The following is a 111318-nucleotide window of genomic DNA, read 5'->3' as shown; positions in this document are numbered from 1 at the left end:
CGGCTTGCCGAACGCGTCGAACTTGCCGTCGGCGCCGATCACGTAACGCTGAACCCGGCGGGTGTTGTTGACGCCGCGATAGGGAAGGTCGGCCGCGGTCGTCGCCAATGTCACGCCGGTCACACCGGCAAGTCGCGCCGGGCCAAGCGCATTATAGGCGAACGCGTTGCAGGTGATCGGGGCCGCCGCCGCGGTCGCCGCCGCGCCGCAACCGGTCGTGTTGATCGCGATGCCGGTCGACAGGTTGGGCCCCGCGTTGAACACGATGTGCTGCCAGTTGTACGATCCTTCGCCGAACAACTCGATGTCCGGGGTCACCTCGAAGCTCAGGCGGCCATAGACGCCGCGACGATCGTCCTGCGGATCGAGCCCGATGCGGCGCCCCGAATCGTTGACGCGCCAGTCGCCGCCCTGGGTCAGCGACGGCGTGCCGGTCGCCGGGAAGGTCAGCGCGCCGAAATTGTACTGATTGACCGATCCGCCCTGGCCGAAATAGACGCCGCGCAGCGACGTGCCGCCGGTCGATCCGGTGATCAGGCCGCCCGGTGTCGAATTCGCCGCGCCGACCTGCTTACGGATGAGATAGCGCGGCGTCGTGCTGACGCCGGCGACCCAGTTGGGATCCTGGATGCGGACATAGCCCGTCTGGTTCCAGGCGCGTTCGTCGGTGTTGAAGATGCCGTCGCGACGCGCGATTTCGCCGTTCAGCAGGATATGGCCGCGGCCGCCCGCGAACGACTTGCCGAGCGTCAGGCTACCCGAATAGTTGAAGCCGTCGCCATAGGTCGTGATACCGCTGTCGGCGGCCAGCTTGATGCCTTCGAACTTCTTGTCGATGATGAAGTTGACGACACCGGCGACCGCGTCCGAACCGTAGGCGGCGGACGCGCCGCCGGTCACGACTTCGACGCGCTGGATCAGCGATTGCGGGATCGTGTTGACGTCGACCAGGCCAGTGATCGTCGATCCGACCGAGCGGCGACCGTCGATCAGCACCAGCGTGCGGATTTCGCCCAGGTTGCGCAGGTTGAGCGCGTTGATGCCCGCCTGGCCACTGCTGAGGTTGAGGCGCGAGTTGGCGGGACGGGTCGAACCGGCAAGCTGCGGCTGTTGATTCAGGAAGTCGGCGACGTTGTTGGACGACGACTGCGTCTGGATATCCTTGTCGGACAACACGACGAGCGGCGTCGGCGCCTTGTAGCCGTCACGAACGACGCGCGAACCGGTGACGACGATGTCTTGGTCATCGGCAGGGCTGGCGGCGGGCGCAGGATCGCTGGCAGCGGTCTGGGCGAATGCGGCGCTCGGCAGCGCGCACAACGCGGCGAAAGCGGTGCCCGATGCCAGCATCAGACGAAGCGAGGTCGAACCGATCATAGTGTAATCCCCCTGTCGCGCCGTTCCCTCCGGCGGTTGTTTGGCACATTAAGCAACAAAACTGCCATATTGCGCCACCCTCTTTCTGCAAATTACGAGCATGGGACGTAATTTCGTCCACGAGGGCCGCGAAGCGTTGCACCGCTGCAACACAGCAGCCATTGACGGACGCACGTTGGCGATAGAGCCTTGGCCGACATGATAAGGGAGCGGGACGCCATGATCGATCGACTCGCGAAAGCCGGGCTTTGACCAGTATCGCGAACGACGAGCGGACCGCCGTCCCCCGCGATTGGCGGCTGTTGGCGCTGTATCTGCTGCTCGGTTTTGCGGCGGGCCTGCCGTTCTACATGTTCAACGCGGTGCTGCTGTTGCGGCTCGCGAAGCATGGCGTCGATATCGTCACGGTGGGGTTCTTCGCCTGGGTCGCGTTGCTGCCGACGTTCAAGTTCGCCTGGGCGCCCTTGCTCGACAAATACGACGTACCGGGCTTCGGGCGGTTCTGGGGCAAACGGCGCGGGTGGATCATGCTCGCGCAGCTCGGCATCTTCCTGTCGACCGTCGCGATGGCGTTCACCTCGTCGGACGCCAACCTGCCGGTGACCGCGCTGTTCGCCGTGCTGCTGGCATTCTGGACGACGACGCTGGAGGTCGCCGCCGACGCCTGGCGAATCGAACTCGCGCCGACCGCCGAGCAGCAGGGGCCGATGGTCGCGGCGAACCTGTGGGGCTATCGCAGCGCGATGGTCGCGGCGGGCAGCGGGGCGATCTACATCGCCGCGAAGAGCGACTGGACGACCGCCTATCTGGTGATTGCCGCGGCGGCGTTCCTGCCCTTCCCGATCCTCGCCTTGACGCGATCCGATGCCGAGCATGGCGGCGGGCGCGGGGCGGCGCTCGTCACCGGGACGATCGCGAGCCTGGTGGTGCTGGCGGTCACGGGCGTCGCGACGGCGGTGGTCGGCTGGCTGTTGCTCAAGGCGCTGGGGTCGGTCGGGCTCGATAATCCGGACATCGTCAAATATTGGGTGTTCGCGGTGGCCTTGTTGCCGTTCTTCGCGCTGGGCGCGGCGGTGCCGTGGATCAGGAATTTGCCGTCCGACCATCGCTTGCTCACCACGTCGGTGCTCGCGCCGTACATCAACGTCGCGTGGCGCTTCGGGTTGGTGATCATCCCGATCCTGCTGTTCGTGTCGGTCTATCGGATGGGTGACGTGATGGCGCTGACGCTGTCGCACCCGTTGTTCAATGCTCTCGGCTACAGCCTGGAAGCGATCGCGTTTTCCGACGGTGCCGTCGCATTGTTGTCCAGCATGCTGGGGGTTGCGCTCGGCGGATGGCTGGCGGCGAAGGCACCGATGGGCTGGGCGCTGGCGATCGGCGCGGTGATGTCGGCGCTGTCGAACTGGATCTTCGCGTGGCTCGCGCACCAGGCGCCGGGCGGGCCGGTGTGGTTCCATATCGGGTCGATGGCGGTGACGGCGGGCGATTTCGACCTGTATCTGTCGATGGCGATCGACCAGTTCGGCCACGGGTTCGAAGGCGCAGTATTCGTCGTGTACCTCTCGTTGCTGGTGAACCCACGCTTTCCCGGCGCGCAATATGCGTTGCTGTCGGGGCTGGCCTTCCTCATCCCGCGCTTGCTTGCGGGGCTGTCGGGGGTGTTCCAGAAGGCGATCGGCTATGACGGCTTTTTCATCATGGCGGGCGCGATGAGCATCGCAGCGGTGATATTCCTGCCGTTCATCGTTCGTGCCATGCCGCGGCGCGACGACGCATGATCGACATCGACGCCGCCTTCGCGCCCGCTGCGGCGTATGTCGCGGACGGGCGTGTCCCCGGCGCGACGCTTGGCGTGGTGACGGCGCGCGGCGAGCGCGCGGTGCGGGTGGCGGGGGAGGCGGCGGTGGTGCCCGAGCGCGAGGCGCTGACCGAGGAGCATTGGTTCGACCTGGCTTCGATATCGAAGGTGGTCGCGACGGCGACCATGATCCTGATGCTGGCTGACCGGGGCAAGCTCGACTTAGACGCGCCGCTGACCAGCGCGATCCCAGATCTTCGCCAGTACGATGTCGCCAACGCACCTGAGCGGCGGCTGACGTTCCGCGATTGCCTCGCGCACCGCACGTTCCTGCCTGCGGTCGAGCCAATCTATACCTATGGCGACGATCCGAAACGGCTGCGCGCGTTCGTGCTCCAACGCGAGTGGAAGCATGGCCCGCCGGTCTATTCGGACATCAACTTCATCCTGCTCGGCATCGCGATCGAGCGCATCACCGGCGAGCAGCTGTCGGCCTGGCCGCTGGGCGCGGGGCTGAGCTACGGCCCGCCGCCCGGCCCGGCAGTCGCGACCGAATTCTGTCATTGGCGCGGGCGCGTGCTGAACGGCGAGGTGCACGATGAGAATTGTTCCGCGCTGGGCGGGGCGGCGGGGCATGCCGGGCTGTTCGGTACGGTCGCGGGCGTGCTCGACTTCGCACAGGGGCTGCTCGATGGCAGCGGCGCGTCGCCGGCGATGCTCGACGCGATCCGCACGCCGCAATTCGAGCATCGTACCTGCGGCTGGGACAGTCATTACCCCGGCTGGCCGGGCGGCGACGCGTGCTCGCCGGCGACGATCGGGCATACCGGCTTCACCGGCACCGGACTATGGGTCGATTTCGAGCGCGGGGTGGCGTGGACGCTGCTCACCAACCGCGTCCACCCGACGCGGCATAGCGATGCGGCGGCGAGCATCTTCACGCTTCGCCGCGCCACCGGCGACGCGGTAATCGCCAGCCTAAGCTAGACGTAGTGCGGCTCGGGGCGCTCGAAGAGTTGCTCGTAATGGACTAGGGACGGCGTAGTCGCGATCGGCACCGGCTGGCCGTCGCGGAACGCCCATTCGCCGCGGTCGCAATCCTCGGCGCGGACATAGCCGTTGATGTACAGCCGGCGGAGATGGTCCGACGAATTGAGCCCCGAAGCGTGGACCAGATAGGGGTTCCATAGCGCGACGTCGCCCGGCTCGAGCACCAGATCGATCTGGCTGTCCGGATCGATCCCGGCGGCCTCCAGCGCGGCGTCCTGCGGTGCTTGCCCCAGCACTTCGGTTGAAGTGTCGAGATCGACCGGCCCTTGCGTGTGGCTGCCCGGAATGAAGCGCATCCCGCCGGTGTGCGGGTTGTGCGGATCGATCGCGAGCCCGGTCTGCACATACGAACTGCCCAGATTGCGATACGCCTCGGCCGGCCGGCGGAAGCGCGAGTCCTGGTGCCACGCGAAATCGCCGCGGCTGTGTGGCAGCTTCCAGTGGAGTTGGTTGATGATCTGCTTCAGGTCGCCGCCGATCAGCGGCTTAAGGATCTTGGCGAAACGCGGATCCGTGCGCGTCTCGTCTAGCACGTGCTGATGATAGGACGGCCATTGCGCCATCGGCACGTGCGGCTTGCCGCCTTCGCCGTCGACGACGTTATAGAACAGATTGCCGTGGCGAAAGCTGCGGCCGTGCGCGACGCCTTCGGCATAGACTTGGTCCATCGCCGCGCCGATCCGGGCGACCTCGTCGGGGGCGAACACGCCGCGGACGATGGCATAACCCCTGTCGCGATACTCGCTGATGTACTCCATCACTCGGCCTATCTAGTTCGCCGCCGCGATCAGGACCAGTGCCGCGTCCATCGCCTTGATCGCGCTGGTCCCGTCGGGAATGTCGTTGGCATAGACCGAGAATGTTAAAGTTCGGCCACTCGCGGCGATCATATAGCCCGACAGCGCCGACGTGGCGTTGAGGCTGCCGGTCTTGGCGAACAGCTTCTTGTCGAGGATTGTCCCGGCAAAGCGCCGTGCCAACGTGCCGTCGACCCCGCCGACCGGCAGGCTGGCGCGCCACGCCGCGCCCCAGGGCTGCGCGGCGACCCAGCGCAGCAGGCCGACCGATGCGCGCGGGGCGACGCGGTTGTAGCTGGACATGCCCGACCCGTCGGAAAAGTCGAACGCCGTGCGCGCGACGCCTGCCTTGGCGAGCATCGTGCGGACCGCGACCTGCCCGTCGGCGATCGATCCGGTGCCGTTGACCAGCGCGACGCGCCGCAGGAACAGATCGGCATGCAGGTTCTGGCTGACCTTGTTGGTCAGCACGACGTCGTCGGCGAGCGGCGGCGGGATGAGCTTCGCCAGCACCGGTTCGGCGGGCGGTCGAGCGGGCAGCGCGGCACCGCGGATCGCGGGATCGTCGGCGGCGGTCAGCACGCGGTGGCGGACGTCGATCTTGCCGGTCACCTTCACGCCGCGCACCTTGAGCATTTCGCCTAGGCGCCATGCGGCGTAGCGTGCCGGATCGTCGATCCCGACGCGTAGTTGCTCGGGCTTGGCGTCGGCGCCGATCGTCCCCGTCAGCCGCAATACGTAGCCGTTGGGGTCGCGGTCGAAACCGATGTCGCTCTTCGCGCCCGGCACGACAGTGACGCGATTATCGACGCTGTAGTACGCCGGCAGTGTCGCCTTGCCGTCCGTTCCAACCGTCACGGGCAGCTCGTTATCGTCGAGCGTCAGCGCGGAGATCCCGGTCCCCGAGCGTGTCGGGATGTTGTTCCAGCTCATCCCCGGACCCCAACGCTGGTCGGGAAACAGCGTGTCGTCGCCGATGATGTTGCCGACTACCTTCGTCTTCGTCGCGATCGCGTCGGCCAGTGTCGCCAGACAATCGACCGCACAATCGTCGGCGCTCGACAGCCGCGCGTCGCCATTGCCGATCAGCACGACGTCGCGCCCTTCCAGCCGCACCGCCGCACCACCGGTCGTGTCGGGACCGGTCATGTCGGGCAACGTCGCATAGGCCGCCGCGGTCGTGTACATCTTGGTGTTCGAGGCGGGGATGAACCGTTGGTCGGGGTTGATTACGATCACCTCGCGGCCCTGCTCGTCGACCACCAGCAGACCGAACCGCGTACCCGCCGCGGCTTGCGCCAGCGCCGCATCGACGCGCCCGCGCAGCCCTGCATCCTGTGCTGGCGCCGGCATCGCGGCGACGAGCGCCAGGACAGCGGTGAATGCCCCCTTCAACATAGGAAGCCAGCCTAAGGGTTGCGCACGGCGGCGCAAGTCGTGAAAATGTACGCGTGAGCCTGCTCCGCCGCCTTGCCACGATCCTGGCCGTCGCGCTGGGGATGAGCGCCGCGTCGGCGGAAGTGCCGCGCGCGACTCTGATTCATAATGCCCGGGTGTTCGACGGCACCGGCGCGCCCGCCACGGTCGAGGACGTGCTGATCGAGGGCGATCGGATCGTCGCGGTCGGCCGCAACCTGAAGCGTCCCCATGCCACGCGCGTGATCGATGCGCGCGGGATGACGCTGATCCCCGGGCTGCACGATCTCCACACGCATCTGCGCGCGCCGGCGTTCGACGCGCCCGACGATCTCGGCAAGGCCTATGCCGCCTATCTGCTGGCGGGCGTGACGACGGTGAACGATTATTCGCTGTCGGGCGAGATGCTCGCGCCGATCCGCGAGATGATCAAACCGGGCGGGATTGCGGCGCCGCGGATCGAGATGGCGGTACGGATCGGCGTGCCGGGCGGGCACGGCACCGAATTCGGCTGGGGCGATTTCTTCACACTGCAGGTCTCGACCCCGCGCTCCGCGCACCTCGCGATGAGGAAGGCGCTGGCGTACAAGCCCGACGTCATCAAGGTGTTCGCCGACGGCTGGCGCTATGGGCGCGACCCCGACCTCAACAGCATCAACGAGGATACGCTGGCGGCGATCGTCGCCGATGCGCACGCCGCGGGGATTCCGGTCATCACCCACACCGTGACGCTGGCCCAGGCCAAGATCGCGGCGAAGGCGGGAGTCGATTCGGTCGGCCACGGCGTCGGCGATGCGCCGATCGACGACGAGCTGATCGGGCTGATGAAGAAGAACGGTACGGCATATATCGCGACGCTCGCGACCTACGAGCCGCAGGAAAATCGCACCTTCCTGCCGGGCGAATGGGCGAGCCTCCGCCCCCCGGAACGGGCGCGCGAAGAAGCGCGGATGGCGAAGCCGCTCGAGCCGATCGAGGCCTATGACAGCAAGCGTTGGGCGATCATGCGGGGCAATATCCGCGCCCTGAAAGCAGCGGGGGTGCGGATCGGGATCGGCACCGATGCCGGGATTGGCGGGACCTATCACGGCAGCTCGACGATCCGCGAAATCCGCATGCTGACCGAACTCGGCTTCACCCCGGCCGAGGCGTTGGTCGCAGCGACGAGCACCAGTGCGGGGATCATCGGCACGGACAAGCAGGAAGGGACGATCAAGCCCGGGATGCGTGCCGACATCGTGCTGATCGCGGGCAAGCCCGATCAGAACATCGCAGACCTCTACAACGTCCGCCACGTCTGGGTCGGCGGGCGCGAACAGGATCTGATCGCCTTGCGCAAGCTCGTCGATGGCGCCGCGCCGACGCCGATGCCGGTCGCGAAGATGGCCGGGCCGATCGACACCGGTGCGCGGAACGACGGACGCACCGATCTGAACACGCTGCCGGTCGAAAGCACCGAGAGTGGTACCGATCATAGCGACCTGCTCTACGTCCGCCCGACCGATCCGCGCGTCGGCAAGAAACTGATGATCGTGGCGCGGATGGGTGCGCGGGCCAAGCCCTACGCGCAACTGCTCGTGCCGCTGACGCCCGGCGGGATCACGCTGGCCGACGCGAGCGATTTCACCGGCGTCGCGTTCGATGCGCGCGGGCAGGGGCAGTACAGCCTGTCGTTCGACAATTACGGTCGCCAGCAGGACGACTGGTTTGGCGCTGAGTTCACCGCCGACGAGACCGTCCGCGAAGTGCGCGTGCCGTTTGCGATGTTGAAGGGCGAAGGGGCGTTCGACCCCAAGACGCTACGCGCGTTGCTGCTACGGCTGAAGGCCGAGCCGGGCGGCAATGCCTGGCTCGAGATCGGCAACCTGCGCTTCTACAAGAACTAGGGATAGGCGAGCGGCGCTGCGGTCCATTCGGTCTGCGCGCGGGCGATCATGTCTTTCAATGTGGCTGCCTGACGCCGCCATGCCGCGTCGGTCTTCTCGTCCCAGGCATCGACGATCGTCTCGCCCAATGCGTCGATCGCGAGGTCGATGAACACGGCATATTCTTCATGGGTCAGATGACCGTAGTTGCGATGGTTGAACACCAGTTCAGCGACCTGGCTCCAGACCCATTTCCTCTCGCTCGCCAGCCCGAGCATCCATTGCAGCGTCTCATCGGTCATCCGCACCGACGTGGCGTCTATGGCGAGGAAGATCGCGCGCCGATCGGGGAAACGCGCGAAGAAACGCTCGAACAGGCGCTCGCGCATCGCCGCCTCCTGGCCGTCGAGCGCGAGCAGGCTGGCTTCGATCAGCGCGGCGTCGGTCACTCGCGCGGCGTGCCGCGATAGACCGCCTCGTCCAGCTGCCCCTCCCACCGTGCGACCGTCGTCGCGACGGTCAGGTTCGCGCAGGCGCTCGGCACCGTCCGCGTCATGTCGAGCAGGCGGTCGAAGGGGAGGACGAAGCCGACCACCAAAGCGGTCTGTTCGGGCGCGACGCCGACCGCCGACAGTACGGCGGCGAGCATGAACAATGAGGCGGAGGGTACCGGCGCCGTCCCGAACGCGGCGAGCGCGCCGGTCAACAGCACGGTGGCATAGACTTGCGGAGTCAACGGCACGCCGAACGCCTGCAGCGCGAACATGGCGAGCAGCCCGACATACATCGCCGTGCCGTCCTTGCCGATGCTCGCGCCCAAGGGGAGCACGGTCGAATAGACGGGCCGCGCCACGCCCAGATTGTCGCCCGCGACGCGCATCGCGACCGGCAAGGTCGCGCCGCTCGACGCGGTCGAGAAAGCGACGACCAGCGCGTCGATGATCCCGCGGAAGAACGGCAATACCGGCAGTTTCGCGACGAAGCGCAGGATCAGACTGTGGACTACCGCCATCTGGATCAGCGATCCCGCGATCACCGCGAGCGCGAGCCAGCCGACATGGACGAACACGTTCGCGCCGTTCGCGGCCACCGCGACCCAGATCAATGCGAACACCCCGAACGGCGTCGCCTCCATCACGATCCCGACGACGCGGAGCAGGACGGCGGACACCGACTGGAGCAGGCTCGCGAACGGCTTGCCCGCCTCGCCGGTCAGCACCACGCCGACCCCGAACAGGATGGCGACGAAGATCAAGGCGAGCATGTCGCCCTTCGCCAGCGCATCCATGATGTTGAGCGGGACGATGCCGATCAACTGCTCATAGGGCGTGACCGCCGCGCCTAATGCGTGCGGCGCGGCGGTGCCGAGTGGGGCGCCGACGCCGGGCCGGATCAGGCTCGCGACGATCATCCCGACCGACACGCCGATCGCGGTGGTCGCGGCGAACAAACCGATCGTGCGTGCGCCCAGGCTGCCGAGTTGCTTCGGATCGGCGAGGCTGGTGATCCCGGCGGCGATCGTGACGAGGACGATCGGGGCGACCAGCATTCGGATCGCGCGAACGAACAGGTCGCCGATGAACTGGACGTACGGCGCGCCAGTGGGCCAGGCGAAGGCCAGGATGACACCGATGACGAGCCCCGCGACCACGCGCTGCCACAGCGGTATGGCGAACCAGCGGCGCATCATACTTCGTCACCCCGGACTTGATCCGGGATCCCGCTGATTTCCATCACCGCCAGAAAGCGGGACCCCGGCTCGAGGCCGGGGTGACGATAAGGATTTGAGATCAAGGACACGTACCCCTGGTCGGGACATGCGGCAGCGCGCGCCCAGCCGCCTTGCCGGTCAGCGCACCCTTGTCGACCGCGACCACGCCGTTGACCACGACCGTGCGGACGCCGGCAGCGGGAAGCGTGGCCTGCTCGTAGGTCGCGCGCGCGGCGTAGGTCTTGGGATCGAACACGACGACGTCGGCGAAATTGCCCGTCTTCAGTTCGCCGCGCCCGGCCAGCCCGAACCATTTCGCGGTCACGCTCGACGATCGCTCGATGAAGTCGCGCAAGGATATGACCTTATCCGCCACCACATATTTCGCGTATTTGCGCGCGAACGTCCCCCACACGCGCGGGTGGCCGCCTGACGCGTCGCTGTCGGTCATCACCCAAGGCTGCCGCATGAACGCGGCGATGTCGGCCTCGCTCATGTTGAAGCTGACCGTCGCGGAGTCGTGCACGCGAATCAGCGCGATCGCGGCGCTGATCGGGTCGGTCTTCATCGCCGTCGCGATCTGGCTGAGATATTTGCCGCGATACTGTCCCTCGGTGACGAGGAGGGTCGCCGGACCGCCGCGTTTGCGCATGTTCTCGGTCATGTCGGCGCGGAGCTTGGTCTGGAGCGCGGGCGTGTCGAAGCGTTTGATCAGCGCCGCGGTCCCGCCGTCCTGCGCCCAGAGCGGGACAAGGCTGGCGACCAGGCTCGTCCCCGATGCGCTCCACGGATATTGGCTCGCGGTGATGTTCACGCCCGCCGCCCGCGCGGCGTCGATCTTGGCGATGATAGCGGGCGCCTGGCCCTGCACATCGACGCCCAGCGCCTTGATGTGACTGACATGGACCGGCATGCCGGTCGCCCGCCCGATCGCGATGATCTCGTCGATCGCCGCCGCTAGGCCGACCGTGTAGCTCGACTCGTCGCGGATATGGCTGTCGTAATAGCCGCCGCGCTTTGCCGCCTCCGCCGACAACGCGATCACTTCGTCGGTTTTGGAAAAGCTCTGCGGCGCGTAGAACAGGCCGGTCGACAGCCCGATCGCCCCTTCGCACATGCCCTTGGCGACCAGCGCCTTTTCGCGGTCGAGCTCGGCGGGTGTCGGCGCCCGGTTGGCGCTGCCGATCACCGCCTCGCGGATCGTACCGAACCCGACATAGGTAACGAAATTGAGTCCGACCGGCTTGGTCGCCGGGCTCGCCAGCACCTTCGCGACGTCGGTCGATCCGCCGCCGTCATTGCCGATGAACGCCGTCGTCACGCCTTGCAGCAGAAAAGCCGGAATCAGCCGCGTCTGCGGATCGGCCGAGGCGAGCCAGGGGCCGGCATGCGTGTGCGGATCGATGAAGCCGGGTGCGACGATCATGCCCTTCGCGTCGATCGTGCGGGTCGCCGCGGTCGTCAGGTTCGGGCCGACCGCGACAATCCTGTCGTCCTTGATCGCGACGTCGCCGGTGAACGGCGCGGCGTCACCGGTATAGACGGTGCCGCCGCGGATGATCAGGTCGGCGACGGGCGCGGGCGCCGCGCCGATCGAACAACCCGCCAGCAACGTGGCGATCAGGGCAGCGCCAAGCTTCATTTTCACGATCCTTTCTGCGCGATGGGTCAGCGTCAAGGTCGCGCCAGATTCTCTTCGGTCAGCGTATAGGCCGATTTGGTGCCGGGCTCGTTGGGCACGTCCGTCGCGAAATAGGCGACGCCGACCCCGCGGGCCGGATCGACGAACAGCCCGGACTTGAGGCCGTAGGCATCGCCGAGATGGCCGAAGCGTGGACGTGAGTCGCGGAACGGATCGTCGCGGCATCCCTTGGTGGGATTGGCGGTGGTGATCACGCCAAGGCCATAGCTGCACGCCCAGCCCGCACCGATATCGCCATTCGCGCCATCGTAATTCCAGGCCGGCGTGGTCATCATTTTCACCGACGCCGGGGTCAGCAACCGTACCCCATCGACCTTGCCGCCGAGCATTAGCAGCCGTCCGATCTTGGCGAGATCGGGCATCGAGATATGCAGCCCGCTCTGCGGCGCGAACGTAGCGCCGTTGCGGCCCGCGACCCAGCGCGACAGGTCGCAATTGCCGTCGCTCGCGGGGGTGACGGGGCAGGCGGGGCGCTTGCCGTGATTGTCGTCGCGCGTGACGACGCCGGCGCGATAGAGGACGACCCCTTTTGCGATCGTGGCGTCGTCGCACGTGTCCCACTGATAGCAGGCTTTGAGCTTCAGCGGCTTGATGACGAGGCGATCCATCAACCGATCGAACCGCTCTCCCGTCGCGCGCTCCATCACCGCGGCGATCACGGGGAAATTGAAATTGACGTAGCGAAAGTATGTGCCGGGGGCGTGCTCGGCGTCCCAGGCCTTGGGGTCAGCCAGCACCTTCCGCATGTCGCCGTCGAGCGGCAGGACATAGTCGATCGTGTCGGTCAGGCTGGAGCGGTGCGACAGCAGCAGCCGAAGTGTGATCGGCGTGTCGGGGAAGGCAGGATTGCGGAACGTGTAACCGAGATATCTGGAGACGTCGGCATCGAGGTTGAGCTTGCCCGCCTCGACCAGCCGCATCACCCCGATCGCGGTGACGAGCTTTGAGATCGAGGCGATCCGCACCACACTGTCGGGGGTAACCGCGCGGTTGGCGGCGGCGTCGGCTAGGCCTTCGTTGGTGACCGAGGTGACACCGTTCTTGTCGAAGGTGACGCGAACCGTCGCGGCGGGTTGCGCGGCGGCGGCAGCGGCGGCCAGCAGGAGGAGAGGGGTCATGGCGGGAGGTTAGGCCAACGTCATCCCAGCGCAAGCTGGGATCTCAGGCAAGGGGCGCGATGCGGCTCTAGACCCCAGCTTTCGCTGGGGTGACGGTAACCGGTTATTGCTTGAACGACCCCGCGCGCCACAGGAGCGTGATCGACACGCGGCGGTTGCGCGGGTCGGTCGGGTCGTTCTCGATCATCGGCTCGCGATCGGCCACACCTTCGATGCGGTAGAAGCGCGTTTCCGGCGTGCCACCCGCCGCCAACCGGCGACGCGTCGCCTCGGCGCGCCCCGACGATAGCATCCAATTGTTCATGTTGAGCGGGTTGCCGTAGCCCAGGCTATCGGTGTGGCCGCGGATCATGATCGGGTTCTGCGTGCCCTTGATGGTCTGCGCGATCAGCCCGATCAGTTTGTCCGCTTCCGGCACCAACTGCGTCGTACCGAGCGCGAACATCGAATAATCGGCGTCGTCGACCAGGTCGATGCGCAAGCCGTCCTGCGTCTGGACGAAGCGGATGTGGCTCGCCAGTCGCTTCATCGGCTGGGCCTGCATCGCCGACATCAGCGTGCGCTTCATTGCCGCGAAATTCTTGGCGTCCTCGGCCGCGGTCGCCTGGTTCTTGAGCGAGCCCTTGTCGCCCGACCCCTCCTTGTTGCCGCCGGTCGCACCGATCGGAATCGTCATCGATCGCGTGCCGGTCTGCGCGGCGCGGTTGGGGTAGTGATCCTTGTCGGTGATCGACGAGCCGCCGAAGATACCGTTCGACCCTGCGCTGTTCTGCTTCAACTCGACGAGCGTCGGCGCGAAGTAATCGGCGATCGACTTGCGCTGCTTTTCGGTCGTCGCGCCCAGGATCCACAGCAGCAGAAAGAACGCCATCATCGCGGTCACGAAGTCGGCGTACGCAACTTTCCACGCGCCGCCGTGATGGCCGCCGTGACCCTCGATATAGATCTTCTTGACGATGATCTTCGGGGGTTGGTTGTTGCCGTGTGGAGCGCGCGCCGCCGCCATGACTTAGCGTCCGCGGAGACCGTCGAAGACTTCGGCGAAGCCCGGCTGGTTCGAATGCGCGATGCCCGAACGGGCCGCTTCGATCACCAGCGGCTGCGGGTGACCGTGCAGCGAGGCGATGATGATCTGCTTGACGACGTGATAGATCGCGCCGTCGGCGTCGATCACCTGCTTCAGGCGATTGGCGAGCGGGCCGACGATGCCGTAGGCCAGCAACACGCCCAGGAACGTGCCGACCAGCGCCGAGCCGATCATCGCACCGAGGATGCTTGGCGGCTTGTCGATCGAGCCCATCGTCTTCACGACGCCCAACACCGCCGCGACGATGCCGAGCGCGGGGAGCGCGTCGCCGAGCGACTGCAACGTGCCCTGCGGGCCTTCGACTTCGTGGTGGTGCGTCTTGATCGCGTTATCCATCACTTCCTCGACCGCGTGCACGTCGAGCGTGCCCGACGAGACGACGACGAGGCGCAGCGTGTCGGCGATCAGGTTGATCAGTGTATGGTCCGCGAGCAATCGGGGATATTCGGCGAAAACGGTCGAGGATTTGGGATCCTCGACATGCGGTTCGAGCGCGATCGGCCCGTCCATCCGCAGCATCTTCATCAGCTTCGACACCAGGAAGATGACGTCGAGATAATCCTGCTTTTTGTATTTCGGGCCCTTCAGCACCTTCATCACGCCGCCGCCGAGCGCCTTCAGCTCCTTGCCGGAGTTACCGATGACCAACGCCCCAATCGCGGCGCCGCCGATGATCAGCATTTCGTGCGGAATCGCCTCCAGCACCGGTCCCAGCGCGCCGCCTGTGAAGACGAACCCGCCGAAAACCATGCCGAGCAAAATGATGAGGCCGATTGCCGGAAACATTAGTGCTGAAAATCCCCTATATTCCGCGGCCTGCGCCGGTGTGACCCGGTCCGGTACAGAGTTAGTCGGGTTTGGTGATCAATCGGTTAACCGTAGGGAATTTTAGGGTGCAAATTGGCACCGGGTCGGCGCTAACCGACGAAAATTCACCGCATGTAGTCGAACAGCGACAGGCCCGCGAGCTTGGTGAAGCTGGCTTGTGCGGCCGACAGGATCGTCATCGTCTTTTGCAGATCGGTGATCGCTTGGGTCGGATCGACGTCTTCGATCGACGATCGCGTGATCTCGCGGTCGGTGGCGTTCGCCGCCATCCGGGTCGATTCGATATCGACGCGCTGCGACCGCGCGCCGAGCGCGCCTTGCACGCCCGCGACTTGGTTGTTCGACGCGGTCAATTTGTCGCCGGTCGCGCCGGCAAGCGTGCTGACGTCACCGGTGCCGCGCAGCGCTGCGGACAGCGCCGAAATGTCGGACAGGATGTTGCCGCCGCCCGAATCGACGAACAGGCGGGATGCCGCGTCGCCCGGCGCGGCGCTCGACGAATCGCCGATCGGGATCGTCGTCGGGCCGGACGTGGCGAAGGTGAAGGTGCCGTTCGAATTGGCGGTGACCGCCGGCGAATCGCCCGAGGCGAAGATCGCGGCGCCGCGCGAATCCTTGGCGTTGGCGAGATCGACCAATCCCTTGACGATCGAATCGAGTTCGTCGGCGATGATCGACCGGTCGCTCGGCGACAAGGTGCCGCTGTTCGCCTTGATCGCCAGCTCCTTGGCGCGCTGGATGTCGTCGGTCATCGACTTCAGCGTGGTGTCGGCCTGGCTTAGTGCCGACTGCACGATCGTGATGTTGCCGCCATAGGCCTGGTCGTTGCTGCCGTCGCGGACCAGCCCCTGCAGCCGGCGATACCCGACCGCGTCGTCGGACGGCGCGTTGAGCTTCTTCCCCGTCGAAATCTGCGTCTGCAGGATATCGGCGGTCGATGTCAGCGCGTGGAGGTTGCGCTGGTTCGACGTGTAGAATTGCTGGGTGCTGATCTGCATGGCGCTTACCGGATGTCGATGATGGTCTGGATGGTGTCGCGCGCGACCTGGATCACGCGGCTGGTCGCGGCATAGGCTTGCTGGAAGCGCATCAGATCGACCGCTTCGGTATCGAGATCGACCCCCGACAGCGCGTCGCGCGACGATACGGCGTTGTCGCGGATCGTCTGCTGCGCGTCGGCGACCGACTTGCGCTGCGCCAGCGCCGAGGCGTTGGTCGTGGTCATGTCGACCACCTTGCTTTCGTAGCCGCCGCTGGTGCGGATCGCCGCGAACGCCGCGAGGTTGGTGTTGTCGCGCTGGCCGCCGCCGACCGCGGCGGCGGCGATGCCGCGCGGATCGGTGAGCGTGGCCGACACCTGGGCGGTACCCGCCGACGTATCGATCGCGAACATGTTGGCGCCGGCATTGTTGTCGAGGTCGCGGCCGCCCGATTGAACGGTGTTGACGTCCTTGACGAAATTCAGCGCGATACCCTGCAGCTGCTGGCGGGCGTCGGCGATCCGTTGCGCGCCGTCCATGATTCCGGCCAGCGCGCCGCCGGTCGGCGACATGACTTGCTGGGTGACGCCGGTCAGCACGCTGAACGACATCGTGCCGCTCGCGTTGCGCGCATACCCCACGGTCGCGTTGAAATTGCCGTCGACCAGCAACGGCCCGCCGCTGCCCCCGACATTGACCGACGCGCGGCCGGCATTGTCGTAGCTGACATGCACGTCGGTCAGCGCGCTCATCGCCTCGAGCGTCTGGTCGCGCTGGTCCATCAGCGCGGCGTTGCCGGCGGTGCCGGGCGCAGCGCGGCCGAGCCCCTGGTTGATCCGCGCGAGCGTCGCCGCCAGCGAATTGAGCGACGACACGGTATCGCGCGTCGTGGTGTCGAGATCGGTCGCGACGCGATCGAGCGATGCGCCCGTCTCGCTGAACGCACTGGCGACGCCGTTGGCCGATTCGAGCATCGCGGATCGTGCGGCGGTCGAGGTCGGGTCGCCGGCGAGCGTCGTCGCCGAGGTGAAGAAGCTCGACAGCCGCGTGCTGAGCACGCTGCTGCTGAGCGAGGTTTCGATGCGGTCGAGCCAGCCAACGCTGGTCGCGGTCTTGCCGAGGTCGGACCCCGACGACAGCACCTCGGCCATCTTGAACATGTCGCCGGCGCGCTGGACGCCGATGACCGCGGCGCCTTCGCCGCTGCCGATCGCCTGCGCGCTGATGCCGCCGATCGAGGCGACTTCCTTGATGTTGGTCGTGCGCCGCGTGTAGCCGGCGGTGCCGGCGTTCGCGATGTTTTCGGAAACGGTGTTCAGCGCGACCTGATAGGCGCGCAGTCCGCTCGCGCCGATCGCCAGCATATCGCTCATGGCGTGGTGCTCCCGCTAGGGTCGGCCGCGACCGGGGTTTTGAGCGCGGCCTGGCTGCGCGCGAGGAAATCGGTCATCGCCTTACCGATGCCGATCGGCTGGTGCGCGGCCATGCTCTCGGCGACGTTCTTGTCCTGCATGTCGCGGAACGTGTCCGAATTCTTCGAATCGAACAGCCCGTCGCCCAGCTTCGCCTGGCGCATCGATTTGAGCATCAGACCGATAAACACCGACTCGAACTTCTCGCCCGCCTTCTTGAGGTTGGCGGACGAGGCGAGGCGGCTCGTATCGGTCGAAATGCCGGTGGTCGGCGTTGCCGCCGACGTTGAGGGTAGGTCGGTCATAGGATGATCAACTCCGCCTTCAGCGCGCCGGCTTCCTTCAGCGCTTCGAGGATCGCGACGAGGTCCGATGGCGAGGCGCCGATCGCGTTCACCGCCTTGACGATGTCGGCGAGCTTCGGGCCCGGCGCGAGCAGGAACATCGGCTTCTTCTCTTCATCGACCTGGACGCCCGATTTCTGTTCGTTGGCGGTCGTGCCGTTCGAGAACGGGGCGGGCTGAACGACGGTCTGCTTCTCGTCGATGCGGACCGTCAGCTTGCCGTGCGTGACCGCGGCCGGCCCGACGCGGACCGCCGAATTGATCACGACGGTGCCGGTGCGCGCGTTGACGATCACCTTGGCCGGCGGCTCGGCCGACACGACGTCGAGGTTCTCGATCGCGGACATGATGGTCGCGCGGGTGTCGGCGCCGGCCGGCGCGTTGACGCGGATCGACACCCCATCGACCGCCTCCGCCACGCCGGCGCCGAAACGCGTGTTGATCGCCGAAGCGACGTTCTGCGCGGTGGTGAAGTCCGACCGCGCAAGGTTGAAGGTGAGGTTGGGCGTGCTTTCGAACCCGGTCGCGACCGCGCGTTCGACGGTCGCCCCTTCGGGGATACGGCCGGTCGAGGGCACGTTGACCACGACCTGCGATCCGTCCTTGCCTTCGATGCCGAGACCGCCGACCGCGAGGTTACCCTGCGCCATCGCATAGATCTGGCCGTCGGCGCCCATCAGCGGCGTCATGATCAGCGCACCGCCGCGCAACGACTTGGCCTTGCCCATCGACGCGACGGTGATGTCGATCCGCTGGCCCGGCTTGGCGAAGGCGGGCAGCTCGGCGGTGATCAGCACCACCGCGGCGTTCTTCAGGCCCGGGTTGATGTTCGCCGGCAGGTTGAGGCCGAAGCGCGAGGCGACGGCCTTCATCGACTGAATGGTGTATTCCAGATTGTCGTCGCCCGTCCCCGCCAGGCCGACGACGATGCCGTAGCCGGTCAGCTGGTTGGATCGAATGCCCTGAAAGCTGCCCAGGTCCTTGATGCGGTCGGCATGCGCCGGGACCGCGACCAGAACGGCAAGGAGAGCAAGGAGCGAACGGAACAACATGACATGCCTTTCAACGGCCGGTTAGGCGGTTACTTTGCATCAAAGGAAGTTAAGACCGTGCTAACCATAAGGCGCGGCCCTAGAACGGGCTGATCACCGAGAAGAAGCGGCTGAGCCAACCTTGGCGGCCTGCACGCGCGACGTCGCCCTTGCCGGTGTAGGAAATCTTGGCGTCGGCGACGCGGGTCGACAGCACGCGGTTGTCGGCACTGATGTCGGCGACGCGGACGACGCCCTTGATCTGGACGAATTCGTCGCCGCGGTTGAGCGTGACGCGCTTCTGCCCCTGCACCAGCATCGTGCCGTTCGGATAGACTTCGACCACGGTGACCGAGACTTCGCCCGACAGCGAGTTCGACTGGTCGGCCGTCCCCTTGCCGTTGAAGTTGCGGTTGCCGCTGGCGCCGATATCGGTCGGCTTGAACAGGTTGAGCGGGCCGGTCGACGGCGGCGTGATGCCGAACCCGCCGCCCGAATCGAGCTTCGACGACGAGGATTTCGACGCCGACATGTTCTCGACCAGCACTATCGTCAGCGGATCGCCGACGCGGCGCGCGCGCGTACCTTCGTACAGCGCGGCATAGCCTTCCTGCGGCTGGAAGATGCTGCCGTTCGCGGGTGCCGGCGGCACGGCGCGGGGCGGCGGCGGCGCGGAGAAATCCTCCTTCGCCTTCTTCTTGCCGAAGATGCCCGCCTGCGCGGGCGAAGCCGAACCGATGACGAGTGCGGCGAGCGCCGTCGTTGCGACGATGGTGGTGAGGTTGCGCATCACAGATTCTGGTTCACATATTTGAGCATGTCGTCGGTGGCCGAGATCATCTTCGAATTGACCTCGTACGCGCGCTGGCATTCGATCATGTCGACCAGCTCCTCGACGACGTTGACGTTGGATGCTTCAAGCATCCCCTGGCGGATCGTGCCGCGACCGTCCTCACCCGGCACGCCCAGATTGGCGGCGCCCGACGCGGCGGTTTCGGTCAGATAGTTGTCGCCTTTCGACTGCAGCCCGCCCGCATTCGCGAAGGTCGCGATCTGGATCTGGCCGAGCGTCGAGGGTTCGGTCTGCCCCGCGACGGTCGCCGACACGGTGCCGTCGGTGCCGACGGTGATCGCTGTCGTGCCTTCGGGAACGGTGATCCCCGGCTGCACCTGATACCCCTCGTTGGTCACGAGCAGGCCTTCGGGGCTTCGCGAGAAATTGCCCGAGCGGGTATAGCCGAGCTGACCGCCCGGCATCTGGATCTGGAAATAGCCGTCGCCGTCCAGCGCCATGTCGAGGCTGTTGCCGGTGGTCTGCATCGACCCCTGCGTGTCCATCCGCGCGGTACCCTGGATGCGCACGCCGGTGCCGAGGTTGAGGCCCGTCGCATATTTGGTTTCGCTCGACGACGACGCGCCGGCGGCGGTCACCGTCTGATACGACAAGGTCGCGAACGACGCGCGGTCCTTCTTGAACCCCGTCGTGTTGACGTTGGCCAGGTTATTCGAGATCACTCGCATCCGCATGTCCTGGGCGTCGAGCCCCGTGCGGGCGATATGCATCGCTGCGCTACCCATCTCTTCTTACTCCTTAGCTCGGCATGCGCATCACGGATGCGCCGCTTTCGTCCATGTCCTTGGCGGACTTGATCAGGTTGGCCTGTACTTCGTAGCCGCGCTGGTTCTCGATCATGTCGACCAGCGACTGCGTCATGTTGACGTTCGACTGTTCCAGCATCCCGCTCATGCAGGTCGCTTCCTCGTCACCCGGCAGCACACCGCCGCCCTTGACGTGGACCAGATTGTCGAGACCCTTGACCGTCGCCGATCCCTTGGGGCTGACGAACTTGATGCGGTCGATGATCTGCGGGTTCTTGGCGTCGCCGCCTTGCGGAATGATCGACAGCGTGCCGTCGGCCGCGATCGAGATCGACGACGACGGCGGCACGGTGATGGGTGCCCCCCGGACCCCATCACCGGGAAACCGTCGCCGGTTTCCAGTACGCCACTCGCCGAAACGTTCAGGTCGCCGCGGCGCGAATAGGCTTCGCTGCCGTCTGCCGCCTGGACCGCCATCCACTGGTCGCCAGGGATCGCGATGTCGAGGCTGCGCCCGGTCGAGATCATCGCGCCGGCCGAGCGGTCGAAATCCTTGACGTCTTCCGAGGTCGGCTGGCGGCTGTCGAAGCCGTCGCCCTTCAGCAGCAGTGCGTCGAAATCGACCCGCTCGGCGCGGTAACCGATCGTCGACGCGTTCGCCATGTTGTTGGCGATGACGGCCTGCGCCGCCATCCGCGCCTTCAACCCCGACGCCGCCGTGTAGATCAGCCTGTCCATTCAGCGTTCCCCCGCCGCAACCGTCATCAGGTGCGGATGTTGAAGATGGTTTCGGAGATCTGGCTCGCGGTATCGAGCGCCTTGGCATTCGCCTGGAAGTTGCGCTGCGCCGCGATCAGGTTGACCAGCTCCTCGGTGATATCGACGTTCGAACGTTCGATCGTCGACGACATCAGGTTGCCGAACCCGTCGACGCCGGCCGAGCCGAGCTGCGGCTGGCCCGACAGACCCGTCGCCGCCCAGGTCGAATCGCCGAGCTGGCGCAGACCCGCCGGATCGATGAAGTTCGCCAGCACGACCTTGCCCAACGTCTGGACGTCGCCGTTCGAGAAGCTCGCCTTGACCAGGCCGTCGCCGTCGACGGTGACGCCTTCGATCTGGCCGACCGCCTTGCCGTTCTGCGTGCGCGACGAGATGTTGAACGGCTGCGCCTGCTGGCTGGTCGCGTTGCCGAAGTTGAACGCCGCGGTCTGCGCGCTCGGCGAACCGGCGGGCGTGAACGGGTCGAACGTGGTCGCGGTCGTCGGCGCGGTCAGCGTGCCCGACGAATCGAACGTCAGGTTGATCTTGTTGCTGCCGCCCGCCGTCAGCGGCACGTCGCCGACATAGTTATAGGCTTCCCAGGTCGAATTGACGCCGGTGCCGGTCGATGCCGACGTGCGTTTGAAGTACGTCGTCAGCGTCTGCGGATTGCCGTTATTGTCGTAGATCGTCGTCGAGGTGGACTGGTTGTAGCTCGACGGGTCGAAGCGATCGAACGTCGCGGTCGTCGGGATCGGACCCGCCGACGGCAGGTTGACCGTCATGTTGATCTGGCTGGTCGGCACCGCGGTGCCGCTGGTGGCGGGCAAACGCAGGCTCTGCGTCTGGTCGATGCCGGTCGCGACGACCGCGCCGGACCCGTCGACCGGATAGACCTGCAGGTAATTGCCCTGTGCGTCGGTGACGTAGCGATCCTGGTTGACCGCGAAGCCGCCGTTACGCGTGAAGTTGACCTTCGAACCGTCGAGCTGCGGCTTGATCGCGAAGAAACCGTCACCGGAGATCGCGAGATCGAGGCTCGACGACGACTGGATCAGGTTACCCTGGCCGAACTGCTGGCGGTTGGCTTTCACCGTTACGCCCGACCCGACCATCTTGGTCGGCGAGACGCTGACGCTCGATGCGATGACGTCGGCGAATTCGGTGCGGCTCTTCTTGAAGCCGTTGGTCGCGACGTTGGCGAGGTTGTGCGAGATGGTGTTCATCTCGGACTGCGAGGCCTGGAGACCCGAAAGCGAGGTGTAGAAGGACATGGTGCGTTACTCCGAGGGGGTTCTGGATCAGCCGACCTGGCGGACGGACGAAATGGCGATGGCGCCGAGCCCGGCGACGTTGAGCTTGGGGTTGCCGCTGGAGATGTCGGTCACCGAGGTGACCGGCGCCCAGACCAGCGGAGTGGTCGTGACGGCCTTGCCGCCGTTGGTCGCGGTGGCGATGACCTTGAACGGACCGTTGCCGGCGGGCTGACCGTTGTCGGTCGTGCCGTCCCAGTCGAATTCCGCGGTACCCTTGGCGGTCTGGCCGAGGTTGAGCGTCTTCAGGGTCGCGCCGTTGGCGTCCTGTATCGTCACCGACAGGTCGGTCGCGTCGTCGCCCAACTCCACCGCGCCGGCGATGCCGCCGGTGGTCCGCGCGAACGCGGTGCTGCCTTCGGTCAGGACGGTCTTGCCGACATACGACATCGCGTCGCTGGTCGATGTGCCGGTCAACTTGGCGGCGATCGTCTTCAGCGTCGACGACATCTCGGTGATGCCCGACAGCGACGAGAACTGCGCCATCTGGGCGACCATCTGGGTGTTGTCGACCGGGTTGAACGGATCCTGGTTCTGCAACTGCGCGGTCATCAGCTTCAGGAAATCGGCCTGGCCTAGCGTCTGCGCGCCCGGCGCGGAGACAGTGGGGGTCGTGGTCCCGGTACGCTGAATGCCGAGATTGGCGAGCGTGGTGTCGAAGGTGGAGGTCATGACTTATTTCCCGAGCTTGAGCGTATCGACGATCAGTGATTTCGCGGTCTGCATGACCTCGACATTGTTCTGGTACCCGCGCGCGGTCTCCATCATGTCTACGAGCTCGCGCGTTTCATCGACGTTCGATTCCCAGACGTTGCCGTCCTTGTCGGCCATCGGATTGGCGGGGTCGTAGCGCTTGGTCGGCTCGCTCCCGGCGGTGACGATGTTCTCGACATCGACCGTGGCCATGCCGCTCGCCTTGTCGAAGCTGGTGCGGAACACCGGCTTGATCGTGCGGTATGCGGTGTCGGCCGAGTTCGAGACCGAGCCGACATTGGCCAGGTTCGACGCGGTCGTGTTCATGCGCACGAGCTGCGCACTCATCGCGCGGCCCGATACGGCAAAGATGGAAAGCGGCTGGTCGGACATTGCTTATTCTCCCCTCAGCGCGCGGGTGACTTCGTTGATGCGGCCGTTCAGGAACGCCAGCGTCGTCTGATACTGGACGGCATTCTCCGCGAAGGCGGTCTGCTCGGTCGACAGGTCGACGGTGTTGCCGTCGAGGCTGGGCTGCAGCGGCACGCGGTACATCGTGGCGCCGGTGACCGCGCCGTCGATGCTGCCGCCCTGCGCCGAGCGCAGCGCCTTCTGGAAGTCGATGTCCTTGGCCTTGAAGCCCGGCGTCGACGAGTTGGCGATGTTGGAGGCGAGAATACCCATGCGCTGACCGCGCACTTCGAGCGCCGCCCCGTGTATTCCGAACAGACTGTTGTCGGCCATGTGCCGGTCCTCGCGTTAAATCCTGCGCGAGAGTTCAGCAAAGGCCGTGCCAATTGCCGTTGAGAGCAGGTTTTGCCTTCGTAGAGCGGCGAAAGCGGCAAAGGATTGCCGGTTGGCGGCAACGCGATTGCCGGTTTTGCCACTTGCCGTCGCCCCGGCGGAGGCCGGGGCCGCTGGATTTCGAGAGGGCTACCTTAGCAACGCAGCGGCCCCGGCCTGCGCCGGGGCGACGGTGCGAGAAACTGGCCCGCCCCTTGCAGAGCCCTCGCGCATGATCACGCCCGACGCGCTTGGCCCCTATCTCGATCCCGCCGCGATTTTCATCGTCGCCGGCGGTACGCTTGCCGCGACCCTGCTCCGCACCCCGCTCCGCGACGTCGGCCGCGGGATCGCCGCGCTGGCGACGTTGCCGCGGCGGACGCTCGACGCGAGCCCGCTGATCGATCAGGTCGCAGCACTCGGCCGCATCGCCAAGCGCCACGGCGTCCACACGCTCGACCGCTCGGTGATCGCCGATCCCGACGTCGCGGCCGCGATCGCGCGGATCGTCGACGGCGCGACGCCCGCCGACGTGACTCGCCTCCTCGACGAACGCCGACGCGCGCGTATCCTGCGCCACACCGGCGCCGCCGATATGTGGGCGGGCATGGCCGAGGTCGCCCCGGCGATGGGTATGGTCGGTACGCTGATCGGGCTGGTGAAGATGTTCCTGGCGATGCAGGACCCCGCCGCGATCGGTGCGGGGATGGCGGTCGCTCTGCTCGCGACGCTCTACGGCGCATTGATCGCCAATCTGATCGCGATGCCGATCGCCGTCCGCCTGCGCCGCCGTGCGCGCGCCGAGGCGGAGGAGCGGTCGCGCCTGGTCGCGCCGCTCGCCGCGCTTGCCGAATACGGCCAGCCGCGCGGTTCGGTGGTCGCGGTGGCCGCAGCGTGAACGACGCCGATCTGCTCGACGCGCCACCGTCCCGGCCGCTCTGGCTGTGGACGCTCGCCGATCTGGCGTTGCTACTGGTCGGGTTCTTCGTGCTGGTCCAGGCGACCGACCGGCGCGCCCTCGCCAAAGGGCTGCGCGAAGGGTTCGGCGCGACCGCGCCCGACGTGACGCCTGATCCGATCCCGCTCGCCGTCGCGGCGGTTGGCTTCGCGCCGGGATCGGCAAGCATCCAATCGGATGCCGGGCTGATCGACTTCGCGACCGCCAACCTCCGCGACCCGCGCGCGAGCCTGCGCGTGAGCGGCGGCGCGACCGGGGCAGGGGATGTCGACCCCGCGACCGGCAGCGCCGATCTGCTCGCGACCGATCGCGCCCGCGCGGTCACCGCCTATCTGATCGGCCACGGCATCGCCGCCGGCCGCATCACCATCGCTTCCGCCTCGACCGCGGGGCGCACCGCGCTCGTCACCGTCAGCTTTACCGGCGATCCCGCCGTCAGGACCAACCCATGATCCGCTCAATCATCACGCTCGCCGCGATCGTCGCCGCCACGCCGGCCGCCGCGCAGAGTTTCCAGAGCACGACGTTGCTCGACAAGGCCGTCGCCGGCTTCACCGGTCGCGGCATCGGCGAGGATGGCGGCGCGCGCACCGCGATCGACACGCGGCTCAAGCTCGCGACGTGTCCGATGGTCACGATGAACTGGCGGACGCCCGCGCACGACTCGGTCGTCGTGGCGTGCCCGGATCCCGAATGGCGCATCTACGTGCCGATCCGCATCGCCGCGCCCGCGATCGTCGAGCCGTCGCCGCTCGCGCCTACCTCGGCGCCGGTCGCCAAGCCGGTGATCGTCATCAAGCGCGGCGATCCGGTGTCGGTGAGCGCCGGCAGTCCTGGTTTCGCGGTCACTCGCGACGGCGTCGCGGTCAACGATGCCGCCGCCGGTGCGCGTGTGCTGATCAAGGTCACCGACGGCAAACCGCCGATCCAGGCGATTGCGACGGAGCCGGGTAAGGCCATGATTCCGGGCGGCGAATAATTTTTTCTAAATGTTTTAAACAGGCGGTCGTTTGATGGTCCGAGTTAGTAACAAGGTGGACTATGGTCGATCCGATTGGACCGAAGGGCTCGACGCCCAACGACCTCCGTGTCGCTCCCGTCACGCCCGTGGCGGTAGCGCCCAAGGTTGCACCTGTGGTTGTCGCCGACGAGCCACAGCTGTCGCCCGCAACGCAGCTGGCCAGCCAGCTCGCGACGCAGCCGCCGGTGGATACCGAACGCGTCTCGCGCATCAAGCAGGCGATCGCCAACGGTACTTTCCCGATCCTGCCCGCGACGATCGCGGACCGGATGCTCGCGTTGCGCTACGACTGGATGTCCGATGACAAGGCGTGATGGCCTGATCAGCGTCATCGATGCGCTTCACGCCGAAATCGCGGCGATGAAGTCCAACGACGTCGCCGCGCTCGACCGCGCGACCCAAACCAAATTGGTCGCGATCGACGCGCTTGCCGCGATCGACAACGGCCCGCTCGAACCCGGCGTGCGCGAACTCGCCGAAGAAGCGCAGCGCCTGAACGAAACCGCGCGCATCTACGTCAACCTGCTGGCGGCAAACGTCCGCCGCAGGCTGCAAAGTCTTGCCGGTGATGCCGGCGGATATCGCCCCAACGGACTCGCTGCCGCCTACGCGTAAGGGTTTGGCACGGTGCTTGCTGAGTGTGCGCCTGAAGTGGGGCAACCAGCAAGGGGCCGATGGGCGTCGAAGCAATCTCGGGGAATATCGGTAACGTTCGCTCGGCGATCGCGAAAGCGAGCCAAGCGACGGGGATCGATTTCGACTATCTGCTCGGCCAGGCGCAGCTCGAAAGCGGCCTGAACCCGACCGCGCGCGCCGGCACCTCGTCGGCGACGGGCCTTTATCAGTTCATCGACCAGTCATGGCTCGGCGTCATCAAGCAGCATGGCAGTGAGCACGGACTCGATTGGGCATCGAACGCGATCACGCGCTCGGGCGGTCGCTGGGTGGTCAACGACCCCGGCATGAAGAGCGCGATCCTGGGTTTGCGCAACAATCCCGAAGTCTCCGCGACGATGGCGGCCGAATTCGCGTCGGACAACAAGGCGTCGCTCGAAGGCTCGCTGGGCCGCGGCGCGACCGGCACCGATCTCTACATGGCGCATTTCCTGGGTCTGGGCGGGGCACGATCGTTCCTGCGCACGATGCAGGCCAATCCGAATGTGTCGGGTGCGGCGATGTTCCCGGCCGCCGCGCGCGCCAACCGCAGCATCTTCTACGACGCGAGCGGTAATGCCCGCAGTCTCGGCGACATCTACCAGCGCTTCGCCGCCAAGCTCGACAAGGGCGCGGCGAAGGTCGGCGCGGTCGGCTTGGCGTCGGACACGCTCGACGGCAGCGCCGGGCTGACCCCGGCGGTATTCCGCAAGGGCGGCGATTTCGAAACCGCCAAGGCCAATTTCGCCGCGCTCGCCGGCATCACCAATCTCGGCGACGCGACCGTCATCACCGGGTCGGGCGACAGCAACGACAGCGCCGCGGCCTGGGCTAAAGCGGCGCTCGCCCGCGCGACCGGCGCCACCGCCGCCGGGACGACACCGCCCGCGTCCGCCAATTCGGTCAATCTTCTCCGCCCGACGCCCGACACCGCGCGGCTGGCATACATGATGCTCGCAAGCATGGGGGCTAACCGCTCGTGAACTCGCTGAACAAGCTTTTCGGCGGCAACGTCCGCCACGCCGCCCTCCCGCTCGCGATCCTGCTGCTCGTCTGCGTCATGGTGGTGCCGATCCCGGCCGCGATGCTCGACATCTTCTTCGTCGCGAACATCGCGATCAGCCTCGCGGTGCTGATGGTCGCGTTGAACGCGCAGAAGCCGCTCGATTTCTCGGCCTTCCCGACCGTGCTGCTGTTCGCCACGCTGTTCCGCCTCGGCCTCAACGTCGCCTCGACGCGCGTCGTGCTCGTCCACGGGCATGAGGGCGAGAGCGCGGCGGGTCACGTCATCGAAGCGTTCGGCACCTTCCTGATCGGCGGCGATTACGTCGTCGGCATCTTCGTCTTCGCGATCCTGGTGATCATCAACCTGATCGTCGTCACCAAGGGCGCGGGCCGCGTGTCCGAAGTGTCGGCGCGCTTCACCCTCGACGCCTTGCCCGGCAAGCAGATGGCGATCGACGCCGACCTGAACGCCGGCCTGATCACGCCCGAGGAAGCCAAGGCGCGCCGCATCGAAGTATCGACCGAAGCCGACTTCTACGGCTCGATGGACGGTTCGTCGAAGTTCGTGAAGGGCGATGCGGTCGCCGCACTCCTGATCCTGTTCGCCAACATCGTCGGCGGCCTGATCCTCGGCCCGGTGAGCCATGGCATGTCGCTGAGCGACGCCGCGCACAATTACGTTCTGCTCGCGATCGGCGACGCGCTCGTCGCGCAGCTGCCGTCGTTGATGCTGTCGATCGCCGCCGCTGCGATCGTCACGCGCGTCACGTCGAGCCACGATCTGGCCGGCCAGATCGGCAGCCAGTTCGGTGCTGCCCGCACCTGGACCCCGGTCGCCGTCATCCTCGGCATCCTCGGCGTGCTGCCGGGCATGCCGCACTTCGTGTTGCTGTCGGCCGCTGCGATCGCCGGCTTCACCGCCTGGAAGCTCAACCAGATCGCCAAACGCCCGCCGCCCCCCGCGCCCGCCGCGCCGGCGCCCGATCAGTCGAAGATCGGCTGGGAGGAAGTGTCGGACAGCATGCAGATTAATCTCGACATCGGCTACGGTCTGGTGCCGCTGGTCGACGAGCGTCGCGGTGCGCCGCTGATGGGCCGCATCACTGGCGTACGGCGTCAGCTGTCGAAGGAACTCGGCTTCGTCGTGCCCCAAGTGCGCGTGCGCGACGACATCAACCTGGCGCCCTATACCTATCGCATCCTGGTCGGCGGCGTCGTCGTCGGCGAGGATCAGGCTTCGGCCGACGAAATGCTCGCGCTCAACACCGGCGAGGGGTTCGGCGAACTGCAGGGCAAGAAGACCAAGGATCCGACCTTCGGGCTCGAAGCCACCTGGATCGCGCCGGGCGATGCCGATGCCGCGACGGGACAGGGCTATCTGGTAGTCGATTCGGGGACGGTCATGGCGACGCACCTCAACCATCAACTGAGCGCCAATTCGGCCGATCTACTCGGCGCCGACGAAGTCCAGGCGCTGCTCGATGGCCTGAAGGAACGTAGCCCGCAATTGGTCGCCGCCTTGTCGCCGGCGCCGTTGCCGCTGACCACGCTGACGCAAGTGCTCAAGGGCCTGCTCGCCGAGGGCATCCCGCTCAAGGAATTCCGGCGTATCGCGTCCGCCATTGCGGTCGCCGCGCAGAAGACCGTCGATGCCGAGGAAATCATCGAGGCGATCCGCCCCGAACTCGGCGGGCTGATCATCCAGAAGCTCTGCGGCGTCCACGAACCGCTGCGCGTGATGACCTTGGAGGGTCAGCTCGAAGGGCTGCTCGGCCAGGCTGTCCGCTCCGACCCGTCGCGCCGCCACACGATCGAACCCGATCTCGGCCGCCGCATCGTCGAGGCGTTGCAGCACGCCGCGGCGCCTTTGGTCGCCGAAGCCAAGCCGTTCGCGCTCGTCGTCCAGCCCACGATCCGCCAGGCGATCCGCAAGCTGGTCAAGACCTGCCTGCCCGACACGCCGGTCATGTCGTTCTTCGAAGTGCCGGAGGAGAAGGCGGTCGAAGTCGTCGCCGTGATCGGCGCGCCGCAGGCGCTCGCGGCATGAGCGAGGAACCGATGAAGGGGGCGTTCGAAAACGCTCAACCGTTGACCTACGGCCGCGCGCCCGTGCGCGACGTCGAGGCGCTGGTCCGCAAGCACACCCCGCTCGTCCGCCGCATCGCCTGGCACGTCCATGGCTCGATCTCCGGCGTGTGCGAGGTCGAGGATCTCGTCCAGATCGGGCTCGTGGCGTTGGTCGAGGCGATCCACGGCTTCGAGGATCGCGGGCAAGTCACGTTCGAACAATATCTCGCGACGCGGCTGCGCGGCGCGATGATCGACCAGTTGCGCCGTCAGGCGACCCTAACCCGCGGGGCGATGCGCCGCCGCAAGCAATATCAGGAGACCGTCGCCATGCTCACCGTCGGCCGCGTACCCCCGACCGATGCGGCCGTTGCCGCGCATCTGGGCGTGACGATCGAGAAACTGCGCGCCGATTATGCGAGCGCGGAGGCCGTGCGGTTCGATTCGATCGACGACGTCTACACCGACGACGGGCCGTGGTTCATGTCCGACGAGCCCAATGCGTTCGACCAGCTCGCCGAAATCGACCTGCGCGACGCATTGATCGCGGCGATCTCTGCACTGCCCGAACGCGAGGCCCAGGTCATTCAGCTCTACTATGTCGAGGAACTCAACCTCGAGGAGATCGGCGAAGTGATCGGCGTCGGCGCCGCGCGCGTCTGCCAGATCAAGGCGTCCGCGCACGCCCGCCTGAAGAAAGCAATGTCGCGATCCATCTGAAATCCTCCCCCGCCAGGGGGAGGTGTCAGCCTTGGCTGACGGAGGGGGAGGAGGCGACGCACTATCGATGGTGCGCCGTATCCTCCCCCTCCGTCGCTTCGCGCCACCTCCCCCTGGCGGGGGAGGATGAGCATGTCACACTAACGCGTTGCGGCGGATCAGTTCCTTGTACCACTGCGCGCTCAGCTTGGGCGTGCGCTGCTGCGTTTTGAAATCCACGTAATGGATGCCGAACCGCTTGGTATAGCCGTCGGCCCATTCGAAATTGTCCATCAGGCTCCACAGGAAATAGCCGTGGAGCGGATAACCCTCCGCCGTCGCGCGCTGGAACTGGCCGAGATAGTTGCGCAGATACATGATGCGATCGGCATCGTCGTCGCGGCCCTGCGCGTCGAGCACGTCGTCCGCCGAACAGCCGTTTTCGGAAATGTAGAGCGACTTGGGATTCCATAGCTCGCTCGTCAGGCGGACGCCCCAAAAGGCGACTTCAGGACCGACATAGAGCCAGGGCGACGCCATGCGCGGCGATTGCGGCAGGTGCGGCAACGGCGTCCAGCCGCGCGGCACCGACGGATCGGCCTTTACATAAGTCGGCGTGTAGATGTTGAGCGCGACGAAATCGAGCGGCGTGCCGATCGTCGCCATGTCGCCCGCCTGCACCTTCGGCGCGTCCTTGCCCGCGGCGGCCAGATAGCTGTCGATATAGCGGCCCTCCATGATCGCGGTGAGGAACATCGCATTGTCCTCGCGCGTGGCCTTCTTCGCCGCCGCGATATGCTCGGACGTCTCGATCACCGGGACGAAGAAGCTGGTATTGTCGGCGATCCCGACCTGCGTATCGCCTTTGGCATGCGCGCGCACCGCCTGCGCGCCGAGGCCGTGGGCGAGCACGCCATGGTGGCGGACCTGGTTGATCCCGGCTGGCGGCAGCTTCAGGCCCGGTGCATGGATGCCGACCTGATAGCTGAGGTCGGTGAAGCAGCGCAGCTCGTTCACCGTGATGAAGTGCCGCACCCGGTCGGACAGCTTTCCCGCCATGTACCCGGCATAATCGGCAAAGGCATGGGCGGTGTCGCGGTTCTGCCATCCGCCGGGCAGCGCCTGGGGCAGATCCCAGTGGAACAGCGTGACATAGGGCTGGATACCGGCCGCGAGCAGCGCGTCGATCACGCGGTTGTAATAGTCCAACCCCTTCTGGTTGGGCTGGCCGCGGCCGTCGGGGAAGATCCGCGACCAGGCGATCGACATGCGATAGACGCCGACCCCCAGATTCTTGAGCAGCGCGATATCCTCGCGATATCGATGATAGCTGTCGCAGGCGACGTCGCCGGTGTCGCCGTTCGCAACCTTGCCCGGCGTGTGCGAGAAGGTGTCCCAGATCGACGCCCCGCGGCCGTCTTCGTTCACCGCGCCCTCGATCTGGTAGGAAGCGGTCGCGCAACCCCAGCGGAAATCCTTGGGAAAGCTGCGGTCGATGGGTGTGCCGGCGATGGCGTTGGCGGTCGTTGCGACGGATAGACCGGCCCCGGTGGCCAGGCCTGTGCGGACGAAATCCCTACGGTTCACGGCTCACCTCTCCAATTGTGAACGTTCACAATTGACCGTCTATCAGACTTTCCAGAGGCTGCGAAGCGTCATTTCTTGCCACGCAACTCCTTGCGCAGCAGCGCGAGCAGGCTCGGCATGTCGGTGTCGGCGACGTCGGCGATCCGCCAGCCTGCCGGCAGCTTCATCAGCTTGAGCGTCAGCGTGCGGTCGTATTTCCCGCCGAAGCTCAGCGCGACCTTGGCGGTCGCGGTCTTCGCCGTCGCGACCGGTATGGTCACGCGATAGCCGAGGCCGCCATCGTCCTGGCACGAGCACAGGATAACCCAGTCGATCACCCCGACATCGCCGGTGCGGTTGGAGATGCGCTGATCCTTGTTCAGCAGCGCCGACAGCTCGGGAATATAAACGCTCTCGTCGTCCTTCGGCATGTAGCCGGTGCGATCGGCGCTGGAATCGCGCTTCAGCGAGGCGATCCACGGTCTGTAGAGGCTATCGACGAAGGCCTTGGCGGACGCTGCCGGTCCGGCCGGCGCGGGCGCCGCCGCGATCAACGCAAGCGCAATCAAGGCCTGTTTCATAGCTGTTCCCCCTCGCGCGAGGGGATAGCAGGTCTTTGCAATTGGCGCGACCGGGACTGCGAACCGCCCCGGTCGCGCATTTCGTCAGGCGAACGCGACGCGGACGCTGCGGCGGCGCATCGCGCCACCGACCAGGCCGAAGCCCATGATCATCATCGCCCAGGTGGCCGGCTCGGGAACCGCCGCCGTCGCGGGCGTGACGGTGAACGAGGTCAGCGCCTGATTGCCGCTCATCCCGGTGCGGATGTAGCGATAGCCGCCCAGGTAATAGAGGTTGACGTCGGTCGCGGCGGGGTTCGACAGCGCGAAGCTGGTCCCGTCGAAGTCGAGCAGCGGCGTCTGGAACGCGTAGAGCAGATTGCTCGCCGCGGCATAGTTCGTCGGACCGGTGATGCTGAACGTATTCGCGCCGACCGTGACGGTACCGGTGGTGTTGGTGATCAGATACCCGCCGCTGCTGTTCGGCGTGTTCTGCGTCGTGAACGTGCCGCTGCCGCTGATGCCGGTCGCGGTGAAGTTGAAGATGAAATCGCCGGCCGATGCCGGAACCGAAACGAACGCAAGCACCGCCGCGGCGGTGCCGAAAAGCAACTTTTTCATACTGGCCCCTCTTGGTGGAAGACTCCGCACGATGCCGAGCCCCCAGGGCAAGTTACGAAAATGTTAACTAATTGGGAAGGGCAATATTGGCGCTTGATCGTGATCAATATACTGAATCAATTGGAATATTTCGGCCGTAACGGGGTGTGTAGTAGGCGCGTCCGGAATGCCGCTTGCAATGTAGGATTTCGCCTGACAGCGTCGTCGCGCTCTTTGACATCGTGACATCCCCGATGCCGTGCTCCTGCGAAGGCAGGAGCCCAAGCTCGTGCTTTCGCGGGGACACGGCATGTCGCGATCTAGAGTTTCGGCTCCCGGCGGAACATCGTCGCTAGTGTCAACTTGGTGTCAACTTAGGCCGGTCCGGCGCGGCGACGCCGCGCCCAACAGAAAACCCCGGCGGTCCTGCGACCACCGGGGTTCCCTGTTCGGCTCCGCCACCCTGTATGAAGGGGGGCAGGATGCCGGAGCCGTACTCCGGCTGCTCGGATTACTGGAGCAGCTTGAGGACGGTCTGGGCGTTCTGGTTCGCCTGGGCGAGCATCGCGGTCGACGCCTGGCTCAGGATCTGCGCCTTGGCGAGGTTCGTCGATTCGGCCGAGAAGTCGGCGTCTTCGATGCGGCTACGCGCGTCGCTCAGGTTGGTGACGTTGGTCGTGACGTTGTTGACCACCGACTGCAGCTGGTTCTGCGACGCACCGAAACCGGCGCGGGCAGTATTCAGCGCGGTCAGCGCGCTATCGACCGCGCCCAGCGCCGTCGTTGCGTTGGCAGCCGTATCGACCGCCGAGCCGTTGACGCCCAGCGTCGTCGTCGTGATCGACGCGAACGACATCGTCACCGTGTCGGTAGCAGCCGCACCGGCCTGGATCGTGACCGAGCCCGAGGTGCCGGCGGTGCCGTCGAACAGCTTCACGCCGTTGAACGCGGTGTTGGTCAGGATGCTGCCCATCTGCGTCTTCAGCGCGGTGACTTCCGCGTTCATGTTGGTGCGGTCGGCGGTCGAGTAGGTGCCCGAAGCCGACTGCGTGGCCAGTTCGCGAACACGCTGCAGCATGTTGCTGATTTCGCCCAGCGCGCCGTCGGCGGTCTGCGCCATCGACATGCCGTCATTGGCGTTGCGGATCGCCTGGTTCATCGAACGGATCTGCGCGCCCATCGACGCCGAGATGGCGAGGCCGGCGGCGTCGTCCTTGGCCGAGTTGATGCGCTTGCCGGTCGACAGACGCTGCATCGCCTGGTTCAGCATAACGTCCGCGCCGTTCGACGCGGCACCGGCGCGAAGCGCGGCGGTATTGGTTCCGATAACACTCATTGGTCGTCTCCATTTGGTCCGACGTCCCCGCTGCCCCCCACCGGGGAACCGAGCCGTCACAGGAAGAAACGGCAGGCTGTTCCGGCGATTAAGTAATTTTATTTGGCGGGACCCAGATTGGGTATTGGGGCGGACAAGGGGTGCCGGAAGGCGCTGCTCCCTATGCCGCGCGCGCGTAAGGCGTGCTCGCGCGCGTCCTGCCGCCGGAAATTTCCTGCCGCTTCCGGCAACGTACTTAACCGGTCGTTTACCACCTTTGCCGCATTCCCCACTCATCGAAGGGGGAATGAATGCGTTCGATCTATCCGTCAGCCGCACTCGTCAGGCAGAAATACGCGCTCGTCTCGTCGCTCAAGGCCCAAGGCCTGAGCGTCGCCGAGGACAGCGCACGCCCGACCGCGAACGACACCTTCCTGGTCATGGACGGCGAAACCGCGCCGATCGCCGCGCGCACGTTGGTGATCGCCGACGAAGGCCGCGGCTTCACACGGGGCGGTGACGGACAGCCGGCGCGGATAGCGTTCGGCGCGACCGACGCCGCGATCGGCAACGCCTTCACCTACGCGCATGTCGCCGGCCCCGAAGCCGCGACCGCCGCCGACCCGGAAAGCTTGGCGCTGTTCGCGCTGGCCGAACGCGTCGCCGGCGCCGACATCACGGTGCTCGTCAACGGCCCGACCGGCACCGGCAAGGAAGTGCTCGCCCGCACCATCCACCGCGCCAGCCCGCGCGCCGACAAGCCTTTCATCGCGATCAACTGCGCGGCGCTGCCTGAGACAATGCTTGAGGCGATGCTGTTCGGCCACCAGAAGGGCGCGTTCACCGGCGCCTCGTCGGGTGGCGAAGGCTTCTTCCGCGCGGCCGACGGCGGCACGCTGCTGCTCGACGAGATCGCCGAGATGCCGCTGGGCCTCCAGGCCAAGCTGCTCCGCGTACTGCAGGAACGCGAGGTCATTCCGATCGGCGCGACCCAGGCGATACCGGTCGACGTCCGCATCATCGCTTGCGCCAACCGCGACCTGGCCGAGGAAGTCGCCGCTGGCCGCTTCCGTGCCGACCTCTATTACCGCCTGTCGGTCTTCCCGCTGACGACGCGCCCGCTCGCCGAGCGCCCGCAGGATATCCCGGCGCTGACCGCGGCGATGATCCTGCGCCATGCCGGCACGCGTTCGGTCGTGCCATGGCCCGACGCCAGCGCGGTCGAGATGCTGATGACGCACGATTGGCCGGGCAATGTCCGCGAGCTCGAGAACGTGATCCAGCGCGCGATGCTGTTCGCCGCGGGTGACACGATCTCCGCCAGCCACATCATCTTCGATCGCCGCCCGACGCCGCAGGCCGACGCCGTTCCGGCGCGTGCCGCAGCCAATGGCGACACGCTCGCGAACGTCGTCCAGTTCAGCGAATTCCACGCGATCCGCGAAACGCTCGCCGCGTGCGGCGGCAGCCGGATCGAAACCGCACGGCGGCTCGGCATTTCGGAGCGCACGCTCCGCTATCGCCTCGCCAAGGCACGCGAACAGGGTGAGGACATCACCCGCGGCACGAGGATGTCGGCATGAGCATCGGGGGAATCGACGGCGCGATGAGCGTCGACCGGGTGATGGCGCTCCGCGCGCAGATCCTGGAACGCAACCAGGCATTGGCGAAGGTCAATGCGCAGGCCGGGGTGGGTGCGCCCGCCGCGACCGGACCCGCGACCTTCGCCGACTCGCTGACGACCGCCCTGCGCAACGTCAACGAGACCCAGAACCAAGCCGCCGACCTCTCCGCGTCCTACGAACGCGGCGAAACGATCGACATCGCCAAGGTGATGCTGGCTCGCCAACAGGCGTCGGTCAGCTTCGAAGCGACGTTGCAGGTCAGGAACAAACTGCTGTCCGCCTATAAGGACATCATGAGCATGCCGGTGTAATCGATCATGGCCACACAACTCACCCCCATGCCCGACACGGGCACCGAGCCCTTCGCCAACCCGGTGAAGCAGTTGAACGGGATGCTCGCGCAGCCGGCGGTCCGCCGCAGCTTGCCGATGATCCTGATGGTCGGGCTGATCGCGTCCGCCGCGTTGGCGTGGTTCACGCTGTCGACGCCGACGCAGAAGACGTTGTACTCGGGGTTGCCCGACAGCGATAAGTCGGCGGTGATCAGCGCGCTCAAGGCCGGGGGCATCACCGGGCGGCTCGATGAATCGACCGACGCCGTGACCGTTCCCGAGGGCGACTATGCCAAAGCGCGGATGCTGCTCGCGGGGCAGGGACTGCCGAAGTCGGCGCCCGCCGGCTACGCGATCCTCGACAACATGCCGATGGGCACCAGCCGCGCGGTCGAGGGCGAACGCCTTCGCCAGGCGCGCGAGACCGAACTGGCGCGCTCGATCGAGGATATCGACGCGGTGTCCGAAGCGCGCGTGCATCTCGCCGTTCCTGAGAACACCGTGTTCGTCCGCGACAACGCATCCCCGACCGCCAGCGTTGTGCTGAAGCTGGTCGGCGGCCGCTCGCTGTCCGACGCGCAGGTGTCGTCGATCATCAATCTCGTCGCCTCGTCGGTGCCGGGGATGAAGCCTGAAGGTGTCACGATCGTCGACCAGATGGGCGCGCTGCTGTCGAAGCCTGATGGTCCTGGTGCCGCCAACGACGCCCGCATCCGGTTTCAGAACCAGGTCGAGCAAAAGTATCGCGACCAGCTGACCACGCTGCTGACGCCGATCGTAGGCGCGGGCAATTTCACCGCCGAAGTGTCGGCGGACGTCAATCTCGACGACACCAGCTCGACCCGCGAAAGCTACGACAAGGCTGGCGCGCTGCGTGCGGAACAGGGCAATTGGACCAGCAAGGACGGCGCATCCACGTCGCCGCCGCCGCGGGGCATCCCCGGCGCGCTGTCGAACACGCCTCCCGGACCGACCACGGTAACGACGCCGCCCGCGCAGCCCGCTGCCGGTGCCACGCCGGCCGCCGGCGCGACGCCGACGCCCGCGGCGACGCCCGCTACCGGTGGTGGCCTGGCCGATACCTCGAAGGCATCCGACGAATATGCCCGCGCCTACGACCTGGGCAAGGAAGTCTCGGTCACCCGTAACGCCCCTGGCGGCTTGAAGCGCCTGTCGGTGGCGGTGGTCCTGCGCGACGTCGAGGGATCGAAGCCGCGCTCGCCGGTCGAGTTGCAGCAGATCACCGATCTCGTCCGCTCGGCGGTCGGTGCAGACCAGACGCGCAACGACCAGGTGACCGTGATCAGCCGCAAGTTCGTGCCTCCCGCCACGGTCGCCGGTGGACCTGCCTTTTACGAGAGCGACTGGTTCTCGATGGTGATCCGCAACGTGACGGCGATCGTCATTGCGGTACTGGTGCTGCTCTTCGGGGTCCGCCCGCTGTCCAAGGTGCTGCTCAAGAAGCGCGACGAGGCCAATCGCGGCAGCCGCGACCTCGCGTCGCTCGGGATCGGCGCGCCGGCCGGCGGCGGGCGCATTAACGCCCCGGTCGGAATCGACGCCCTAGAAGGTGCGCAGAATTTCGACGACCGGCTCGGCACGGTGCGCGGCTTCACCCGCGACAACCCGGCCCGCGCCGCGCTCGCGGTACGTGACATGATCAAGGCGGACGCACGCTGATGAACGCTCCTTTCCGCTCCTATTCCGGTGTCGAGCGCGCCGCCGTCCTGATGATGCTGGTCGGCGAGGAGGAGGCGGCGAGCATCCTCCAGAAGCTCGATCCCGAGGAAGTGCGCCAACTTGGCAAGGCGATGTTCGCGGTCGCGGACGTCGGCGAGGACCAGGTCGGCGACGTGCTCGACGATTTCGTCGGCCGCGCGCGTGATCGTACCGGTATCGCGTTCGATCCCAAGCCGATCATCGAAACGGTGATGACCAAGGCGCTCGGCCAGGAAAAGGCCGACAGCGTCCTCGCGCGCATCACTCCGCCTGAAGCTGCGTGCCAGATCGACCTGCTCGACTGGATGGAAGCCGGCGAGATCGCGGCGATGATCGAAAAGGAGCACCCGCAGATCGCCGCGGTGGTGATCGCGAACCTAGATCCGACGATCGCCGGCCAGGTACTCGAAATGCTGCCCGATGCGGTGCAGCCCGACATCCTCCACCGCGTCGCGCGGCTGGGGCCGATAACGCCCGAAGCGATCGACACGCTGCGCACGATGCTGGCCGGCCGCACCAAGGCGGCTACGCAGTCGGCTGGCGTCACGATCGGCGGCACGCGCGAGGCGGCTAAGATCCTGTCGGGCGCACGCAAGACCACCGAGCAGCGGGTCATGCCCAAGCTGTTCAAGCTCGACCGCGACATCGCGAAGCAGATCGAGGAAGCGTTGTTCGTGTTCGAGAATCTGCTCGACCTGGACGACAAGAATTTGGGTACGCTGATCCGCAACATCGACAGCGACGTACTGACGCGCGCGCTGAAGGGCGTGGACGAGGAAATCCGCAACCGCTTCCTGGGCTGCATGTCGGCGCGCGCCGCCGACGGCATTCGCGACGAGATGGAAGCGCGCGGCCCGATGAAGCTCGCCGAAGTGCTCGAAGCGCAGAAGATCATCATTCAGCAGGCACGTGCGCTGGCGAAGGACGGTACGATCATGATGGGCGGCGACGACGATTATGTCTGAGGCCAATCTATCGAGCTTCGTCGCCGGGTTCGCCGGCCGCCGCGACGCCGCCGGCGCTGCGCTGCGCCAGGCTTACGCCGCGAAGGGCGTGGCGTTCGCGCCGCGCGACATCACCCCGACACCGCCGGGCGAGCCGGCGCAACCGCGCCATTTCTCGCCGGCCGAAACCGACACCAACCCGACCGAGGGCTGGGATCCGCTCGACGCCGCGCAACCGGCCACCGGGTTCATCGATCCGGTGCAGACCGCGCGGCAGCAGGGTTATGACGAGGGGCTGGCCGCCGCATTGGCAAACGGGGGCGTCTGGGCGAGCGCGACCAGGCGCTGCTCGAAAGCCTCGTCGCGGCCATCGCCGACGACCGTCGCGTCGATCGTGAACGGCTCGCCGGGCATCTCCGCGCGACGGTGATGCTACTGGTGACGAAGATGATCGGTGAGACCGGGATCGATGCCGAGCTGCTGACGCGCCGCGTCGCGAGCGCCGCTGGGATGATCGGCGACGACGCCGAATCGGCCTTGCTCAGGATCAACCCCGACGACCTGCCGCTGGTCGAAGGCAAATTGCCCGAGAATATCTTCGCGGTCGCCGACGGCCACGTTCAGCGCGGTCACTTCGTGCTCGAATCGTCGGCCACGATCGTCGAGGACGGGCCGGATCAGTGGCTCGAACAGCTCGCGCAGGTGATCGACCGTACGGGCCTGCCCGACTGATGCTCAATCGCTTCGCCGCCGACTATCTCGAAAGCCTCGGTACCGCCGACTTCGCCCCCACCCCGAAGGTGTCGGGGCGTTTAGCGTCGTTCGACGGCTTACTGATGGAGGCGGTCGGCCTCAACCTGTCGGTCGGCACGGTGTGCCAGGTCGGTGCGGCGAACGGCGCCAAGGTCGAGGCCGAAGTGATCGGCTTTCGCAACGGGCGCACGCTGCTGATGAATCTGGGCGGCCCGGCCGCCTTGCTCCCGCAATCCTCGGTCCGCCCGATCGGCGCACCGGGCGCGGCCGAAGTCGGCAGCGCGCTACTCGGCCGCGTGGTCGATGGCGCGGGTAAGCCGATCGACGGGCTCGGCCCGATCCGTGGCGCGAAGCATTGGCCGCTTGCGGGAAAATTGCAGGGTCCGCTCGATCGCGGCCGCGTGCTGCAACCGATGGATGTCGGGGTGCGCGCGATCAACGGGCTGCTGACGATCGGCCAGGGCCAGCGCGTCGGTATCATGGCCGGATCGGGTGTCGGTAAATCGGTGTTGCTCGGCATGATCGTCCGCGCGGCGCAGGCCGATGTCGTGGTGATCGGGTTGATCGGTGAACGTAGCCGCGAAGTCGCGGATTTCCTCGAAACCAAGGTCGCTGGCGAGGCGCGCGCGCGTTCGGTCGTGGTCGCAGTGCCGGCCAATCATTCGCCGGTGCTCCGCATCCGCGGCGCTCTGCGCGCCACCGCGATCGCCGAGGGCTTCCGGGCCGAGGGCAAGAAGGTCCTGCTCATCATGGATTCGCTGACTCGCGTCGCGCATGCCGGTCGCGAGATTGGCCTGGCGCTCGGCGAGCCTGCCTCGGCGCGCGGCTATCCGCCCAGCGCGATCGCGATGCTGCCCAACCTCATCGAACGCGCCGGCACCGACGTTAAATCGGGCGGGTCCATCACCGCGATCTACACCGTGCTCGCCGACGGCGACGACGGCAACGATCCCGTGGTCGACAGCGCACGCTCGATTCTCGACGGCCATATCGTCCTTTCGCGCCAGCTCGCCGAGCGCGGCGTCTATCCGGCGATCGACCTCGGACCCTCCGTCAGCCGCGTGATGACCGACATCGCGCAGCCCGATCATATCGCGGCTGCGCGCGTTCTGCGCCGGCACCTCGCGACGTATGAAGAGAATCGCGATCTCGTCCTGATGGGCGCGTATCGCGGCGGGGCCGACCCCGAAATCGACGCGGCGATTGCCTGCCACCCGGCGGTCATGGAATTCATCCGCCAGGACGCTGACTCGATCGTGCCGATGGACGACGCCGTCGCCGAACTGATCGGCGTGTTCGGCGATCATGGCCAATAAGAAGCAACTCGACCGCCTGCTGCGCGTCCGCACGCTCCAGCTGAACATGACCCGCGCGGCCGAAGCGCAGGCGCACGACAAGCGTGCGAGCGAAGCCGATCTCGCGCACCGCATCGCGCAACTGGCGCAGAATGTCGCGCCTGCACCCGCCGAAGGTAGCGGCTTCGCGCTCGTCGCCGCCGCGCACTTCCGCTCGCGGCTCCACGCTTCGGCGGAGATGGCGCAGGCGCGGCTGGTCGATGCCGAGCGCGCCGCCGACCTCGCTGCCGAAGCCACGCGCGAAGCCCGCCGCGACCAAAGTGCGATCGAGAAGCTGATGGCCCGCGCCGATGCCGAGGCTGCGCTCAAGGCAATCCGCGAACTCGAAGTCGCGCCGCCGGTTCGGAAAATTCGGCACGATCCTTGCTGAACACCTCATGCGGTGCAGTGCACGCACCGCGATAGAGGTACGTATGTCAGCTCTGACCAGTCCTGCTGCCAGTTCGATCGCGCTGCCCGCACCGGCCGCGCCGCCCTCGGCGAACGCCTCTCATGCGCCCAGTTCGGGCGGCTTTTGCGAGGTGATGAACGACAAGAAGTTTAAGCCGGCGGCCAAGGAGTCCGCGGGCGACGACAAGGGGCAAGACGATGCCGCCACCGGCAAAGATTTGCCGGAAAAGGACAAGGACGTGGATCCCGCGCTCGCCTGGCTGTTCGGCCCGCCGACAGTCTTGCCGCCGATCCCGGCGCCGAAGCCACCGATCGGACCTGACATTTCGGTCGTGTCGGACGGCAGCATCCCGGAAGGCTTGGCACCCATCTCCGGCCAAAAGATCGCCGACGTGATCCCGGCCGTAATCGAACCGCCGGTTACCATCGACACACCGGTTGCCGACTTGCCGGTCGCCAAGCCGACGAACGACGCTCCCGTCACGCCGCAGCCGATCAAGCTGCCGTTGCTGCAGCCCGCGAAGACGCCGCTGCCGACGCCGGTGTCGCTCAATCCGACACCGGCACCGTCCGTCGCCGCGCTGCCCGCGCTCTTCGCGCTGTCGATGACCGACCGGATGAAGCGCGACGACGATTCGATCTCGTCGCTGACTCCGACTACCGCTTCCTCGCTCTCGCAGCCGACCACTACCCTGCCGGTCGCGCCGATGGGCGACGCGCAGCGCCAGACGCTCGACATGGGACGCCAGGACTGGCCGCAGAAGATGATCGATCACATTGAGGCGCTGCGGGACAACGCGAACGCCAACGACACGTCGATCCGCTTGAAGCCCGAAGCGCTAGGCCGCGTCGATATCGCGCTGCGCACGCACACCGACGGCGCGATCAGCGTGCGGTTCACCGCCGAGCAGCCGAACACGCGCACGATGCTGGTCGATGCCACGCCGCAGCTCTCCGCCGCCGCCGAAGCGCGCGGTATCCGTCTGTCGGGCACCAGCGTCGATCTGAGCGGGCAGGGCGATCAGCGCCCGCATCCGCAGGCCGAGCGCACCCAGCCCATCTCCAACCGCCTCGCGACGACGCGCGGCGACGACAACCAGGCCGTCGAAGACGGCCGCATCGCTTAATCCGGGGGTTTGTAATGAGTGACGAAACAGAAACCGCGACCGACGCCGCACCCAAGAAGAAAAAGGGCAAGGGCAAGCTGATCATGATCCTGGGCGCGGTGACCGTGCTCGGCGGCGGCGCGGGGGGTGCCTATGCGCTCGGCTATCTCGGCGGCGGGCACGCCAAGTCGGCGGCCGAAGAGGCGGGCTACAAGATGGTCCCCAAGAGCGAGCAGAAGCGCGGTGGGGGCGGCGCGGGCAAGGAAGGCGAAGGCGGCGGTGGCGGCAAGGCGCCGCCTCCCGGTGTCGGCGGCGACAAATATGCGTCGAACTATTACCCGCTCGACAAGGACTTCACGTCGAATCTGCAGGACAGCGTCCACTACGTCCAGGTCGGGATCGCGGTATCGACGCCATACGACGATACGGTCATCGAAAACCTGAAAACCAACGAGATCGCGGTGCGCTCCGCGGTGCTGATGGCGCTCGGCGACGCGACCGAGGACGAGGTCTTCACGAGCCAGGGCAAGGACAAACTCGCCAAGCGACTGGCCGCGGCGATCAACGCGACGCTGAAGCAAAAGGAAGGTTTTGGCGGGATTAGTAACGTTTACTTTACCAGTTTCGTTGTTCAGTGAGACATGGTTAACGAGACGTCCACCATGTCCGAGGAGGACCGCCGCGAGCGGCCGCGCGAAGGCGCGACGCATGCCGCGGCGTTGGGTGGCGCGAATCTCAACCCGTTCGGCGATCTCCACACGCTCCAGCACCTTTCGGCGCGTCTCGCGCGGAGCCTGCGCGGCGTGTTCGAGCCATTGCTCCGGGCCGAACTGCGTATCTGGGCGGAACCGCTCGCGGTCCAGCGCTTCACCGATTATCGCGCGGAACGGCCCGAGGTCCTGACCGGCTGGATGCCGCTGGCGATGAGCCCGGGTACCGGCCAGACTCTGCTGGTGATCGACGGCAAGTTCAGCCTCGAACTGCTCGACCTGTTCTTCGGCGGCAACGGCGCCGCGCCGCACGATATGCCGACCGAGTTCACGCCGGCGGCCGAAGCCATGATCCAGCGGTTGGGACGGATGATCGCCGAGCCAATGGCGACGGCGTGGGAGCCGCTCGCCAAGATCCATTTCGCGCCCGGTCGCGTCGTCGGCGATGCCGCGATGGTGTCCGGGATCGATGGCGATGACCCGGTCATCGTCACCCGTTTCGGCATCGGCAAGGGCTCGGCCAAGCCGGTGTTCGTCGATATCGTCTACCCGGTCCAGTCGCTGAAGCCCTACGCCCCGTCGCTGACCGGCAAGGTGCTCGGCGCGGCACCCGATCCGGCGTGGCAGAACGGCCTGGCGAAGGCGATGATGACGGTGACCTTCCCGGTCCGCTCGGTTCTTGCCGAACCGGTCATCAGCCTCGCCAAGCTCATGGAGCTGAAGGAGGGCGACGTGATCCCGATCACCGTCGCCGCCGACGTCCCCGTCATGGTCGCCAAGGGGCGGCTGGGCACCGGGACCGTCGGCACGTCCAACGGCCGCGCCGCGATCCGTCTCAATCATCTGTCTCTGAACCCTGAGGAACTCGCATGACCGACATGTCCGGTACTTTTCCGGTCGACGCCAACATGGCGGCCAATTTCCGGCTGCTGCAGGATGTCGACGTCAAGCTGACGGTTGAGATCGGCCAGACCCGGCTGACCTTGCGCGAGCTTCTCGCGCTCGGCGAAAGCTCGGTGATCGAGCTCGATCGCGCCGCGAACGAGCTGCTCGACGTCTTCGTCAACGGCACGCTGATCGGTCGCGGCGAAGTCGTCACCGTGGGCGAGCGCTTCGGCGTGCGCCTGACCGAATTGGTCTCGCCCGAAAAGCGCGGCTGATGCTCTGGAGCTACATCCTCAAGCTGGTCGTTCTGCTGCCGCTCGTCTGCGGCCTGATGATCGGCTGTCTCTACGCTTGGCGCCGACTCGAGGGCCGGCTGAACAAGCAGCAGGCGACGCGCCTGCTCAAGGTCCAGGAAACGATGATGCTGTCGCCGGGCCTGCGCCTCGCGGTGATCGAATTCGAGGGCAAGAAGCTGCTCGTCTCGGTCGCGCGCAGCGGCGTGACCCTGATCGACAAGAGCGGGGCTAGCCAGTGACGCATGTCCGCCGCCTGAATGCCGACGGTCCCTCGCTGTTTCGCGGGCCGGTGCCGGCGAAGAAGCATAACGGTTTCGCGAAGGCCGTGCTGATCGCGCTCGCCGCGATCGCCTTGCTCGTCGTCGCGATGCCCGCTTTCGCGCAGGCAGCACCCGCCGCGCCGACCGTTGCTGCTCCCGCGGCGCCGGTGACGCCCGGTGTCGGCGACGCGGTCGACCGCGCGCTCGGCCAGCTTGGCGGCCCGGGCGCCGCTGCCGCCACCAATGGCGCGGCGAAGGCCCCGCTATCGCTGAGCCTGCAAGTGCTCATCATCATGGGCCTGCTGACGATCCTGCCGGGTCTGCTGCTCATGATGACCAGCTTCACGCGGATCATCATCGTGCTGTCGCTGCTGCGCCAGGCGCTGGGCCTGCAACAGACGCCGCCGAACCAGGTGCTGATCGGCCTGTCGCTGATGCTGAGTTTCTTCGTGATGGCGCCGACGATCAATCAGATCAACACGCAGGCGATCCAGCCCTATGCCGCGGGCCAGATCCAGGGCACCGAACTGATCAGCCGCGGCGGCGCGCCGCTCCACGCGTTCATGATCAAGCAGACGCGGGTCAAGGACCTGACGATGTTCGCGCAGATGGCGAAGTCGGGTCCGTACAAGAATTCGATCGACGTACCCTATTCGGTGCTGCTCCCGGCGTTCATCACCAGCGAGCTCAAGACCGCGTTCCAGATCGGCTTCCTGATCTTCCTGCCGTTCATCGTCATCGACCTGGTGGTCGCGACCGTCCTGATGTCGCTCGGCATGATGATGATGTCGCCGACGATCATCTCGATGCCGTTCAAGCTACTGCTGTTCGTGCTGGTCGATGGCTGGGCGATGATGATGGGAAGCCTTGCCGGGAGTTTCGCGACATGACGCCCGCGGCCCCACCTTTCCTGCCGGATTTCCTCCGCATTCCGCCGCGCCCGGCGAAGCGCCCCGCGACGACCTGGTGGCTCGATCTGCCGCCCGGCACCGACCCCAAATACCGGATCAACTAGACGATGGACGCCGATTACTTCCTTGGGGTCGCCAACCAGACCATGTGGGTGCTCGCACTCGCCGCGGCGCCGGTGCTGATCCCCGCGCTCCTCGCCGGCCTGATCCTGGGCATGGTCCAGGCCGCGACTTCGATCAACGAGCAGACGCTGACCTTCGTCCCGAAACTGGTGGTGGTCGGCATCGCGCTGGTCATTTTCGGTGGAATGATGATGGGGCTGCTCAGCGACTTCATGATCGATATTTTCGGCCGCATTCCCGATCTGGTGAAGTAGCCATGCTGGGCTTCGGCCTCGCCATCGAACCGCAGCTATGGGCGCTCGTCTTCGTGATGGTGCGGATCGGGGCGGCGTTCATCGCGGCGCCGGTCTTCGGCGCGGTGTCGATTCCGTTGCCCGTGCGCATTTCGCTGTCGGGCGCGATCGGCGTGCTGGTGCTCGCTGTCCATCCGGTCACGCCGCCGTCCGCGGTGTTCGGCCTCGCCACTTTCATGAGCGTCGCCGCCGAGGCGCTGATCGGTCTGTCGATCGGCTTCGTCCTGCAGATCGCCTTCGCCGCACCGATGATCGCGAGCGAAGTGATCGGCACCTCGATGGGGATCGGTTTCGCGAGCGCGATCGACCCGCAGAACGGGCGCTCGACCCCCGCGCTCGGCCAGTTCCTGTCGGTGCTGATGACGCTCCTGTTCCTGTCGGTGAACGGACACCTCGTGCTCGTCGATATGCTGGTGCGCAGTTACGCCGTGCTGCCCCCCGGCGGGTCGTGGCTCGCGGCCGACCGGCTCAAGGATATTGCGTTCTTCGGCGGCTACACCTTCGCCGCCGGGCTGATGCTCGCGCTGCCGGTCGGGTTCCTGTTGCTTTGCCTCAACCTGATCGTGGGGATGATCAGCCGCGCCGCGCCCAGCCTCAACCTGTTCGCGGTCGGCTTGCCCGCCAGCCTGGCGGTCGGGGTGGTCGCGCTCGCGCTCGCGATGCCCGCCATGGGTGATTACATGCTCGTCATCGTCCAGGAAGGCCTGGATGCGGCGCAACGCCTGGTATTCGGCTGATGGCAGAATACGAAGGCGACAAGACAGAACTGCCAACAGCCAAGCGTCGCAAGGACGCGGTCGAGCAGGGCGATGTTCTCAAATCCCGCGAATTCGCGACCGCGCTTATCGTGCTGGCCGGGTGCGGCTGGCTGGCGTTGTTCGGCCAGTCTTTGGTCACGGCATGCGAAGGCATCATGACCGCCAGTTTCCGCTTTGGGCGCGGCGATATTGAGGATTGGTCGCCGCTCAAGCCGCTCGAACAGGCCGGGATCGGACTGGCCTGGCCGATCGGCAGCCTGATGCTGATCGCGATTCTCTCTGCGGTATTCAGCCAGGCGGGGCTCGGCTCGTTCAACTTCAACGGCAAGCTGATCCAGCCCAAATTCTCGCGCATCAACCCGGCATCGGGGCTGAAGCGGATCTTCGGGCCGAGCGGCTGGATCGAGCTCGGCAAGTCGTTGCTCAAGGTCATCCTGCTCGGCGGGATCGGCGCGTGGCTGCTGTGGCGCACCGCGCGGCCGACCCTGGGCCTGTCCTCGTCGGCCGACGTCGCGGGCGCGGTTAACCAGCTGTCGGGCACCTTCATCACCATCCTGTTCGTGATGGCGGGCGGTCTCGTCGTGATCGCGGGCATCGACCTGCCGATCCAGATCATTCGCTTGCTGTCGAAACTGCGCATGACCAAGCAGGAAATCCGCGACGAGCATAAGGAAACCGAAGGCTCACCCGAGGCGAAGCAGCATCTCCGTCAGCGTCAGCGCGAGATGAGCCGGCGATCGGTACGCAAGGCGGTCGCCTCGGCGCACGTCATCCTCACCAACCCGACGCATTTCTCGGTCGCGCTCCGCTACGACCGCGACAGCGACGTCGCGCCGGTCGTCGTCGCCAAGGGCCGCGGCGTCACCGCGCTCGCGATTCGCGATGTGGCGGGCGAGGAGCAGGTGCCGATCCTCGAATACCCCGCGCTGGCCCGCGCGGTCTATTATACCAGCCGCGAAGGGCAGGAGGTCCGCGACGATCTCTATGCGGCGATCGCGACCGTTCTGGCGTTTGTCTTCAACCTCGACAGCCGCGCCCGCGCGACCCAGCCGATGATCGATGTCCCCGCCACCGCGCGCTTCGACGAAAACGGCGTCCGGCAATGACGAATCCGCTTAAAAACCCCCGTTTCCGGCCGTTCTTTGCTGAGACGCGCGCGGAGATTTAGAAGTGACCACGACACCCACCACGACCAGCAGTGCGACGACCTCGGCCGCGCAGGCGCTTTTCACCTCGCTGTCGAGCGGATCGGGGGTCGATACCAACGCGCTGGTGACGTCGCTGGTCCAGGCACAGTTCGCCGCCAAATCCGACGCGCTGAGCAAGCAATCCGACACGATCACGTCGCAGATTTCGGGCGCGTCCACGCTGATGAGCAACGTCAGCCAGTTCGCCGCCGCGCTGAAGACGCTGGCGACCGGCGGCACGCTCCAGTCCCAGCCGGTTTCGTCGAACACCAGCGCCGTCACCGCGACCGCGATCTCGGGCGCCAAGCTGTCGGGTCTGTCGTCGACGATCAGCGTCGCGCAACTCGCCAGCGGCCAGACCGCGCGCACGACCACGCCCGTCGCGACGCGCACCACCGCGCTCGGCACCGGTCAGCTGACCCTGACTCTCGGCACCGCGACCTACGACTCCACCCCCGCGATGACCGGTTTCACCGCGGGCGCCGGCACGCCGGTGACGATCGATATCGTTGCGGGCTCCGAAAACCTCGACGGCATCGCCGCCGCGATCAACGCGAAGGCCGCCGGCGTCACCGCCTCGGTCGTGACCGACGCCGACGGCAGCGCGTATCTGTCACTGAAGGGCGCAAGCGGTACGACCCAGGCCTTCACGTTGGCCGCGACCACCGATCCGACCGGCAACCTCGCGCAGCTCAACGTCGGCATGGGCGCGTCCGGTACCGCCCTGACGACAGTCGCGCAGAACGCCCGGCTGACGGTCGACGGCGTCACCGTCGAACGCGCGTCGAACACGATCGACGATCTGCTGTCGGGCGTGAAGCTCCAGCTCGTCGGGACCACCAGCACGACGCCGGTGTCACTGACCAGCACGACGCCGACCGACGCGATGAAGGGCGCGGTCAACGATTTTGTCGATACTTACAACGCGATGCTCAAGACGCTGAACGAGCAGATCGACCCGAAGACCGGGCCGTTGCGCGGCGACCCCGCGGCGCAATCCTTGCTTCGGTCGCTCCGCACGCTGACCACGACGCAGTTGCTCGGTTCGGCCGCGCCCGGCACGCCGACGACGCTCGGCGAGATCGGGGTCAAGACCAACCGCGACGGCACGCTGGCGGTCGATACCAACGCACTGACGCACGCGCTGTCGGTCGCGCCCGATTCGGTCGAGGCGATGCTGTCCTTCTCGTCCAACAGCACCGACGGCCTGACCGCGGCGCTCAATTCGATCTCACTCAACGCGAGCAGCACGCTGTTCGGGCTCGGCGCATCGACCAAGCGCTATAACGAGCTCGCTTCGTCGGTGGCGAAGCAGCAGGACGCGATATCGGTACAATCGGACGCGATGACCACGCGGCTGACGCAGCAATATGCGAGCATGAACGCCAAGGTCGCGGCATACAAATCGACCCAAGCGTTCCTGAAGAACCAGATCGACGCCTGGAACAAGAACGGCTGATGCCCGCCTACGCGACATCTCTCGGGGCGGACCCATACACGACGTATCGCCAGATCGACCTGGTCGGGCGCACCGCCGCCGCGGCGGACGGGGCGGCGTTGGTGCAATTGCTCTACGAAGAACTGATCCGCGCCCTGCGCGTGGCCGCCTGGGCGACGCAAAAGGGTAATTTCGCGCTGAAGAGCGAGAAGGTGACGCGCGCGACCGCGATCCTGTTCGCGCTCGAATCGGGGCTCGATTTCGATGGCGGCGGGGACGTGTCGCACACGCTGGCGCGGCTCTATACCGGCGCGCGGGCGACGATCATCAACGCCAGCATCGGCCATGATGCGCGGCCGTTCCGGGACGTTGCCGACAATCTAGAAGAAATAGCCGCCGCCTGGGCGCATGTGCGCGGGGCGGCGTGATGGCGATGAGCGACCCGCACCGGCCGATGCGCACGATCCTGGTGGTCGACGACAGCCGCACGACGCTGAATTCGATCGGTGAGCGGCTCACTGCGATGGGCTATCTGACCGCATTGGTCGATAATGGCGGCGAGGCGCTCGATCTGATCACGGCGCGCGGTTTCGACCTCGTGCTGCTCGACATGGTGATGCCGGGGATGAGCGGCATCCAGGTGCTCGCCGAACTGCGCTCGCGCACCGAAACGAGCGATTTGCCGGTGATCGTGATCACCGCGCGCGACGAAGCCGAAGCGGCGGTCGAGGCGCTGGCCGCCGGGGCCGACGACCATCTCGCCAAACCGTTCGATTTCGACGTCCTGGTCGCGCGCATCGAGCGCACGCTGGCGCGCGGGCGGCGGATCGCCGACCTCAAGCGTTCCAACGCCTCGCTCGACGCTCGCATCGCCGCACGCGCGATGGAATTGGGCGAAGCGCGCGCCGAACTCGCCGACGTTCGGGCCGACCGCCAGCGACTCGCCGCCGAAATGGCGCGATTGCGGGCCGCCTAACCCCGCAACCAGTGCTGGCGCACGAAATACGTCGTCACGCTGACCGCGGTCAGCACGCAAATCCCGATGATCGCGTCGAACGCCCAGGGCTGATCCGCCAGCCATAGCCCGCGCACGTTCATGCCGTAGAGCCCGGTCAGGAAGGTCAGCGGCAGGAAGATCATCGCGACGATCGAGATGATCAACCCGCGCTGGTCGATCTGTTCGGCGCGCAGATCGGTGAGCGCTTCGTGCATCAGCGCGGAGCGTTCGCGGATGCTTTCCAATTCTTCCGCCATGCGCGCGGCGCGGTCGGCGGCGGCGGACAGGTGCGTGCGGTCGTCGTCGCCGAGCCATTCTACGGGTAAGGTCGCAAGCTTTTCGAGGGCCGTACGCTGCGGCGCGAGGAACCGGCGATACCCGATCGACTGTGCGCGCACGCGCGTGACGGTGTGGCGCAATTCGAACACTTTGTCGGGACTCAATTGGGTTTCGCACTCGTCGAGGTCATCGCCCAAATCGGCGACATCCGGATCGAGGTCGGCGGTGATCGCCGTCGCGAATTCGGTGATCAGGTCGCCGGGATCGCGGACTCTGCCTTCCTTCACGCAATCCTCGACATGATCGATCGCGGTCAGCTTTTTGCGCGTGATCGAAATGACGCGACCCTTGACCGCCCAGATCCGCACCGACGCCAGCGGGTCGGACGAACTCAGCTCATCATCCGATCGTCCGCGCAAATTGATCAGCGCGCCGTCGCCGAACTGCTCGCAGCGTGGCCGCGTTTCGGTCGCCGTAAGCGCCTCGACCAGATAATCGTCGAGCTTGGCGGTGTTGGCGAGCCAGTCCTGCGCGTGTTCGTTGTTGGTGTTGAGATGCACCCAGACCAGGCCGCTGCGGGCTTTGAGCGCGTCCTTGATCTCTGCCTTGATCGCCTTGCCGGCGGCGGTGACTTGATAGGCAAAGCCGCTCATCGCGCCATCTCCAGATACACGGTCAGCCCGTCGCCGGGGTCCAACGGCGGGGCAGGGGAAACGATCCGCGGCGCGTCGGCGCGCGCGCGGTCGAGGATGGCGGCGGGCACATCGGGCGCGTGGAGCACCCGGTCGGCTTGGGCCAGCGCGCGGGCTTGACGGAGGGTGAGGTCGTCGGGGTCGTGGGAGGCGAGCATCACTCTTTCCGTGCTCCCGCGAAAGCGGGAGCCCAGGATGACAGAGGGCTTTCCTTGAGACCCTGGATTCCCGCTTTCGCGGGAATACGAATCCAGTAATTCGCCGATTGCCAGCCGACGTTCGCCGCTTTCGGGATACTTTTCGCGCAATCGCTGTGCTGCCTCGGCAACATCGCCCAGATCGGCCGGCAGCATCGTCTCCAGCCGCTGCCGCAGCGCTCCGGCCAGTCCTGCCGATGCGCCACCAGTCCCGACCGCCACGATCACCGGCGAGCGATCGACGATCGCGGGCAGGGTGAAGTCGCACAGGTCCGACCGATCGACCGCGTTGACTAGCACACCACGTGCCTTGAGCCGCGCGACCGTGGCCTCGGGCGCGTCCATCGCCACGATCGCCAACGACGCCTCGTCATCTTCGCCGACGATCACCGCGCCAGCGCGTTCAAGCAAACGTCGTTTCGCGTCTGCTGCATCGCCCTCGCCGATCAGCATCACCGGCCGCCCCTCCAGCCGGACGAACACTGGTAGGCTGTGCAGGCTTACAGCCATTCGGGAACGCGTTCCTCGTCCATGATCGTCTTGGGCGAAATGCGTTCGGCGACGACGGCGTAGCGGTCGCCATCGACCATCACCTCGGGCACCAAAGCGCGGCTGTTATAGGTCGAGGCCATCGTCGCGCCGTACGCGCCCGCGGTGCGGAAGATCGCGAGGTCGCCTTCCTTGACCAAGTCGATGTCGCGCGCCTTGGCGAAGGTGTCGCCGCTCTCGCACACCGGTCCCGCGATGTTGGCGACGAAACGCTCGCCGGACGGCTTCACCGCGACGAAATCGTGCCAGGCATCGTACAGCGCGGGGCGGGCGAGGTCGTTCATCGCGGCATCGACGATCACCCAGGGATTGGCCGGCGACGGCTTGACCCAGATCACCTTGGTCAGCAGCACACCGGCATTGCCCGCGATGACGCGGCCGGGCTCGAACATCAATTCGACGTCCCAGTCGCGCGTTACGCGGGCGACCATTGCGCCATATTCGTCCGGCCAGACCGGTCGATCCTCCGCCCGGTAGGCGACGCCGAGACCGCCGCCGAGATCGACGCGCGTCACTGCGTGGCCGGCGGCGCGGAGATCGGCGACGAGCTGACCGATGCGGTGATAGGTTGCCTCCATCGGCGCGACGCTCAGCAATTGGCTGCCGATGTGCGAGGCGACGCCGCGCAGGTCGAGGCCGGGAAGGGCGGCCAGCCGGGCATAGATGGCGGGGGCATCGGCGATCGCGACGCCGAACTTATTCTCCGCCTTGCCGGTCGAGATCTTGGCGTGCGTCCCGGCATCGACGTCGGGATTGACTCGCAGCACGCACGGCGCGCGCTGGCCGCGCGCGGCGGCGATCTCCGACAGCGCGACGCCTTCGGCTTCGAGTTCGAGGTTGAACTGGCCGATCCCGCGATCGAGCCCTTGCGCGAGTTCCTGACGCGTCTTGCCGACGCCCGAGAACACGATGTCCTTGGCCGGCATCCCCGCCGCCAGCGCGCGCTCGAGCTCGCCGCCCGACACGACGTCGGCGCCGTACCCGGCATTCGCCATCAATCGCAGCACGGCCAGGTTGGGGTTGGCTTTGATCGCATAGGCCAGGTGGACGCGTGGGCAGTCCTTCAGCCCGTCGCGAAACGCCGCCGCATGGCGTTCGAACGTCGCGCGCGAATAGATGTAGACGGGCGTCCCCACTTCGGCGGCGATGCGCGCCATGGGGACGTCCTCGGCGTAGAGCTCGCCGTTTCGCAGGTTGAAATGATCCATCAGTTCTTCGGCGGCAGATCGAATTCGTTGCCCTGACGCTCCTCGGAGCTGCGGAGCAGTTCGTCGCTCCGTTCGGGCCTTGCCTGGCTGGAGGCGGTGAGGAGTTGGGTCGGCTTTGGGGTCGCGGCGGCACCATAGGGTGCGACCGGCAAGGCCTTGCCCGCCGCCGGTTTGAGGTCGCGCGCCGCGCCGCAAGCCGACAAGACGATCACCAAACCGAGTACAACCAGACGCTTCACTTCTTCTCTCCCGCGCGCGCAGCCATGGCCGCCGCGATGGCTTCGCGCACTCGGACCGGCGACGTGCCGCCGAGACTGGTGCGGCTCGCGACCGACGCATCGACGCTCAGCACGTCATAGACGCGTTCGTCGATCCGGTCATCGATTTGCTTGAGCGTTTCGATCGGCAGCGCGTCGAGGCCGATCCCGGCATCCTCCGCAGCCTTCACCGCGCGCCCGGTGATGTGGTGCGCCTCGCGGAACGGCACGCCGGCTTCGCGCACCAGCCAGTCGGCCAGGTCGGTCGCGGTGGCAAATCCGCTTTCCGCCAGCGCGCGCATTCGGTCCGTGCGGAATGTCGCGGTCTCGACCATCCCGGTCATCGCCGCGATCGACAACGCGAGCAGGTCGTGCGCTTCGAATACCGGCGGTTTGTCGTCCTGCATGTCCTTCGAATAGGCGAGCGGCAGGCCCTTCATCGTCACCGACAGCGCGGTCATGCAGCCCATGATCCGTCCGGCATGCCCGCGCACCAATTCGGCGGCATCGGGGTTGCGCTTCTGCGGCATGATCGAGCTGCCGGTCGACCATTGATCGGACATCGCGACGAACCCGAACGGCTGCGACGCCCAGATCACGAATTCCTCGGCGAGGCGGCTCAGGTGCAGCGCGCATTGCGTCGCGGCCATCAGGTAATCGAGCGCGAAGTCGCGGTCGCTGACCGAATCGAGGCTGTTGCTGGTGGGGCCGTCGAAGCCGAGCGCCTTGGCCGTCATGTCGCGATCGAGCGGGAAGCTGGTCCCGGCCAGCGCGGCCGCGCCGAGCGGGCAGCGGTTCATCCGCGCGCGATTGTCGGCGAAGCGGCTGCGATCACGCGCGATCATGTCGTGATACGCCATCAGGTGATGGCCGAGCGTCACCGGCTGCGCGGACTGGAGGTGCGTGAAACCAGGCATAACCGCGTCGGCATGTTCGTCGGCGCGAGCGATCAGCGCATCTTGTAGCGCGCCAAGTGCCGCCCCGACCTGATCGATCGCGTCGCGCACCCACAGGCGGAAATCGGTCGCGACCTGATCGTTGCGCGACCGCGCGGTGTGCAGCCGCCCGGCGACCGGCCCGATCTTCTCGGCCAGCCGCGCCTCGGTCAGCATATGGATGTCCTCGAGCGCCAGATCGTCCGGCACCCCGTCGCGCTCGTAATCCTTGGCGACCGCGTCGAGTCCGTCGGCGATCGTTGTCGCGTCCGCCGTGCTCAATATCCCCGCCTTGCCCAACATCGCGGCGTGCGCCTGCGACCCGGCGATATCCTGTCGCCACATCCGCTTGTCGAACGGGATCGAGGCATTTATCTCGCGCATCACCGCGGCCGGTCCATCGGCGAACCGTCCCCCCCCACATGGAGTTCGTGGTCTTGCGCTCGCTCACGTTGATACTGCCCGTCCTCTTGCCAGTCCTGCTGACCGCCGGTTGCGATAGGCAATCGCCCGCGAACGAGCAAGCGAACGCCTTGGACGTCGCCAACACGACCGACGCCAACGCGCCGACGCCCGACGAAGCGACGGCACCCGCGGACAATGGCGTCGACGTGATCGGCCAACTCGACCGCAAGCATAAGGGGCAGGCCGCGCCGACCGCCGCGTTCGAAGGACCGGACGGCGCCAAGCTCACGCTCGCGGGATTTGCTGGCAAGCCGTTCGTGCTCAACCTGTGGGCAACGTGGTGCGGCCCGTGCAAGGTCGAGATGCCCGCGCTCGACAAGATCGCCGCCGAAGGCAAGCTGCCGGTGGTGACGATCAGCCAGGATCTGAACGGCGCGGCGGCGGTGACGCCGTATTTCGCGGCGGCGAAGTTCAAGGCGTTGAAGGCCTATCTCGATCCCAAGCTCGGCTTCTCCGCCGCGCTCGGCAATCCGAGCCTGCCGACGACGATCCTCTACGACGCAAAGGGCCATGAAGTCTGGCGGATGACCGGCGGGATGGATTGGACCAGCCCCACCGCGCGCGATCTGCTGGGCGAGGCCGGCTAAGCCGCGCGCTCGCGGCTGGCTTCCGAATATTTGTCCGCGCGCCGGAGCCCGACCATCATCTGCCGCTCCAGCCGCGCGCACAAAGCGGCGTAATAGTCCGACAGGAAGCCGTAATCGTCGCCGTCGTCGGGCAAATCGGCCTTGCGCCGGATCGCCGCGGCGACGGTGACCAGCGAATCGTTGTCGGCCAGGCGCAGGACCTCCTCCAGCGTCTGCAGTTCGTATTCGCCATACAGGCTGAGCGCGTGGTCGCTGAACGTGCGGCGCGGCTGGTCGCTCTGCGCGAGCGAGGCGACGATGTCCTGGCCCAGCTTGACCTTGGCTCGTTGCACCACCCATGTCCCCGCGAGCAGATCGCCGACGCGTAGCCGGTCGCGGTTGAACAGCGGGAAGAACAGGAAGATTCCGCTCCAGATCAAGGCGAGGATCGAGATCATCTTGTCGGTGCCGCTCTCCGCGATGGTCGAGAAGAAGAACGTCATCGGCAGGAAGAATTCGATCTCGCGCATCGCGTTGCGCGCGATCACCGCGCCGCCGGTCAGTCGCGATCCGTCGCGCGCGACGACCCGCAGCCCGATGATGCGCTTGCCCGGCGTGGCACCACGCCCGCCCATCTCGAACAGCGCGAACCAGCCGTTGCGCAGGAAAAAGAAGCCGATCAGCCACAGCCCGCCGAGCAGCACTGATTCGGTGGCGATCGCGGTGGCGCCAATGACGATCGTCGCGACCGCCAGGATCGCGAGCATCATCAGCAGGTCGAGCATGAACGCGCCGGCACGCGCGCCGGCCGTGCTCAGCTCGATCTTAAGGTCGACGCCCTCAGGCGTGACGAAACTGCGCCGCAGAGCGGTGGCGGGATGAGGTTTACGCGGTCGCGCCATCGTCCCTCCGCGGCCAATAGAAATAGAGGAACCAGCCGAGCAGCATCGCGATCCCGATCGTGTAGCGCGCGGTGTCGGAGGTGATGGTCTGGCGCCCGATCCCCTCGAGCAGTCCGGCCACTGCCAGCATCACCACCGTCCCGCCCATCGCGGTCGCAGCCGATCGCCCCGCCGCGACCGCGGCATCGGCGCGCGACTTGCGGCCAGGAAAGGCGAGCGCGAGCCCGATGCGGAACCCCGCCGCACCCGAAATCATGATCGCGAACAATTCGGTCGTACCGTGGATCATCAGCCAGCCGATGAATCCGTAGGCGAGCCCCTTAGCGGCGAACACCTCCACCAAAGCGCCGAGCATCAGGCCGTTATAGACGATCAGTCCCGCGGTCGGGATGCAGAACGCGAACCCCAGCGCGAACGAGAAGATCGAGATCTGCGCATTGTGCGTGAAGAGGAAGGTCGCAAAGAACGCCAGCGCGCTTTGCTGACTGTCCTTGCCGCCGTCGTAGATCGTGCTTTTGAGGAGTTGCGCGCTCGCGGTCGGGTCGCGGCCTTGCGCCATGCCGTCGGGGAACAGGATGTAGAACCAGCTCGGGTTGTTGCGGACCAGCAGGTAGGCGACGATCGCGCCCGCCGCGGTCAGGATGAAGGCGACCAGCGTCTCCTTCCACAACGACTGCACCGCCTTGGGCCAGCTGCGCGCGAAGAAATGGCCGAGTTGGCGCATCGGCGAAGTCGGCACGCCGTAGATCTGGAAATAGGCGCGCGTGCAGAGCTGTTCGAGATACGCGACCAGGCTCTTGTCGAGCGACGTCTCGCGCGCGACCGACAGCGACGACAGGGTCGAGCGATAGAGCACCGGCAACACCAGCAGCGCCTGTTCGGGGACACCGCGCACGCCGCGCTTCTCGATCGCGGTCACGATCTTGTCGAGTCGCTCCCAATCGGCTTCATGGGCCGCGCGAAAGCGCGTCGCATTGACCATCGGCACTTGCGCGTGGACGACAGCGGTCACAGCAGGTTCCTCCGCTTCAGATCGACATAACCCTGGACCAGCCGGTCGCCGACGCGATCATATTCGCTCTCGATGACGTGCGCGCCGAGGTGGCGAAGCCGGGTCAGCGCGAGCAATCGGTCCTTGAGCAACGCGGCGGCGGTCACCGCCCGCGTGATGTCGTCCGGGGTGCGCGGCGCCTTATCGACGATCGCTTCGAGTTCCTCGTCACGCAGCACGACGACCATCAGCAGATGCTTTTCCGCCAGCTTCGCGGTCGCGCGGATCATGAAATCGGCGCTGGTCAGGTCGGTGAATTCGGTGAACATCACGATCATCGACCGCCGCGTCAGCCGCGACGCGAGCGTCGTCAGCGCATAGGTGTAGTTGGTCTCGTCGCCCGAATAATCGATTTTGGCGGCGAGCCGCTGCAGCTCGGGAAACGCCCCCGCGCCGGAGATCAGCCCGCTGGCGATGCGCGGCCGCGAATCGAACGAGTGGAGCGCGACGCGATCGCCGAGCTTCAATGCGACCCACCCCGTCAGCAGCATCGCGCCGACCGCGCGGTCGATCCGCGGCACGCCCGCCACTGGCTCCGACATCTGCCGCCCCGAATCGACCGCGAAGACGATCTGGTTGTTGCGTTCGGTCTTGTATTCCTTGGCGTGGAGTTTGAGGTGTCGGGCCGATTGCTTCCAGTCGATCGCACGGCGATCCATGCCCGATCGATATTCGACCAGCGCATCGAAATCGGTGCCGTCGCCACGGTCGAGTTGCGTCATCAGTCCCTGCAGCGCGTGGCGCTGGAAGATTCGCGCGCCCTTTTCGTGAACCGGGCGAATGTCGGGCAGGATGGCGAGGCTGGCGTCGCTGTCGATGCGCTTGCCCTTCCAGATCAGCCCGATCGGCCCGCGCCAGCGCACCCACAATCGCGCGAACCGCGCGGTACCGCGCCGCCGCGTTTCGACCGGCAGCGCGACCGCGCCGCGCCCACCGCTCAGATCGACCGTCGCGCGTCCGTCATCCTCGATCTCGACCAACGCGTCGCTCGCGATCGCCACTTCGGCGCGGCGTGGCGCGCCCCTCGCGGTCGCGGTCACGCTGACCAGCGCCTCGACGCTTTCGCCGACGCTCGCGGCGCGGGGCAGCGTCAGCACCGCCTGCATGTCGCGCGCACTCATCGCCAACACGACGTCGATCAATGTCGCGAGCAGCACCAAGGCGGGCCAGGCGAGCGCGTAATACCAACGATCCGCCATCTGCATCGCCACCACCAGCGCGACGGGCGCGCCGGCCGCGGCGGCAAAGACGGCGAGGCGCGTCGGGTAGATCAACGCGGCGCTTCGATCTGCTCGATGATCCCGGTCACGACGTCCTCGACCACGCGCCCGTCGATTTCCGCGGCGGGCGACAGGATCAGGCGGTGGCGGAGCAACGCGGGCGCGAGTTGCTTGACGTCGTCGGGGATCACGAAATCGCGCCCGTCGATCGCCGCACGCGCGCGCGCCGCACCTGCCAACATCGCGCCGGCGCGCGGGGATGCACCGCTTTCCAGGTCGGCGACGCCGCGGGTGCCGCGGATGAGGCTAGCAATATAGTCGATCACTTCGTCGACGAGTCGGACGCCCGACACCGCCTCGATCGCGGCACCGATCTGCGCCGCGTCGGTGCGGGCGGTGACGCCCCAGCCTTCGGGTTCCATCGCGGTCGCGCGCGCGCCGTGCGTGGCGATGATCTTCCGTTCCTCGGCGGCCGAGGGATAATCGACGGTCTGCTTGAACAGGAAGCGGTCGAGCTGCGCTTCGGGCAGCGGATAGACGCCCTGCTGCTCGATCGGGTTCTGCGTCGCCACCACCATGAAGCGGTCGCCGAGCGACAGGCTCTCGCCGTCGATCGTCACGGTCCGCTCCTGCATCGCTTCGAGCAACGCGGCCTGCGTCTTGGGCGGCGTGCGGTTGATTTCGTCGGCGAGCAGCAGGTCGGTGAAGATCGGGCCGCGGGTCAGCGTGAACTGGCTGGTCTGGAAGTTGAACAGGTTCGCGCCGATGATGTCGCCCGGCATCAGGTCCGGCGTGAACTGGATGCGCCCGAACTTCAGCCCGATCGCCTGCGCGAAGCTGTTGGCGAGCAACGTCTTCGCGGTACCCGGCGGGCCTTCGAGCAGGATATGGCCGCCGGCGAACAGCGCGACCAGCATCAGTTCGACCGTCGCCTCCTGCCCCACGACCGCCTTGCCGACTTCCTCCCGGATCACCTGAGCCAGATTGCGGACCTCTTCGACCGTCACTTGCCCTTCTCCTTCTGCCAATCGTGTAATGCCTGCGCGGCGGCGACCAGGCCGGCCCGGTCGGATGCCGCGTCGGCGGCGGCGGCGAGGTCGCTGAACTTCGCCCTCCCGCCCATCTTGTCGAGATAATCGTCGACGCCCTTGTCGCGCAGCTTGCTGGGCACGCCGAACGCGATCACCGCGCGGTCGCGGATCACTTCGACGTACCGCCCGCCGAGCCGCGCCTGACGCCGCGCCTTGCGGATCAGCGCCGCCGAATTATCGACCAACGCCGCCTTGCCGAACGCGATCGCGCGCTCGCGCCGCACCGGTGGGCCGAAACGCACAAACGCCTGCCACCCGGCGAGCAGCATCGCCGCCACCAGCGTCAGCGTCATCGCCAGGAAGGGCGGGTCGAACGCCAGCCGCAGGGCGTTGGGCGATCGGCCCAGGCCGACGAGGGTGACGTCGAAGGACATCGGCTCGCTCGCGACGTTGAGCTGATCGAGCAGGTCGAGCGCCGCGGATGCATTCGCTGCGTTGCGCATGCCGACGTTCGCGAGCAGGTCGCCATCTGCGAGCACATAAAGCGGCCCGTCACCGATCTGGCCGAGTACGATCCGTCCCGCCTCGTCGGTCAGAAGCGGCCGCAGGTTCGCGCCGCTGATCGTCTGGAGCGGACGCGGCGCGGCGATCCGGATCGCGCTGTCCGCAAGCCAACCCGTCGTGGTCAGCGGCGCGCCGCCGCTCTTCGTCCGCGTGACCGTCAACTTATAGTCCGGCGCCAGCACGCCGTACGGCTCGCCGGGCGGCAACAGGCCGAGATGTTTGACCCAGCCCGGATGAGACTTGTCCTCGACCGTCTGCCATTTGGGCAGCACGATCAGCGTCGGCAGCCGGCTACGGCGCGTGATCAGATCGCCCATCGGCGTGTCGGCGGTCTGCGGCGTCAGGATCGTCAGCCCGCGGCTGTCGAGCTGATCCTGGTCGCGGACAACGCGGACATTGTATCCGCTCGCCTGCGCCAGCTGGATGATCCCGCTATAGCCGACCGCCGAATTGGACACCGCGTGCGCCGCGCCGCCGCCCTTCGGCGTGCTGCCCGGCGCATAGGCCGCGCCGATCACCATCGCCGCGAACGCGGCGACCCCGACCGCGACCAGGATGATGATCATGCGAAGGCTGAACAGCCCCGGCGCCTCGGCGCCGCTGCGCGAGATGGCGACGTCGCTCATCCGCGCCACTGCCCCGGCAACGCGAAATCGGCATAGGCCGCGCGCGCCTTCTGCCAGTCGTCGACGACGACCGGACGGCCGCCGAACAGGCTGTGTTCGACGTAACCCGCGATCCGCGCGAACAGTTCGCGTGCGACGGCCGGGATGCCGGTCGCCGCCGCCAGTTCGCGGCTGGTCAGCGAGGGCCGCACCAATTGCGGACGCTTTGTCTTGATGTCCTCGACCGATCGGAACAGCAGGTGCCGTACAGCCTCGGCATACAGCCCGCGCGCGGCGAGCGCGTCGGCTTCATCGAGCCAAGCGCGCGCCGGCGCGAAATCGGGCGCCCATTCCTCTTCGACCGCCACATCGACCGCGACCTGGCGCGCGCGCTTGCGCTGCAACGGCATGCGCCACTCGCCCGACCGGATGCGGGTGACGATCATCCATACCAAGGTCAGCGCGAGCAGCCCGATCACCGTCCACAGCAGGAATTGCGCGAGCGGGGCCGCGGGCATCAGGCTGGTGACCCACTCGAAGAACCGCCCGACCGGCTTCAGATGTTCGAGCAGCCATTTCAGCCAGCCCGGCAGTTCGGGCGGCTTGGGCGGGACGGCGCGGCCCATGCCGAACTGGATCGTCGGATCCTCGCGCAACGCCCGATGCGCGTCGGCGAACCGCTGCGACATCGACGCGGCGGCCTCGCCATGCCTGCTTACCTGTTCCGCCCCCGACACGGCAAGAATGCTTACCCGATGCCGAAGGGCGCGCAACCGCTAAAGTTATGCTGGACAGGCCTAGGTCGGGACGGCAGCTTATCGGCGGGAATAGAGGGGGTTATGGCGGCAGTATACGATCTGTCCACGGGCAGGGTGTCGATCGGACGCATCCTGTCGCGGGCGTTTGGCGCGATCACCGGCAACCCCGGCGTTACGCTCAGTATCGCCCTGTTGTTCGGGGCGCTGCCCCAGGCTGGATTCACCTATCTTCAGCGCGTTCTCGTTCGCTCCGATCGGATCGGACCGCTGAACACAGCGACGATTGTCGCCGCGGTCCTCTCGGCGGCGTTCGTCGGCATCGTGCTCGCGCTGGTCGTACAGGGCGGGCTGGTCCGCGCGACGATGGCCGAAATGGAGGGCGACCATGCGAGCTTTGGCCAGTGCGTCGCGAGCGGATTCTCCCGCATCTTGCCGATGCTGGGCATCGGGATATTGGTCAGTATCGGCTTGTGCGTCGGCCTGCTGTTGCTGGTCGTGCCGGGCATCATCTTCTACCTGATGTACACGGTGGCGGTCCCGGTGACCGTCGTCGAGCGGCGCGGCGTGATCGCTTCGATGAGCCGCAGCGGCGACCTGACCAAGGGTGCGCGTGGGATCATCTTCGCGCTGATGCTGATCGTGTGGGCGGTGACGATCGGCACGGGGTTGCTATCCGGCGTCGGATCGACGGCGATCGTCGGGATGGACGGTATGACGCCGGCGGCACGCGAATGGCTGGCGTTCGCGGTGGACGTCGTGGCCACGACGTTGGTGACGGTGTTTTCGTCGGCCATCCCGACCGCGCTCTACGTCGAACTGCGCGAATGGAAGGAGGGGCCGATCACCGACACGCTCAGCGAAATCTTCGCTTGAGCGGTCTGTAAGCTGGATGCCCGACAAGGACTCGAACCTTGATTGACGGAGTCAGAGTCCGCTCTCTTACCATTAGAGGATCGGGCAATCTCGGGCCGCGCCCTAAGCCAGGGTGTCCCATGGGTCAAGGGGCGCTCCTTGTCGCGTCCGGCGGATTGCGCTAGTTCGGTCGCCAAGCAGCGGAGGGCTATGGGCCGGACCGCAAGAACATAAAGAGCGACGGCATGGGAGATCATCCCGCGACGATGCCGCACCGGCATCCGCCCCGGCCCCCGGGCCCGGCGACTGCCCGTCCGGTACACCAGGCCAGGAAACGCTGGCACGACGCGCCGCATTATGCCGCGCTCGACCTCGGCACCAACAATTGCCGCCTGCTGATCGCGCGGCCGCAGGGCAACGGCTTTGCCGTGGTCGATGCGTTTTCGCGGATCGTCCGGCTCGGCGAGGGGCTGGCGTCGAGCGGCAGGCTGTCCGATGCGGCGATCGACCGCACCATCGCCGCGCTGCGCGTGTGCGCGGACAAGTTGCGCCGCCGCAACGTGCTCGTCGCGCGCTCGGTCGCCACCGAGGCGTGCCGTCGCGCGGAAAACGGCCCGGCGTTCATCGAGCGCGCCTATGCGGAGACCGGTATCAGGCTCGACATCATTTCAGCTGAGGAAGAGGCGCGGCTGGCGGTGCTCGGCTGCCACGCGCTGATGGAGCCGGGGGATGGGCCGGCCCTGATTTTCGATATCGGCGGCGGATCGACCGAATTGGTGCTGATCGACGCGAGCGGGCCGGAGCCGCACGTGCTCGACTGGCATTCGGCGCCGTGGGGCGTGGTGTCGCTGACCGAGCATGCCGGGGATAGCGGCGCGACCGACGCGAGCGCGCGGCTGGCGGCCTATGCGCGGATGCGGCAGCTCGCGACCGATAGCTTCGCCGAATTCGCCGCGCGCCTGCCCGCATCGCCGGTCGCGCCGCGCCTGCTCGGGACCAGCGGCACGGTGACGACGCTCGCCAGCGTCTATCTCGAACTCGATCATTACGACCGCGCGCAAGTCGACGGCCTGATCGTCCCGGCGCAATCGATGCGGCGGATCAGCAGCGATCTGTCGGGCATGTCGATCGCCGAACGCTCGCGTTTCCCGTGCATCGGTACCGAGCGCGCCGATCTGGTCGTCGCCGGCTGCGCGATCCTCGAATCGATCATGGACGTGTGGCCGGCCGAGCGGCTCGGCGTCGCCGATCGCGGCATTCGCGAGGGCATCTTGCGCCGCCTGATGGGGGCGAACCGGCCGTGAGAGGGACGGGGAGCGGCCGTACGCGGGTCAAGACCGCGCGCAAGCGGACGGCGCAGTCGACGCGCTGGCTCGAACGCCAGCTCAACGACCCGTACGTCAAGCGGGCGAAGGCGGAAGGGTATCGCAGCCGCGCGGCCTATAAATTGCTCGAACTCGACGAGAAGTTCGCGTTCCTGAAGGGCGTCAAGCGCGTGGTCGACCTCGGCCTCGCGCCCGGTGGCTGGGCGCAAGTCGTGCGCAAGGCGGCGCCCAAGGCGGCGGTCGTCGGGATCGACCTGCTGCCGGTCGATCCGATCGACGGCGTCACGATCCTGTTGATGGATTTCATGGACGACGCCGCGCCCGATCGGCTGATCGAGGAACTCGGCGGCGCGCCCGACCTCGTCATGTCGGACATGGCGGCGAACACGGTCGGCCACCCGCAGACCGATGCGCTGCGCACGATGGCGCTGGTCGAGACCGCGCTGGCATTCGCGATCGACGTGCTGCAGCCGGGCGGGACCTTCGTGTCGAAGGTGTTCGCCGGTGGCGCCGATTCGGCGCTCGTCGCGGAAATGAAGCGCAATTTCGCGACCGTGAAGCATGCCAAGCCGCCGGCCAGCCGCAAGGGATCGGTCGAGTGGTTCGTCGTGGCGCAGGGTTTTAAGGGCAGGTCGTCCGATCAGGCCTGATCGGCCCTTTTGCAGATCGGCGGAAACCGCGTAAGGCAATATTCGTCATTTTAGGTCAGGACGCAGGCGGTTGAACGCGTTATGTCGTCCGCGCCGCATCCGCGGTTGGTGGGCGTTCGGGGAGTTTTTATGCGGCGAGTGCGATTGACGGCAGCGTTGCTCGCATTGGTGACTGTGCTGATTGCTGCCCTGTTCTGGTTCCTGCCCGACGTCAGCGTGGAAACCGTCATCTGCACCGCGATCGCCGCCGGGTGCCTGGCGATCGTCGCGCCGTTCGAGGCGCGCTATCCGCCCGAGCGCAAGCGCGTGCTGGCGGCGTGCGTCGTCTATGTCGTGATGATCGGCGTCGCGTTGGGATTCGCGTTTCAGGGCTATGCCGACCGCGCCGCGCCGATGGGCGCGCTGGGCGCGCTCGCGGCGGTCGGGCTGATCCTGGTGCTGTGGTCGTTCGGGATCAGGAACCGCGTGTCGCGGCCGGCGTGGCGCGATTATTACGATCGGTAAGTGAGGTGCGACGCGGCAAAGCCGCGTCGTCGGACGGCGCTTTCGCGCCGCCGGCCGAGGTTCCGGCTGTATCCTGGATTAGCGAACGCTAATCCAGGGCCTCAACCGTCGTAATCCCCGCCCAAATTCTGATTCCGCGGCGGCGCCGCGGCGGTCAGGCGGAGCGCCTCGGCCGACTGCGACAGCGAGCCGACTTCGTCCGGCGTGTCGTCGTCGTCGATCTGCACCTTCTGCATCGACATCACCACGGCTTCCTGCAGGTGATCCGGACGCACCGTTTCCTCGGCGATCTCGCGCAGCGCGACGACCGGGTTTTTATCGCGGTCGCGATCGATCGTCAGGTCGGCGCCGCCCGAAATCTGGCGGGCGCGCTGGGCCGCGAACAGCACCAGATCGAAACGGTTGGAAACCTTGTCGACGCAATCTTCGACGGTGACGCGCGCCATGAAACGCTTTCCTTCGCAAAAACCGGAATATGGGAAGTCGCGCGCCCTACGGCAACGGGTGTCGATGAGTCAAGAAAATCGCGCCGCTTGCCCCGCCGCGCGGCCCCCGCGATAGAGGGGCGATGCCGAGCGAGCCCAGCTTCACCATTGGCGACGATACGCTCAGGCTGATCACCGAGGGACCGGAGCGGCTGACCGCCTTGCTCGACCTGATCGCGGGCGCGCAGACGTCGCTGCGCATCCTCTATTACATCTATGTCGACGACGATGCCGGGGCGAAGGTCCGTGCGGCGTTGATCGCGGCGGCGCGGCGCGGCGTCGCGGTCAAGCTGATCGTCGATGGCTTAGGCAGCGAGCATGCCCAGAACCACCGATTCTTCGATCCGCTCAAGGAAGCGGGCGTGGAGATGTGTCGCTTTGTCCCGCGCTGGGGGCGGCGTTATTTGCTGCGCAATCACCAGAAGCTGGCGCTGGCCGACGAGATCCGCGTGATCATCGGCGGGTTCAACATCCAGGATTCGTATTTCGGCACGGCAGAGGATCAGGCGTGGCGTGATCTGGGCTTCTATGTCGAGGGGCCCGCGGCGGCGCATCTGACCGGCTATTTCGACGCGCTCGATCGATGGGCGCAACAGGAACATCCGCCGCTCCGCTCGCTGCGTGCATTGCTGTCCAAATGGAGCGAGCCCGACGGGACGCGGCGCTGGCTGTTCGGCGGGCCGACGCGCAAGCCGTCGCCCTGGGCGCGCGCGATCCGCAAGGATCTCAAAAAAGCCAAGCGCGCCGACCTGATCAGCGCCTATTTCGCGCCGAGCCCCGGCATGCTGCGCCGGCTCGACCGGATCGGCGAGCGCGGGCGGATGCGGATCGTGCTGGCGTCGAAGAACGACCATGGCGCCGCGATCTGGGCGTCCCGCTTCACCTATGCCGGATTGCTGCGGAAGGGCGTCGAAATCTACGAATATCAGCCGACCAAGCTGCACACGAAGCTCTTCCTGGTCGACGACATCGTCTATATCGGGTCGGCCAATTACGACATCAGGAGCCTGTTCCTGAACCTCGAGCTGATGCTGCGGATCGAGGATCAGGCGTTCGCCGCGCACGTCCGGGCCTATATCGACGGCGAAGTCGCCAATTCCGAACGGATCACGCCCGCCATCTACAAGGCGCGCACGAGCCTATGGATGCGGGTCAAGCAGGCCGCGGCGTTCTTCGTGATGACGGTGCTGGACTATAACGTGACGCGGCGGCTCAATTTCGGCCGCGAAAAGCTCAAGCGGCGTTAGCGTCGTCCTCGCCCTTCCACGCCCAGAAATTGTGGCTGGGCGGGATCGCGATCCATTCGATGGAATAATCGATATTGTCCCAATAGGGCGTCAGAAAGTCGCGCACCTTGGGGCGGAATTGATAGACCAGGAACGCGCCGCCCGGCTTGAGCACGCGGTGCGTGGCGGCGGCGATCGCCGGCGCCACGCCCTTGGGAAGCGTCGAGAATGGCAGGCCGGACAGCACGTAATCGGCCTTCTCGAAGCCATGATCGGCGACGATCTTTTCGACGTCCTCGGCCGAGCCGAGCACCGGCACGAACCGCGAGTCGGTATATTTGATGCCGAGATAGTCGATGAAATCGGGGTTGGTATCGATCGCGATATAGGTGCCGTCGGGCGGCAGGCGATCGAGGATGTTCTGCGTATAGGTGCCGACGCCGGGGCCGTATTCGACGAACAACTTGGTGTTCGCCCAATCGACGCGCTTCAGCATCGTGTTCTGCAGCGTCTTGGTCGACGCGATCACCGAGCCGACCATGCGCGGCCGCTTGACGAATCCGCCGAGGAACATCGCCCAGGGGCTGGGGAGTTTGCGCGCGCGCGTCTCCTCATGGTCTAGGGCAATGCGGGGCTGAGCCATGATCTTCCTTAGCTTTTTTCGGCGCAATCGAGGCGCAACCAATAGTCCCTCTCGCAAAGCCGGAACGTTCGATCAAGCTTTTAGGCTCCATGCCGGGTTGCACCGAGGCGAAACCGGGTCCATCGCCACTCGACATGACCCAACGCCCGGCCGGTGAAATCGCGGTGATCTTCGTCTCCACGGTCACCGGCGCCGATTCGGACGGCTATGCCGTAGCGGCAGCGGCGATGGGCGCGCTCGCCGAAACGCAGCCCGGATATCGCGGAATCGACAGCGCGCGCGGCGTCGACGGGCTCGGCATCACCGTCAGTTACTGGGCCGACGAAGCTGCCGCGGTGGCGTGGCGCAAGAATGCGGACCATGCCGCTATCCGCGAGCGCGGGCGGGGCGTGTGGTACGAATCCTATTCGCTGCACGTCGCCGAAATCGCCCGCAGCTACGATTGGCGGAAAGCGTGAGCACGCGCTTCGACCGCGACTTCGCGTTGCTGTTCACCGTCATGCTGACGATCGCGGCGGGCAACACCGCGTTGCAATCGGTGCTCCCCGCGATCGGACGCTCGCTCCATGTCCGCGACAATGCCGTGGCGGCGGCGTTTTCGGTGTCGGCGTTGCTGTGGGTGCTCGCCGCGCCGTTCTGGGCCAATCGATCGGACCGGCAGGGGCGGCGCGCGATGATCCTGTTGGGGGTGGGCGGATTCGCCGTGTCGCTGACCCTGTGCGGCGTGTTTCTGCTGGCGGGAATCAACGGCTGGATCGGCGGGACGGCGGCGTTTCTGCTCTTCATCGTCGGACGGCTAATCTACGGCAGCCTGGGTGCGGCCGCGCCGCCGGCGGTGCAGGCGATCGTCGCCGGTCGTACGACGCGCGAGCAACGGACCAAGGCGCTGACGTTGCTCGGCTCGGCATTCGGGCTCGGCACGATCCTGGGTCCGGCGATCGCGCCGTATCTGTTGATGGGCAACGTGGGGTCGGTGACGATCGGGCTGTCGGGCCCGGCATTCCTGTTCGCGCTGTTCGGCGTGGCGATGTTCGTGACCGTACGGCGGATGCTACCCGACGACCGGACCGAGGCGGCACTGGAGGAGCCCGGCAGCCACGGCGCGGCCAATGCCTATCCGTCGATCGGCGGGCAATCCTCGGGTGCCAGCATCACCGCGGCGACCGCGTCGAAAAGCGAAAGGGTCGCGATGTTCGATCCGCGCGTCCGCGCCTGGATGATTGCCGGCCTGGTGTTCGGCCATGCCCAGGCGATGACTGGTCAGGCGATCGGCTTCCTGGTGATCGACCGGCTCGCGCTGCCGCCGACCGAAGCGCTGCAGCCCACCGGCATCGTGCTGATGATGGGCGCGGGCGCGGCGCTGCTGGTGCAATGGGGGCTGATCCCGCTGCTCAATCTGCAGCCGCGCGCGATGATGCTGGTGGGTCTGGTGATCGGTGCCGTCGGATGCGCGCTGACCGGACTTGCTACGTCGCTCTACGGCATCGCGACGGCCTATGCGCTGGCGAGTATCGGGTTCGGCTTCGCGCGGCCCGCCTTTACCGCCGGGTCAAGCCTCGCGGTCGGTCCCGACGCGCAAGGATCGGTCGCGGGCAAGGTGACGAGCGTCAACGGCGCGAGCTTCGTGCTCGGCCCGTCGATCGGTGTCGGACTGTACGAGGCACAGCATTCGCTGCCCTATCTGACCGCGGGAGCCGCCTGCCTGGTCCTGGTCGGTTATTGCGCGGTCGCGCTCCGGCCCACGCGCTTTACTCCGGCGTGACGACGCCCTCGCGGCGCGCGGTCAGCGTCGCACCCGCCGCGTAGATCGCCAGCGCCAGCCAGATCATCCCGAACGCCGCCCATTGCCCGTGGCTGATCGGCTCGCCGTACAGCGCCACGGCCAGGATAAGCTGGAGGGTGGGCGCCAGATACTGGATCAGCCCCAGATCGCTATAACGCACGCGCTTGGCGGCCGCCGCGAACAGGATCAGCGGGATCGCGGTCAGGATACCGGCGGCGGGGATCAGCAGCGGCGATGGCCCGGCCGCCAGCGAGCTACCGGCGAACACCAGCCACAGCAGCGATATCGGTGACAGGATCGCGGTTTCGATCAGCAGCCCGTCGATCGCCTCGACCGGGATCACCTTGCGGATCAGGCCATAGGTGCCGAACGAGAAAGCCAGCGTCAGCGGGATCACCGGCACGCCGCCCTGATGCCAGGCAAGGAACGCGACCCCGCTCGTCGCCAGCGCGACCGCGACGCCCTCCACCTTGCCCAGTTTCTCGCGCAGGATCAGCGTGCCGAGCAGGATGTTGACCAGCGGATTGATGAAATAGCCCAGGCTCGCCTGCGCGACATGCCCGCCATTGACCGCGAAGATATAGACCAGCCAGTTGATCGCGATGAGGATCGACGAGGCGGTCAGCGCGCCGACCAGACGGGGCGTCGCGACGATCTTGCGCAGCGTTGCCCCGTGCCGCAACGCGGCCGCCAACGCGATCAGCAAGACGAGCGACCCGAGGATCCGCCATGCCAGGATGTCCGGCGCGGGCATCGGCTTGAGCAGCTTCAGGAAGGCCGGGAGCAACCCCCAGATCGCGTATGCGGTAACGCCGTAGAGGATGCCGGGATTGATGCGACGGAGCATGGACGCGCCCTTGGCGCAAAAGCCCGTCCGTAGCGAGGAAGGATATCTACCGTATGTCCTTGTACCCCTTGGTCGCCGGTTTGCCGCTGAACAGGATCGAGAAATAGTTGATGAAGTAGATGCTCGCCATTTTGACGAAGCCCTGCTTCTTCATCCGCCGGCCCGATGTCGGCATCACGAAATGCGGGCAGAACAACACCTTGCCGAACTTCTTCGCGCGTTTGCCGATATCGACATCCTCGCCGTAGAATTCGATCTTCTCGTCGAACCCGCCCATCTTCTCCAGCACGTCGCGGCGGATCGCGAAATTGCCGCCGACCATCATGTGGCCGGTGATGCCGTAGAGCGGCCGGGCGGCGACGAACCAGCCGGTCGAGATCGCGTTGCGGATGCCGCTCAGGTCGTAGAAGCTGTAGGGACCGGACAGGCACGCCAGGTCGGGATTCCTGCCGAACTGCTCCCAGATCTGGTCGATCCAGCCCGCCGGCGGATGCGTATCGGCATCGACATAGGCCAGGATATCGCCGGTCGACGACGTGAAGCCGCGCTGACGCGCGCGCGTGATGCCCTTTTCGGGCTCGAACGCATATTTCACGCCCGGGTAGCGTTCGACCACCGCCTTGGTGCCGTCGGTGCTGTTGTTGTCGACGACGACGATCTCCATCGCCTGGTCGGCGACGTTGGCCATCACCGCGTCGAGGCACGCGGGCAGATAGGCTTCCTCGTTGTAAGCGGGGATAACGAGGCTGATCGTCGGCCTTCGCGCTTCGGTAGCGGCGGTCATCCGGCGGCTACTGCCACCCTATCCCGCCGCTGACCAGAACTTTAGTCGGTTCCTTTGGGGCCATGGGGGCGCAACTGGCCCGGCGCGATGAAGCCGATCGGCTGGAGCGCGGCGGCATCCTGCTTGATCGTCGCGGCGATCTGTTCGTAGTCGCGCTCCATTTCGGCGGTGACCGACGCGCGCGAATCGGCCAGGCCTTCCTCGAAATTGGCCATCGTCACCGTCTTGGCGTCGATATTCCGGCGCAGCGCGATCAGGCCGGCGCGGCGCGTGAGATCCTCGAGGTCGGCACCGGTGAAGCGCTCGGTCCGCGCCGCCAGCGAGTCGAGATCGACATCGTCGGCCAGCGGCATCTTCGCGGTCTGGATCGACAGGATCCGACGACGCCCGTTCTGGTCGGGGACGCCGACATAGATCAGTTCGTCGAACCGGCCGGGCCGCAGCAAGGCGGGATCGACCAGATTGGGGCGATTGGTCGCGCCGATCACGACGACCGACTGGAGTTCCTCCAGCCCGTCCATCTCGGCCAGGATCGTGTTGACCACGCGTTCGGTCACCTGCGGCTCGCCCATCCCGCCGCCGCGCGCGGGAACCAGGCTGTCGAGTTCGTCGATGAAGATCACGCACGGCGCGACCTGACGCGCGCGGGCGAACAGCTTGGCGATCTGCTGCTCGCTCTCGCCATACCATTTGCTCAGCAGGTCGGACGATTTGGTCGAGATAAAGTTCGCCTCCGCCTCGCGCGCGACGGCCTTCGCCAGCAGCGTCTTGCCGGTGCCGGGCGGGCCGTAGAGCAGGAAGCCCTTGGCCGGCCGGATGCCGAGCCTGCGGAACGCGTCGGGGTCCTTGAGCGGTAGCTCGACGCCTTCCTTCAGCCGCATCTGCGCGTCGTCGAGCCCGCCGACATCGTCCCAGCGGACGCGCGGGGCCTCGACCATCACTTCGCGCATCGCGCTCGGCTGGACGCGCTTCAACGCGTCGAGGAAGTCCTCGCGCGTCACCGCCAGCGTATCGAGCACTTCGGGCGGAATCGTCCGTTCCTGCAGGTTGAGCTTCGGCATGATCCGCCGCACCGCCTCGATCGCGGCCTCGCGCGCCAAAGCGGCAAGGTCGGCGCCGACGAAGCCGTACGTCGTGCGCGCGAGTTCATCGAGATCGACGCGGTCGCCGAGCGGCATGCCACGCGTATGGATGCCCAGGATCTCGCGCCGCCCGCGCTCGTCGGGAACGCCGACGACGATCTCGCGGTCGAACCGGCCGGGCCGCCGCAACGCCTCGTCGATCGCCTCGGGGCGGTTCGTGGCCGCGATCACCACCAGGTTCGCGCGTGCTTCCAGCCCGTCCATTAGCGTCAGCAACTGCGCGACGAGCCGCTTTTCCGCCTCGCCGGTCACCTGGCCGCGCTTGGGGGCGATCGAATCGATCTCGTCGATGAAGACGATCGACGGCGCATTCTTCGCCGCCTCCTCGAACACCTGACGCAGCTTGCCTTCGGACTCGCCATAGGCCGAGCCCATGATTTCCGGCCCGTTGATCAGGAAGAATTGGGCGTCCGATTCGTTGGCGACCGCGCGGGCGAGGCGCGTCTTGCCGGTGCCGGGCGGGCCATGGAGCAGGACGCCCTTGGGCGGATCGACGCCGAGTCGCTGGAACAGTTCGGGATAGCGCAGCGGGAGCTCGACCATCTCGCGCAACTGGTCGATCGTCGACGCCATGCCGCCGATATCGTCGTAGGTGACGTCGGCGCGGCGCGCGTCCTTCGGCTCCTCATATTCGGGGCGCAGCTCGATCTCGGTATTGGCGTCGATCTGGACGATGCCCTTCGGCACCGTCGAAATCACCGCGAGCCGGATTTCCTGCAGCGCATAGGCCGGCGCGCGGAGATATTGCGCGACGTTGGGCGGCATGCCCTCGGGATCGACGCGCTGCTGGCCGGCGGTGGCGACGACATCGCCCTGACAGACCGGGCGGCCGATAAACGTGCGATGGAGTGCGCCGGTCGACCCCTGCAGACGCAAATTCTGTTGGGCGGGTGCGAACACGACGCGCGTCGCCGCCTTGACCTCGGCCTTGCGCACCTCGACGAAATCGCCCGACCCGACCCCGGCATTGGCACGCTGGAGCCCGTCGATGCGGATCAATTCGAGGCCTTCGTCTTCGGGATAAGGTGCGACGGCGCGCGCCGGCGTGGTGGTTTTGCCGACGACCTCGATCACGTCGCCTTCGCCGATGCCGAGCGCCGCCATCAAGTTGCGGGGAACGTGCGCCAGACCGCGGCCGCTATCCTCGGGCCGCGCATTGGCGACCTGCAATTTGCGTTGGGGAGTATCGTCGCCGTCAGCCATCCAAAAACCCGTTCACTGCCGAAATGGGAGCGAACCAGATAGCGACGCGGTTCCCGATGTGCGAGGGGGCGGATTGTCGCCGCGCGCGAATCGCGGACAAAAAAGGCCGGACCCAAGGGCCCGGCCGGAATAAGTTTTTAGGAGAGGATGCCTGAAAGGCCTGCTCTATGTGCAGCGCAGCATGAATTTGTGCAATTGCGAAATGAAACCGGTTGCATGCATGAAACGCAATCGCAGACTGGATTTCCTACGAGGACAAATGGTAGCGATGCCAAGACCGGAATGTGCCGCAACGCACAACCGTGAGGATGACGTAAGGGAAAGTGGATGCGCCGGCTGCCGCCATTGACCGCGATCGAAGCGTTCGTTCAGGTCGCCCGCACCGGGTCGGTCAAGGCGGCTGCGCAGGAACTTTCTTTGTCCGCCCCCGCGCTCAGCCGGCGAATCCAGGCGCTCGAGGCATTTCTCGGCAAGCCATTGTTCGAACGGCGGCACCAAGCGGTTGCGCTGAACGAGGACGGCGAGCGGTTACTGCAACAGATCGCGCCGGTGCTCGATCGGCTGACCGACGCGGTCGAGTTCATGACGAGTGGCACCGAAGTCATGCGGTTGCGGCTCGGCGTCCTGCCGCTATTCGCGTCGCAGCGCATTTTCCCGCATCTCGCCGAGTTGCGCGCCAAACACCCGCAGCTTCACCTCGATATCGATACGGCGGGACACAACATGGCGCGGGTCGGCGACGGGCTCGACGTCGCGATCGCGCTGGCGCGGGAGCCCGATCCCAGCCTGTATGCCAAACGGCTCGACCGCAATCAGGTCTATGCGATCGGTGCGCGGTCGCTGCTCGACGGGCCGGATCCGATCACCAACCCCGACCAGATGAGCGGCCTCACCGCACTGATCCACCGCGACATGCCCGACACGTTCAGCGCGTGGCGCCACGCGGCCGGGCTCGACGAGATCGAACCGCTGGCGATCGATCATTTCGATTCGGGCGCGTTGATGCTCGAAGCGGCGGCGCAGGGACTTGGTGTCGCCTTCATGCACGCAAGTCATTTCGACGAAGCGCACGATCCGCGACTAGTAAAACTGTTCGATATCAAAGTAGATAGCCCGTACAGCTATTGGTTTGTCTGCCGTCCCCGCGCGATGCAGCAAAAACCGGTTAAATTGTTTCACGACTGGCTCGTGGAAACACTGATCGAAGTTAAGGCATAAGTTTTGACCTTTTAACCGGATATTAAGCGTCTTCCTACTACTAAAGTCGAATACTTTGGGATTGGGGGACCATTATGATCAATCTTTTCAAGCGTTTGCGCGAAACGCGCGCCGCGACCGCGATCGAATACGGCCTGATCGCCGCACTGATCGCCGTCGCTGCGATCGCCGCGATGCAGGGCCTGGGCAACAAGTTGAAAACGACCTTCGGCAACGTGTCGTCGAACATGAAGGCGAGCTGAGCCTTTCCTCCAAACGAAAAGGGCTGCGTCGGCATCCCGACGCGGCCCTTTTTGTGTCCGGAAACGCGCTTACTCGGCGCGTGCCTTGACGATCTTGCCCGGCTCGCGCGGTGGCTCGCCCTTGGGCAGTGCGTCGATCAGCTCCATGCCCGATTCGACCTGACCCCAGACAGTGTACTGACCGTCGAGGAAGCGCGCATCGTCGAAGCAGATGAAGAACTGGCTGTTCGCCGAATTCGGATCGTTGGTCCGCGCCATCGACGCGGTGCCGCGGACGTGCGGCTCGTTGCTGAATTCCTGCGGGATGTTGGGCTTGCTCGACCCGCCGGTGCCGTTGTGATTCCCGCCGTCGCCGCCCTGCGCCATGAAGCCGGGGATCACGCGGTGGAACGGGACGCCGTCGTAAAAGCCTTCATTCGCCAGTTCGGCGATTTGCGCGACGTGCTGCGGCGCGAGGTCGGGGCGCAGCGCGATCACGACGTCGCCGCCGTCGAGCGTCAGAGTCAGTTTCTCGGGAGAGTCGGCCATGTTTCTTGCTCCGTGAAATAAATGCGTTGAGTGGCCCGTAGCGGCCTCGTTCGGTGCTGGCAAACCGCGGAAAATGGGGCTAACGGCCGCCGATATGGATATCCCGACGCCCGAACCAAGGTCTGACGATGAGCGAGACCGATCTGGCGCCCGTGGACGGTGCTACCGAACTCGATAACGTCGCGGATCAGCTGGACGAGGACGACCGGCTGAAACCTGAATTCGTGTCCGCCGTGCTCGACGCGGTGGAGGCGAACGATCCCGACGCGGCGCGTGCGCTGGTCGAGCCGCTTCACCCCGCCGACATCGCCGATCTGTTCGAGCTGACCCCGCACGAAGATCGCGGGCCGCTCGCGCAGGCGCTGACCGATCTGCTCGACGCCGACGTGTTCGCCGAGATGAACGATTATGTCCGCGAGGACCTGATCGACGCGCTCGAGCCGCAACAGGTCGCCGACATCGCCGCCGAACTCGAGACCGACGACGCCGTCGCGATCATCGAGGACATGGAGCCGGAGGACCAGCAAGAGGTCCTGAAAGCGATGGAGCCCGACGATCGCGCCGCGATCGAGGAGGCGCTCTCTTACCCGGAAGAATCCGCCGGCCGCTTGATGCAGCGCGACCTGGTCGCGGTGCCCGAACATTGGACCGTCGGCGACGCGATCGACTATCTGCGCGGCCATGACGAACTGACCACAGACTTCTGGGAAATCTTCGTCGTCGATCCCGGCCACAAGCCGGTCGGCACCTGCGCGCTGTCGTGGATCCTGCGCACCCCGCGCAACGTCGCGATGGCCGACGTGATGAAGCGCGAACAGACGTTGATCCCGGTCGACATGGACCAGGAAGAAGTCGCGCTGCGCTTCCAGAAATATGCGCTGATCTCCGCCGCCGTAGTCGATGCCGCGGGGCGGCTGGTCGGGATGATCACGGTCGACGACATCGTCCACATCATCCAGCAGGAAGCGGGCGAGGACATCACCCGGCTGTCGGGCGCGGGCGACGGCGACATCAACGAGCCGATCGGGCTGACCGTGCGCACGCGCGTGATGTGGCTGGTCATCAACCTTGGCGGCACGATGCTGTCGGCGTCGATCGTCGGGCTGTTTCAGGGCGAGATCGGGCGGTACGCCATCCTGGCGGCGCTGATGCCGATCGTGTCGGCGCTGGGCGGCAATGCGGGGACGCAGACGCTGGCGGTAGTGGTGCGCGCGATCGCGACCAATCAGCTGACCAGTTCGAACACGTTCTGGATGCTGATGCGCGAATTCCGCATTGCCTTGTGCAACGGGCTCGCGCTCGGGATCAGCGGGGGGCTCGGCAGCTGGTTGCTGCTCGGTGATCCGCGGCTGTCGATCGTGTTCGCGGCCTCGATGCTGTTCAACAGCATCGTCGCCGGGCTGATCGGCGTGCTGACGCCGGTCGCGCTGGACAAGGCGAATATCGACCCGGCGGTGTCGTCGGCGGTGTTCGTGACGACGATGACCGACATCATGGGGTTCTTCTCGTTCCTCGGCCTCGCCACCTTGTGGGGATTGGGTAGCTGACCCACATCGGCGCGATGCCGCTTCATCTCACCAAGGTTGCGTTCGGGGTCGCGAGCCTCGATCAGTTCGTCGCGCGGTGGGCGGCGCGCGAGGGCGAGCCGCCGTACGAACTCGGCACGCGGTACTTGCCCAAGCGGTCGGAGGAGATTGCGGGGCAGGGGTCGCTCTACTGGATCCTCAAGCACCAACTCGTCGCACGGTCGCCGATCGTCGGATTCGGCGAGCTGGAGGGCGGGCGCGTGTCGATCCGGCTCGATCCGCGGCTCGTGCTGGTCCAGGCGCGGCCCAAGCGCGCGCATCAAGGCTGGCGGTATCTAGAGGGTGCCGATGCCCCGGTCGATCTCGGCGCGGGCAGCGAAGGCGTCGGCGCGCTGCCGCCCGATCTGGTCGGACGGCTGGCGGATTTGGCGCTGATCTAGGGCGTAGCGTCCGGCCCGCACAGAATCGGGCCGCCGGCCTGCGCGTTCGTCGTGCACTTCGCGCCGCCGGTGACGACGATCCGGCCGAGCCCGGTCGACGTCAGGTCGGCGGTGAAGCGCGCGGTGGCCTGCGTCTCGCCCGGCCCGTCCAACCGTACGACCAAGTCGCTGACGACCAGCGGGATCGCCATGATCGTTCCCGGCCCGTTGGTCAGCATCCGCGCGCGGCCGCTCCTGCCCGCCAGCGCGACGGTGCCGGTGCCGATGATCGTGACCGACAGTTCGTCGCTATCGACTCCCTGCGCGTCGATCGATCCGGCGCCGTTGATCTGGAAATCGAGTTTCTGGCTGCGCAGCTTGCCGGTCGCGACCAGCTTGCCGCCGCCGACCACCGCTGCGGTCCGCAGGTTCGACGTGACCAAGGTAATGACCGGAGCAGGGCCGCCGATCTTGCCGCGTTCGCCCCAGCCGCCGGTTCCTTTGCGGATGACCAGGGTCGTGCCCTGCACGTCGATGTCCAGGTTTCCGATCACCTCGGCGTCGCCGCTCGCCTTGGCCGACGCGCCGGCGTTGCCGACGGTCAGCCGCACGTCGAACGGCCCTTCGACGCGGATACGGTCGAAGCTGGTGATCGTGAAGGTGCGATCGGCGGCGCTGGCGGGGAGCGCCAGTGCGCTCAGCGCGAGAGCGGAGATGTAGCGGATCATGGCCCGAGCATCGCACCGCCGGGGCGGGGCGTGCAAGCGCTATCCGCGGTTGGCGTCCGCCTCAGCTACAGGTGATATCGCCCGATCCCATCTTGCTGCTGGTGCACTTGGCGCCGCCGGTCAGCGTCACGTCGCCCGATCCCATCACATCGACCTTGGCCGGGCCGTTGACCGCCGCCGTCACGCCGCCCGATCCCATGACGCTGACCTCGGCCTGGGTCAGCGTCAGCTTCGGCGCGTCGATATCGCCCGATCCCTGGATCGAGAAGCTGCCCGTCTTCGCGCTGCCGCTAGTGCTGACACTGCCCGATCCGGTCAGCGAGAAGTCCGCGCGCTGGACGTTCATCGACGCGATCGCCAGGTCGCCCGACCCGGTGGCATCGACCTTGAACGTGTCGCCTTCGACATGATCGATCGCCATGTCGCCCGACCCGGTCGTGCTGGCGGCGGTGATGCGCGGCATCGTGACGTAGATCTTCAAGTGGCCGCGCTCGCTGCTGCCCCAGCTGAATCCGGAATTCGATTTGCGGCGGATTTCCAGCGTGTCGCCGTTCTTGACGATCTCCAGCCGCTGCATGATCCCGGTATCGCCCTCGGCGCGGATCGAGAAGCCCGACCCGACGCGGACGTCGACATCGTCCGGCCCGGTCGAATCGACCGCGCTGAACCCGCTGATCGCGAACGTCTTGCTACCGTTGACGCCGCTGGCGGCAGCCGTCTTCGCGTCGCCGCTGCCCGAACAGGCGGCAAGCGGGGCGAGAGCGAGCAAGGCGAGGGTGCGCATGGGAAATCTCCGTTGTGTATTGCTACGATAATACACCAGATCGGCTTTGGCAACGCCGTTTAGTCCAGGTCGCAACAATCATCCAATGCCAGACGCCGGACTGACATAACGTTGCATTCCCCGCTACGTTTCGCAGCGGGGGCAATTTGGATGCAAATGGGGGCGGCCCCTCAGGACCACCCGGCGCGATTCACGACCCGCAGCGTACCTGTGCCTTGCCCATCCGAGTCACGTTACACTGCGCACCGCCGCCCAGATCGACCGTCCCGCTGCCCACGACCGAGACGTGCGCCGGGCCGTTGACCGTCGCGCGGATGTCGCCCGATCCCGCGGACGAGATATTCGCGCTGGCCGCGCGCAACCCGGCGGCCTGCACGTTGCCCGACCCGCCCATGCTGATCTTCAGGCTGTTCGCCGACCCTGCCGCGGTGATGTTGCCCGATCCGCCCAGCGCAATCTCCGCACGATCGACCTGCAGGCCCCCCAACGTCATGCTGCCCGATCCGCCGAGCGCGGCGTCGAACGTGCCGCCTTGCACGCGATCGACCGTCATCCGGCCAGCGCCGCTCAGCGCGACGCCGGACAGCCGGGGAAGGGTCACGACGAAGTGGATTTGGCGTTCGAGGTCACGCTCGCTCTCGCGCTCGTCGTCCCGACCCTGGTAGCGCCGCCCGATCTGCAGCGATCCGTTCTCGCGCGCGACGCGCAAATTGGCGAACGCGGCGGCTGGCCCCGTGGCGCGCACCGACCAGGTGGGGCCGACGCGCACTTCGATCTCGCCGGCGAGGCCGAACCCGACCTTGTCGAAATCGGCGACGCGATAGGCGGTGGCGTCGCCTTGGCGTTCGCCAGGGAGGCCGGGGCCACGATCGCGATCATAGGTGTCCGACGCGATCGCCGCGGTCGCGATTAACGACAATCCAAGCAGGGGTATCAGGCGCATCGACTCTCTCCCATCGGTGTAATGGTGAGGCAATACGCTTGGCGATTACGGATGTAAACCGATATCGACTAGGCTTGTAAACGAAAAGGGGCGGCCCTGCAGGACCGCCCCTTTGTCGTGTTAGTGAGTAAATAGGTCAGGCTGGGACCTTGTCCTTGTTCCAGATCGCCGCGGCCTTGCGCAGGATCTCGAGGATCTTCTCCAGCGCGCCCTTCTCGTCGGTCTCTTCCATCGCGCCCAGTTCGCGGGCGAGGCGGCTGGCGGCCGCTTCGAAGATCTGGCGTTCGGAATAGCTCTGCTCGGGCTGGTCGTCGGCGCGGAACAGGTCGCGGACCACTTCGGCGATCGACACCAGGTCGCCCGAATTGATCTTCGCTTCATATTCCTGCGCGCGGCGCGACCACATGGTGCGCTTGACCTTGGGCTTGCCCTTCAGCGTCTCCATCGCTTCCTTCATCGTCTTGTCCGACGAAAGCTTGCGCATGCCGACGCTCTCGGCCTTGTTGGTCGGCACACGGAGCGTCATGCGCTCCTTTTCGAACCGGAGCACATAGAGCTCCAGCTGCATGCCGGCGATTTCCTGCTTCAGAAGTTCAACCACACGGCCGACGCCGTGCTTGGGGTATACAACGTAATCACCGACGTCGAAGGACAGCGCCTTGGCAGCCATGTAACTTCAACCTTTCCATTGGGAATTGCCCTAAATACCGCAGCGGCGCCTGTCACCGGGCGCCGAACGTGGGCTGTTATGATGCGTGTGTCTCCACACGAGAGACTCAAGAAGGGGCTCTCGTCACCGCCTATTTAACAGAGTCGTAATAAAATTACCACCCTTGCGTTGCGAAATAGGACCGGAATGTTTCCCAATCTGGGTAGGGCCGAGGTCATTAGCAGCGCTAATCACCGTCTCGCGGCCCTACCACCGTCGCGCAAGCTACCAGACGTGCACGCGCTCCTCGGGCTTCAGATACAGCTTGTCCCCCGGCTTCACGTTGAACGCGGCGTACCAGGCGTCCATGTTCCGCACGATCCCGTTGACGCGATATTCCTCGGGGCTGTGCGGGTTGGACAGCAATTGCGCGCGCAATGCGCCTTCGCGGGCCTTGCCCTGCCAGCTCTGCGCATAGGCGATGAAAAAGCGCTGGTCGCCGGTATAGCCGTCGATCACCGGCGGCTCGCCGTGCCGTTCGACATATTTGCGGTATGCGGCATAGGCCGCTTCCAGCCCGCCGAGATCGCCCAGATTCTCGCCGAGCGTCAGCTCGCCCTTGATCTTTACGCCGGGGATGGGTTCGTAGCCGTTGAACTGATCGACCAGCCGCTGCGCATGCGTCTTGTAGCGGTCGGCCGATTCCTTGGTCCACCAGTCACGCAACTTGCCCGTCGCGTCATACTGGCGCCCCTCATCGTCAAAGCCGTGGCCCATTTCGTGGCCGATCGTCGCGCCCGTCTCGCCGTAATTGACCGCGGGATCGGCGGCGGGATCGAAGAAGGGCGGCTGGAGAATCGCGGCGGGGAAAGTCACCTGGTTGGTCAGCGGATTATAGTATGCGTTCACTTCCTGGACGTTCATGTCCCACAGCGCGCGGTCGATCGGCTTGCCGAGCCGCGACAGTTCGAGCTTCCAGCCGAAATCGTCCGCCGCCATCGCGTTGGCGAGCGGATCGGCCGACACCGTCATCGCCGAATAATCGACATACTTCACCGGGCGGCCGATGCGCGGGTCGAACGCGGCGAGCTTGACCAGCGCTTCCTTGCGGGTGGCCGCGTCCATCCATGCCGCGCCTTCGATCTTTTCCTTGTACGCGGCACGCAGGTCGCCGAGCAGCTCGGTCATCTGCTTCTGGGTTTCGGCGGTCCAATGTTTCTGCGCGTACATCTCGCCGACGGCGTCGCCGAGATTGTCGTTGAGCAACCGCACGCCGCGTTTCCACCGCTCCGACTGCACCTGCACGCCTTGCAAGGTACGCCCGTAAAAATCGAAATGCGCGTCGTCGAACGCCTTGGGCAGGAACTGCGCATGGTCGCTGATGAAGCGGAACGTCATCCAATCCTGCCACACCGACAGCGGCGTGTCGGCGATCGCCTTGCCCGCATCGGCCACCGCGCTCGGTTCGGCGACGACGACGGTCGGCATCTTGCCGAGCCCGATCTTCGTCAAAACCGGCGTCCATTCGAACTGGGGTGCGAGCGTGGCCAGCTGCGCACGGCTCATCGGATTGTAGGTCTTGACCGGATCGCGCCGCGCCTCGGGCGTCCACTGGCTCTTGGCGAGCCGCGTTTCGAGCGCGATGATCGCATCGGCGCGCGTGGCTTGCGCTGCGGGGTCGGACACCCCGGCGAGCCCGATGATCTTCATGATATAGTCGCGATAGGCCTTGCGGAACGCGACGTATTTGGCGTCGGGCAGCAGGTAGTAATCGCGCGAGCCAAGCCCGAGCCGCGCCTGACCGGCATCGACCGTATATTGGCTCGGGTTCTTCGGGTCGGCGCTGATCCCGATGTTGATCGGCGCGGCATAGCCGGGCTCGGCCATCAGCGCGACCAATTCGCTGGTGGTCTTGAGGTTGAAGATCCGGGTCAGATACGGGCGCATCACGGCGTTGCCGCGCGCCTCGATCCCCGCTTCGTCCATATACGCCCGGTAGAAATCGGTGACTCGGCGCATCTTCGGATCGGCCGGGCTCGCGCCGGCATCCTCGACCAGCTTGCGGACCTCTATCTCGGTCTCGTCGGGCATGTCGTAATTATAGCCGGCGCGCGACTTGTCGGCCGCGATCGGCGCGTCCTTGAGCCAGGTACCCTCGGCATAGCGGAAGAAGTCGTCGCCGGGCTTCACCGTTTTGTCCATCGTCGCGTAATCGACGCCCCACGACCCGTATTTGGGCTTGGGCGCGGTCGATTGGGCGAGCGCGATGCCCGAAATGCCTAGAAGGAAAAGAGCCGCAACCCGCTTGATCGCCATGTACCAATACTCCGCCCGAAAGGATGTCGGGCGGTGTGTTGTCAGACTAGGGCGCGTTGGGGAAGCGGGATTTTGCCGCCCCGCGTCATCCCAGCGAACGCTGGGATCTTAGGCGACGCGGCGATATCGCTTGATCCCCCAGCTTGCGCTGGGGTGACGGCTTGTCAGTCGCCCTGGCCGGGTTCCGCAGAGAAATACTTGTCGTACTTCCCTTCTTCGCCCTTGTGCTCGTCGGCGTCGGCGGGCGTCTGGTCGTTCTTGCGCGTGACGTTGGGCCAGGTCGCGCTGAACGTGTTGTTGAGCTCCAGCCACTTTTCGAGGCCGCTCTCGGTGTCGGGCAGGATCGCCTCGGCCGGGCATTCGGGCTCGCACACGCCGCAATCGATGCACTCGCTGGGGTTGATGACCAGCATGTTGTCGCCTTCGTAGAAGCAATCGACCGGGCACACCTCGACGCAATCCATATACTTGCAGCGGATGCAGGCATCGGTGACGACGTAGGTCATTTCGGGCTCCCCAACGGTGCGAATTGAGGGCCGTGCTATGCCCGCGATTCGCTGAGGTCAATCGATCCGGGCTTGATGCGAGACGTTCTTAGTTTCCCGGCGTCAGGTCCTGAAAGCACGCGCTGGCCTCGGTCGGCGGGCCACGGCGGACGGGGAGCGCCTCGATGCGGATCGTGCGGACCTCTCCCCGATGCGTGGCGAATGTCAGGATGTTGCCGATCCGGACCGGCGCGGCGGCGCGGTCGATCGGGCGGCCGTCGATGCGCAGATGGCCCTGTTCCGCCATCGCCTGCGCGAAGCTGCGCGTCTTCACGATCCGCGCGAACCACAGGAATTTGTCGAGGCGCATACTGTCAGCCATCGAGCATCCCGGCGAGCGCGGCGAAGGCGTTGTCCTTGCGTGGAGCGGTCGGCTTGGCGTTGGGGGTCAGGCCATGCCACAGCCATTGCGGACGCCCCTCGGCATCGGGCCGTGCGGTGCGGAAACCGAGCTGCGCCATCAGCCGCGCGAGCGTGTCGGGGTGCAGCCCGATCGAGGTCGCGAGCGCCGGGTCGAGCAGGAAAGGCGCGCGGCCGGTCTTCGACTGTTTGAGCCGCGCATCGTGCGCCGCGCGGGCGATGCGTTCGGCGAGATCGACGCGCACCGCCTGCGTCCCGAGCGGGCGGAAGCCGTGCGGCAAGTCGGCGCCGGGAGCACCCTTCGACAGCACCGTCGCGCCCTCGCGCGGCCCGTCGCCGAGCCGCATCAGCATGCGTCGCCACTGCGCGGCCTGCGGCTTGAGCTGCGCCGGCGCGAACAAGTCGAGCGTGCCGATCGTCACGCCGATCTTCGCCAGCCGCTTGCGTGCGGGCGGATCGAGCGCCTCGATCTGCCGCCCGATCGCGCGGCGGGGGAGGAGACCACCCGCCTCGAGCAATGCACCGGCGACCGCGCGGAGCGGTCCGCCGGCCGCGGCGTCGCGCAGGATCGCGTCGAGCTGGACGATCACCGGAAGGTGCCGCGCGATCTGCCCCGCCAGCCATGCATCGAGCCGGGCCTGTACCGGCTTGCGTACTGCCGGATCGAGCGCCGCGACGGCGCGATCGAGGACGACGCGCGGCTGCGCGAGGTTGGGCCCGGCAGCGATATGCGCGACAGGAAAGCCACCCCACACCACCGCCGCTGTTCCCCGGCGAAGGCCGGGGTCCAGCCCATCAGCAACAGCGTGCGGCAGCGCGCTCCCGCGCGCGCTGTTTGCCGGACTGGACCCCGGCCTTCGCCGGGGAACAGCGGAGGAATTATCCAGGGCGAATTGGGAATCATCGGCCCCCGCCAATTCCCCCGCCCGCCGCGCCAGTTCCGCGCCCAGCCGTTTCTCCGCCGCTGCCAGCAACAGCCGTTTATCCGTCGCCCGCGCATCGGCCGCCACCGTGAACGTGAACCCTGCCAGCGTCCCGATCGGATGGTCCTCGACCAGCACTTCGCCTTCCTCGCCGATCACGACGGGCAAGGCGCCGGCATCCTTGCCGATCTGGCGCATCAGCACGGTCGTCCGCTTATCGACGAAGCGTTGCGTGAGACTCGTGTGGAGCGCATCGGACAGCCGTTCCTCGACTTCGCCCGTGCGCCCCGCCCAGTGCGCCGGGTCGGCCAGCCAGTCGTTGCGGTGCGCGATATAGGCCCAGGTACGGATTGCGGCGATGCGGCCGGCGATCGTTTCGACATCGCCGGTGACATCGTCGAGCCGCGCGACCTCGCTCGCAAACCATTGCGCCGGGATGCGCCCGTCGCCTTCGCTCAGATGCTGGAATACGCGGCTGACCAATCGCGTGTGCGGATCGGCACCGAGCTTGCGGAAATCCGGCACGCCGCACGCTGCCCATAGCCGCGCGACCAAAGCCGAGGAGCGGGTGCGGTCGCGCACCCAATCCTCCTCGGCCAACCGCTTGAGCACGCCGAGGTCGGTCGCCGGCGGCGCCGCGCGCAGGGCAGGGTGGGCGGGCCGCGTTTCCAGGCTCGCGATCAGCGCTTCGATCGAATCCAGATCGGGCTCGCCCTCGCGCCAGTACAGGAAATCGAGCGACGGGAAGCGATGCTCCTCGATCGCGAACACTTCCTCGGGGGTGAACGCGCCCGGTCCTTCCGCCGACAGCGCGCCGAACGTCCCGTCGCGCTGGTGCCGGCCCGCGCGACCGGCGATCTGCGCCATCTCGCTCACCGTCAGGCGACGCTGACGTTGGCCGTCGAACTTGGACAGGCTGGCGAACGCGACGTGGCTGACGTCCATGTTCAGTCCCATGCCGATCGCGTCGGTCGCGACGAGATAATCGACCTCGCCTGCCTGGAACATTGCGACCTGGGCGTTGCGCGTGCGGGGGGAAAGCGCGCCCATCACTACCGCCGCGCCGCCGCGCAGCCGCCGGATCATCTCCGCGACGGCATAAACTTCCTCGGCGCTGAACGCGACGATCGCGGATCTTTTGGGCAGCCGCGACAGTTTCTTCGCGCCGGCATAGCTGAGCGTCGAGAAACGCGGCCGGTTGACGATCTCCGCCTCGGGCACCAGCGCCTTGATCATCGGCTTGAGCGTTTCGGAGCCGAGAATCATCGTCTCCGCGCGGCCACGCGCCCGCAATAGCCGGTCGGTGAAGACGTGCCCGCGCTCCGGATCGGCGCCGAGCTGCGCCTCGTCGAGCGCCAGGAAGCTGACCTCCTTGTCGGTCGGCATGCTTTCCGCCGTGCACAGGAACCAGCGTGCATTAGGCGGGACGATCCGCTCCTCGCCGGTGATCAGCGCGACGCGGTCCTTGCCCTTGATCGCGACCACCCGGTCATAGACTTCGCGCGCCAGCAACCGCAGCGGAAACCCGATCATCCCGCTCGAATGCCCGCACATCCGCTCGATCGCGAGGTGCGTCTTGCCGGTGTTGGTGGGGCCGAGCACCGCGGTGACCGGGTTACTGTACGCGCTCATAACTCGCGACAACATCGGCGCGGACGGCGCCGGGTGCAAGCGCTCTTGGCGGCGTGATCAAAGTACGGGATAGTCGGGGCGGGGGATCAGGCATGCCGCGCTCGCTCATGCGCCGATATTATTTTCCGGTGGCCAGCCTATCGCTGGTGGCGCTGACGCTGATCGCCTTCTCCGACAACCTCTTCACCGACGTCGACCAGCCGAGCAACCGCGACCCCAAGTTCATCGTCCACGGGCTGCTGTGCGGCGCGTGGATGATCGTCCTGTTCGTGCAGACGACGCTCATCGCGGCGGGCAACGTCCGTCTGCACCGCACCGTCGGCATCGCCGCCATCGCGATTGCGGTCGGCGTCACGCTCAGTACGATCTGGGTGTTCGTGGCCGTATGGGACGGCTGGGCGACGATGAGCCCGGAGGTCAAGGGCAACCGCCTGTTGCTCCCCAGCTACTCGGTCGCCGTCGCGCTCGGTTATCTCCAGCGGCGGCGACCAGACCGGCACAAGCGCTTCGTCTATGCCGGCACGTTGTTCATGCTCGAGCCGGTACTCGCGCGAGTCTACGATCCACTCGTCGTCCCCTTGCTGCGCGGGATGTCGACGGCGCAAGTCGATGCGCTGTTTCTGCCGTGGATGTTCGCCGTGTGGCTGGCCTTCTTCGCGTCGTGGCTCGCCTACGACTGGCTGACGATCCGCCGCTTCCACGCGATCACGATCGGCGCGTTGCTATGGTTCGGCCTGATGTGGGCCATCGCGTTCGGCACGCCGGGTCCCGCCTGGAACACCAGCGCACCCCCGCCGACGAAAATGACCGCGGATTCACAGGTCGTTAAACCGTTCCGGGCCACATAGTTCACCTGTCCCTCGCGCTGCACGGCTCGCCGCAGGGAGGCGCGCATTCGGCTGCCTTTAAATTGACTTTAACCACCCGTCCCCACAGTGTTTTGGCCTGCGCCGGGGGGTCGGCGATACGTTTTTCGGGGACGGTTTCGTCGTGTTCTTGCGCAATGATCATTTCGACCAGGCGGGCGGCAGCGCCGCGCGTTCGTCGGAACTGATGCTGGTGCCTGAACCGACGCGGCTCGAACGCCTCCGTCATGCCATCGAGGAAATCGACTGGACGCCCGATCTGGGCGCGCGGATCGGATCGCGCGACTGGTTCCGCGGCGCCGCGACCTGCACCGCCTTGCTGTGCGCAGCCTGGGCGCTGTCGCCCGGTTTCGCGCGGCCGATCGTCGGCGAGACACCGGGCGCGCTGAAGGGTCAGGCGTGGGACAATGCCCGCGCGCAAGCCATCGCGCCGCTCGCCTGGGGTGCCGATACTGGCCAGCGCATCGCCGCCAACGACCTCGTCCGTCCGCTCGGCGAAACGCCCGACCGGCCGCATCTGCCTTTCTCCTCGGCCTTGAGTGAGGGCGACAGTCTTGCCGCACTGCTGCGTCGCGCCGGTATCGCCAAGGCCGACGTCGCGGCGGTCACCGATCTGGTTGCCGGCACGATGTCGCTCGACGACATCCGTCCCGGTACGCGGATCGAGGGCGTCCAAGGCCCGCGCGCCAAGAAAACCGATCCGCGCCCGATCGAAAGCCTCAGCTTCCAGCCCGCATTCGATTTCCGCCTGACCATCACGCGCACCGCCAACGGCCTGTCGATGCAGCGCCAGGCGATATCGATCGACGACACGCCGCTACGCATTCAGGGTCTGGCGGGCGCCAGCCTCTACAAGTCGCTTCGCGCCGCGGGCGTGCCGAGCACAGCCGCCGCCGACTATCTAAAGGCGATCGCGACCCGCATCTCGGTCGGGAGCGAAGTGACGGCGGGCGATCCGTTCGACATCATCCTCAAGCAACGCCGCGCCGCGACCGGCGAGGTCGAAATCGGCAGCATCCTGTTCGCCGGTCTCGACATGGGCAACCGCAAGGTTCAGCTCGTCAAATGGGCGGGCCAGGACAGCGACGACACGGACGGCGGCAGTTGGTACGACGCCAACGGGCAGACCCGGATGAACGGGTTCATGGGATTGCCGGTGAATGGCCGCGTCAGCTCCTCGTTCGGTATGCGGATGCACCCGATCCTGGGCTATGTCCGCATGCACAAGGGCATGGACATCGCCTGTCCTTATGGCTCGCCGGTCTATGCGGTGATCGACGGCACCGTGAATTGGGCCGGGGGCCGCGCCGGCTACGGCAATTTCATCGGCATTCAGGGGCCGGGCGGCGTCGGCACGGGCTATGGCCATTTGAGCCGCGTTCTCGTGCGCTCGGGCCAGCGCGTGTCGCGCGGCGAGTTGGTCGGTTATTCGGGCAATTCGGGCCTGTCGACCGGTCCGCATCTCCATTTCGAAACCTATCGCTACGGCGCGACGGTCAACCCGCGCGGCTTCTCCTTCTCGTCGATGGCCGCGCTGAGCGGTAGCGCGCTGCGCGCCTTCAAGGCGGTGTATGCAGAGCTGATGGCGGTCAAGCCGGGGACGACGCGGTAACGTCCGTTATTGGGTGGTTAGCTGCGATCGTGGCGATTACGCGTTTGAGGAGCCGAGCCGCTCTTCAAGGCGACCAAGCTCGTCAATGTAAAGCTGCTGGGCTTCATTAAGGCGAGAAAGAACCGCCTGGGCGTCTGAGGTGTCACCCCCCGCGTTCTCAAGCTTCGCAATCATTGCTTCCTGTGCTTCAAGATGACCTCGACCCGCGCCAATTTGCCGAAGGACTTCTGAAAACGCGGTCGCTTCCGTCGTCATTTGAATTTTCCATCGACCAAAGCTTCGCTCACGACAGTGAAGCCGACCTGGCTACTGCCCGCAATTTCGATAGGCCGACCGCCCAATGCGGCATTCTCGTCATTGATGAAGGAGCGCGCCGCTTCGCGACTATCGAATGCCCGGAACGCTAATAGCGCAATCGCGGATTGCCGCGCCAAAACGCCCGGTTCAAGTCGTCGAGCAGCAGACCGCCGAAAGCGGAGCCGGGTAACGCCATTGCCGCATTCTCCAGCGGGAACGAGTGTGATCCCGCTCACTTGACGTGAACGCCAAATGGTTCGGCAACCTCAAGATTGTCCTGCATGACGCGAATGCGCTGGGCATAAGCGCGAGCCAAACTGTTGTGCGATGAGCGCGACGATGCGCAAGTTGCGGCTTCCGCTCGCATAATCGACACTTGGTGGCGGTGGAAAAGATAATTCAGGTCCATTTCGGCCTCGCGATCAGTAAGCGAGAACACCAGGAACCCAGCCGAGGGCGCTTACGAGAAGATGCCGACGATCCACGGAAGGTGGTGATGAACCCGCGCGTTACAATGCCAAGCCGCTTTTTTTATTGGTCCGCGCTTGTCCGCAGGGGCCTATCGCTTCGACGTCAGCTTTTGGGTCGTCAGCAGTCGTTCGCTCAGATCACTTGCAATGTAGGATTTCGTCTGACAGCGTCGGCCTGCTCTTTGATATCGTGCGCCATCCTCGGCCGTGCTCCTGCGAAGGCAGGAGCCCAGGGTTATATCGCGTGCGCTATGTTGGACGCCTGCCTTCGCAGGCGCGCGGCGGTTCGACATCCGCGCTAGTGTAACCCTAGTGTAACCTTAGCCGGCCCGCCGCGGCAAAGCCGCGTCGTCGGTCGTTGCTAAAGCAACGCCGGCCGGGGCGCAGCTTATCTCGATTTAGCTGCGCTAAATCGCTGCTAGCGCCCTTGCGACCGCCACCGGCGGATGGTGCGGCCGATGATCTGGTCCTCGCCGCCGGTCTCGCGCCACAGATCGGAGAAGATCGGATCGTCCGACGCCGGGCGCTTCGATTCCTCGAGCGGATCGAACGCGACGCGGATCGGGATCGCGACGCCTTCGCCGCAGATGATGCACTCGCGATTGCGCAAGGCCGGGATCGAATCGAGGAAGCCGCGCGCGCCTTCGGGCATCGCGGCGCGAACGAACGCCTGGTCGCGATCGTTGTTGAGGCGCATCGAGATGATCGTGCCGCACTGCGACAGCACGCCTTCGGCCAGGTCGGACGGGCGCTGCGTGATCAGGCCCAGCGACACGCCGTACTTGCGGCCTTCCTTGGCGATGCGGCCCAGGATCTTGCCGACCGACGATCCGTCGGCGTTGCGCTCGTTGGGGATGTAGCGGTGCGCTTCCTCGCAGATCAGCAGGATCGGGCGCTGCGGCTCGTTGCGGCTCCAGATCGCGAAGTCGAACACCATGCGGCTCAGCACCGCGACCACGACGCTGGTGATTTCGTTCGGCACGCCCGACACGTCGATGATCGAGATCGGCTTGCCGCCGCCCGGCAGACGGAAGATGCGGCTGATGAAGTCCTGCATCGTGTCGGCGACCAGCATGCCGGAGAACATGAAGCTGTAGCGCGGATCGGCCTTGATCTCGTCGATCTTGGTCTTGAGGCGCAGATACGGCGCGGTGTCGCCGGCGCGGTCCATCTTGCCCATTTCGAGCTGGATCAGGTTGGTCAGGTCGCTGAGCAGATAGGGGACCGGCGCGTCGATCGTCAGCTTGGGGATTTCCTGCCCCAGCCGGCTCTTGCCGCGGGCCATCAACAGGCACTTGGCCAGAATGTCCTTGTCGATCTGCGCTTCGTTGCCCGACGTCGTCAGGAACACTTCGCAATGTTCCTCGAAGTTCATCAGCCAGTACGGCATCTGCAGGTTCGACACGTCGAAGATCGCGCCGGTGCTCTCGAACGCCGCCGAATATTCGCCGTGCGGATCGACCATGACGATATGACCCTGCGGCGCGAGTTCGCAGATGCGGTGCAGGATCAATGCGGCGCTGGTCGATTTGCCGGTACCGGTCGAGCCGAGCAGCGCGAAATGCTTGCCCAGCATCGCGTCGATATAGAGCGAGGCGCGGATGTCCTTGGTCGGATAGACGGTGCCGATCTCGACATTGGCACGATTGTCGGCGGCGTAGATCTGTTTGAGGTCGCCGGTCGAGACCGGGAAGGCGTCGGCGCCGGGCGTTGGGTAGCGCGTCACGCCGCGGCGGAAATTGTAGAGCTTGCCGGTCAGGCGTTCCTCATCGCCTTCGCCCAGGAAGTCGATCTGCGCGAGTACGCCGGCCTCGGCCAGCTTGAGCGAGCGGATATTGGCGATCATCCAGGTCGCGCCGACGCGGATCTTGACCTGCGCGCCGACCGAGCCTGCCCCCGCGAGCACCGGATCGGGGTCGCCGGCATAGGTTTCGAGCACGTCGCGATCGAGCAGGACGGTACCGCCCGACCCGGCGATATCGATCAGCGCGCCGATCATGCGCATGCCGACCGGCGTTCCGGGCACCGCGGTCTCCACGGGTGTCGCATTGGCGAACGCGCCGCTGCCCAGCATTTCACTCATCGAGAATCCCCTGCTCATTCGGCCACGTCTTACGTCGGCAGGGGTAAAGAATAGGTGATTAACCTTGGCGGGAGGTCAGAACCGCCGCGCGATATAGCCGGCCGCCCAGCCGAACAGCACCGACAGCGCGACGGTGACCAGGCCATAGGTGATCGACCAGCGCTGCGCCGACCGCGCGACGAAGCGTTCGAACCCCGACTTGCGGATCTCGATCTCCTTGGTCGCGACGGCGAGGACGTGTCCGTCGCGGATCAGGAAGGTTTCCGCGGTGAACCGCCCGACCGGCACACGCGCCGGAATATCGACCCGCGCGCGGTAGAGCACGCCGTCGGTGATCTCGACCGCGTTGGGCTTCTGGTAATAGAGCCCGGTCCGCGCCTTGAGATCCGACAGCCCGCGGGCGAAGCGATCCTGTTCGTCGGACGGCGCGTTGGACGCGGGCGACAGCTGGAGGCTGCGCAGCCCGAGTTCGTAAATCGCCCGCGTCCGCTCGTCGACGAGCTGGTCGATCGGCCGCGACGACACCATGCCGTAGAAGCTGGGCGCCGAGCGATAGCGGAGCCGCGCCGCGTTGACCCATATGCCGGCGACCTGTTCCTTCTCGCGCACCAGGATCGACTGGGTCGGCCCCTTGACCACGACGACGATGTCGGTCGGCTTGTCGTCGTCGGGCAGGCGACCGCCGGGGTAAAGGATCGCCCCGAACAGCAGCAGTTCGGCACCGGTGAACGAATAGGCGATCTCGATCTGCCGCTGCGAGACGTCGGGAACCAGGACGGGCTTGGGCGCTGGCTTGGCCTGACCCATCATCAGAGGCGCGAGCAGGAGGAGCGCCGTCGCCCTCACGACAGTTCGACCGTGAAGATTTCGTCGGGCCGCCACGTCAGCCCGATCAGGATGCGCAAGCCGACCAGCAGCACGATCGTCGCGAGCGCCAGGCGGAGATATTCGGGCTTCACCTTGGTCGCGAACCGCGCGCCGAGTTGCGCGCCGGTGACCGACCCGACCAGCAGCAACGCCGCGAGCACGATGTCGACCGCCTTGGTGGTCGTCGCGTGCACCATCGTCGCCCAGGCCGTGACGAACAGCGTCTGGAACAGGCTGGTCCCGACCACGACCTGCGTGGCCATGCCGAGCAAGTAGATCATCGCGGGGACGAGGATGAATCCGCCGCCGACGCCGAGCAGGATCGTCAGGATGCCGACCCCGAACCCGAGCAGCAACGGCGCGAGCGGCGAGATGTAGAGGCCCGAGCGGTAGAAACGCATCCGGAACGGCAGCGACGCGACCAGCGGGTGATGCCGGCGCTTGGCGGCGCGCGGGGTCGCCCCGGCGCGCGTGGCACGGATGAACTGGATCGATTCGCGCGCCATCATCCAGCCGATCGACCCGAGCATCACGACATAGACGACCGCGATCACGGTATCGAGTTGCCCACTCGCCTGCAGCGCCTTGAAGATCCACGCGCCGAACGCCGACCCGCAAAATCCACCCGCGACCATGATCCCGCCCATCTGGAAATCGACCCCGCGTCGCTGCAGGTGCGCGAACACGCCGGATACGCTGGCCCCGGTCACCTGGCTCGCCGACGATGCGGCCGCCACGGTGGGCGGGATCCCGTAGATGATCAGCAACGGCGTCGTCAGGAACCCGCCGCCGACCCCGAACATCCCCGACAGCAACCCGACGAACACGCCCAGTCCGACGATGACGAGCGCGTTGACCGACAGGTTAGCGATGGGGAGGTACAGATCCACGCTCCGCGCTTATCGCCTGAAGCCGGTTTGCGGAAGGATGCGGGGCAAGAAATCGCGCCTGATGACGGTCACCGGACCCAATCCGGGACGGATATTATGCTTCGATTCCGCTTCGGAAGTCGGCCGCGAAAGGCTATGGATTTCGCAAGCGTCGGGAACTGTAGATGAAACTCCGCTGGGTCTTTGCCGTCGTGGCCGCGATCGTGATGCTGGCTGGCTATGCCGAGCTTGGGCTCGGCGCACGCGCGATCCCGAACTGTGCGAATGACAAGACGCAGTCCGGCTGTCCGTCCAAGCCCAAGGCGACCGCAGCCGTGGCGGGCCAGCCTGCGCGCGAGCAGGAAGTTGTCGGAATAGCGCCGCAGGCCGATCCGGCCGCGATCGTCGCGCCGATCGCGTCGAACTTCAACACGACGGCCGAACTGGTGCCGTCTTGGGGTAACGGAGCGATCCCCGTGTCCGCCGCGCCCGACAATGTCGGCGCTTTCCGCTTCGCGTGCGCCGCGGGGATATCCAAGTCCGACGATCCGATCGTCTGGTACGGCCAGCCCGGCAAATCGCACCTCCATACGTTCTTCGGCAACACGAAGGTCAATGCCGGCTCGACCTATGCCAGCTTGCGCGCGACGGGCGACAGCACGTGCATGTCGAAGCTCAACCGGTCTGCCTATTGGCAGCCGGCGATGCTCGACGGCGACGGCCGCGTGGTCAACCCGACCTTCGGGATCTACTATAAGCGCTATCCCGCATCGTCCCCCTTGTGCAAGATTCAGGGCGACGAGTGTGTCGCCATTCCGCCAGGGCTCAAGTTCATCTTCGGCTACGACATGCTGACGGGCAAGCCGGCGACCGGCTCCACCTTCTGGCAATGCACAACGCAAAAGGGCGACGTCGTCATCAATGAGCGGTCGCAGACGATGAAGGCGGCGCTCCGCGGCTGCGCTGTCGGCATGCGGCTGGAAGTGCGGATCGAAGCGCCCGATTGCTGGGACGGCGAACGTCTCGACAGCGCCAATCACCGCGATCACGTCGCCTACGCCAAATATAACGATCGCGGCCAGCTTAAGTGCGATCGCAAGCATCCCAAGGTGATGCCGCAATATACGCAGACGGCGTTCTGGACGGTCACGGCGGATGCGTCGAAATGGGTGTTGTCGTCGGATGCGATGATGGGCGCAGAGCCGGGCGGCACATACCACGCCGATTTCTTCAGTGCGTGGGATCCGGCGACCGAGGCGAAATGGATCGCCAATTGCATCGACAAACTGCTCAATTGTTCGGGCGGCGATCTGGGCAATGGCCAGCAATTGCGCGGCACCGCGACGGTGCGATCTTAGAAGTCGCCGCCGATCACCAGAACGGGACCCGATCCCGGCCGCGCCTTACCGGCGACGCGCTGACGCCAGTCGAGCGGCATTATGTAGCAAATGCACCACGACCCGTATAGATGTAATCGCCCGCGTTACGTAGTGTCATCGTATGAAACACGGGCAGGAATCCGGCGATAGTTACTCCGCGATAACCGCCAATGGATACCAACAGACGGTCGCAGGGCTGCTGCGCAAGCACCAGGAATTGCTCGGCGACATAGGCGAAGCCCGTTCGGCGCTGCTGGCAAAGCAGTCCGCGCTAGACGCGATAGAGGCCGCGCTAAGGGTGTTCGATCCGACCGTGAAGCTGGCGACGGAACACAAGCGGCGCGGTGAAGGTATCGACGGACTGCACCGCTTCCTGCTCGATCTGATACGCTCGGAAGGCTCTGTAACGACGCTGGGCGCGGCGACAGCGCTGATACGTGAGCGCGGGCTAGATCAGCGCGACCGTGCGTTGCTCACCAACCTACGCAAGCGCTGTGGCGACGGGCTGCAAAAAATGAGGCGACAGGGGCGCGTAATGGGCGCACGGCATGGAAACGGCGGGGAGCTTGAATGGCGGTTGAGTATCTGACCGTCGGAGTAACAAGATGCCTGATCGTTTGATTATCGCTTATACGCTTATCGCTCTAATGGTCGTTGCCCTGGCCGCACTGGGCGCCCGTTTACGCTACATGAGCCATAAGAACGTCGCCCGCCGCGAGAGGGAACGTCGCGGTTACTGAGGCGAATGGTATGGGAATGGCGGGGAGTTGGAGTGGCGGCTCGCCACGTTAACGAGTTAAGAACAGAACCGGCTCAGGCACTCAACATGCTATCTCGGATGGTAAATCGCTTGAATGCTTCCGGTATCGGCGCGCTTTTTGGCCAGTAACCCGCGCCGAGAATGTTGTGGAAACGACGTGACCGCCAGATGTTGGTCCCTAGAACTTTACTTTGATCGCCCCCGTCGATCCGATGACCACCATCGGTCAGGCGCGCAAGCAATTGGCTACGCGTCATGGGTCGTCCCGTCGCTAAAATGATCTGTTCAGCGTCGTCCATCATGCGCGCTACAGTGGCGGCCCGCTCGGACCGCGATGGCTTGTCCGCCGCCATATCGAAAAGATCAGCGTTGGTAGGCAGGTCAAGCTGCTTTTCAGCCCGAACCGCCGGGCCATAGTCAGCGATGAAACGATCGAGAGCTTCGAGTTCCCGCCGCAAGGCGTTCCGGCGCTCGATTGCTTGTTGCAGCAAGTCAGCCATTAGATATCTCCCGATGGCCATACATCACAAACGATGACAATTGTCAATTCGGAGTCCACCCGGAAATGCATTCTGTGGAAAAAGAATTACGAAAGAGTTGCGTTGGGAGTGCTGCCAGCGTAAGTGAGCCTCGCGCGAGTCGTGCGCGCGAGGAGATTGTGCAACTCAACCAGAGAAATCCAGCGAGGCGCTGATCCAGCAAGATGGCTGGCACAAACGAAAAGGGCCAGCGCGAAGCTGACCCTTCCAAGCCCCTGCGGCACGCCACAAGACCTCGCATTGGAAACCCGAGAATCGCATGGCTGTCCGCAGGGGTCAATCCCTATGGAGGCCAAAAAGATGGCTACCTTTAAGTACCCCCAATTCGTTAAACAGATCAACCACGCGGCGTTCGACCAGATCACGCATCCGGCTAGTACGGTGCCGTATTCTGGTATTTATCGCTGTGAGGGCTGCGGCCGGGAAATCGTGTCAACGCAAGGACACACAATGCCCCCGCAGAACCACCACCAGCATACCGTCGCGCAGGGCGCTATTCGCTGGCGTCTGATTGTAGCGCACGAGTAGATCGCGGGAGCCAATTCGGCGACCAAAGCCCGAGAAGGCAAAGAGCCGACGCAACGCGATTTAGGTAAGTCATGACATAACTCCACCGGGATTCTGACGGGTATCAGAATACCGGTGGTTTGTCAATCTGCCCGCTGCCAGTAACCCGCCCACTTGCGCGACACAGGCGACACCATGGCCGACCGGACGACCATCGCGGCTTGATCGCCATTGGCGACGCGCCGGTTGTCCTCGCGCCAAGCCATTTCGCCCGCATAGGCGTAGAGATACGGCCCCGCGATATGATGGTGCGTGCCGACTTCCGCACGACGCAGACGGCTGAAAAAGCTCTCCGCCTGATTGGTGCAAGCGCCGTCGAGCGAATAGGCTTCGCTGTGGTTGATGCGGAACGTCTCGTAACGACCGTGCAGCGCGTCCCAATGCGAAGCCTCGTCGGCATGAACGACCGACCCGGCCTCGACAACGCGGGCGACATGGGCGACGCCCTCGCCTTCGCTCTTGCCGACGAACGTCAGCATATCGCCGCCACGCTCGCGGATGACGACCAGCGACTGGCGCTTGCCCGACTGGTGCATCTTGAAGCGGCGATCCCGGCGGTCGGTCTTGACGTTCGCGGGCTTCACGTAGCCGCCAAAGTACGCGCCATCGACCTCGACCACGCCGCCAAGCTTCTGACCGGCATCTTCCAGCGCCATGGCTTCGCGTAGCTTGTGCGACAGGACGAACGCAGTCTTATACTGGACGTCCAGATCGCGGCTGACTTGCAACGCCGAAACGCCCTTCGCGCCGTTCACGAAAATTACGATAGCCGCGAGCAGATCGGTGAACGACAGCTTGCGGCTGGCGAAGATCGTGCCGCTGGTGACGCTGAACTGCGCATGGCAACCGACGCACTTGAAGCGACGGCGCGACGTGATGTTGTACGTCTCGCAGCAACCGCACTTGGGGCAAACAGCTTCGCCGTCCGTTTCCGGCCAACGCAGCTCGCAGAACGCCTGATAGGCCGCGTCCTCGCCCATCTTGAAAACAGCCTTGATACTGAGGGTGCGGGCGGCGGCAGAGAGGAGGAAGTGTTGCATGTAACTATATCCGTTGCGTATGCATCGTATATAGTGGCATTACCGCACTGTTGGCAAGGGCATATGTATCGTATATGAGTGCATTTGCGACGAACGGAGTGGCAAATGACCGATACGAAGTGGGAAGCGCAAGTTAAGGGGCTGCTCAAGGCGGAACTCAAGAAGCGCAACGTCACCTATGGCCAGCTTGTTGAAAAGCTTGCCGCAATCGGCGTCGTGGACTCTGAGCCGAATATCAGGAACAAGCTGGCGCGGGGAAAATTTACAGCGGTGTTCCTGGTCCAATGCCTAGAGGCTATCGGTGCATCATCCTTGCGGCTTTCGGATGGCTGATCCTAGCCGCCGCGCCCGGTAAGGATCGCCAGCCACAGAGCGACAACGCCAGCGCCAGCCGCGAAGCACAGAGCGGCCTCGATAAGATTGCGGCGGCGATCAAGGAGGCCAATAAATCCCCACAACCAGACCCCGGCTGCGATCCCGACAAAGAGGATCGTCATTCCGATCTTTGCGCCCAATGGAAAGCTGCGGATGCTGCCCGCGATAGTTTTTGGGCTGGAGTCACCGGGCTTGTAATCGGCGGGTTTACGCTGCTCGCGGCCGGGTTCGCCGCTTGGTATGCCCGCCAAGCTTGGAAGGAAACCAAGCGGGGGGCGGACGCCGCCGAGTTGGCGGTCGAAGCCGCTCGGCTGATCGGTGAGGCTCAAACGAGAGCCTATCTCTCGGTCATCTCGCTGAAGGGCGAGCGCAGTAAACGGGGGCTCGTGTTCAGCGCGGAAGTCCAAAACAGCGGGCAATCGCCAGCGCTTTCCGCACAGGTTATGCTCGACATAGTCGATCCCGATGGAAATGAACTGCGCGTCTTGCCTGAGCAAGAACACCAGATTGCCGCCCAATCCACTGACGACATGGCGTATTGCTATTTCAACCGCGTTGAGGCCCGCGAATGGACCGGCATCGTGGTGAGGGTCACCGTGGCTTACGCGGACGTTTTCGAGCGGTTGCACAAAGTCCGAGCGACCTTCGCGGGAACGCTCGATCATTGGACTGAAACTGAATGGTCCGAACTCACGAAAGGCGTTCACGTCGCCAGCTATCTGCGGGCGGAACGAGATAGCGAAAGCACCGCAAACGATGGCGATGGCCAGCCCGCAAAGGGATAACCATCTAACCATTGGTGCACTTGCTACATAATACCGCAGTCGAGCGACATCCGGATCGCTTTGCCGGCGATGGGAATGCGGACGCCGAGCGACGGTCCGACATCGAGCCGCTGCACGCCGCGTTGCGCACCGCCCCACCCACCGAGCCCCAGATCGACTTTTGCGCCGGCGATACTGACCACGCGACGCGATAGCCGCGCGGCCCCCTCCGCATAAGGTTCGGTACGACGGCGGCGGATGACGCCGGCTTGGCCATAGGTTTCGAGGTCGAATCCAAAGGCAAGCGGCGCTGGTCCGGTGCCGGCGATTATACCGGCCGCGGGGCCGCTAGCACCGCTATCCAGGGCAACGCGATATTCCGCGACTAGGCGAACGGGCAGCGGGGTCGGCCGCCATTCGACGCCGAGGGCGCCTTCGCGGCCCGACCCTTTCAGCGGAGTGGCGACGCGTCCGACGATCGCGACCCGCCGTGCGTCTCCGATCGCGTAGGCGACGCGCAGCCCGGCCTGGCTACCACCCAATTGTCCGCCGCCCAACCCCGGCGCGATGCCCAGGCCATCGCGCAGCACGACCCACGCGCTGGCCGACCAACGGCTGGCATTCGAGGCCGGTGCCGGGGCGGTGGCGGACGGAGGAGCCAACAGCGTTTGTGGTGGAGCAGGTACTGGAGCGGTTTCTGGCGAGCCGATCGGAACGACGGCCACCGGGTTTAGTGCTGACGCGGCAGGAGTGTTCGCGCGGTTGGGCGCCGGAGGGAGGAGGGCAACGTACCCGGCCAAAGCTTGCGGCACCCCGACCGAGGCAATCGGCGCCGGAGCGGGAGCAACGATTGCGGTTGGCGGCGCGCTGTCGGCCAGGACGGCCGGCGCGAGCGCGCGTGGTATCGCCGCTGGACCCGCTGTCGGCCACAGCATGAACGCGCGCGCGGCGACCCACCCCATCGTCGCGATGCCCAGGAAGCGGATCGGGCGGCCGCTCATGGCTCGACCTCGGCCGGGAAACGGTGACGCGTCTTGTCCCATTGCGGCCGCCGCCCACGCAGCGCGACGACGTAGCTCGCCATCGCCTTTCGCGCCGCCATCAGCGCGATGAAATTGCCCACAAGCATGCGCGGCACCGACAGGAAGGCTTGCCACCAGCCATAAGCGCGGCCGGTGAACCACGCGCGCATGACCAGCCGCCACGCCAGTATCGCGGCGTTGATCGTCAGCAACTGCATCATCGCATCGCTCGGCTGCGGGGCTTGGTCGCCGGCCAGCCAATGCATCGCGAGCGAGGCGCCCCATGCCATCAGCGCGAGATAGGCGACGAACAAGACGAACACCGACAATGGCGCTCTACGATCGCGCATTCGCATCCAGTGATCGCGCCAATCGCTCGCGCGTCCCCAGCCGAGCCGGTCCCATCCGTCGAGCGCGATGCCGATCATCCACCGCGCCTTCTGCGCGACCGCTTCGCGTACGCTGTTGGGGGAAATATTCGGCGACTGCGATCAAGCGGCCGTCGGCATCGCGGACTCGCGCGAAGATCTGCCGCCCGCCCAGCATCGCGGTGCGCAGGCCGAGTTCGTAGTCCTCGGTGAGACTGTCGGCGTCGAACGGCAGCCCGCCGCGCGCGGTCGCGACGCGATCGAGCAATGCCCTCTCGATAGCGCAGCCGACACCCGCAAGCGGCATCGGCGCGCCGAGCCAGTCGCGCGCAACCATGCGTAATCCGTGCGCTTCCGCGAACTCGTCGATGTAATGCCCGGCGACCAACGGCGAGCCGCGATCGACCAGCGGCAGGACTGGCAGCTGGATGACCTGATAATCGCCGAGCAGGCTACGATATACGTGCAGTTCGTCGCGGTGGACGACATCCTCCGCGTCGTGAAAGGCCACCGCCTGTGCGGACCAGCCTTCGGCAAGCTCCTCGCGCGATAGCGCTTCCCACAGCTGGTTGAGGCAGTCGGCCTTGGTCGTCGGACCCTGACGCGCGTTGACGATCAGTCGTATGCGTGCGTCGGTCTCCGCAACCACCGCGACGGCGTCGATCGTCGCGCGATCGTTGGGATAGACGCCGACATAGAGCCGGAATTCGTCGTCCCCGAACCGCGCTAATGTCGTTCGCAGCATACGCCCGATGACCGCGGACTCATCCCAGGCCGGCACGAAGATAGCGATCCGGCCGCTTCGTCGATCCGGCAAGTCGAGGATGCGCAGATCGGACCGGCGCCGCGTCAAACGGGCAAGCCAATAGACCGCGTCGAGGGCGACATCGTCGATCCCCCCGATCAGGAAGCCGATACAGGCCAGAATAACGGTCTCGCGCGCAATCGCGTCGACGACCGCGATGATACCCCCCAATAGCGATCCCCCGATTCGCCAATAGCTTAGCTTGGCCCGATCATTGACTTCGATCAAGCGCGCGTTTTGTCCCGGAATCCTGCTGGACTTCGCCTCTACTTGCGATAGCGTGCCTTTACTCGCCGAAGTCGTCTGAAGGGGGATGGAATGAAGCTCGCGGCCCGTATCGCGTTGCTGGCCCTGGCGTTCGCGCCGATCGCCGCATTCGGAGACAATTCCCCGCACGTCGTCGTCGCCACGCCGGGCGTCGGCGACGGATCGATCGAGCGCTTCACGGTGCGCTTCGACCAGCCGATGGTCGCGTTGGGCGACCCACGCGCGGCGTCACCCTTTGACGTCGAGTGCCCTGTCACCGGCACGGGTCGGTGGGCCGATCAGCAGACGTTCGTCTACGAATTCGAGAAGGGCCTGCCGGGCGGCACCAAGTGCACTTTCACCACCAAGGCGGGCGTCAAGAGCGTGTCCGGCTATGCGCTGATGGAAAGCCAGGTCTTCACCGTCGATTCCGGCGGGCCGATGGTCCGCGCAATCCTGCCGGGCGAGAATAGCGACGAGATCGAGGAGGATCAGGTCTTCCTGGTCGCCGCGAACCTGCCCGCGACCGCGCAGTCGGTCGCCGCCAACGCCTATTGCTCGGTCGAGGGGCTGGGCGAGAAAATCCCGGTCGACGTGCTCGCGCCCGACACCGCCGCCAAGATTCTCGGCGAAATGGGGACCGAGAGCAATTACGAGGTGACGAGCTTCCTCGACAATGGCGGCATGCCGACCAAATTGCCGGCGAGCATGACCGACCGGCAGAAGATGCTGGAAAGCGTCACCGCGCTCAAGTGCCGCCGCCCGCTACCGCCGGGGCATGACATGGCGCTCGTCTGGTCGGGCAACATCGTCAGCGCGAGCGGCAAGCCCGCCGGCACCGACCAGCGCTTCGACTATACGGTTCGCAAGCCGTTCGCGGTGAAGTTCGAATGCAGCCGCACCAACGCGCAGGCCGGCTGCAATCCGGTCGAGAAGGCGTATCTGCGCTTCACCGCGCCGATCGCGATGAGCCTCGCGCAGCAAGTCCGCATCACCACCGCCGACGGCACCGTCATCAAGCCGGTGTTCGAAAAGGACGAGATGAAGTCGGCGACGATCAGCGACATCACGTTCGCCGCGCCGATGCCCTATTCGACGACCGCCAAGGTCACGATCCCGGCCGAGGTGAAGGACGAAAGCGGCCGCGTGCTGACCAACGCCGAACGCTTCCCGCTCGATATCCGGATCGACGCCGCGCCGCCTTTGGTGAAGTTCGCCGCCTCCTTCGGCATCCTGGAAATGAAGGAAGGCGGCGTGTTGCCGGTGACGGTGCGCAACGTCGAACCGTCGCTGCAGGGCCAGAACCTCGCGATCGGCGGCAAGTCGATGCGGATCGAAGGCACCGACGGCCAGATCGCCGAATGGCTGCGCACGGTCGACAGTGCCGACGATTACGACGTCGACGACATCACCGACAAGGACGGCAACGTCACCGGCCATATCCAGAATACCGGGTCGAAACCGATCCTGACCGGCGAGAATGCCGGATCGCCGATGAAGATCGACCTGCCGGGCAAGGGCAAGGATTTCGAGGTCGTCGGCATCCCGCTGACCAAGCCCGGCTTCTACGTCGTCGAACTGGCGAGCCCGGTACTAGGTCAGGCGTTGCTCGGTCGCAAGGCGCCGCGCTACGTCGCGACCGCCGCGCTCGTCACCAACATGGCGGTGCACTTCAAATGGGGCCGCGAACGCAGCCTCGTCTGGGTCACTAACCTCGACAGCGGCCAGCCGGTCTCCAGCGCCGCGGTCACCGTTACCGACAGCTGCACCGGCGAGATACTTGCCAACGGCAAGACCGACAAATCGGGCGCGGTGTTCATTCCGGAAGGGTTGCCCGAACCGGCCGCCTATGGCGGCGGCTGCTACGAAGGGTCGAGCGATCACCCGCTGATGATCTCGGCCCGCGCCGGCGACGATTATAGCTTCACGCTCAGCGCCTGGGGCGAGGGCATCCGGCCGTACGATTTCGACCTGCCCTACGGTTATTCGAAGGCCGGCGAGGTGTTCCACACCGTGTTCGACCGCGCGCTCGTCCGCCAGGGCGAGACGATCCACATGAAGCATATCGTACGCCAGCCGATGGGCGCGGGCTTCTCGGTCGGCGCAGGCTTCACCGGCAAGTTGCGCCTGTCGCATCGCGGGTCCGATACGACCTTCGACTTGCCGCTGACGATCGACGCCAACGGCATCGGCGAGACCGAATGGGTCGCGCCGAAGGGTGCGCCGATGGGCGACTACGACATTCAGGTCATCGGTGACGACGGCAGTACGACCTACACCAACCAGTCGTTCAAGGTCGACGAATACAAGCTGCCGACGATGCGCGCGACGGTGACCGGGCCGAAGGAAGCCGCGGTGCGCCCGAAGACGCTGCCGCTCGATCTGTTCGTCGGGTATCTTTCGGGCGGTGGCGCGTCGAACCTGCCGGTCGAAATGCGTGTCGGCTATTTCGGCCGATCGGCGACGCCCGACGGCTATGACAGCTACACGTTCGGCGGGACCGAGGTGAAGGAAGGGACCAAGCCGCTCAACGGCGACGGCGAGGAGGAAACGACGCCGCTGCCCCCGACCCAAACGCTACCCTCTACGTTGCGCGCGGATGGCACGGCACAGACTTCGGTCGATATCCCGACGCTCGACAGCCCGACCGACATGTTGGTCGAAATGGATTATCAGGACGCCAACGGCGAAGTGCTGACCGCGTCGAAGCGTATCCCGATATTTCCCTCGGCCGTGCAGTTGGGCGTCAAGACCGACGGCTGGCTGATGAAGCAGGACGACCTGCGCCTGAACTTCGTCGCGCTCGATACCGACGGCAAGCCGAAGAAGGGCCAGAACGTCCAGGTCGCGCTGTACAGCCGCCAGGTGCTGACCGCGCGGCGGCGGTTGATCGGCGGGTTCTACGCTTACGACAATCAGATGAAGACCGCGCGGATTCCGGGGACGTGCTCGGCGACGACCGACGAACTCGGCCTCGCCAAGTGCAGCATCAATCCCGGCGTGTCGGGCGAAGTCTATATCGTCGCGACGACCACCGACGCGAACGGCAACGTCAGCCGCGCGGTGCGATCGGTCTGGCTGGCGGGTGACGACGACTGGTGGTTCGGCGGCGACAATGGCGACCGCATGGACGTCGTGCCGGAGAAGAACTCGTACAAGGCCGGCGAGACCGCGCGGTTCCAGGTGCGCATGCCGTTCCGCGAGGCCGAAGCGCTGGTGACGGTCGAGCGCGAGGGCGTGCTGTCGAGCTTCGTCGCCAAGCTGTCGGGGTCAAACCCGGTGGTCGAGGTCAAGATGCCGGCAAGTTACGCGCCCGACGTCTACGTCTCGGTCATGGCGGTGCGCGGGCGAGCCAAGGCCGGCGGGATGAGCTGGCTGCAAAGCATCGGCCGCTCGCTGGGGCTGGTGAAGGCGCCCGAGGAGGCGAAGGAGCCGACCGCGTTGGTCGATCTCGCCAAGCCAAGCTACCGCCTGGGTATCGCCAAGGTGAAGGTCGGCTGGGAAGGGCATCAGCTCGCGGTCGCGGTCAAGGCCGACAAACAACGCTACGCGGCGCGCGACACCGCGATGGCCGACATCACGGTCAAGACGCCCGACGGCAAGCCCGCCAAGACCGCCGACGTGACCTTCGTCGCGGTCGATCAGGCATTGCTGCAACTCGCGCCGAACGACAGCTGGGACGTGCTGACCGCGATGATGGGCGATCGGCCGTTGTCGGTCGTCACCTCGACCGCGCAGACGCAGGTCGTCGGCAAGCGCCATTACGGCAAGAAGGCGGTCGAGGCGGGTGGCGGCGGTGGCGGTGACCTGTCGGGCCTCAACCGCGAGAATTTCCAGCCGGTACTGCTGTGGCAGGGCAAGGTGCCGCTCGACGGCAACGGCCATGCCGCCGTCCGCGTGCCGCTCAACGACGCGCTGTCGAGCTTCAAGCTCGTCGCGATCGCGACCGACGGCGCGCAACTGTTCGGCACCGGTAGCGCCGATATCAGGACCGCGCAGGACCTGAGCGTCTATGCCGGCATCCCGCAACTCGTGCGGACCGGCGATCAGTTCGCGGCGGGCTTCACGCTGCGCAACGGCTCCGACAAGCCGATGACGGTGACGGCCAATGTCGAGCTCGAGCCGCGCATTGCCGACGGCAAACCGCTGACCGTCACGATCCCGGCGGGCGGCGCCGCGCCGATCGCGTGGAACCTGACCGCGCCGATGGCGTCGGGCCAGCTCAAATGGACCGTCAGCGCGAAGTCGGCCGACGGCAAGGCGGTCGATAAATTGACCACGACGCAACAGGTGATCGACACCTATCCGGCCGACGTATGGGCGGCGACGCTGACGCGCGTCGGGGCCAATAACGGCCAGATCCAGGTCGCACCGCCGGCGGGTGCGATTCCGGGTCGCGGCGTGGTGGACGTCCAACTGACAGACACGCTTGCGCCGCCGCTGGTCGGGGTGCGGCGCTTCATGATGCTCTACCCTTACGACTGTTTCGAACAGCGGCTGAGCCGCGCGATCGCGCTGGGCGATATGGGGATGTGGCAATCGCTGGTCGGCGACCTGCCGACCTATCAGGCCAATGACGGCCTGCTGCGCTACTGGCCCGATTCGAAGATGAACGGGTCGGAGGCGCTGACGGCGTACGTCCTGTCGGTCACGGCGGATGCCGGGCTGCCGATCCCCGAAGCCGCCAAGACCAAGATGGTCGAAGGGCTGAAGGCGGTGCTCGACGGGCGTCTGCGGCACGAGGATTATGGCGACGTGCGCTTGATGCGGCTGGCGGCGTTCAATGCGATCGCGCGGGCTGGGGCGGCGACGCCGGCGATGCTCGGCCAGATCAGCATGACGCCGATGGAAATGCCGACCTCGAACCTCGCCGATTATCTCGTCGCGCTCGACAAGGTGCCGGGGCTGGCCAACGCCAATGCGCTGAAGGCGAAGGTTGAGGCGGTGCTGCGGACGCGGCTCGTTTACGAGGGCACGCGGCTCGATCTGTCGGATCAGGACAAGTCGCCCTGGTGGCTGATGTCGTCGGCCGACGAAGGGTCGATCAAGGCGGTCATCGCGACGCTCGGCCGACCCGGCTGGAACGATGAATCGGCCAAGATGATGGTCGGCGTGTCGTTCCGTCAGGTCCGCGGGCGCTGGGACACGACCACTGCCAACGCCTGGGGCACGATCGCGGCGAAAAAGTTCGGCACGCTCTATCCGGCGAGCGCGATCACCGGGACGACGACGATGTCGCTCGGTGGCCAGACGATCAGCAAGGCGTGGCCGCTAGCGAACGACCAGCGTCAGGCCAGCTTCCCGCTGCCGTCGGGGCCGACGATGCTCGCCATGAATCAGGGTAGTGGTGCCGCGCCCTGGGCGACGGTGCAAGTCTCGGCGGCGGTGCCGCTGAAGCAGGCGGCGTTCTTCGGCTATCGCATGGCGAAGAAGGTCGAGCCGGTCAGCCAGCGGGTGAAGGGACAATGGACTCGCGGCGACGTCGCGCGCGTGACGATCACGGTCGAGGCGACCGCCGAACGCAACTGGGTGGTGGTCAACGATCCGATCCCGGCGGGCGCGACGATCGTCGGCAATTTCGCCAACCAGTCGCAGATGCTGGGCGCCCAAGAGAATGGCGGCGGCGGCACCAACTTCCAGGCGACCGACGCCGACGGCAAGTTGTGGGACGTCCAGGTCGGCGTGCAGCCGAGCTGGATCGAACGCCGCAACGATTCGTGGCGCGGCTATTTCGGCTGGGTGCCGCGCGGCAGCTTCACGATCGCCTATGTCATGCGGCTGAACGCGCCGGGGACGTACAACCTGCCGTCGAGCCGGGTCGAGGCCATGTATTCGCCCTCGATCAACGCCCAGTTGCCCAACGCGGCATTCACGATCCGGGACAAGTGAGGGATATCGCACGTCATAGCCGTTCCCCGGCGAAGGCCGGGGTCCAGTTACCATGAGTTCAGTAACAATGCGTATCGCTCAATCGGACTTTCGTCGCGACTGGACCCCGGCCTTCGCCGGGGCACGGTGATGGAGCGGGTCGCCGCTATGTTCCGAGCCGCCTTGGCTTGGGCGCGGCGAGTCGAGGCGCGGGTCGATGCGGTGGTCGCGCGGGCGGGCGGCTGGTTGCTCGACCATCGTCCACGAACGCGGCGACATTGGCTGTGGACGGGCCTCTGTGCCCTGTTGGTCGCGGTGCTGACGCTCAATTTCCTGACGATGCCGCCGCCGATGCCCGATTACGCGTCGGTGCGCGCCGCGTGGCAGCCGTCCGAGGCGTGGCTGTACGACCGCAACGGCGTGCTGACCGATTCGTCGCGGGTCGATTTCGCGCGGCGGCGGCTGGGCTGGACCCCCTCGACAAGGTCGCCCCGCCGGTCGCCGAGGCGCTGGTCGCGGCCGAGGACCATCGCTTCTATGCACATGGCGGGGTCGACTGGCTGGCGACGCTAGCGGCGCTGCGCAATCGGCTGGAGGGCAAGCCGTCGCGGGGCGCCTCGACTTTGTCGATGCAGGTCGCGGGGTTCCTCGCGCCGGAGCTCGCCAGGCCCGGCGCGCGCGGCTGGCTCGACAAGATCCGCCAAATCCGCGCCGGTCTGGCCATCGACGGGGCGTGGAGCAAGCCGCAGATCCTGGAGGCGTATCTCAACCTCGCGGGCTATCGCGGCGAGGCGCAGGGGATCGGTGCGGCGGCGCTGGGCCTGTTCGGCAAGACGCCCGATGCGCTGAGCCGCGATGACGCGCTGTTGCTGATTGCCCTACTGCCCGACCCGCAAGCCAGCCCCGCGACCGTCGCGCGACGAGCCTGCGCGATGGCGCGGGGCGCGAATTGCGCAACGTTCGAATCCGCCGCTTATTCGATGCTCGGTCCGGCGCGCAGCCTGCAACTCGATCCCGGCCTAGCGCCGCATCTCGCGCAACGTCTGCTGACCAAGCCGGGTCTCCGCATCACCACGACGCTCGACATCGATATCCAACGCACCGCCATCGCCGCGCTCAAGCGTCAGTTGGAGGGGCTTGGCGGCAGCCGCGCGCGGGACGGCGCGGTGGTGGTGCTCGACAATGCGACTGGCGACGTGCTGGCCTATGTCGGCGGGATCGGCGGCAACTCGACCGCCCCCGCGGTCGATGGCGCGAGCGCGTATCGTCAGGCGGGATCGACGCTCAAGCCGTTCCTCTACGCCCAGGCGATCGAGAAGGGGTATCTGACCGCCGCGTCGATCCTCGACGATTCGCCCGTCCAGCTCGACACCGCGTCCGGCCTCTACGTGCCGCAGAATTACGACAAGGGCTTCAAGGGGCCGGTGTCGGTGCGCTCGGCGCTGGCAGGGTCGCTCAACGTGCCGGCGGTGCGGACGTTGCTGCTCGTCGGGGTCGATGCGTTTCGCGACCGGCTGTTCGACACCGGGTATCAGGGCCTTGTCGAAGACGGCGACTATTACGGCTACAGCCTCGCGCTCGGATCGGCCGAGGTCACGTTGCTCGAACAGGCCGATGCGTATCGCAGCCTCGCCAATGGCGGGCGCTGGGCGCCCTGGCGGCTGACCGCGACCGATCTGCGCAAGGAGCCCAAGGCGATCACGACGCCGCAGGCCGCCTGGATCGTCGCCAACATGATGGCCGATCCCAATGCGCGCGCCGTCACGTTCGGGTTGGACTCGTCGCTGCGCCTGCCGTTCTGGGCAGCGGTGAAGACCGGCACGTCGAAGGCGATGCGCGACAATTGGTGCGTGGGGTTTTCCGACCGCTACACCGTCGCCGTGTGGGTGGGGAATGTCGAGGGCGATGCGATGCGCGCCGTCTCAGGCACCAGCGGCGCGGCGCCGGTGTGGCGCGACGTGATGCTCGCGCTCCACGCCGACCAGCCGAGCCGCGCGCCTGCGATGCCGGCGGGGATCGAGGAGCGGACGATCGCCTATACCGGCAATATCGAACAGCCGCGGCGGGAGTATTTCCTCAAAGGCACCGGCATGGCGCTGATCGCCAGCGCGCCGCCCGAATCGCGCCGCCCGCGCATCACCAATCCGGTATCGGGAAGCGTCTATGCGATCGATCCGGACATCCCGATCGACCGTCAGCGGCTCGCGGTTGCTGTAACGGGCGATGCGATGACGCACCGGCTGCTGCTGGATAAGCAGGACCTGGGAGATGCGAGCACCGCGCCGCTGATCCTGCCTGGTCCGGGTCGGCATCGGCTTGCCTTGCTCGACCTCTCGGGGAAGGTGGTCGATCAAGTCGTCTTCACGATGCGGTGAGCCTTTGTGGGCGATTGAGCCTCCGCCCAATCGCTGCGGCACCGGCCCGCTCCCCCACCCGACGCCCATAGCTGAAACTGATTGGGCGGTCGGGTGGGGGAGCGGGCCGGTGCCGCGACGCGCCGTGAGGCGCGCAAACGAATTCAAAGGCGCCCGGGCGGGCATTGAAATCGCCCGGGCGCCTGCCACTACTGGGGGATCACCAGTAGAAGTTGTTGATCACGCGGAGCACGATGCCGCGGCGCGTATCGACGAGCAGCAGGTCGTCATAGTGGCGCACCCAGCGCTCACCGTAGCCGGCCGGCGGCAGGCGATAGCGCCACGGATCGGCGAGCCAGTAGCTCGACCCGTAATAAGTCGGTGCGATCCGTACGCCGACGCGGAACGCATTGTAGCGGAACGGCGCGCGCCAATTGCCGCGTGCATAGACATTGCGATTGGTGTTGCGCCACGTGCGCCAGTCATTGTCTCCCCAGCGACGGTTGCGGTCTTCGCGAAAATCGCGGCGGTCCTCGCGCAGGTCGCGGCGGTCGTCGCGAATCTCGCGTCGGTCGCGGCGCAGGTCGCCGCGCGATTGCGCTTCGGCGGCAACCGGCATCACGGTCGCGGCGACGAGCGCTGTCAGGATCAGTTTACGCATGATCGGCTCTCCATCCTTGGGCGACGCGGAACACGATGCGCCACCATGGAGAGCGGTTTAGCCGGCTCGGACTGAACCGGCCGCGAACGCGCCGGTCAGGTTAGAGCAAGGCTTTCAGGGTTCGTCGCCACCGCCGCCTTTGCCGGCGCCCGACGCACCGACCGCGCCGATATTGCCGAACAATTCCTCGAAGAAGCTGCGCTTGCGGCCCAACGTCGGCGTCGTCTTGCCATAGGGCTTGATCGACGCGACCTGATCGACGCCGGTGCGGGTGATATCCTGCACCACGCCGCCCTGCGTGAAGCTGATCTTCAGCGTCAGCTGGCTCTTCGCCTTGGGGTTGAGATAGGCGAGGTTGCGGCTGTCGCGGGCGATGTAATACCAATCGCCGGTGTTGAACTGGCTGGCGAAGCTGGGCTTACCGAGCGTCTTGAGCACCGAGCTGCGATTATCGACCCCGGGCTGCACCGAATTCACCAGGTCGGCGTCGATGATATAGCCCTGGTGCGAGCGTAGCGGCACGCAGGCCCCGGTCAGCGTCAGCGCCGATACCGTCGCGGTGAGGGCCATGATCCGGCCGGCCTTGGTCAATTCGATTCTCCCGCGCACGCGCTCGTTACCAGGCGCCCGCGATTGCATCGCGCGCCGTTCGCCTCAATATGCGGACCATGCCGGTGGCACAAGGCCGCTGAGATCAAGGGTAGTGATGGGCTTTTTCGACCGATTTAAGGCGAAGCGCGAAGAGACCGCGGCGCTGTATGCCGCCGTAGTGGCGCGCGCGCGGATGCCGCATTGGTATTTGGACGGTGCGGTGCCCGACACGATGGACGGCCGGTTCGACATGATCGCGGCCGTGCTGGCGATGGTGATGTTGCGGCTGGAAAGCGATCCCGCCGGTGCGCGGGCGGCGACGCATCTGGCCGAGGCGTTCGTCGATGACATGGACCCGCAATTGCGCGAGATCGGGATCGGCGACTTGATGGTCGGCAAGCATATCGGGCGGATGATGGGCATGCTCGGCGGGCGGCTGGGTGCGTATCGCGACGGGATCGCGGCGGGCGATCTGAAGCCGGCCCTGGTCCGCAACCTCTATCGCGGCGAGGCGCCCGCGGAGGCCGCCGTGGCGCATGTCGAGCGCGAATTGCTGGCGTTGCATGCGGCGGCGGCCGGCGTGACCATCGACCGGCTGGTCGCAGGCGAATTGCCGTGAAGGCACCCGAATTCTCCCGGCCCGAGCGGATCGACACGATCGGCGAACCGCGCACCGTGACGATCGAGGCGGATGCCGACGAACGCGCCGCGCTCGCCAGGCGATCTCGACCTGATCGGCATCGACCGGCTGACGGGGGAGTTCACGATTCGCGGCGAGGCGGCGGGCATCGCGGTCGATGGCCGTGTCACCGCGACGCTGACCCAAGCATGCAGCGTGACTGGCGATCCGCTGTCCGAGAGCATTGACGAGCCGGTCGCCTTGCTGTTCGTCGCGGCGAGCGAGGACGCCGCGGAGGAAGTCGAACTCGGCAACGGCGAGCTCGACGTGATCCCCTATGAGGGCGGCGCGATCGATCTGGGCGAGACCGCCGCGGAAACGATGGCGCTGGCGCTCGACCCTTTCCCGCGCGGGCCGGGGGCGGAGGCGGCGCTGAAAGCGGCGGGCGTGATCAACGAGGAAGAGGCCGGGCCGTTCGGCGCATTGGCGGGGCTGAAAGACAAACTCTCGGGAAAACAGTAGGTTATAGGAAATCGGCCGGCCGAAGTTGACACGAAGTTGACACTA

Annotated in this window: 116 protein-coding genes, 1 tRNA gene and 1 pseudogene (1 of these 118 only partly in view); 55 read left to right on the top strand and 63 right to left on the bottom strand. The window is 66.1% G+C overall.

Annotated elements, in window-relative coordinates; translation table 11 throughout:
- Window positions 1-1377, bottom strand: partial view of a TonB-dependent receptor plug domain-containing protein gene (locus tag FPZ24_RS15035; RefSeq protein WP_146573331.1) — the beginning only. 1635 nt of this gene lie to the left of the window's left edge; only the first 1377 of its 3012 coding nucleotides appear in the window; it begins with the start codon at window positions 1375-1377; the stop codon falls past the left edge of the window.
- Window positions 1378-1625: 248 nt separating this feature from the next.
- Between FPZ24_RS15035 and FPZ24_RS15030 the strand changes: the two genes are divergently transcribed.
- Both FPZ24_RS15030 and FPZ24_RS15025 read left to right on the top strand, forming a co-directional pair.
- Entirely contained in the window at window positions 1626-3158 is a 1533-nt protein-coding gene (locus FPZ24_RS15030) for an MFS transporter (RefSeq protein WP_240047503.1), read from the top strand.
- Window positions 3155-4165 (top strand): serine hydrolase domain-containing protein, encoded by a 1011-nt coding sequence (locus tag FPZ24_RS15025; RefSeq protein ID WP_146573329.1) that lies wholly within the window; start codon window positions 3155-3157, stop codon window positions 4163-4165. The genes FPZ24_RS15030 and FPZ24_RS15025 overlap by 4 nt, the downstream gene beginning before the upstream one ends.
- Here FPZ24_RS15025 and FPZ24_RS15020 read toward each other — a convergent pair.
- Together FPZ24_RS15020 and dacB are read right to left on the bottom strand one after the other, a co-directional pair.
- Window positions 4162-4986, bottom strand: coding sequence for a phytanoyl-CoA dioxygenase family protein (locus FPZ24_RS15020; protein ID WP_146573327.1), 825 nt, complete (start codon window positions 4984-4986; stop codon window positions 4162-4164). The genes FPZ24_RS15025 and FPZ24_RS15020 overlap by 4 nt on opposite strands.
- A gap of 12 nt (window positions 4987-4998) precedes the next feature.
- Window positions 4999-6423 carry a D-alanyl-D-alanine carboxypeptidase/D-alanyl-D-alanine endopeptidase gene (gene dacB / locus FPZ24_RS15015; protein ID WP_146573325.1) on the bottom strand — a complete coding sequence of 475 codons (1425 nt, stop codon included), beginning with the start codon at window positions 6421-6423 and terminating at the stop codon, window positions 4999-5001.
- A gap of 53 nt (window positions 6424-6476) precedes the next feature.
- On the opposite strand from dacB, the gene FPZ24_RS15010 reads away from it, so the two are divergent.
- Window positions 6477-8327: an amidohydrolase family protein gene (locus FPZ24_RS15010; RefSeq protein WP_146573323.1), complete on the top strand. Its 1851-nt coding sequence runs from the start codon at window positions 6477-6479 to the stop codon at window positions 8325-8327.
- Here FPZ24_RS15010 and FPZ24_RS15005 read toward each other — a convergent pair.
- The 18 genes from FPZ24_RS15005 to FPZ24_RS14925 form a co-directional block, all read right to left on the bottom strand.
- The gene (locus tag FPZ24_RS15005) at window positions 8324-8755 is read right to left on the bottom strand and encodes a globin (RefSeq protein WP_146573320.1); all 432 of its coding nucleotides are present in this window, start codon (window positions 8753-8755) and stop codon (window positions 8324-8326) included. The two genes, FPZ24_RS15010 and FPZ24_RS15005, sit on opposite strands and share 4 nt — an antisense overlap.
- Window positions 8752-9993: a dicarboxylate/amino acid:cation symporter gene (locus tag FPZ24_RS15000; RefSeq protein ID WP_338061660.1), complete on the bottom strand. Its 1242-nt coding sequence runs from the start codon at window positions 9991-9993 to the stop codon at window positions 8752-8754. Before FPZ24_RS15000 ends, FPZ24_RS15005 begins: the two co-directional genes overlap by 4 nt.
- Window positions 9994-10096: 103 nt before the next feature.
- Entirely contained in the window at window positions 10097-11659 is a 1563-nt protein-coding gene (locus FPZ24_RS14995; RefSeq protein WP_146573316.1) for an N-acyl-D-amino-acid deacylase family protein, read from the bottom strand.
- A gap of 32 nt (window positions 11660-11691) precedes the next feature.
- Window positions 11692-12837: a serine hydrolase domain-containing protein gene (locus tag FPZ24_RS14990; RefSeq protein ID WP_146573314.1), complete on the bottom strand. Its 1146-nt coding sequence runs from the start codon at window positions 12835-12837 to the stop codon at window positions 11692-11694.
- Window positions 12838-12940: 103 nt separating this feature from the next.
- On the bottom strand, window positions 12941-13843 hold the full coding sequence (locus FPZ24_RS14985; RefSeq protein ID WP_146573312.1) for a flagellar motor protein MotB: 903 nt from the start codon (window positions 13841-13843) through the stop codon (window positions 12941-12943).
- A gap of 3 nt (window positions 13844-13846) precedes the next feature.
- Entirely contained in the window at window positions 13847-14710 is an 864-nt protein-coding gene (motA, locus tag FPZ24_RS14980; RefSeq protein ID WP_146573310.1) for a flagellar motor stator protein MotA, read from the bottom strand.
- A gap of 146 nt (window positions 14711-14856) precedes the next feature.
- The gene (flgL, locus tag FPZ24_RS14975; protein WP_146573308.1) at window positions 14857-15750 is read right to left on the bottom strand and encodes a flagellar hook-associated protein FlgL; all 894 of its coding nucleotides are present in this window, start codon (window positions 15748-15750) and stop codon (window positions 14857-14859) included.
- Window positions 15751-15755: 5 nt separating this feature from the next.
- Window positions 15756-17105, bottom strand: coding sequence for a flagellar hook-associated protein FlgK (flgK, locus tag FPZ24_RS14970; RefSeq protein ID WP_146573306.1), 1350 nt, complete (start codon window positions 17103-17105; stop codon window positions 15756-15758).
- The gene (locus FPZ24_RS14965) at window positions 17102-17449 is read right to left on the bottom strand and encodes a rod-binding protein (protein ID WP_146573304.1); all 348 of its coding nucleotides are present in this window, start codon (window positions 17447-17449) and stop codon (window positions 17102-17104) included. The genes flgK and FPZ24_RS14965 overlap by 4 nt, the downstream gene beginning before the upstream one ends.
- Window positions 17446-18540, bottom strand: coding sequence for a flagellar basal body P-ring protein FlgI (locus tag FPZ24_RS14960; RefSeq protein ID WP_146573302.1), 1095 nt, complete (start codon window positions 18538-18540; stop codon window positions 17446-17448). Before FPZ24_RS14960 ends, FPZ24_RS14965 begins: the two co-directional genes overlap by 4 nt.
- A 79-nt stretch (window positions 18541-18619) precedes the next feature.
- A complete protein-coding gene (locus FPZ24_RS14955; RefSeq protein ID WP_146573300.1) occupies window positions 18620-19309 on the bottom strand; it encodes a flagellar basal body L-ring protein FlgH in 690 nt (229 codons plus the stop codon).
- Window positions 19309-20097 (bottom strand): flagellar basal-body rod protein FlgG, encoded by a 789-nt coding sequence (flgG, locus tag FPZ24_RS14950; RefSeq protein ID WP_146573298.1) that lies wholly within the window; start codon window positions 20095-20097, stop codon window positions 19309-19311. Before flgG ends, FPZ24_RS14955 begins: the two co-directional genes overlap by 1 nt.
- A gap of 13 nt (window positions 20098-20110) precedes the next feature.
- Window positions 20111-20212 (bottom strand): flagellar basal body rod C-terminal domain-containing protein, encoded by a 102-nt coding sequence (locus FPZ24_RS17990; RefSeq protein WP_420853409.1) that lies wholly within the window; start codon window positions 20210-20212, stop codon window positions 20111-20113.
- A 50-nt stretch (window positions 20213-20262) separates the two neighbouring features.
- Window positions 20263-20811, bottom strand: coding sequence for a flagellar hook-basal body complex protein (locus FPZ24_RS14945; protein ID WP_420853367.1), 549 nt, complete (start codon window positions 20809-20811; stop codon window positions 20263-20265).
- 71 nt (window positions 20812-20882) lie between these two features.
- Window positions 20883-22151 carry a flagellar hook protein FlgE gene (locus FPZ24_RS14940; protein WP_146573296.1) on the bottom strand — a complete coding sequence of 423 codons (1269 nt, stop codon included), beginning with the start codon at window positions 22149-22151 and terminating at the stop codon, window positions 20883-20885.
- A gap of 27 nt (window positions 22152-22178) precedes the next feature.
- A complete protein-coding gene (locus FPZ24_RS14935) occupies window positions 22179-22862 on the bottom strand; it encodes a flagellar hook assembly protein FlgD (RefSeq protein ID WP_146573294.1) in 684 nt (227 codons plus the stop codon).
- A 3-nt stretch (window positions 22863-22865) separates the two neighbouring features.
- Window positions 22866-23276 (bottom strand): flagellar basal body rod protein FlgC, encoded by a 411-nt coding sequence (gene flgC, locus FPZ24_RS14930; RefSeq protein WP_146573292.1) that lies wholly within the window; start codon window positions 23274-23276, stop codon window positions 22866-22868.
- A 3-nt stretch (window positions 23277-23279) separates the two neighbouring features.
- Window positions 23280-23627 (bottom strand): flagellar basal body rod protein FlgB, encoded by a 348-nt coding sequence (locus FPZ24_RS14925; RefSeq protein ID WP_146573290.1) that lies wholly within the window; start codon window positions 23625-23627, stop codon window positions 23280-23282.
- A 271-nt stretch (window positions 23628-23898) separates the two neighbouring features.
- Between FPZ24_RS14925 and FPZ24_RS14920 the strand changes: the two genes are divergently transcribed.
- The 8 genes from FPZ24_RS14920 to FPZ24_RS14885 all read left to right on the top strand — a co-directional run bounded on the left by FPZ24_RS14920 (window position 23899) and on the right by FPZ24_RS14885 (window position 30091).
- Window positions 23899-24564, top strand: a complete 666-nt coding sequence (locus tag FPZ24_RS14920) for a motility protein A (protein WP_146573288.1) — start codon at window positions 23899-23901, stop codon at window positions 24562-24564.
- Window positions 24561-25076, top strand: a complete 516-nt coding sequence (locus FPZ24_RS14915) for an OmpA family protein (protein ID WP_240047502.1) — start codon at window positions 24561-24563, stop codon at window positions 25074-25076. The genes FPZ24_RS14920 and FPZ24_RS14915 overlap by 4 nt, the downstream gene beginning before the upstream one ends.
- The gene (locus FPZ24_RS14910; RefSeq protein WP_146573286.1) at window positions 25073-25603 is read left to right on the top strand and encodes a flagella basal body P-ring formation protein FlgA; all 531 of its coding nucleotides are present in this window, start codon (window positions 25073-25075) and stop codon (window positions 25601-25603) included. Before FPZ24_RS14915 ends, FPZ24_RS14910 begins: the two co-directional genes overlap by 4 nt.
- 62 nt (window positions 25604-25665) lie before the next feature.
- Window positions 25666-25959 carry a flagellar biosynthesis anti-sigma factor FlgM gene (gene flgM, locus FPZ24_RS14905; RefSeq protein WP_146573284.1) on the top strand — a complete coding sequence of 98 codons (294 nt, stop codon included), beginning with the start codon at window positions 25666-25668 and terminating at the stop codon, window positions 25957-25959.
- Window positions 25946-26260 (top strand): flagellar protein FlgN, encoded by a 315-nt coding sequence (locus tag FPZ24_RS14900; RefSeq protein ID WP_146573282.1) that lies wholly within the window; start codon window positions 25946-25948, stop codon window positions 26258-26260. Before flgM ends, FPZ24_RS14900 begins: the two co-directional genes overlap by 14 nt.
- A gap of 59 nt (window positions 26261-26319) precedes the next feature.
- Entirely contained in the window at window positions 26320-27282 is a 963-nt protein-coding gene (locus FPZ24_RS14895; protein ID WP_146573280.1) for a lytic transglycosylase domain-containing protein, read from the top strand.
- A 77-nt stretch (window positions 27283-27359) separates the two neighbouring features.
- Complete coding sequence (gene flhA, locus FPZ24_RS14890) at window positions 27360-29351, top strand: flagellar biosynthesis protein FlhA (protein WP_240047712.1); 1992 nt, start codon at window positions 27360-27362, stop codon at window positions 29349-29351.
- Window positions 29348-30091 carry a sigma-70 family RNA polymerase sigma factor gene (locus FPZ24_RS14885; RefSeq protein ID WP_146573278.1) on the top strand — a complete coding sequence of 248 codons (744 nt, stop codon included), beginning with the start codon at window positions 29348-29350 and terminating at the stop codon, window positions 30089-30091. Before flhA ends, FPZ24_RS14885 begins: the two co-directional genes overlap by 4 nt.
- A gap of 135 nt (window positions 30092-30226) precedes the next feature.
- Here the strand turns inward: FPZ24_RS14885 and FPZ24_RS14880 are convergent, their stop codons facing one another.
- The 4 genes from FPZ24_RS14880 to FPZ24_RS14865 form a co-directional block, all read right to left on the bottom strand.
- Window positions 30227-31657 carry a GH1 family beta-glucosidase gene (locus FPZ24_RS14880; RefSeq protein ID WP_146573276.1) on the bottom strand — a complete coding sequence of 477 codons (1431 nt, stop codon included), beginning with the start codon at window positions 31655-31657 and terminating at the stop codon, window positions 30227-30229.
- Window positions 31658-31725: 68 nt separating this feature from the next.
- The gene (locus FPZ24_RS14875) at window positions 31726-32217 is read right to left on the bottom strand and encodes a hypothetical protein (protein ID WP_146573274.1); all 492 of its coding nucleotides are present in this window, start codon (window positions 32215-32217) and stop codon (window positions 31726-31728) included.
- An 84-nt stretch (window positions 32218-32301) separates the two neighbouring features.
- Complete coding sequence (locus tag FPZ24_RS17665) at window positions 32302-32817, bottom strand: PEPxxWA-CTERM sorting domain-containing protein (protein WP_240047501.1); 516 nt, start codon at window positions 32815-32817, stop codon at window positions 32302-32304.
- Window positions 32818-33307: 490 nt separating this feature from the next.
- On the bottom strand, window positions 33308-34132 hold the full coding sequence (locus FPZ24_RS14865; protein WP_146573272.1) for a flagellin N-terminal helical domain-containing protein: 825 nt from the start codon (window positions 34130-34132) through the stop codon (window positions 33308-33310).
- Between the two features lie 290 nt (window positions 34133-34422).
- Here FPZ24_RS14865 and FPZ24_RS14860 point away from each other — a divergent pair, with 290 nt between their 5' ends.
- The 21 genes from FPZ24_RS14860 to FPZ24_RS14770 all read left to right on the top strand — a co-directional run bounded on the left by FPZ24_RS14860 (window position 34423) and on the right by FPZ24_RS14770 (window position 50172).
- Complete coding sequence (locus FPZ24_RS14860) at window positions 34423-35694, top strand: sigma-54 interaction domain-containing protein (protein WP_146573270.1); 1272 nt, start codon at window positions 34423-34425, stop codon at window positions 35692-35694.
- A complete protein-coding gene (gene fliE / locus FPZ24_RS14855; RefSeq protein WP_146573268.1) occupies window positions 35691-36047 on the top strand; it encodes a flagellar hook-basal body complex protein FliE in 357 nt (118 codons plus the stop codon). Before FPZ24_RS14860 ends, fliE begins: the two co-directional genes overlap by 4 nt.
- A 6-nt stretch (window positions 36048-36053) precedes the next feature.
- A complete protein-coding gene (fliF, locus tag FPZ24_RS14850) occupies window positions 36054-37748 on the top strand; it encodes a flagellar basal-body MS-ring/collar protein FliF (RefSeq protein WP_146573266.1) in 1695 nt (564 codons plus the stop codon).
- Entirely contained in the window at window positions 37748-38752 is a 1005-nt protein-coding gene (gene fliG / locus FPZ24_RS14845) for a flagellar motor switch protein FliG (protein ID WP_146573264.1), read from the top strand. Before fliF ends, fliG begins: the two co-directional genes overlap by 1 nt.
- Window positions 38745-39161, top strand: a complete 417-nt coding sequence (locus FPZ24_RS17660; RefSeq protein WP_240047500.1) for a hypothetical protein — start codon at window positions 38745-38747, stop codon at window positions 39159-39161. The genes fliG and FPZ24_RS17660 overlap by 8 nt, the downstream gene beginning before the upstream one ends.
- Window positions 39056-39463 (top strand): FliH/SctL family protein, encoded by a 408-nt coding sequence (locus FPZ24_RS17655; protein ID WP_420853408.1) that lies wholly within the window; start codon window positions 39056-39058, stop codon window positions 39461-39463. The genes FPZ24_RS17660 and FPZ24_RS17655 overlap by 106 nt, the downstream gene beginning before the upstream one ends.
- Window positions 39463-40800: a FliI/YscN family ATPase gene (locus tag FPZ24_RS14835; protein ID WP_146573262.1), complete on the top strand. Its 1338-nt coding sequence runs from the start codon at window positions 39463-39465 to the stop codon at window positions 40798-40800. The genes FPZ24_RS17655 and FPZ24_RS14835 overlap by 1 nt, the downstream gene beginning before the upstream one ends.
- Window positions 40790-41209 carry a hypothetical protein gene (locus tag FPZ24_RS14830; protein ID WP_146573260.1) on the top strand — a complete coding sequence of 140 codons (420 nt, stop codon included), beginning with the start codon at window positions 40790-40792 and terminating at the stop codon, window positions 41207-41209. Before FPZ24_RS14835 ends, FPZ24_RS14830 begins: the two co-directional genes overlap by 11 nt.
- Window positions 41210-41252: 43 nt before the next feature.
- Window positions 41253-42356: a flagellar hook-length control protein FliK gene (locus FPZ24_RS14825; protein ID WP_186728894.1), complete on the top strand. Its 1104-nt coding sequence runs from the start codon at window positions 41253-41255 to the stop codon at window positions 42354-42356.
- Between the two features lie 14 nt (window positions 42357-42370).
- Window positions 42371-42973: a flagellar basal body-associated FliL family protein gene (locus tag FPZ24_RS14820; protein WP_146573256.1), complete on the top strand. Its 603-nt coding sequence runs from the start codon at window positions 42371-42373 to the stop codon at window positions 42971-42973.
- A 24-nt stretch (window positions 42974-42997) separates the two neighbouring features.
- Window positions 42998-43918, top strand: coding sequence for a flagellar motor switch protein FliM (locus FPZ24_RS14815; RefSeq protein ID WP_240047498.1), 921 nt, complete (start codon window positions 42998-43000; stop codon window positions 43916-43918).
- On the top strand, window positions 43915-44205 hold the full coding sequence (fliN, locus tag FPZ24_RS14810) for a flagellar motor switch protein FliN (RefSeq protein ID WP_146573251.1): 291 nt from the start codon (window positions 43915-43917) through the stop codon (window positions 44203-44205). Before FPZ24_RS14815 ends, fliN begins: the two co-directional genes overlap by 4 nt.
- Window positions 44205-44465: a flagellar biosynthetic protein FliO gene (locus tag FPZ24_RS14805; RefSeq protein ID WP_146573249.1), complete on the top strand. Its 261-nt coding sequence runs from the start codon at window positions 44205-44207 to the stop codon at window positions 44463-44465. The genes fliN and FPZ24_RS14805 overlap by 1 nt, the downstream gene beginning before the upstream one ends.
- Before the next feature lie 35 nt (window positions 44466-44500).
- The gene (gene fliP / locus FPZ24_RS14800; RefSeq protein ID WP_420853407.1) at window positions 44501-45376 is read left to right on the top strand and encodes a flagellar type III secretion system pore protein FliP; all 876 of its coding nucleotides are present in this window, start codon (window positions 44501-44503) and stop codon (window positions 45374-45376) included.
- Window positions 45373-45501 (top strand): hypothetical protein, encoded by a 129-nt coding sequence (locus FPZ24_RS17790; protein ID WP_275669349.1) that lies wholly within the window; start codon window positions 45373-45375, stop codon window positions 45499-45501. Before fliP ends, FPZ24_RS17790 begins: the two co-directional genes overlap by 4 nt.
- Before the next feature lie 3 nt (window positions 45502-45504).
- Entirely contained in the window at window positions 45505-45774 is a 270-nt protein-coding gene (gene fliQ, locus FPZ24_RS14795) for a flagellar biosynthesis protein FliQ (protein WP_146573247.1), read from the top strand.
- 2 nt (window positions 45775-45776) lie between these two features.
- A complete protein-coding gene (gene fliR / locus FPZ24_RS14790; RefSeq protein ID WP_146573245.1) occupies window positions 45777-46550 on the top strand; it encodes a flagellar biosynthetic protein FliR in 774 nt (257 codons plus the stop codon).
- Entirely contained in the window at window positions 46550-47677 is a 1128-nt protein-coding gene (locus FPZ24_RS14785; protein ID WP_146573243.1) for an EscU/YscU/HrcU family type III secretion system export apparatus switch protein, read from the top strand. Before fliR ends, FPZ24_RS14785 begins: the two co-directional genes overlap by 1 nt.
- Before the next feature lie 64 nt (window positions 47678-47741).
- Window positions 47742-49217 carry a flagellar filament capping protein FliD gene (gene fliD / locus FPZ24_RS14780; RefSeq protein ID WP_146573241.1) on the top strand — a complete coding sequence of 492 codons (1476 nt, stop codon included), beginning with the start codon at window positions 47742-47744 and terminating at the stop codon, window positions 49215-49217.
- Window positions 49217-49624, top strand: a complete 408-nt coding sequence (locus FPZ24_RS14775; RefSeq protein WP_146573239.1) for a flagellar export chaperone FliS — start codon at window positions 49217-49219, stop codon at window positions 49622-49624. The genes fliD and FPZ24_RS14775 overlap by 1 nt, the downstream gene beginning before the upstream one ends.
- Window positions 49624-50172, top strand: coding sequence for a response regulator (locus tag FPZ24_RS14770; RefSeq protein ID WP_240047497.1), 549 nt, complete (start codon window positions 49624-49626; stop codon window positions 50170-50172). The genes FPZ24_RS14775 and FPZ24_RS14770 overlap by 1 nt, the downstream gene beginning before the upstream one ends.
- Here FPZ24_RS14770 and FPZ24_RS14765 read toward each other — a convergent pair.
- Genes FPZ24_RS14765 through argH form a run of 5 tightly spaced genes read right to left on the bottom strand, consistent with a single transcriptional unit; the run spans window position 50169 to window position 54694 of the window.
- A complete protein-coding gene (locus FPZ24_RS14765; RefSeq protein WP_146573237.1) occupies window positions 50169-51125 on the bottom strand; it encodes a zinc transporter ZntB in 957 nt (318 codons plus the stop codon). The two genes, FPZ24_RS14770 and FPZ24_RS14765, sit on opposite strands and share 4 nt — an antisense overlap.
- Window positions 51122-51859: a precorrin-2 dehydrogenase/sirohydrochlorin ferrochelatase family protein gene (locus tag FPZ24_RS14760; RefSeq protein WP_146574593.1), complete on the bottom strand. Its 738-nt coding sequence runs from the start codon at window positions 51857-51859 to the stop codon at window positions 51122-51124. The genes FPZ24_RS14765 and FPZ24_RS14760 overlap by 4 nt, the downstream gene beginning before the upstream one ends.
- A gap of 2 nt (window positions 51860-51861) precedes the next feature.
- Window positions 51862-53118 carry a diaminopimelate decarboxylase gene (gene lysA / locus FPZ24_RS14755; RefSeq protein ID WP_146573235.1) on the bottom strand — a complete coding sequence of 419 codons (1257 nt, stop codon included), beginning with the start codon at window positions 53116-53118 and terminating at the stop codon, window positions 51862-51864.
- Window positions 53118-53357 carry a hypothetical protein gene (locus FPZ24_RS14750; RefSeq protein ID WP_146573233.1) on the bottom strand — a complete coding sequence of 80 codons (240 nt, stop codon included), beginning with the start codon at window positions 53355-53357 and terminating at the stop codon, window positions 53118-53120. Before FPZ24_RS14750 ends, lysA begins: the two co-directional genes overlap by 1 nt.
- A complete protein-coding gene (gene argH / locus FPZ24_RS14745; RefSeq protein WP_146574591.1) occupies window positions 53354-54694 on the bottom strand; it encodes an argininosuccinate lyase in 1341 nt (446 codons plus the stop codon). The genes FPZ24_RS14750 and argH overlap by 4 nt, the downstream gene beginning before the upstream one ends.
- Before the next feature lie 149 nt (window positions 54695-54843).
- Here argH and FPZ24_RS14740 point away from each other — a divergent pair, with 149 nt between their 5' ends.
- Window positions 54844-55362 (top strand): TlpA family protein disulfide reductase, encoded by a 519-nt coding sequence (locus FPZ24_RS14740; RefSeq protein ID WP_240047494.1) that lies wholly within the window; start codon window positions 54844-54846, stop codon window positions 55360-55362.
- Here FPZ24_RS14740 and FPZ24_RS14735 read toward each other — a convergent pair.
- From FPZ24_RS14735 to FPZ24_RS14710, 6 genes are read right to left on the bottom strand one after another with little or no spacing between them, the layout of a single operon-like run.
- Window positions 55359-56243, bottom strand: coding sequence for an RDD family protein (locus tag FPZ24_RS14735; protein WP_146573229.1), 885 nt, complete (start codon window positions 56241-56243; stop codon window positions 55359-55361). The genes FPZ24_RS14740 and FPZ24_RS14735 overlap by 4 nt on opposite strands.
- On the bottom strand, window positions 56227-57225 hold the full coding sequence (locus FPZ24_RS14730) for a stage II sporulation protein M (RefSeq protein ID WP_146574589.1): 999 nt from the start codon (window positions 57223-57225) through the stop codon (window positions 56227-56229). Before FPZ24_RS14730 ends, FPZ24_RS14735 begins: the two co-directional genes overlap by 17 nt.
- Window positions 57226-57251: 26 nt before the next feature.
- Window positions 57252-58568 carry a DUF58 domain-containing protein gene (locus tag FPZ24_RS14725; RefSeq protein ID WP_146573227.1) on the bottom strand — a complete coding sequence of 439 codons (1317 nt, stop codon included), beginning with the start codon at window positions 58566-58568 and terminating at the stop codon, window positions 57252-57254.
- Window positions 58565-59521, bottom strand: a complete 957-nt coding sequence (locus tag FPZ24_RS14720) for an AAA family ATPase (RefSeq protein ID WP_146573226.1) — start codon at window positions 59519-59521, stop codon at window positions 58565-58567. The genes FPZ24_RS14725 and FPZ24_RS14720 overlap by 4 nt, the downstream gene beginning before the upstream one ends.
- The gene (locus tag FPZ24_RS14715) at window positions 59518-60735 is read right to left on the bottom strand and encodes a DUF4350 domain-containing protein (protein ID WP_146573223.1); all 1218 of its coding nucleotides are present in this window, start codon (window positions 60733-60735) and stop codon (window positions 59518-59520) included. Before FPZ24_RS14715 ends, FPZ24_RS14720 begins: the two co-directional genes overlap by 4 nt.
- Complete coding sequence (locus FPZ24_RS14710) at window positions 60732-61403, bottom strand: DUF4129 domain-containing protein (RefSeq protein ID WP_146573220.1); 672 nt, start codon at window positions 61401-61403, stop codon at window positions 60732-60734. The genes FPZ24_RS14715 and FPZ24_RS14710 overlap by 4 nt, the downstream gene beginning before the upstream one ends.
- Before the next feature lie 150 nt (window positions 61404-61553).
- On the opposite strand from FPZ24_RS14710, the gene FPZ24_RS14705 reads away from it, so the two are divergent.
- Complete coding sequence (locus tag FPZ24_RS14705; RefSeq protein ID WP_146573218.1) at window positions 61554-62345, top strand: hypothetical protein; 792 nt, start codon at window positions 61554-61556, stop codon at window positions 62343-62345.
- A 13-nt stretch (window positions 62346-62358) separates the two neighbouring features.
- Here the strand turns inward: FPZ24_RS14705 and FPZ24_RS14700 are convergent.
- Window positions 62359-62432 (bottom strand) — tRNA-Gln (locus tag FPZ24_RS14700).
- Window positions 62433-62569: 137 nt separating this feature from the next.
- Here FPZ24_RS14700 and FPZ24_RS14695 point away from each other — a divergent pair.
- The 3 genes from FPZ24_RS14695 (at window position 62570) to FPZ24_RS14685 (ending at window position 64803) form a co-directional block, all read left to right on the top strand.
- The gene (locus tag FPZ24_RS14695) at window positions 62570-63628 is read left to right on the top strand and encodes a Ppx/GppA phosphatase family protein (RefSeq protein ID WP_186728892.1); all 1059 of its coding nucleotides are present in this window, start codon (window positions 62570-62572) and stop codon (window positions 63626-63628) included.
- Window positions 63625-64299, top strand: coding sequence for an RlmE family RNA methyltransferase (locus tag FPZ24_RS14690; protein WP_146573216.1), 675 nt, complete (start codon window positions 63625-63627; stop codon window positions 64297-64299). Before FPZ24_RS14695 ends, FPZ24_RS14690 begins: the two co-directional genes overlap by 4 nt.
- A 129-nt stretch (window positions 64300-64428) precedes the next feature.
- A complete protein-coding gene (locus FPZ24_RS14685) occupies window positions 64429-64803 on the top strand; it encodes a hypothetical protein (protein ID WP_146573214.1) in 375 nt (124 codons plus the stop codon).
- Window positions 64804-64904: 101 nt separating this feature from the next.
- On the opposite strand, the gene rpoZ is transcribed toward FPZ24_RS14685, so the two are convergent.
- Entirely contained in the window at window positions 64905-65249 is a 345-nt protein-coding gene (gene rpoZ / locus FPZ24_RS14680) for a DNA-directed RNA polymerase subunit omega (protein WP_146573212.1), read from the bottom strand.
- Window positions 65250-65371: 122 nt separating this feature from the next.
- Between rpoZ and FPZ24_RS14675 the strand changes: the two genes are divergently transcribed.
- Entirely contained in the window at window positions 65372-66535 is a 1164-nt protein-coding gene (locus tag FPZ24_RS14675) for a phospholipase D-like domain-containing protein (RefSeq protein ID WP_146573210.1), read from the top strand.
- On the opposite strand, the gene FPZ24_RS14670 is transcribed toward FPZ24_RS14675, so the two are convergent.
- Window positions 66522-67157, bottom strand: coding sequence for a class I SAM-dependent methyltransferase (locus FPZ24_RS14670; RefSeq protein WP_146573208.1), 636 nt, complete (start codon window positions 67155-67157; stop codon window positions 66522-66524). The genes FPZ24_RS14675 and FPZ24_RS14670 overlap by 14 nt on opposite strands.
- A gap of 134 nt (window positions 67158-67291) precedes the next feature.
- On the opposite strand from FPZ24_RS14670, the gene FPZ24_RS14665 reads away from it, so the two are divergent.
- Entirely contained in the window at window positions 67292-67615 is a 324-nt protein-coding gene (locus FPZ24_RS14665; protein WP_146573206.1) for an antibiotic biosynthesis monooxygenase family protein, read from the top strand.
- A gap of 41 nt (window positions 67616-67656) precedes the next feature.
- The gene (locus tag FPZ24_RS14660) at window positions 67657-68919 is read left to right on the top strand and encodes an MFS transporter (RefSeq protein WP_146574586.1); all 1263 of its coding nucleotides are present in this window, start codon (window positions 67657-67659) and stop codon (window positions 68917-68919) included.
- Here the strand turns inward: FPZ24_RS14660 and rarD are convergent.
- From rarD to FPZ24_RS14645, 3 genes are read right to left on the bottom strand one after another with little or no spacing between them, the layout of a single operon-like run.
- Complete coding sequence (gene rarD, locus FPZ24_RS14655) at window positions 68906-69787, bottom strand: EamA family transporter RarD (protein ID WP_146573204.1); 882 nt, start codon at window positions 69785-69787, stop codon at window positions 68906-68908. The two genes, FPZ24_RS14660 and rarD, sit on opposite strands and share 14 nt — an antisense overlap.
- A 46-nt stretch (window positions 69788-69833) precedes the next feature.
- Window positions 69834-70571: a glycosyltransferase family 2 protein gene (locus FPZ24_RS14650; RefSeq protein ID WP_146573202.1), complete on the bottom strand. Its 738-nt coding sequence runs from the start codon at window positions 70569-70571 to the stop codon at window positions 69834-69836.
- Window positions 70572-70612: 41 nt separating this feature from the next.
- The gene (locus FPZ24_RS14645) at window positions 70613-72916 is read right to left on the bottom strand and encodes a CDC48 family AAA ATPase (protein WP_146573200.1); all 2304 of its coding nucleotides are present in this window, start codon (window positions 72914-72916) and stop codon (window positions 70613-70615) included.
- Window positions 72917-73243: 327 nt separating this feature from the next.
- Here FPZ24_RS14645 and FPZ24_RS14640 point away from each other — a divergent pair, with 327 nt between their 5' ends.
- Window positions 73244-74134 carry a LysR substrate-binding domain-containing protein gene (locus FPZ24_RS14640; protein WP_146573198.1) on the top strand — a complete coding sequence of 297 codons (891 nt, stop codon included), beginning with the start codon at window positions 73244-73246 and terminating at the stop codon, window positions 74132-74134.
- 74 nt (window positions 74135-74208) lie between these two features.
- On the top strand, window positions 74209-74376 hold the full coding sequence (locus FPZ24_RS14635; RefSeq protein WP_146573196.1) for a Flp family type IVb pilin: 168 nt from the start codon (window positions 74209-74211) through the stop codon (window positions 74374-74376).
- A 69-nt stretch (window positions 74377-74445) separates the two neighbouring features.
- On the opposite strand, the gene FPZ24_RS14630 is transcribed toward FPZ24_RS14635, so the two are convergent.
- Window positions 74446-74904: a peptidylprolyl isomerase gene (locus tag FPZ24_RS14630; protein WP_146573194.1), complete on the bottom strand. Its 459-nt coding sequence runs from the start codon at window positions 74902-74904 to the stop codon at window positions 74446-74448.
- Window positions 74905-75032: 128 nt separating this feature from the next.
- On the opposite strand from FPZ24_RS14630, the gene mgtE reads away from it, so the two are divergent.
- The gene (gene mgtE / locus FPZ24_RS14625; RefSeq protein WP_146573192.1) at window positions 75033-76451 is read left to right on the top strand and encodes a magnesium transporter; all 1419 of its coding nucleotides are present in this window, start codon (window positions 75033-75035) and stop codon (window positions 76449-76451) included.
- A gap of 14 nt (window positions 76452-76465) precedes the next feature.
- Entirely contained in the window at window positions 76466-76870 is a 405-nt protein-coding gene (locus FPZ24_RS14620) for a DUF1489 family protein (protein ID WP_146573190.1), read from the top strand.
- Here FPZ24_RS14620 and FPZ24_RS14615 read toward each other — a convergent pair.
- The 8 genes from FPZ24_RS14615 to FPZ24_RS14580 all read right to left on the bottom strand — a co-directional run bounded on the left by FPZ24_RS14615 (window position 76867) and on the right by FPZ24_RS14580 (window position 85729).
- Window positions 76867-77577: a GIN domain-containing protein gene (locus FPZ24_RS14615; protein WP_146573188.1), complete on the bottom strand. Its 711-nt coding sequence runs from the start codon at window positions 77575-77577 to the stop codon at window positions 76867-76869. The genes FPZ24_RS14620 and FPZ24_RS14615 overlap by 4 nt on opposite strands.
- Before the next feature lie 61 nt (window positions 77578-77638).
- Window positions 77639-78361 carry a head GIN domain-containing protein gene (locus FPZ24_RS14610; RefSeq protein WP_146573186.1) on the bottom strand — a complete coding sequence of 241 codons (723 nt, stop codon included), beginning with the start codon at window positions 78359-78361 and terminating at the stop codon, window positions 77639-77641.
- Between the two features lie 190 nt (window positions 78362-78551).
- The gene (locus FPZ24_RS14605; RefSeq protein ID WP_146573184.1) at window positions 78552-79304 is read right to left on the bottom strand and encodes a head GIN domain-containing protein; all 753 of its coding nucleotides are present in this window, start codon (window positions 79302-79304) and stop codon (window positions 78552-78554) included.
- Between the two features lie 136 nt (window positions 79305-79440).
- Entirely contained in the window at window positions 79441-79974 is a 534-nt protein-coding gene (locus FPZ24_RS14600) for a CarD family transcriptional regulator (protein WP_146573182.1), read from the bottom strand.
- A gap of 264 nt (window positions 79975-80238) precedes the next feature.
- Complete coding sequence (locus FPZ24_RS14595; protein ID WP_146573180.1) at window positions 80239-82269, bottom strand: M13 family metallopeptidase; 2031 nt, start codon at window positions 82267-82269, stop codon at window positions 80239-80241.
- Between the two features lie 164 nt (window positions 82270-82433).
- Window positions 82434-82775, bottom strand: a complete 342-nt coding sequence (gene fdxA, locus FPZ24_RS14590; protein WP_146573178.1) for a ferredoxin FdxA — start codon at window positions 82773-82775, stop codon at window positions 82434-82436.
- Between the two features lie 88 nt (window positions 82776-82863).
- Complete coding sequence (locus tag FPZ24_RS14585) at window positions 82864-83136, bottom strand: RNA-binding S4 domain-containing protein (RefSeq protein ID WP_146573176.1); 273 nt, start codon at window positions 83134-83136, stop codon at window positions 82864-82866.
- Window positions 83129-85729: a helicase-related protein gene (locus FPZ24_RS14580; protein ID WP_146573174.1), complete on the bottom strand. Its 2601-nt coding sequence runs from the start codon at window positions 85727-85729 to the stop codon at window positions 83129-83131. The genes FPZ24_RS14585 and FPZ24_RS14580 overlap by 8 nt, the downstream gene beginning before the upstream one ends.
- Window positions 85730-85821: 92 nt before the next feature.
- Between FPZ24_RS14580 and FPZ24_RS14575 the strand changes: the two genes are divergently transcribed.
- Both FPZ24_RS14575 and FPZ24_RS14570 read left to right on the top strand, forming a co-directional pair.
- Entirely contained in the window at window positions 85822-86577 is a 756-nt protein-coding gene (locus FPZ24_RS14575) for a hypothetical protein (protein ID WP_146573172.1), read from the top strand.
- Between the two features lie 142 nt (window positions 86578-86719).
- Window positions 86720-88207 (top strand): M23 family metallopeptidase, encoded by a 1488-nt coding sequence (locus tag FPZ24_RS14570; protein ID WP_146573170.1) that lies wholly within the window; start codon window positions 86720-86722, stop codon window positions 88205-88207.
- Window positions 88208-88243: 36 nt separating this feature from the next.
- On the opposite strand, the gene FPZ24_RS14565 is transcribed toward FPZ24_RS14570, so the two are convergent.
- The 5 genes from FPZ24_RS14565 to FPZ24_RS14545 all read right to left on the bottom strand — a co-directional run bounded on the left by FPZ24_RS14565 (window position 88244) and on the right by FPZ24_RS14545 (window position 92814).
- The gene (locus FPZ24_RS14565; RefSeq protein WP_146573168.1) at window positions 88244-88462 is read right to left on the bottom strand and encodes a hypothetical protein; all 219 of its coding nucleotides are present in this window, start codon (window positions 88460-88462) and stop codon (window positions 88244-88246) included.
- A gap of 274 nt (window positions 88463-88736) precedes the next feature.
- The gene (locus tag FPZ24_RS17280; protein WP_186728888.1) at window positions 88737-88913 is read right to left on the bottom strand and encodes a hypothetical protein; all 177 of its coding nucleotides are present in this window, start codon (window positions 88911-88913) and stop codon (window positions 88737-88739) included.
- 479 nt (window positions 88914-89392) lie between these two features.
- A complete protein-coding gene (locus FPZ24_RS14555) occupies window positions 89393-91057 on the bottom strand; it encodes an ATP-binding protein (protein WP_146573166.1) in 1665 nt (554 codons plus the stop codon).
- Between the two features lie 75 nt (window positions 91058-91132).
- On the bottom strand, window positions 91133-91864 hold the full coding sequence (locus tag FPZ24_RS14550; RefSeq protein ID WP_146574582.1) for a TIGR02186 family protein: 732 nt from the start codon (window positions 91862-91864) through the stop codon (window positions 91133-91135).
- Between the two features lie 35 nt (window positions 91865-91899).
- The gene (locus FPZ24_RS14545) at window positions 91900-92814 is read right to left on the bottom strand and encodes a sulfite exporter TauE/SafE family protein (protein ID WP_146573164.1); all 915 of its coding nucleotides are present in this window, start codon (window positions 92812-92814) and stop codon (window positions 91900-91902) included.
- Window positions 92815-92978: 164 nt separating this feature from the next.
- Between FPZ24_RS14545 and FPZ24_RS14540 the strand changes: the two genes are divergently transcribed.
- Window positions 92979-94151 carry a DUF1996 domain-containing protein gene (locus tag FPZ24_RS14540; protein ID WP_146573162.1) on the top strand — a complete coding sequence of 391 codons (1173 nt, stop codon included), beginning with the start codon at window positions 92979-92981 and terminating at the stop codon, window positions 94149-94151.
- 142 nt (window positions 94152-94293) lie between these two features.
- Window positions 94294-94761 carry a hypothetical protein gene (locus FPZ24_RS14535; protein WP_146573160.1) on the top strand — a complete coding sequence of 156 codons (468 nt, stop codon included), beginning with the start codon at window positions 94294-94296 and terminating at the stop codon, window positions 94759-94761.
- Between the two features lie 224 nt (window positions 94762-94985).
- Here FPZ24_RS14535 and FPZ24_RS14530 read toward each other — a convergent pair whose 3' ends face one another.
- Together FPZ24_RS14530 and FPZ24_RS14520 are read right to left on the bottom strand one after the other, a co-directional pair.
- Complete coding sequence (locus FPZ24_RS14530) at window positions 94986-95432, bottom strand: hypothetical protein (RefSeq protein WP_146573158.1); 447 nt, start codon at window positions 95430-95432, stop codon at window positions 94986-94988.
- Between the two features lie 689 nt (window positions 95433-96121).
- A complete protein-coding gene (locus FPZ24_RS14520; protein WP_146573154.1) occupies window positions 96122-97078 on the bottom strand; it encodes an IS1595 family transposase in 957 nt (318 codons plus the stop codon).
- A 105-nt stretch (window positions 97079-97183) separates the two neighbouring features.
- On the opposite strand from FPZ24_RS14520, the gene FPZ24_RS14515 reads away from it, so the two are divergent.
- Both FPZ24_RS14515 and FPZ24_RS14510 read left to right on the top strand, forming a co-directional pair.
- Window positions 97184-97411 carry a DUF6471 domain-containing protein gene (locus FPZ24_RS14515; protein WP_146573153.1) on the top strand — a complete coding sequence of 76 codons (228 nt, stop codon included), beginning with the start codon at window positions 97184-97186 and terminating at the stop codon, window positions 97409-97411.
- Entirely contained in the window at window positions 97363-98238 is an 876-nt protein-coding gene (locus FPZ24_RS14510; RefSeq protein ID WP_146573150.1) for a hypothetical protein, read from the top strand. Before FPZ24_RS14515 ends, FPZ24_RS14510 begins: the two co-directional genes overlap by 49 nt.
- 23 nt (window positions 98239-98261) lie before the next feature.
- On the opposite strand, the gene FPZ24_RS14505 is transcribed toward FPZ24_RS14510, so the two are convergent.
- Genes FPZ24_RS14505 through FPZ24_RS14500 form a run of 3 tightly spaced genes read right to left on the bottom strand, consistent with a single transcriptional unit; the run spans window position 98262 to window position 100583 of the window.
- Window positions 98262-99218, bottom strand: coding sequence for a hypothetical protein (locus FPZ24_RS14505; RefSeq protein WP_146573148.1), 957 nt, complete (start codon window positions 99216-99218; stop codon window positions 98262-98264).
- Entirely contained in the window at window positions 99215-99589 is a 375-nt protein-coding gene (locus FPZ24_RS17875) for a glycosyltransferase family protein (protein ID WP_338061659.1), read from the bottom strand. Before FPZ24_RS17875 ends, FPZ24_RS14505 begins: the two co-directional genes overlap by 4 nt.
- Entirely contained in the window at window positions 99576-100583 is a 1008-nt protein-coding gene (locus FPZ24_RS14500; RefSeq protein ID WP_338061658.1) for a glycosyltransferase, read from the bottom strand. Before FPZ24_RS14500 ends, FPZ24_RS17875 begins: the two co-directional genes overlap by 14 nt.
- A 147-nt stretch (window positions 100584-100730) precedes the next feature.
- Between FPZ24_RS14500 and FPZ24_RS14495 the strand changes: the two genes are divergently transcribed.
- The 3 genes from FPZ24_RS14495 (at window position 100731) to pbpC (ending at window position 108901) form a co-directional block, all read left to right on the top strand.
- Window positions 100731-106547, top strand: a complete 5817-nt coding sequence (locus tag FPZ24_RS14495; protein ID WP_186728886.1) for an alpha-2-macroglobulin family protein — start codon at window positions 100731-100733, stop codon at window positions 106545-106547.
- 147 nt (window positions 106548-106694) lie between these two features.
- On the top strand, window positions 106695-107099 hold the full coding sequence (locus FPZ24_RS17985) for a hypothetical protein (protein WP_420853365.1): 405 nt from the start codon (window positions 106695-106697) through the stop codon (window positions 107097-107099).
- Window positions 106994-108901 carry a penicillin-binding protein 1C gene (pbpC, locus tag FPZ24_RS14490; protein WP_420853406.1) on the top strand — a complete coding sequence of 636 codons (1908 nt, stop codon included), beginning with the start codon at window positions 106994-106996 and terminating at the stop codon, window positions 108899-108901. Before FPZ24_RS17985 ends, pbpC begins: the two co-directional genes overlap by 106 nt.
- Window positions 108902-109100: 199 nt before the next feature.
- Here pbpC and FPZ24_RS14485 read toward each other — a convergent pair whose 3' ends face one another.
- Both FPZ24_RS14485 and FPZ24_RS14480 read right to left on the bottom strand, forming a co-directional pair.
- Complete coding sequence (locus FPZ24_RS14485; protein WP_146573146.1) at window positions 109101-109541, bottom strand: RcnB family protein; 441 nt, start codon at window positions 109539-109541, stop codon at window positions 109101-109103.
- Between the two features lie 114 nt (window positions 109542-109655).
- A complete protein-coding gene (locus FPZ24_RS14480; RefSeq protein WP_186729225.1) occupies window positions 109656-110111 on the bottom strand; it encodes an outer membrane protein assembly factor BamE in 456 nt (151 codons plus the stop codon).
- A gap of 136 nt (window positions 110112-110247) precedes the next feature.
- Between FPZ24_RS14480 and FPZ24_RS14475 the strand changes: the two genes are divergently transcribed.
- Window positions 110248-110751: a ubiquinol-cytochrome C chaperone family protein gene (locus FPZ24_RS14475; RefSeq protein ID WP_146574578.1), complete on the top strand. Its 504-nt coding sequence runs from the start codon at window positions 110248-110250 to the stop codon at window positions 110749-110751.
- Window positions 110748-111273 (top strand): annotated as a pseudogene (locus FPZ24_RS14470) (YceD family protein). The gene FPZ24_RS14475 and the pseudogene FPZ24_RS14470 overlap by 4 nt, the downstream one beginning before the upstream one ends.
- Window positions 111274-111318: the final 45 nt, after the last annotated feature.

Source organism: Sphingomonas panacisoli (assembly GCF_007859635.1).
Classification (GTDB): domain Bacteria; phylum Pseudomonadota; class Alphaproteobacteria; order Sphingomonadales; family Sphingomonadaceae; genus Sphingomonas; species Sphingomonas panacisoli.
The sequence above is the reverse complement of the archived record's forward strand: the minus strand, read 5'-3'. Positions and strand labels throughout refer to the sequence as shown.

Excerpts from the sequence above, each read along its gene's own strand:
- FPZ24_RS14630 (WP_146573194.1), bottom strand. The coding sequence starts at position 74,904 with ATGGCCGACTCTCCCGAGAAACTGACTCTGACGCTCGACGGCGGCGAC.
- flgK (WP_146573306.1), bottom strand. The coding sequence starts at position 17,105 with ATGAGCGATATGCTGGCGATCGGCGCGAGCGGACTGCGCGCCTATCAG.
- FPZ24_RS14735 (WP_146573229.1), bottom strand. The coding sequence starts at position 56,243 with ATGGCGCGACCGCGTAAACCTCATCCCGCCACCGCTCTGCGGCGCAGT.
- FPZ24_RS17660 (WP_240047500.1), top strand. The coding sequence starts at position 38,745 with ATGTCTGAGGCCAATCTATCGAGCTTCGTCGCCGGGTTCGCCGGCCGC.
- FPZ24_RS14895 (WP_146573280.1), top strand. The coding sequence starts at position 26,320 with ATGGGCGTCGAAGCAATCTCGGGGAATATCGGTAACGTTCGCTCGGCG.
- FPZ24_RS14535 (WP_146573160.1), top strand. The coding sequence starts at position 94,294 with ATGAAACACGGGCAGGAATCCGGCGATAGTTACTCCGCGATAACCGCC.
- FPZ24_RS17875 (WP_338061659.1), bottom strand. The coding sequence starts at position 99,589 with ATGCGCGATCGTAGAGCGCCATTGTCGGTGTTCGTCTTGTTCGTCGCC.
- FPZ24_RS14910 (WP_146573286.1), top strand. The coding sequence starts at position 25,073 with ATGATCCGCTCAATCATCACGCTCGCCGCGATCGTCGCCGCCACGCCG.
- lysA (WP_146573235.1), bottom strand. The coding sequence starts at position 53,118 with ATGGATCATTTCAACCTGCGAAACGGCGAGCTCTACGCCGAGGACGTC.
- fliE (WP_146573268.1), top strand. The coding sequence starts at position 35,691 with ATGAGCATCGGGGGAATCGACGGCGCGATGAGCGTCGACCGGGTGATG.
- FPZ24_RS14620 (WP_146573190.1), top strand. The coding sequence starts at position 76,466 with ATGCCGCTTCATCTCACCAAGGTTGCGTTCGGGGTCGCGAGCCTCGAT.
- flgM (WP_146573284.1), top strand. The coding sequence starts at position 25,666 with ATGGTCGATCCGATTGGACCGAAGGGCTCGACGCCCAACGACCTCCGT.
- FPZ24_RS14685 (WP_146573214.1), top strand. The coding sequence starts at position 64,429 with ATGCGGCGAGTGCGATTGACGGCAGCGTTGCTCGCATTGGTGACTGTG.
- rpoZ (WP_146573212.1), bottom strand. The coding sequence starts at position 65,249 with ATGGCGCGCGTCACCGTCGAAGATTGCGTCGACAAGGTTTCCAACCGT.
- fliQ (WP_146573247.1), top strand. The coding sequence starts at position 45,505 with ATGGACGCCGATTACTTCCTTGGGGTCGCCAACCAGACCATGTGGGTG.
- FPZ24_RS14785 (WP_146573243.1), top strand. The coding sequence starts at position 46,550 with ATGGCAGAATACGAAGGCGACAAGACAGAACTGCCAACAGCCAAGCGT.
- FPZ24_RS14770 (WP_240047497.1), top strand. The coding sequence starts at position 49,624 with ATGGCGATGAGCGACCCGCACCGGCCGATGCGCACGATCCTGGTGGTC.
- FPZ24_RS14635 (WP_146573196.1), top strand. The coding sequence starts at position 74,209 with ATGATCAATCTTTTCAAGCGTTTGCGCGAAACGCGCGCCGCGACCGCG.
- mgtE (WP_146573192.1), top strand. The coding sequence starts at position 75,033 with ATGAGCGAGACCGATCTGGCGCCCGTGGACGGTGCTACCGAACTCGAT.
- FPZ24_RS14600 (WP_146573182.1), bottom strand. The coding sequence starts at position 79,974 with ATGGCTGCCAAGGCGCTGTCCTTCGACGTCGGTGATTACGTTGTATAC.
- fliG (WP_146573264.1), top strand. The coding sequence starts at position 37,748 with ATGAACGCTCCTTTCCGCTCCTATTCCGGTGTCGAGCGCGCCGCCGTC.
- fliR (WP_146573245.1), top strand. The coding sequence starts at position 45,777 with ATGCTGGGCTTCGGCCTCGCCATCGAACCGCAGCTATGGGCGCTCGTC.
- FPZ24_RS14765 (WP_146573237.1), bottom strand. The coding sequence starts at position 51,125 with ATGAGCGGCTTTGCCTATCAAGTCACCGCCGCCGGCAAGGCGATCAAG.
- FPZ24_RS14495 (WP_186728886.1), top strand. The coding sequence starts at position 100,731 with ATGAAGCTCGCGGCCCGTATCGCGTTGCTGGCCCTGGCGTTCGCGCCG.
- FPZ24_RS14965 (WP_146573304.1), bottom strand. The coding sequence starts at position 17,449 with ATGACCGACCTACCCTCAACGTCGGCGGCAACGCCGACCACCGGCATT.
- FPZ24_RS14615 (WP_146573188.1), bottom strand. The coding sequence starts at position 77,577 with ATGATCCGCTACATCTCCGCTCTCGCGCTGAGCGCACTGGCGCTCCCC.
- FPZ24_RS14480 (WP_186729225.1), bottom strand. The coding sequence starts at position 110,111 with ATGGCCCTCACCGCGACGGTATCGGCGCTGACGCTGACCGGGGCCTGC.
- FPZ24_RS14995 (WP_146573316.1), bottom strand. The coding sequence starts at position 11,659 with ATGAAGCTTGGCGCTGCCCTGATCGCCACGTTGCTGGCGGGTTGTTCG.
- argH (WP_146574591.1), bottom strand. The coding sequence starts at position 54,694 with ATGCGCGAGATAAATGCCTCGATCCCGTTCGACAAGCGGATGTGGCGA.
- FPZ24_RS17985 (WP_420853365.1), top strand. The coding sequence starts at position 106,695 with ATGTTCCGAGCCGCCTTGGCTTGGGCGCGGCGAGTCGAGGCGCGGGTC.
- dacB (WP_146573325.1), bottom strand. The coding sequence starts at position 6,423 with ATGTTGAAGGGGGCATTCACCGCTGTCCTGGCGCTCGTCGCCGCGATG.
- FPZ24_RS14555 (WP_146573166.1), bottom strand. The coding sequence starts at position 91,057 with ATGAGTGAAATGCTGGGCAGCGGCGCGTTCGCCAATGCGACACCCGTG.
- rarD (WP_146573204.1), bottom strand. The coding sequence starts at position 69,787 with ATGCTCCGTCGCATCAATCCCGGCATCCTCTACGGCGTTACCGCATAC.
- FPZ24_RS14715 (WP_146573223.1), bottom strand. The coding sequence starts at position 60,735 with ATGAGCGACGTCGCCATCTCGCGCAGCGGCGCCGAGGCGCCGGGGCTG.
- FPZ24_RS14805 (WP_146573249.1), top strand. The coding sequence starts at position 44,205 with ATGCTCTGGAGCTACATCCTCAAGCTGGTCGTTCTGCTGCCGCTCGTC.
- FPZ24_RS15025 (WP_146573329.1), top strand. The coding sequence starts at position 3,155 with ATGATCGACATCGACGCCGCCTTCGCGCCCGCTGCGGCGTATGTCGCG.
- FPZ24_RS14940 (WP_146573296.1), bottom strand. The coding sequence starts at position 22,151 with ATGTCCTTCTACACCTCGCTTTCGGGTCTCCAGGCCTCGCAGTCCGAG.
- fliN (WP_146573251.1), top strand. The coding sequence starts at position 43,915 with ATGACCGACATGTCCGGTACTTTTCCGGTCGACGCCAACATGGCGGCC.
- FPZ24_RS14660 (WP_146574586.1), top strand. The coding sequence starts at position 67,657 with ATGCTGACGATCGCGGCGGGCAACACCGCGTTGCAATCGGTGCTCCCC.
- FPZ24_RS14990 (WP_146573314.1), bottom strand. The coding sequence starts at position 12,837 with ATGACCCCTCTCCTCCTGCTGGCCGCCGCTGCCGCCGCCGCGCAACCC.
- FPZ24_RS14860 (WP_146573270.1), top strand. The coding sequence starts at position 34,423 with ATGCGTTCGATCTATCCGTCAGCCGCACTCGTCAGGCAGAAATACGCG.
- FPZ24_RS14730 (WP_146574589.1), bottom strand. The coding sequence starts at position 57,225 with ATGGTCAATGCGACGCGCTTTCGCGCGGCCCATGAAGCCGATTGGGAG.
- FPZ24_RS14510 (WP_146573150.1), top strand. The coding sequence starts at position 97,363 with ATGCCTAGAGGCTATCGGTGCATCATCCTTGCGGCTTTCGGATGGCTG.
- flgC (WP_146573292.1), bottom strand. The coding sequence starts at position 23,276 with ATGTCCGACCAGCCGCTTTCCATCTTTGCCGTATCGGGCCGCGCGATG.
- FPZ24_RS14835 (WP_146573262.1), top strand. The coding sequence starts at position 39,463 with ATGCTCAATCGCTTCGCCGCCGACTATCTCGAAAGCCTCGGTACCGCC.
- FPZ24_RS14540 (WP_146573162.1), top strand. The coding sequence starts at position 92,979 with ATGAAACTCCGCTGGGTCTTTGCCGTCGTGGCCGCGATCGTGATGCTG.
- FPZ24_RS14530 (WP_146573158.1), bottom strand. The coding sequence starts at position 95,432 with ATGGCTGACTTGCTGCAACAAGCAATCGAGCGCCGGAACGCCTTGCGG.
- FPZ24_RS14960 (WP_146573302.1), bottom strand. The coding sequence starts at position 18,540 with ATGTTGTTCCGTTCGCTCCTTGCTCTCCTTGCCGTTCTGGTCGCGGTC.
- FPZ24_RS14565 (WP_146573168.1), bottom strand. The coding sequence starts at position 88,462 with ATGACGACGGAAGCGACCGCGTTTTCAGAAGTCCTTCGGCAAATTGGC.
- motA (WP_146573310.1), bottom strand. The coding sequence starts at position 14,710 with ATGTTTCCGGCAATCGGCCTCATCATTTTGCTCGGCATGGTTTTCGGC.
- FPZ24_RS15000 (WP_338061660.1), bottom strand. The coding sequence starts at position 9,993 with ATGCGCCGCTGGTTCGCCATACCGCTGTGGCAGCGCGTGGTCGCGGGG.
- FPZ24_RS17790 (WP_275669349.1), top strand. The coding sequence starts at position 45,373 with ATGACGCCCGCGGCCCCACCTTTCCTGCCGGATTTCCTCCGCATTCCG.
- FPZ24_RS14925 (WP_146573290.1), bottom strand. The coding sequence starts at position 23,627 with ATGGCCGACAACAGTCTGTTCGGAATACACGGGGCGGCGCTCGAAGTG.
- FPZ24_RS14665 (WP_146573206.1), top strand. The coding sequence starts at position 67,292 with ATGACCCAACGCCCGGCCGGTGAAATCGCGGTGATCTTCGTCTCCACG.
- FPZ24_RS14885 (WP_146573278.1), top strand. The coding sequence starts at position 29,348 with ATGAGCGAGGAACCGATGAAGGGGGCGTTCGAAAACGCTCAACCGTTG.
- FPZ24_RS14610 (WP_146573186.1), bottom strand. The coding sequence starts at position 78,361 with ATGCGCACCCTCGCCTTGCTCGCTCTCGCCCCGCTTGCCGCCTGTTCG.
- fdxA (WP_146573178.1), bottom strand. The coding sequence starts at position 82,775 with ATGACCTACGTCGTCACCGATGCCTGCATCCGCTGCAAGTATATGGAT.
- FPZ24_RS14825 (WP_186728894.1), top strand. The coding sequence starts at position 41,253 with ATGTCAGCTCTGACCAGTCCTGCTGCCAGTTCGATCGCGCTGCCCGCA.
- FPZ24_RS14475 (WP_146574578.1), top strand. The coding sequence starts at position 110,248 with ATGGGCTTTTTCGACCGATTTAAGGCGAAGCGCGAAGAGACCGCGGCG.
- FPZ24_RS14705 (WP_146573218.1), top strand. The coding sequence starts at position 61,554 with ATGGCGGCAGTATACGATCTGTCCACGGGCAGGGTGTCGATCGGACGC.
- FPZ24_RS14985 (WP_146573312.1), bottom strand. The coding sequence starts at position 13,843 with ATGGCGGCGGCGCGCGCTCCACACGGCAACAACCAACCCCCGAAGATC.
- FPZ24_RS14815 (WP_240047498.1), top strand. The coding sequence starts at position 42,998 with ATGTCCGAGGAGGACCGCCGCGAGCGGCCGCGCGAAGGCGCGACGCAT.
- FPZ24_RS14645 (WP_146573200.1), bottom strand. The coding sequence starts at position 72,916 with ATGGCTGACGGCGACGATACTCCCCAACGCAAATTGCAGGTCGCCAAT.
- flgG (WP_146573298.1), bottom strand. The coding sequence starts at position 20,097 with ATGGGTAGCGCAGCGATGCATATCGCCCGCACGGGGCTCGACGCCCAG.
- FPZ24_RS14580 (WP_146573174.1), bottom strand. The coding sequence starts at position 85,729 with ATGAGCGCGTACAGTAACCCGGTCACCGCGGTGCTCGGCCCCACCAAC.
- FPZ24_RS14505 (WP_146573148.1), bottom strand. The coding sequence starts at position 99,218 with ATGAGCGGCCGCCCGATCCGCTTCCTGGGCATCGCGACGATGGGGTGG.
- FPZ24_RS14695 (WP_186728892.1), top strand. The coding sequence starts at position 62,570 with ATGGGAGATCATCCCGCGACGATGCCGCACCGGCATCCGCCCCGGCCC.
- FPZ24_RS15020 (WP_146573327.1), bottom strand. The coding sequence starts at position 4,986 with ATGGAGTACATCAGCGAGTATCGCGACAGGGGTTATGCCATCGTCCGC.
- FPZ24_RS14605 (WP_146573184.1), bottom strand. The coding sequence starts at position 79,304 with ATGCGCCTGATACCCCTGCTTGGATTGTCGTTAATCGCGACCGCGGCG.
- FPZ24_RS14515 (WP_146573153.1), top strand. The coding sequence starts at position 97,184 with ATGACCGATACGAAGTGGGAAGCGCAAGTTAAGGGGCTGCTCAAGGCG.
- FPZ24_RS14575 (WP_146573172.1), top strand. The coding sequence starts at position 85,822 with ATGCCGCGCTCGCTCATGCGCCGATATTATTTTCCGGTGGCCAGCCTA.
- FPZ24_RS14865 (WP_146573272.1), bottom strand. The coding sequence starts at position 34,132 with ATGAGTGTTATCGGAACCAATACCGCCGCGCTTCGCGCCGGTGCCGCG.
- FPZ24_RS14820 (WP_146573256.1), top strand. The coding sequence starts at position 42,371 with ATGAGTGACGAAACAGAAACCGCGACCGACGCCGCACCCAAGAAGAAA.
- FPZ24_RS14595 (WP_146573180.1), bottom strand. The coding sequence starts at position 82,269 with ATGGCGATCAAGCGGGTTGCGGCTCTTTTCCTTCTAGGCATTTCGGGC.
- FPZ24_RS14520 (WP_146573154.1), bottom strand. The coding sequence starts at position 97,078 with ATGCAACACTTCCTCCTCTCTGCCGCCGCCCGCACCCTCAGTATCAAG.
- FPZ24_RS14710 (WP_146573220.1), bottom strand. The coding sequence starts at position 61,403 with ATGTCGCAGCGGTTCGCCGACGCGCATCGGGCGTTGCGCGAGGATCCG.
- FPZ24_RS14640 (WP_146573198.1), top strand. The coding sequence starts at position 73,244 with ATGCGCCGGCTGCCGCCATTGACCGCGATCGAAGCGTTCGTTCAGGTC.
- FPZ24_RS14650 (WP_146573202.1), bottom strand. The coding sequence starts at position 70,571 with ATGACCGCCGCTACCGAAGCGCGAAGGCCGACGATCAGCCTCGTTATC.
- FPZ24_RS14955 (WP_146573300.1), bottom strand. The coding sequence starts at position 19,309 with ATGCGCAACCTCACCACCATCGTCGCAACGACGGCGCTCGCCGCACTC.
- FPZ24_RS14485 (WP_146573146.1), bottom strand. The coding sequence starts at position 109,541 with ATGCGTAAACTGATCCTGACAGCGCTCGTCGCCGCGACCGTGATGCCG.
- FPZ24_RS17990 (WP_420853409.1), bottom strand. The coding sequence starts at position 20,212 with ATGATCGAGAACCAGCGCGGCTACGAAGTACAGGCCAACCTGATCAAG.
- FPZ24_RS14670 (WP_146573208.1), bottom strand. The coding sequence starts at position 67,157 with ATGGCTCAGCCCCGCATTGCCCTAGACCATGAGGAGACGCGCGCGCGC.
- FPZ24_RS14550 (WP_146574582.1), bottom strand. The coding sequence starts at position 91,864 with ATGGGTCAGGCCAAGCCAGCGCCCAAGCCCGTCCTGGTTCCCGACGTC.
- flhA (WP_240047712.1), top strand. The coding sequence starts at position 27,360 with ATGGTGGTGCCGATCCCGGCCGCGATGCTCGACATCTTCTTCGTCGCG.
- FPZ24_RS14675 (WP_146573210.1), top strand. The coding sequence starts at position 65,372 with ATGCCGAGCGAGCCCAGCTTCACCATTGGCGACGATACGCTCAGGCTG.
- fliF (WP_146573266.1), top strand. The coding sequence starts at position 36,054 with ATGGCCACACAACTCACCCCCATGCCCGACACGGGCACCGAGCCCTTC.
- FPZ24_RS14875 (WP_146573274.1), bottom strand. The coding sequence starts at position 32,217 with ATGAAACAGGCCTTGATTGCGCTTGCGTTGATCGCGGCGGCGCCCGCG.
- FPZ24_RS14900 (WP_146573282.1), top strand. The coding sequence starts at position 25,946 with ATGACAAGGCGTGATGGCCTGATCAGCGTCATCGATGCGCTTCACGCC.
- FPZ24_RS17665 (WP_240047501.1), bottom strand. The coding sequence starts at position 32,817 with ATGAAAAAGTTGCTTTTCGGCACCGCCGCGGCGGTGCTTGCGTTCGTT.
- flgL (WP_146573308.1), bottom strand. The coding sequence starts at position 15,750 with ATGCAGATCAGCACCCAGCAATTCTACACGTCGAACCAGCGCAACCTC.
- FPZ24_RS14945 (WP_420853367.1), bottom strand. The coding sequence starts at position 20,811 with ATGGCGGCGCAGGCCGTCATCGCCAACAACATGGCGAACGCGTCGACG.
- FPZ24_RS14920 (WP_146573288.1), top strand. The coding sequence starts at position 23,899 with ATGATCACGCCCGACGCGCTTGGCCCCTATCTCGATCCCGCCGCGATT.
- FPZ24_RS14830 (WP_146573260.1), top strand. The coding sequence starts at position 40,790 with ATGGCCAATAAGAAGCAACTCGACCGCCTGCTGCGCGTCCGCACGCTC.
- FPZ24_RS14585 (WP_146573176.1), bottom strand. The coding sequence starts at position 83,136 with ATGGCTGACAGTATGCGCCTCGACAAATTCCTGTGGTTCGCGCGGATC.
- FPZ24_RS14935 (WP_146573294.1), bottom strand. The coding sequence starts at position 22,862 with ATGACCTCCACCTTCGACACCACGCTCGCCAATCTCGGCATTCAGCGT.
- FPZ24_RS17280 (WP_186728888.1), bottom strand. The coding sequence starts at position 88,913 with ATGGACCTGAATTATCTTTTCCACCGCCACCAAGTGTCGATTATGCGA.
- FPZ24_RS14775 (WP_146573239.1), top strand. The coding sequence starts at position 49,217 with ATGCCCGCCTACGCGACATCTCTCGGGGCGGACCCATACACGACGTAT.